Raw genomic sequence first — 111907 nt, 5'->3', positions numbered from 1 at the left:
TCCGGCGGTGCTCGACAGCTTGCGCCAACCGCTCGAAACCGGCGACGTGGTGATCGCTCGCGCCAACAATCGCGTCACCTACCCGGCCCGCTTCCAGCTGATCGCCGCCATGAACCCCTGCCGCTGCGGCCTTGCCGGGACACCGGGCCATACCTGTCGTCGTGGCCCGGCCTGCGCTGCTGAGTACCAGGAGCGCATCTCGGGTCCGCTGCTCGACCGCTTCGATCTTACGGTCGAGGTGCCGGCCGTGTCCGCCTCCGATCTGATCGGTGCGCGGCGGAGCGGTGAACCGTCTTCCACGGTTGCTGCCCGCGTCGCTGCGGCCCGTGTCATCCAGTCCGAGCGCTACGTTTCGCTTGGTCTCGATTCCTCGGTCACCAACGCCACGGCGCCGGCGGCCGTGATCGACGGCGTTGCCGAGCCCGACAGCACCGGGTTGGCATTGCTGAGACAGGCTGCCGAACGGCTGTCTCTCTCGGCGCGCGGTTATCATCGCGTGCTCAAGGTCGCCCGAACGCTTGCCGATCTCGACGGGGCGGATAGTGTTGGTCGCCTGCATGTCGGCGAGGCTCTCGCCTATCGGACCGGTCCCGACCGGCGGGTGATGGCGGCGTAATCGCCCCTGGACGATTTGAGCCGAAGCCTGGTTATGGTGCGGAGTTTGCGTCGAGGCGGGAGCTGGCTTCCCCGAGCATCAAGCATCGCGGGTGAGCGACGCCAAGTTCGGTTCGCTGTCAGGCACACCTCGGTCGAGTATGTCTCGAAACCGAGCCACATGCATTGTTAAACCAAATGGTTGACTATATCGGGTCGGTCAGATATAAAACCATATGGTTGAACGAAATCTCGATACGACATTTATGGCTCTCGCCGATCCGACGCGCCGGGCAATGCTCGTAGCGTTGTCGACGGGCGAGAAATCGATCGGGGAACTTGCAGCACCCCATGCCATGAGTTTTGCCGGAGCGTCCAAGCACGTCGGCGTTCTGGTTCGCGCCGGCCTCGTTCGTCGCCGCAAGATCGGACGTCAACAGGTCTGTACGTTGGAAGCCACTCCTCTTCGAGACGCGGAACAGTGGTTGCGTCGCTGGGAAGGTTTCTGGACGGATCGGCTGGATGCCCTGGAGGCGGCTTTGAAAGAGAAGCCGCAATAAAGGGTACTTTTCCTTGGCCACCCGCTACGAAAGGACAGGAACATGGCCGACCACATCTCGACCTCACAGCTTGTTCTGGAACGCCATCTCGATGCTCCCATCGAGCGGGTCTGGCAGTTCATCGTCGATCCCGACCTCAGAGCGCGCTGGTTCATGGCGGCGCCTGACGACCTGCGTCCAGAGGGCATCATCGGCTTCACCATGGATCACGATCGGCTGTCGGATCAGTCGGTTCCCACACCATTGCAGTATCGTGCCTTCGTCGGCCAAAGCTGGACCGAGCGCATCCTGGCTTTCGAGCCGCCGTGTCGCATTCTGTTGACCTGGGAAAACGGCGAGGCTGGCGAAGTTGAAATACGCCTCTTCGCCGACGACGAGGGCACGCGGCTCGTCCTGACCCACTCGCGGCTGCGCGGACGGGAGGACGTTCTCAACTTCGGCGGTGGCTGGCACTCGCACCTCGCCGCCCTCACGCTGCGGATTGCCGGTGAGAGCGTTCCGAACTTCTGGGCGCTGGTTTCGGATGGACAGCGTGCGATGACGAATGCGCTTGACAGCGGGCAGAAGGTGACCCCGGGAAGAAACATCGCGATCAAGGTGCCGTTGTATCGCTGGGACGAAACGGTCGCTTTCTACCGGGATCGCGTCGGGTTGGAGGTCGTGCGCGAACTCGAGGCGAGCATCGGCTTTCGCTTCGGCGACATGACGCTCTGGATCGATCGCGTTCCTCATCAGTCCCAGGTGGATATTTGGCTGGAGCTATTTTCAGACGACCCGGATGGCTCGATTGCCGCGTTGGCCAGTCCGCGACGCGACGAACTGGAACCACTGGATGATGTGACCGGTCACTGGACATCCGATCCGGCGGGAACAGTACTTCTCGTGAGGCGCCCGGCGGGCTGAGGGGGCCTCATCGCGGAGATCGTCGGGTCTTTGATCGCTCAACGTCCGGCGCAGTGGCCGGACCGATCCGCAAAGTCGCGCCATTCCGCCGAAATATCGAATTTCGCCGGGCCATCAACCGATTGGCAACCTTGCCAGCCTAGCCTTTGTGTGCCCTGTCGAGAGCGGCCGGGTGGACGCACTCCCTTGTCGGGAACGTCGCACGATCGCGCCGCACCTTCGGGACGGACATGACCGACCAACCGCACGCTTCGACCGAAGACTCCTCGTCGCCCCACCCGTCTGCCGGATGGTTGCACAGGTTGCATGCCCGCTGGCGCCGTGGCCTGTTCCTGACCGCGGCGGCGCTGGCCCTGACCACGGCCGCGGGTACCGTTCTGCTGTCGCTCGTCGACTCACCGTCACTGCTTGTGGCAGCCGCGGCCGTCGCTTGCGGAGGTGCATTGTTTGAAGCGGGTCGTCGCACCGCCCGGCGAGACATCGGCCGTCTCTATGATGCCGCCGTCGGCTCGGCCGAGGAGGGCGACGGATTTGGCGATCTGGTCATCCGTTGCGATACGTCCGGTCGGATTACCTCCACCAGCCCGGCGACCACCGCGCGTCTCGGTCAGCCACCCGGCGCCTTCGTCGGCCTCGACTACTCCACATTTGCAGCCGACCTCGCCGCCGGCGAGCTGTTCGAAGCCTCCGACGTCGTCTCGCATGATGCAAGGCAGCTGCGTGCCGACCCTTGGCAGCAATTGCGCCGCCGCCTCACAACCCTCGCGGCCCTATCGGGCCACGGCGTAGTTCGGCAAGGCCCAAATCGCCTCGCCGGCGATATCCGCATCGAGACGATCGACGGTCCCCGCTGGTTCTCGTTTTCCGAAGCCCCGATCATCGAGGACGGCAGGATCACCGGAACCCGCACGCTTGGCCGCGACATCACCGAACGCAAGGCAATCGAAGCAGCGCTTGAGAAGACGCGCGACGAGGCGGAGGCGGCCAGCGCCGCCAAAAGCCGTTTCCTCGCCATGGTCAGCCATGAGATCCGTACGCCGCTCAACGGCATCCTCGGCATGACGGCGCTGATGCAGAAAACGCCCCTGTCCGCCGAGCAACGAACCTACGCCCGCGCCGTCGAGACATCGGGCGAAGCCTTGCTCACGCTGATTGAGGACCTTCTGGATTTCTCGAAGATCGAGGCTGGCCGGTTGAGTCTGCAGCTTGAGCCGACCTCGCTCGTTGCCGTTGTCGAGGATCTCGTCGAGCTCATGGCGCCGCGCGCCGAAATGAAGGGGATCGAACTGGCGGCCTACATCGATCCGCGACTCGATCGTCTCGTCCAGGCCGACCCCACTCGCGTCCGACAGGTGCTCTTCAATCTCGCCGGCAATGGCATCAAGTTCACTGCCGAGGGCGGCGTCGCCATCGAACTGCAAATGGTCGAGGAGGCGGAGGGTACGGTTGGCGTGTCGTTCCTGGTGCGTGACACGGGCATCGGTATTGCCGAGGCCGACCAGCAGCGCATCTTCGGGGAGTTCGAACAGGCCGATCCCGGCCCGGCCCGCTCTCATGGCGGCACCGGGCTCGGCCTCGCTATCGCTCGCGAGTTGACGCGCCTAATGGGAGGCGACATTCGTCTGATATCGACGCCGGGCGAGGGGGCGAGTTTCAGCTTCATGCTCCGCTTCCCGTTGATCGAGGCGAGCATACCCGTAGGCTCGGTTGCTCCGGCTCAGCCCACCCCGGTCCAGGTGCTGGATGAGGCGGAAGCGCCCTCCTCCAGCGATGCTGTCGGCGCGCGCGCCGCCTTGGCCTTGCTCGCGGCCAGCTTCGCTACGAAGGATGACACATCGATCCCGGCGCCGGCCGCCCCCGCCCCGACAGATCGTCGGTTCGCAGGCCGTCGCATTTTGGTCGTGTCACATGCCCTCATCGAAGGTCCGTTCCTGATCCGTCGGCTTTTCGACGCCGGCGCCGACGTCACCCTTGCCACCCAGAAGGATATCGAGCAGGAAGTCGTGGGTTCCTGGCAGCCCGATGCCGTCCTTATCGACGCCGCCGCTGGCGATCCGCTGGCGGTCATCGAGCGGATTCGCGCTTTCTCGTCGACACCGGTCGGCATTCTGATCAGCGCGGCCGAACGACCGATGCTTCCGGAGCTGCAAGCTGCCGGCTACGGCGGTTATCTGGTCAAGCCGGTCAGGGCTCGGTCTCTTTCCGCCGTCATCGAGACCTTGCTCGGTCACGGTCAGTTCGCAGCGGCGGCCGAGCCGACCGCCACCGAGCCTCCTCCTCCTGCGCATCGTCTCTCGGTGCTGCTCTGCGACGACAACGAGATCAACCTTCTGCTTGGCAGGGCGCTGGTCGAGAAGGCCGGCCATGCCGTGACGCTGGGGGCGGACGGCCAGAAGGCGCTGACGGCCACCGCCGCCATGCTGTCGTCGGGCGGCAGTTTCGACGTGGTGCTGATGGACCTGCACATGCCCGAAATGGATGGTATCGAGGCGGCTCGTCGTATACGCGCGATGATCGCCGACCGTGACGGCCGGCAGCCGGTGATCGCCGCGCTGACAGCCGATGCGTTGCCCGAAACCAGGGCGCGTTGCGAAGATGGCCTGTTCGACGCTTGGCTGTCCAAGCCGTTGAGGCCCGCCGATCTCGAGACGCTGCTCGAGGCGAGCGCTAAAGGTGAGATCGCCCACGCGTCCTGATGCTGCGGCGAGATGAAAAGCAAAGGCGGCGGAACCCTGGGCTCCGCCGCCTTTGCTTTTGGTCGGTTGCTTCCTGCCTCTGACCTCAGCCGCGACGACGGCGCAACTGGTCGAAGTAGACGATCAGGATGATCAGCAAGCCGGTGATGATGCGCTGCCAGAACGAGTTGACGTTCAAGAGGTTGGCGCCGTTATTGATGGTTGCGAGGATGAAGGCCCCGATCAGCGGGCCGTGGACCGAGCCAACGGCGCCGAACAACGACGTGCCACCGATCACCGACGACGCGATGGCCTGGAGCTCCCAGCCGTCGGCCTGCATGGCGTTGCCGACGCCGATACGGGCGGCGAGCAGCAGTCCGACGAAGGCGGCGCAAGTCGAAGACAGTGTGTAGGCCAGGTAGACGGTCAGCTTGACGTTGACGCCGGAAAGGCGGGCAGCCTCCATGTTGGAGCCGACGGCGAAGATGTAACGGCCATAACGGCTATGGTGGAGGAAGATGTAGGCCGGCACTCCGACCAGAATCACCATCCAGAACAGGTTTGGTAGCCCCACGAAGTCGTTGCGCGAGAACTCGGTGAAAGTGTCGTTGACGATGTTGATCGTGGCGCCGTTCGTGACGAGGAGGCCGATGCCCCGCAGGGATGTCAGCGTTGCCAAGGTGATGATGAAAGGCGGCAATCCCATCTGCACGATGCCGAAGCCATGGAACATGCCGATCGCCACACCCACGCCCAAGGTGATGATCACCGTCGCGAAGATGGAGAAATCATGGGTCAGCAGCCACGCGGCGATGACGGTGCAGAAGCCGACCACCGCGCCGACGGACAGGTCGATGCCGGTGGTAATGATGACGAAGGTCTCGCCGACGGCCAGAATGGCGATCATCGACCCCTGGCGCATCAGGTTCATGATGTTGGCTTCGGTCATGAAGCTCTTGGTCGTCAGGCTCAGGACGATGCACATCGCGAGCAGAAGTCCCAGCAGCGTCAGGCCGAACAGCCAGTTGGCGCTGCTTTTGCGGACGACCGCCGCCGACTTGGTATCCGTGGACATGTATTTCTCCCCCGTGAACGCTCCCCGTTCACACACCGATCGCTTCGGACAGAATTTCCTCATGGCTCGCCGCGTGGTAGGCGTGCCGCGCGACGTCCTCGCCCCGCCGGAAAACGTGCAGCTCATCGGCGAGCTCGTAGACCTCGGGCAGGTAGGACGAGATCAGGATGATGCCGGCTCCCTCTGCGAGAAGACGCGCCAAAAGGCGATAGATCTCCGCCTTGGTGCCCACATCGACGCCGACGGTCGGCTCGTCGAAGATGAACAGCCGTGCTCCGTGGTTGAGCCACTTGCCGATGACGATCTTCTGCTGGTTGCCGCCTGACAGCGACGACACCAACGCTCCGCGCCCGGACGTCTTCACCTGAAGATCGCTGATCTGCCTTTCGGCCCGCTGCCGGTCGGCGGAAAACGGGACCAGACCGGCCATTGTGATATGCGGAAAGATCGGCAGGTTTAGGTTGAAGCCGACCGGCAGGTTGATGCAGAGGCCCTGATCGCGCCGGCTTTCCGGGGCGAGCGCGATGCCAAGGTCCATCGCCTGACGTTCGGAGCGTATGTCCACCTCCTTGCCTTGCCAGAAGATGCTACCCCCGGTCTTGCGGTGGCGTCCGAACAGCGACAGCACGAACTCCGAGCGACCGGCTCCGATCAGTCCGTAGAGACCAACGATCTGGCCCGCACGGACGCTCAGCGACACGTCGTGGAAACCGGGGCCGCTGAGATTTTTCGTCTCGAGCAGCAGGTCGCCTGCCGGGAAGAACTCCTTGTGGTAGATCTGTTCGAGCGAGCGGTTGATCATGAGCGAGATCAGCTCTGTCTCGTTGGTCTCGGCCGTGATGCGCGTGCCCACCAGCGTGCCGTCGCGAAGGATCGAAACGCGATCCGACAGCTCGAACACCTCCTCAAGGCGATGGCTGATGTAGACGATGGTGACGCCGCGCTCCTTGAGGCGACGTATCAGTGCGAAGAGCTGCGCTGCCTCGGTCCGGGTGAGGTAGGCGGTCGGCTCGTCGAAGATCAGGAAGCGGGTGCCGCGGATGGAGGCGCGGGCAGTTGCGATCAGCTGCTGCTGCCCGATGGTAAGGTCGCCCAGCAACACGTGCGCCGGCAGTTGAAAGCCGAGATCCTCAAGGATCGACTGCGCTTTTCGGGTCATCTCGCCCTTCCGCAGCAGCCCGAAGCCGACGTCTTCGTCGCCGAGGAACATGTTGGCGGCAACCGTCAGATGGCGGCAGAGTACCACCTCCTGGTGAACCGCGTTGATGCCGAACTCGATGGCCTCATGTGGCGTGGCCAATGCGACCGGCTGGCCCTCCCAGAGAACCTCTCCGGATGTGCGGGTGATGACGCCGGTCAGAAGCTTGATGAGCGTCGACTTGCCGGCACCATTCTCGCCGACAATCGCGTGAATTTCGCCTCGGGCGAAGGTGAGATCTGCGGGCTTGAGTGCGTGCGTGGCGCCATAGCGCTTCTCGAGGCCCCGTAGTTCGAGAATTGGCACGTTCGCGGCGGCGACGGCGGTTTCGGCCGCCTGCCCGTGGGGATTGGTTCCGACCATGATCGACCCGCGTCAGTTGGAAATGCTAGACATGCAGCCACCCCAGCCCCGGCCGCGTCCCGGCATCGATCGGGAAAGGCGGCGAACCACTGGTCGGTCGGCATGCAGGAGCGCCGAAAAGGTCCGGCGTAACGTCCTCGGCGTCCGGCTGGCCCGCTTGGAGCCAGTCGAACGCCGAAGCCGGGCTCACTTCACCTTCGGATACAGCAGTTCCTGGGCGCGCGGCTCGTTCATGTTGGCCGTGGTTACCAGGTTGGCGCCGGTGTCCACGAAGGCCTCGACCTTCTCACCCTTGACGGCGGAGAGCGCCGTCTTGATGCCGTCGTAGCCCATGCGGTAGGGGTCCTGAACCACGAGCGCGTCGATCACGCCATCTTTCAGGAAGCCGACCAGCTTGTCGTCATTGTCGAAGCCGATCAGTGCCACCTTGTCGCCCAGCTTGTTCTCCGCGATGGCCTGGCCGGCGCCCTGGGCAGCGATCAGGTTCGAGGCGAACACGCCCTTGAGGTCCGGATTGGCGGTGAGGAGGTCGGTCATGATATTGAGGGCGGTGGTCGCCTGACCGTCACCGACCTTGTCGGCTACCAGCTTGAGCCCGGGGTACTTGGCGGCCAACTGCTCCTTGAAGCCCTGGGCACGCTGCTCGAGCGAACCGGCGCCCGGCAGGTTGGTGATCAGAGCGACATCGCCTTCCACCTTGCCATCATTGGCGGCGCCGATGGCGGCAGCGAGACCGTCGGCGGCGATACGGCCGCCCTGGACGTTGTCGGTGGTCAGGAAGGACGTGAAGGCCTTCGAGTCGGCAGCCGAGTCGATGCCGATGATCGGTACCGATTTGGCGGCTTCGTCGATCGGCTTGCCAAGGGCCTTGAACTCGGTCGGCGCTATGACGAGAGCATTGGCGCCCGACGAAACGGCATTCTCAATGATCGAAATCTGACCATTGATGTCGGCTTCGGACTGGGCACCGAGCTCGGGCACGTTCACGCCAAGATCCGCGCCGGCCTTGCGAGCGCCGGCCAGAACGATCTGCCAGTAGAAGGAGGTGGTGTCCTTGACGATGATCGGAATCGTGTAGTCTTCCGCCTGAGCGGCGGCCGGGGCGACGGCCGACAGCGCGACGGCGCCCGCCAGCGCGACAAGCGTGCGACGTGTAATGCCAACAGCTTTCATGATGCGATCCTCCCGAGATCAGCGTCGCTCTCAATAAAGCGCGATCCAAGCTCCTCAGCCATCGGACTTTATCGATAAAAAACAGCGACAGATGACAACTAGCCGAAACTCCCCTGCGACGCAAGGCCCGCAAGCCCTTGGCGACCGACCCTTTGGTCGACACCGCCCGCATTCCCCAATGCCGCCGTCAAACGAAGTTGGACGACTGCTTCTTACCTCATTTCAGGCAAAAATGAAACGAACTTGTTTCGTAGTCCAGACCACCCTTCGTATTTTCTAATTGTCAGAACATTTCATATCGTTTCAATATCAACCAATGTCATATATTTCAATATGTTACTGTCTCATATCGACTTTTGGCCAATATGTAGTTCGGAATTTTTATTCTAACTATCCACTTTGTGGTCATTGTTATTCCGAACAGAAACTGTGTCTTGAAGTCGGGCCGCCGTAGAACCCCCTGTAGTTGCTGTCATGGTTTCTCCCCGTCCCAACGCACCTGCGCGGGTGTCCGAGCTTCAGCCGACGCCAGAGCGGCGTGTCCGGCGTTCCCCGACCTATCGCGAAAGACCAGTTTCGTTCTGTGTTCTTTGTCGATAATGTGCAGCCCGCAAGTTGCCCCGTTTGACGGAGAGGGTGTAGCGCCATCTGGCCCCAGGCTTCGGGCTTCGGACCATTTGCCCGGGTCGTCGTGAACCTCTCCCTGTCGGACAACGATTTGACAACAAACTCGGCCTATCGATTGGGACTCTGGGCGACGCCTTTCAACGAGGAGGCACGCCGGACACGAGGTTAACATGCCGAAGCAGAATACCGTGTTCAAGGATGCCTACAACAGGTGCCTGCGGCTGCTTGTCGTGGGCGAAAGCCTGCCCTCCGAACCGGAACTCTGCAGTCTGCTCGGCGTTTCCCGCACGACGGTGCGTTCCATACTCTCGCAGATGGTCGAAGCCGGCCTCATCGAGTGGAACAAGCGCTCGAAGTCTGTGCAGCGGTTGCCGGTCAAGACCGACTATTTTCCCGAACACGAGACCAGCTCGCTGTCGGACGTGATCGAACGCACGTTCATGAAGCGCATCCTGATGGGCGGCGCCGAGCCCGGCATGCAGATCAACGAGCTGGAACTTGCTCGGGAAATAGGCGTCGGTACCACGTCCGTGCGCGAGTTCCTGATCCGCTTCAGCCGCTTCGGGCTGATCGAGAAGCGGCCGAACAGTCACTGGGTGCTGAAAGGCTTCACGCGTCAGTTCGCCGAGGAACTGATCGACGTCCGTGAAATGTTCGAGCTGAAGTCGGCCGCTGCCTTTGCCGCCTTGCCGACGGACGACCCCGCCTGGGCAGAGCTGGAAGCCCTTCGTCGCGCCCATGTCGAAGTACTGGCCGATATCGACAGCCGCTATCTCGAGTTCTCCGAACTCGACGATCGCCTTCATCGCCTCATCCAGCAGGCTTCCGACAACCGCTTCATCATCGACTTCTATGACATCATCGCCATTGTCTTCCATTACCATTATCAATGGAACAAGGCGAACGCCCGCGAGCGTAACGGCAAGGCGATCTTGGAGCACCTAGACTATATCGAGGCCCTCAAGACGCGTCGGCCGGAAGCCGTCGAGGCCGCGTGCCGGCTGCACCTTTCGTCGGCGCGTCTGTCGTTGATGCAGTCGCTGGCGACGGCCGCGTAAGAGCCAGGCATGGCTCAATAGGTCGCCACCTTCTGGCGCTGCTCGCCCAGCCCCTCGACGGAAAGGCGCAGCACGTCGCCCGCCTTCAGGAACTCCGGCGGCTTCCTGCCCATGCCGACGCCCGGCGGCGTCCCGGTGGTGATGACATCGCCCGGCTCGAGCCTGACGAAGCGAGAGATGTAGGACACCAGCGTTCGGACGCCGAACACCATGGTTGCCGTATTGCCGCGCTGGCGCGGCGCACCGTTCAGGTCGAGTTCCATGGCGAGCGCCTGCACGTCGGCGATTTCGTCCGGCGTTACCAGCCACGGACCGAGCGGGCCGAATGTTGGAGCGCTCTTGCCCTTCAGCCACTGGCCGGTGCCTTCCATCTGGAACGCGCGCTCGGAGACGTCGTTGCAAAGCACGAAGCCGGCAATGTGATCGAAGGCATCGGCTTCCTCGACTTGCCAGGCGGTCTCGCCGATCACGATGGCGAGTTCGACCTCCCAGTCGAGCTTGGTGGCACCGGGAGGAATGAGGATGTCGTCATTCGGGCCGACGATGCAGTTGGGCGCCTTGCTGAACAGAAGAGGTTCAGGCGGCACGGTGCCGCCCGTCTCTGCGGCATGATCCGCATAGTTCATGCCTACGGCAATGAAGTTGCGCGTGCCGGCAACGGGCGCACCGAGGCGTGTGCCCGCCGGCAACAGTGGCAGGCTCTCGGGATCGACCGCGGCTAGCTCGGCCAAGGAAGCCTTCGACAATACGGCTCCGGATAGGTCGGCGATGTGGGAGGCGAGATCGCGGTAGCGGCCTGCCGCATCCACGAGGCCGGGCTTCTCGGCGCCGACTGCGCCATGACGAATGAGCTTCATGAAGATCTTTCCGGAGAATAAGCGGTCTTTGCTTCTACCGCAGGCGCCCGGTGACGGAAAGGCCGCAAACGGCACCCCTTGCAACCTTCGTCGGACTTCTGAGGCCGCTTTTTTCCTTTACTGTCGGGACAATGGCTGCCGTTTCTCACTTGCCCGAGGCTTTTTTCCATGAGCGTTCCGACGCGCCTGATCGACACGCATCTGCATCTCGTCTACCGGGACAGTATCACCTATCCCTGGCTTGGAAGCGAACCGGCTCTTGCCGCGCGCGATTGGACCTATGAGCTCTATGCCGCCGAGGCGCACCCGCATGGCGTCGCCGATTGCCTCCACATGGAAGTCGATGTCGTCGAAAAGGACATCGATCGGGAGACCGAGTTCGTTCGCAGCCTCGCCGGCGACCCCGCTCGGCGCATTCGGGCCGCCATCTCCAACGCGAGGCCCGAGAAATCCGGCTTCGCTGAACTGGTCGATCGTGCACGTGCCGATCCGTTCATTCGAGGCTTTCGCCGTATCCTGCATGTCGTGCCGGATGATCTCTCGCGAACGCATGTTTTCCGCGAGAATGTCGGTCGCCTCGCCGATACCGGGCTGACATTCGACATCTGCGTTCGCGCCGACCAGCTCGGTCTCGCGGCGGAGCTCGTCGATGCCTGCCCCGGCGTGTCCTTTGTGCTCGACCATTGTGGCGGTGGCTCGGCGTCACGGCCGGAGCTTTTTACGGCCTGGAAGTCCGGTCTGATCGAACTGGCGCGCCGCCCGGGCATTGTGGCGAAGGTGTCCGGCGTCATCGGCACGGTCGGCGAAAACTGGACGGTGGACGACCTGAGACCCGTGGTGGAAACCACGATCGAAGCTTTTGGTTGGGACCGGGTGGTCTGGGGAAGCGATTGGCCGTGGTCCGCGCAGCGGGCCTCTCTGACCGACTGGATCGAAGCCACACATAGGCTTGTCGAAGGCGCCAGCGAAACGGAGCGCGAGAAACTGTTTCACCGCAACGCCACCCGCATATACGGAATAGGCTGACGGAAACCGGCAAACTCCGCGGTTTGGCGGCAGAAGGGAGGTTCGCGATGGAAGACGACGCACTGTTCCTCGGCTTCGATCTCACTGCCGTCGAGCCGGACGACGGTGGTCCCGATCCCGACAGGATCATCAAGGGCAATCCGAGGAGCCGGACTTGGCTCGTCGAGGAGCGCGACGCCGAGAAACTCTATGCCGGCGTCTGGGAATCGACACCGGGCGCCTGGCGCGTCGTCTATGACGAGTGGGAATTCTGCACCATCCTTTCTGGAGTGTCCATCGTGCACGAGACCGGAAAGGAGACGCCGCGCGTCTTGAGGACCGGGGACAGCTTCATCCTGCGACCGGGATTCTCGGGCATATGGGAAGTGGTTGAAACCACGCGCAAACTGTTCGTCGTGCGCATGCCGTGAGCAGGCACAACCGAAAACGCCGACAGTGATGTTCTCGGCCTGAGCTGCGGCTACCTCAAGAGCCCGAACGACAAAAAACAACGGGCGACGACCAGTGCCGCCGCCCGTTATCTCTGATTGCGTCAGGATCAGTCGAGAAGGCTGATCTCGACCGCCTCGCGCCCCTTCGGGGTCTCGACGATCTTCATGGCGACGCGCTGACCATCGGTCAGCGGGCCCATGCCGGCCGACTGCAGGACGGAGATATGGACGAACACGTCCTTGCCACCATCCTCGCCGGCCACGAAGCCGAAGCCCTTCTCGGGGTTGAACCACTTGACGGTACCGTCGAGCGGGGTCGCCGAAGAGGTGTCAACCGACCGACGGGGCGGGCGCGGTGCGCCGAAACCACCACCGCCGAAGCCGCCACGATCGCCGCCGCCGAAACCACCCGGACGCGGACCGCGATCGCCGAAGCCACCCGGACGCGGACCACGCGGCGCCTGCGGCGTCGCGGTCGTTTCGTCGACCTCGAGCACCTTGACAACCTGCTTGCCCTTGGCGCCCTGGGCCACCTGGACCTTCAGCGTTGCGCCCGGCGGAACGCTGTCGCGCCCCATGGCCTGCAACTGGCCGATGTGCAGGAAGGCATCGCCCGAACCGTCGGTGAGTGCGGTAAAGCCGAAACCCTTCTCCGGGTTGAACCAGGATACCGTCGCCTCGACCACCGGGCCGGTCGGCGGGGCGCTGTCATACGGCGAAGGGCCGCCGAAACTGCGCGCCGGTCGCTCGGGACGAATGTCGAACGACGGCATCATGTCGTCATCAAATCCGCCACGCCGCCGCGGCGGGCGGAAATCCTTACCCTTACCCATTCTGTCTTCTCGTCTCCGCCAAAACATAGCTCCAGACCGATGCCCGCGGAGAGTTGCATCGAGCCAGTTCGTTTCAAGAGAGCTATTCCACCGCAGAATTCGTCTTTTTTACCCGGCACATCGCACCATCACCTAGGCAATGGCACACCAGACCGCCCGCACTTCAGAACCGCTCCACCCCTAGTCTTACCACAGATGTTAGCGTTTCTGCTGCTTGAAAATCGCGCCGAGGGTGGTCAGCAGGTCACTTTTTGCGTTTTTTACGTGCTTGACGCACCCTGTGCGCCGACCAAAGGCGAGGACCAAGACGAATCGCCAATACGGCGCGCTGCGGGCCGAAACGAGCACGGAACATCAACCCGGTACATGCCGCCGAATCGTTTTGAGCGCAGCCCTGCTCGCAGATGCAAGATCAGAATGGTTCCAAGCCCTGTTCCAAAAAAGTCCTCGCCCGCCCTTGAAGGTGGCTTTGACCGGGGCCACTTCGGTATCGTTGCTCGGAACACTCCGAAAGGGAAGAAAAATGAGAAGCTGCGTGATGAGACCCGGCTTTCATCCGCTATCCATCGCGGCGATGATCGTCGGTTTCGTGATCTTCTGGCCGATCGGCCTGGCAGTACTTGCCTATATACTTTGGGGGGATCGCATGCGCGCCCGCTGGAACGACCTTCGCCCGGACCTCGAACGCGCCGCTCGCCGCGCTGGCTTCGAGCGTGGTGGTTTTCAACACTACCGTGCCGGCTCGACCGGTAACACCGCCTTTGACGCCTACCGGGAAGCTGAGCTGAAGCGCCTCGAAGAGGAACGCGCAGCCCTCGACCGGATGCGGGACGAGTTCGACGAGTTCCTGGCCAACCTGCGCCGCGCCAAGGATCAGGAAGAGTTCGATCGCTTCAAGGCGAGCCGCAACCCCACCGCTTGACAGAGTCTCGTCCGGGCCCCTCCACGACCGGCAGGCTGACACAGGCCCCCGCGCCCATCGGCGTGGGGGCTTTGTCGTGACTGGCGCTGCTCCTACACTGTTGTCATGCCGATTCGTCTGCCCTTCCTGCAAACTCCCGAAAAGAAGCGCTCGCCGCCGACGAGCTTTCCCGTCCTTGCCGGTGATCGCGCGATCGAGGTGACGGTGCGGCGAAATGCCCGCGCCCGGCGTTATACGTTGCGTCTCGATCGGAAGAGCGATGGGGCCATCGTGACCATCCCGCGCCGCGGCTCGCTCGCCGAAGCCAAGGCGTTTGTCGCTCGCCATGCCGGATGGATCGCCGAACGGCTCGCTTCGCGCCCGGATGTCCCGGACGTGCCGGTGGCGGTTTCCGTCCGGGGCGTCGTTCATCGCGTCATTCCCACCGGATCGTCGCGTGGCGGCGTTCGCCTTGTCGCGAGCGACGACGGTCCCGCCATTGAGGTGTCCGGCGAGGCACCGCATGTTCGCCGACGTTTGATCGATTATCTCAAGAAGCAAGCGCGCGCCGACTTGACCGCCGCGGTGGCCGGCCACGCTGCCGCGCTCGGCGTGCGGCCCAGCGCCATCCGGCTCAAGGATACGAGCTCTCGCTGGGGATCATGCACGGCGCGAGGCGTGCTCGCCTTTTCCTGGCGGCTCGTCATGGCGCCGCCCTTCGTGCTCGATTACGTGGCAGCTCATGAAGTGGCCCATCTCAGGGAGATGAACCACTCCGACCGCTTTTGGGCGATCTGCGAGGGCCTTTGCCCGGCTGCCGATGCGGCCAAGGATTGGCTGAAGAAGAATGGCGCCGGCCTGCACCAACAGCCCTGAACTCCCGGCTCAGTTTCCGAACAATCGCTGCAAAAGCCCCTTTTCTTCCGGGCTCGCCGACGTCACAGGCACGTTGAGCGGCGGCGGCGCATTACCCGGCAGCTGGGGGCCTTGCATCGGCAGGCCGTCGGTCTCGGCAAAGCTGACGCCGACATTGGTCGGGGGCGGCACAAGCTCCACGCCCGGAAGCGGCCGGGCGGGCAACCCGCGAGTCGCCTCGGTCATGAAGCGATTCCAAAGCAGCGCGGTGAGCGCGCCGCCGGTGGCTTTCCTGGTCGGCGTGTTGTCGTCGTTACCGAGCCAGACGCCGGTCGTGAGGCCATTGGTGTAGCCGATAAACCAGGCGTCGCGGAAATCCTGGCTTGTGCCGGTCTTGCCGGCGACCGGCCGGTCCGGGAGCGCGGCCTTCTGACCGGTCCCGTTGGTGACGACCGTGGACAGCATGCGGTTCATGGTTCCGACCACGACGTCCGAGATCACCCGGCCGGTGCCGTCGCCCTGGCGATGGAACAGCACCTTGCCGTCCTTGGTCCTGATATCCTCGACGAGATAGGGAATGATGCCCCAGCCGCCGTTGGCGAAGGGCACGTAGGCGGCGGTGATCTCGAGCGGCGTCACCTCCCCCGTCCCCAGGGCGATCGACGGGTTGTCATGCAACTGGCTCACGATACCGACGCGTCGGGCCGTCTGGACCACGCTGTCCGGCCCGAGCGTTGCGGTGAGGCGCGCCGCCACGGTGTTCAGCGATCGTGCCAGCGCCGTGGTCAGCGTCACGGGACCAAGATACTCATTCTCGTAGTTCTTGGGAGTCCAACCATTGATGGAGACCGGTTCGTCGACGACGATGGAATCCGGCGTAAAGCCGTGCTCGACGGCAGTGAGATAGACGAAGGGCTTGAACGCCGAGCCCGGCTGGCGCCGCGCCTCGATGGCGCGGTCGAACTGGCTGGCCGCGTAATCCTTGCCGCCCACGAGCGCCTTGACGGCGCCGTCATTGTCGATGGCTACCAGGGCGCCCTGGCTCGCCTTGTACTTGACGCCCTCCTTGTCGAGCGTCGTGCGGATGGCATTCTCCGCCGCGGCCTGCATGCCAGCGTCGATGGTGGTGGTCACGACGAGGTCGGTATGATAGCGGGCGACATAGCCGGGCAGCAGATCCATCACCCAGTCGGCGACATAGTTGGCCGCCGACCCGTTTCTGCTGGGTTTTGACGGAGCGCCGACGGCTGAGGCCTGTGCTGCCTCGTCGCGACTGACATAGCCTTGCTCGGCCATGGCGCCGAGCACGACCTTGGCGCGCTCGGCGGCCAGCTTGGGCGAGTTGGTCGGAGCGTAGCGCGATGGCGCCTTCAGAAGACCGGCGATGGTGGCCGCTTCGGCCAGATTGACCTGGCGGGCCGATTTGCCGAAATAGCGCCGCGCCGCCGCGTCGACGCCATAGGCGCCAGCGCCGAGATAGACGCGGTTGAGATACATCTCCAGGATCTGGTCCTTGGAGAAGCGCCACTCCAGCCACAGCGCGAGCACCGCCTCCTGAAGCTTCCGCTCCAGCGTGCGGTCGGGTTGCAGGAACAGGTTCTTGGCAAGCTGCTGGGTCAGCGTCGAGCCGCCTTGCACCACCGAGCCGGCAAAGAGATTGGTGACCATCGCACGCGAGAGGCCGATCGGATCGACGCCGAAGTGGTGATAGAAGCGCCGGTCCTCGATGGCCACCACCGCTTCGGGCAGGAAGGGCGACATCTCCGACAGTGACACTTCCTCGCCGCCGGTATCGCCACGGTTGGCGATGATGGTACCGGATGCGTCCACGATTTCCACGTTGGGTGGCCGGGTCGGCACCTTCCAGTCGTCGATCTGCGGCATGGTGGCGACCGTGTAGCCGATGACGCCGGCGATGCCGATCAAACCCCAGATGCCGAGGACGATGCCCCAGTAGAAGAGACGGCCGATCAGACCCATGCCCGAGCGCCGACTCCGCTTCGCCTGTCGCTTGGAGGATTTGCGGCGGCGTGGCCGCCGTTCGGTCATTTCCAACTCCTCGGCGTCACGGTCGTCATCGAAGCTGGGCTCCATCCGTTCGGCTGGCGCCGTCTTTCCGCTGCGCGAGTTGGGCAGGCGACGGGGTGGCGTGAAACGGTCGCCGTCGCGGGCGGCAAGGTCGCCGTCCCGGGCAGGCGCCTCGAAGCTTGGCTCGGCTCGCTCGCGTCGAATGTCCCGTCTGTCGCCCCGCATCGTCCGCCGCCACTCCTTGGATCTCGGCCACTTCGGCCCATGGAGCATCCGATTCACCCTAAATGAGGCGGTTTAAGGGGTCGTAAAGGATAAGCGTTGCCATCGCTTGGTTGACTTTAGCTCGCAACAAGCCGCAAATGGCCCGGCGCGACGGTCCCTCCTCCCGGAGGAGGGCGAAAGAGGGAACGCGGAGTCGGGAGACCGAAAGCCGCGGCTGCCCCCGCAACTGTGAGCGGCGAGCCGGATGCTCAGCGTGCCACTGATCTCAAGATCGGGAAGGCCGCATCCGGCGACGAACCGCGAGCCAGGAGACCTGCCGCCGCGCGCGCATGTCAGGACCGCCGGTGGGGCGGGAAAGGACGAGAGATCATGACGCTTGCCCCGGCAGCTTCCCGCTGCCGCTTTTCGACGTTTCCGGAGTGCCGGCCATGACGGCGCATCCGGTCACGCTGCACGTTTGCCTTGCCTGCCGCGCGGCGGGCGACGACGACACCCTCCGGGCGGGAGCCCGTCTTCATGCCGCCCTTGCCGCCCGGCTCGATGGGCAAGGCGATGTCCGTCTTTCTGGCGTCGAATGCCTTTCTGTCTGCAAACGGCCGGTGACCGTCGCCTTCGCCGCCCCCAACAAGTGGACCTACATCGCCGCCGATGCCGTTGATCCCGATGAGGTGATCGACGCCGCCGAGCGCTACGCCGCGAGCGAAGATGGCCGCGTACCCTGGCGCGAGCGTCCGCCACTTCTGAAATCGGGCCTCGTTGCCCGCATCCCGCCTCAGCCGGAGACCCGCCGATGAATGCCCAGCCGAAAATCCCTGTCACCATCGTCACCGGTTTCCTCGGGTCCGGCAAGACGACCCTGATCCGCCATGTCATTGAGCGCGCCGGCGGCCGCCGCCTCGCGCTGATCGTCAACGAGTTCGGCGATGTCGGCGTCGATGGCGACATCCTGAAATCCTGCGGTGTGGCGGATTGTCCGGAGGACGCCATCGTCGAGCTCGCCAATGGCTGTCTCTGCTGCACGGTCGCCGACGATTTTCTGCCGGCCATCGAGGCGCTGACCAAGGGGGATCGCCGTCCGGACCACATCATCGTCGAAACGTCCGGCCTTGCGCTGCCCAAGCCGCTGATCAAGGCCTTCGACTGGCCCGACGTGCGCGCCCGCCTCACGGTGGATGGCGTCATCGCCGTGGTGGACGCTGCCGCCGTGGCCGCCGGCCGCTTCGCCGACGATCCCGAGGCCGTGCTCGCCCAGCGGCAGGACGATCCGTCGGTCGATCACGACAATCCGCTTGAAGAGGTCTACGAGGATCAGCTTCTCGCGGCCGATCTGGTCGTGCTCAACAAGGCCGATCTTCTCGCCGCCGACGAGCTGGCTCGCGTTTCCGGTGATATCGAGGCTTCATTGCCGAAGGCGGTCCGCATCGTGCCGACGTCGGAGGGCGAAATCGCCCCGGAGATCCTGCTCGGCATTGCCGCTGCCGCCGAGGACGACCTTTCCAGTCGCCCAAGCCACCACGATGGCCTCGGCGATCATGACCATGACGATTTCTCGACCTTCGTCGTCGAGATCGGCGCCGCCGCCGATCCGGACAGCCTGATCACCCGGCTGAAGGCGGTGGCCGAAGCGCACGACATCCTGCGCATCAAGGGCTTCGTGGAGATTGCCGGCAAGCCGATGCGCCTTCTGGTGCAGGGCGTTGGCGGTCGTTTCCGCCACGCGTTCGATCGACCGTGGCCCGCCGGTCCGCGCCGCAGCGCGCTGGTGGTGATCGGCGAAAAGGGCATCGACGAAGCGGCCATCCGCGCCGCTCTCGCCTGATCAGAGGAAGACGACCGTGCACATTCTGGCCGAACAGATCCGTTCGCTCGACGACAGCGTCGCCGCGGTCGATCTCGGCCAGACTCCGGCCGACATCGTGGTGCTGTCCTTTTCCGACAGCGATCTCGGCCTCGTCGCCGACGTGCATGGTCGGCTCGGTTCCGGGGCGCCGAGCCTCCGCCTCGCCTCGCTTGCCGCCTTGCGTCATCCCTACTCTGTCGATCTCTATCTTGAAAAAGTGGCCGCAAAGGCGCGCTTCGTGCTGGTGCGGCTTTTGGGCGGCGCCGACTACTGGCGCTATGGCGTCGACGAACTCGCCATGCTCGCGCGCTCCAAGGGCATTCACCTGGCAATGATTCCGGGCGATGATCGGCCCGATCCGCGGCTTGCCGAGGCGTCGACATTGCCGCCTGAAGACCTTGGTCTTCTCGAACGCTGGTTCGCCTTTGGCGGTCCCGACAATGTCGCCGCCGCACTCGCCTTCATCACGGCCCGCCTGGGATGCGACACGACTTGGGAGGAACCGGCACCGCAGCCCGCCTTTGGTGCCTTCCCGGACGCGGAAGGCAATGGTGACCGGCGGGTGCTCGTGGTGGGCTATCGCGCGCTCGTCAATGCAGGTGATGCCGCGCCGATCGCGGCGATGGCCAAGGCGCTGGCAGCGGCCGGCTTCGCCGTGTTGCCGGTCTGGGTCACGTCGCTGAAGGATCCTGAGGTTGCTAGCCCGCTCACCGATGCCATCGCCGCCTTCAAGCCCGACGCCATCGTCAATTGCACTGCCTTTTCCGCCCGCCGCGATGATGGCTCCACGATTCTCGACAATGCCGACGTGCCGGTGATCCAGGCGCCCCTTTCCACCCTGTCGCAGGAGGCCTGGGCGACATCGTCGCGCGGCCTGTCGGCCACCGATCTCGCTATGAGCGTGGTGCTGCCAGAGGTCGACGGTCGTCTCGACGGCCCGGTGATCAGCTTCAAGGCGCCAACCGATCGTGCAGAGGCCTTAGAGTACACACCGATCCGTCACCGGCCGGATGCAGGCGGTATCGCCCGCCTCGTGAGGCTCGTCGATGGCTGGACGCGGCTCAGGCGAACGCCGTGCGCCGATCGCCGCATCGGCTTGGTGCTGTCCAACTATTCCGGCAAGGGCGGCCGAACCGCCTACGCCGTCGGGCTCGACGGACCGGCATCGCTGATCGCCATTGCCGATGATCTCAGGGCCGCCGGCTATCGGATCGAGGCGCTCCCCGGCGAAAAGGTCCTGATCGTCGCGCTGGAGAGTGGAACGGCGACCGTCGACATTCCGCTGGCCGCCTATCGCGGCTGGTTTGCCAAGCTGCCACAGGGGTTGCGCGCCTCCATGACGGCGGCCTGGGGCGCGCCGGAAGCCGACCCGCTGGTCGACAACGGCGCTTTCCGTCTCTCTGCGATCGTCGCCGGCAATCTCGTCATTGCCGTGCAGCCCGATCGCGGCCGATCCGATAGCCGGGCCATCGATCATCATGATCCCAACCTTCCCCCGCGCCACGCCTATGCCGCCTTCTATCTCTGGCTCCGGCATGGTTTCGATGCCCATGCCATGGTCCATCTCGGCACCCATGGCACACTCGAATGGCTGCCGGGCAAGGCGGCCGGCCTTTCGGGCGATTGCGCGCCGGCGGCACTCACGGGTGGTCTGCCAGTCATTTATCCGTTCATCGTCAACAATCCCGGCGAGGCGGCCCAGGCCAAGCGCCGCATTGCAGCCGTCACCCTCGGGCACCTGACCCCGCCGCTCACCCGTGCCGGCGTCCATGGCGACATTGCCGACATCGAGATGCTGGTCGACGAGTTTGCCAATGCCCAAGCCTTGGATCCAAGGCGGGCCAAGCATCTTGCCGCCGTACTGACCGACAAGGCGGAAGCTGCGGGCATCGCCGAGGCGGCAGGCCTCTCGGCCGATCTCGATCCGGCCGACAAGCTGGCGCGCCTCGACGCCTGGATCTGCGACGTCAAGGACATGCGCATCGCCGACGGTCTGCATGTGTTCGGCCGCGCCCCGGACGAGGCTCGCGTTGCCGCTCATCTCGAGGCACTCGGTGGCGATCTCGCCGCTGCTGGCGCTTTCCTGGCTTCCGCCGATACCGAGCGCGAGGGACTGCTGGCCGCGCTGGACGGCCGGCGCATCGCACCGGGCCCTTCCGGCGCACCGGGGCCGAGGCGGCTCGACGTGTTGCCGACCGGGCGCAACCTTTACGCCATCGATCCGCGCGCCGTGCCGACGCGCACGGCCATGGAAATCGGGGCCCGCACGGCCGAAGAGGTCGTCGCGCGCTATGCCGAAGACCATGGCGACTGGCCGAAGTCCATCGTGCTCGACGTCTGGGCATCGGCGTCGATGCGCACCGGCGGCGACGACATTGCGCAGGCCCTGGCGCTTCTGGGCGTTCGGCCGGCCTGGGACGCCGCCTCCGGCCGCGTCTCCGGCTTCACCGTGCTGTCACCTGCCCGGCTCGGCCGGCCGCGCGTCGATGTGACGTTACGCGTTTCGGGCCTGTTCCGTGACGTCTTTCCCGGGCAAATCGCGCTGTTCGACCAGGCGGTGAAGGCGGTGGCGGCGCTCGATGAGGACGCGGAAACCAATCCGCTCGCCGCAAGGCGCGAGCTAGCGCCATCTCGCGTCTATGGCGCGGCGCCTGGCGCTTTCGGCAGCGGCCTCGGCGAAATGGCGCCAGACGATCTCTCTGCCGACCGGAGAGCGCTCGCCGACGCCTACCTCTCCGCCTCTGGTTATGCTTACGCAACCGACGGAGAGGCGGCCGACGCTGAGGGGTTTGCAGCGCGCGTGGCCGCCGCCGATGCCTTCGTGCATGTTCAGGATCTCGACGGTCAGGACCTTCTGTCCAACGACGCCTTCCCCGCCCATGAGGGCGGCTTTGCGGCTGCATCGCAAGCACTCGGCGGCCGGGCGGCGCTCTATCACGTCGACACCACCGGCGACGCGCCGAAAGCCCGCAGCCTCAGCGAGGAAATCGGCCGCGTCATCCACGGCCGCGCCGCCAATCCGCGCTGGATCGCCGGGCAGATGCGCCACGGTCATCGCGGCGCTGCCGAAATCTGCGAGGCGGTCGCCAATCTCTGCGCCTTTGCGGCGTTGTCGAACGCGGTCGACTTCCGGCATTTCGACCGGCTGTTCGATGCCACCTTCGGTGACGACCGAGTGCGCGACTTCCTGGTCGATGCCAACCCTGCCGCCGTTCGCGACGCGCTCCAACGCTTGAGGAAAGTAATCGATCGGGGCGCCTGGGTGCTTCGCCGCAACTCGGTGGCCGCCCGTCTCGCCGAAACGGAGGCCCGCCTCGGATGAACCAAGCCCTCATCCGTGGCTGGTGTCCCGGCGCGCGTCGCCCCATGCGGAGCGGCGACGGATTGATCCTGCGCCTTCGGATCAGCGGCGGGCGACTTGCGCCGGAGCCGGCGCGCGCCATTGCCGGCATCGCTCGCCACCACGGAAATGGCGAACTCGACCTCGGTCGGCGTGGCGGCTTGCAGCTTCGAGGCGTTCGCGAAGGCGACTTTTCGGCCGTCGAGGCTGAACTCGCAGCGCTCGGCCTTCTTGATGCGGACGAAGGCGCCGAGGCAGTGCGCAACGTGGTCGCCTCTCCGCTGTCCGATCTCGACGAGACGGCCCGGGGCGATGCCTTCGCGCTGGCGAAACAGATGGAAGCCGCACTGGTTGCCGACGAATCTCTCCGTCTGCTACCCGGCAAGTTTGGCTTCTCGATCGACGACGGCGGACGGTTCGGCCTCACTGGCGTGTCCGCCGATATACGCCTGCGGCTCATGCAGGACGGGGTCGCCGTTTCGCTCGGGGGCGATTCCCAAGGGATCCTAATTCGAACCGAAGATGCGGTGGCCGGCGCTCTCCGGCTCGCCCACGCCTTTCTCGACCTGGCATCACGCATCGATCCGCCACCGCGCCGCATGGCAGCGTTGGTCCGTCATGTCGGCGCCGAGGCCATTTTTGCCGCCGCCGGCCTCGGACGGGAAAGCGTTATGCTGGTCCCCCGTTCGGATGTTGCCCCGCTGATCGGTGCGTTCCCGACCCACGTCGGCGTCGGCCTGCCCTTCGGTCGGCTCTCGGCCGATCAGCTTCATCTTCTTGCCGACCTCTCCGCATCCAATCTGCGGCTGACGCCCTTCCGAGCCGTCCTGTTGCCCGGCGTTTCGGTCAGTGTCCTGCCGCGCCTCGCCAAAGCCGGCTTGATCACCCAACCCGACGATCCGCTCCTTGCCGTCGCCGCTTGCCCTGGTGCGCCCGCTTGCGGTTCGGCGATCACCGAGACGCGCGGCCTCGCTCGCCGTCTTGCAGCGCTGAAACCCGACGCCCATGGCACCTGGCTGCACGTTTCGGGCTGCGAAAAGGGCTGCGCCAGTTCCGCCGCCCACGCCGTCACCTTGGTCGGCCGTGACGGCGGCCTCGACCTCGTGCTAGACGGCAGGCCAACCGATCCACCTCGCCACGCGGGTCTTTCACCCGAGGCGGTCGAGGCGCTTTTCCGTTCCGGGACATTTGAAAAATGAGCCACGACTACATCCGCGACGGTGCGGAAATCTACCGCCGCTCCTTCGCCATCATCCGGGCAGAGGCGGATCTCGCGCGTTTCCCGCCGGAAGAGGAAAAGGTGGCCGTCCGTGTCATCCACGCCGCCGGCATGGTGGAGGTGGCTTCTGATCTCGCCTTCGGCCCCGGCGCCGTGGCCGCGGCGAAGGCAGCGCTGGAAGCCGGCGCACCGGTGATCTGCGATTCCCGCATGGTGGCCAACGGCATCACCCGCGCCCGCCTGCCGGCCAGCAATGAAGTGATCTGCACGCTCGACGACCCCTCCGTTCCGACGCTGGCGCTAACCATTGGCAACACCCGCACGGCGGCGGCCATGATGCTGTGGGGCGACCGCCTCAAGGGCGCTGTCGTCGCCATCGGCAACGCGCCCACCGCGCTTTTCCACCTGTTCGAGATGCTTGACGCCGGCGCTCCCAGGCCGGCGGTGGTGATCGGCATGCCGGTCGGCTTCGTCGGCGCCGCCGAATCCAAGGAAGCGCTGATATCGGATGGCCGGGTGCCCTATATTGTGGTGCGCGGGCGGAAAGGCGGTTCGGCCATGGCCGCCGCTGCCGTCAACGCGCTGGCGAGCGACCGCGAATGATCACCCCTGGAACGCTTCATGGTGTCGGTGTCGGTCCCGGTGATCCCGAACTGGTCACTGTCCGGGCGGCAAGACTGATCGGTTCGGCGCCCGTTCTTGCCTATTTCGCCAAGAAGGGCCGGCGCGGCCACGCTCGCACCATCGTCGACGCCTATGTGCGGCCGGGCACCGAGGAGTTGCCGCTCCACTACCCTCTCACCACCGAGATGAGCTTTGCCGATCCGCTCTATGTGCGGGAGGTCGGCGGTTTCTATGCCGAGGCGGCCGAGGCGCTGGCGGCGCATTTGGCGGCCGGGCGCGACGTGGTGCTGATCGCCGAGGGTGACCCGCTGTTCTACGGCTCCTTCATGCATCTCTACATACGCCTCAAGGACCGCTTCCCGGTCCGGATCACGCCGGGCGTCACCGGCTTCTCCGGTTGTGCGTCGGCGGCCGGCCTGCCGATGACCTGGGGCGACGACGTTCTGGCCGTGCTGCCCGGCACGCTCGCCGAAGACGATCTTGCTGCCCGCCTCCAGGGCGCAGACGCTGCGGTGATCATGAAGCTCGGCTCCAACTTCCCGAAGGTCAGGCGGGCGATCGACCGGGCTGGCCTCGCCCATCGCGCCATCTACATCGAGCGCGGCTCGATGGAAGGCGAGATCGTGCTGCCGCTTGCCGGAAAGACCGATGACGCCTCGCCTTACTTCTCGCTGATTCTGATCGGCGGCGAGGGGCGGCGGCCATGAACGGAACGGGCGAGATTCTGGTGGTCGGTCTCGGACCTGGCCCCGAGATGTGGCGAACCCCGGAGGTGAGCGCCGCGCTCGAACGGGCGACCGATCTCGTCGGCTACGAGCCCTATATCGCCCGCTGTCCGGAACGGCCCGGCCAGGCGCGACACGGCAGCGACAATCGTGTCGAGCTGGAACGGGCGCGCTTCGCCATCGATCTCGCCCGCGCCGGGCGCGTCGTCGCGGTGGTTTCGGGGGGGGACCCCGGCGTCTTCGCCATGGCGGCGGCCGTCGTCGAAGCGGTGGAGGCCGACGACACGGCCCGCGAACTGCCCATGACGGTGATGCCTGGCGTGTCCGCCATGCAGGCCGCCGCCGCTCGGCTCGGTGCGCCGCTCGGTCACGACTTCTGCGCCATCTCGCTGTCCGACAACCTTAAGCCCTGGGCGCTGGTCGAAAGGCGGCTTCGGGCGGCCGCTGAAGGCGACTTCGTCATCGCTCTCTATAATCCCGCCTCGAAGGCGCGACCGACCCGTATCTTCGACGCTTTCGAGCTTCTGCGTGGTCTGAAAGCCGGTGCGACGCCGGTTGCCTTCGCTCGGGCCGTCGGTCGACCGGACGAGCGGATCGTCGTGACGACGCTCGCCGAGGCCGACCCGTCCATCGTCGACATGGCGACGATGGTCATCATCGGCTCATCCGAAAGCCGGTTGATCGACCGGCCGGGCGGAACGCCCTGGATTCTCAGTCCGCGTCAGGCGAGGGGAGGGGCGACATGAGCAAGCCGCGCCATGATGTCCGCCATCACGGCGTCGAGCTCGTGGTAGGTGGTGACGGTCACCGGCTCGGGCGGCGCCACCATGATCACCGGCAGGCCCAGGCGGCGGGCGGCCGCGACCTTGCCGTAGGTGGCATCGCCGCCGGCATTCTTGGTGACCATGATCTCCACGCCTTCGGCCTGCATCAGCCGGGCCTGCGATTCCTCGTCGAACGGTCCGCGCTCAAGCAGCAGCCGGTAGTCCGGAAGGTTGAGTTCGTGCGGCGGGTCTATGGAGCGGACGACATAGTGATGCTGCGGCGCGGCCTCGAAGGCGGCAAGGCCGAGCCGGCCGACGGTGAGGAAGACGCACTTCGGCTCGGGACCAAGCGCCGCGCAGGCAGAATCAAGGTCGGGAACTTCCAGCCAGTTGTCGCCCGGCACCGGCCTCCACGGCTCGCGCGTATAGCGGATGAGCGGCACGCCGGTCATCACGCTGGCCGCCACGGCATTGGCGGAGATGCGGGCGGCGAAGGGATGGGTGGCGTCGATCAGAAGGTCGATCTGCTGGTCGCGAAGGAAAGCCGCGAGCCCGTCAATGCCGCCAAAGCCGCCAACGCGGGTGTTGAGGGCCTGCGCCGCCGGTTCATGGGTACGGCCGGCCAGCGACAGCAGCGCCCAGATATCCTGGCGCTTTTGCAGCCGCTCGGAGAGGCGCGAGGCCTCGGTGGTCCCACCCAGGACGAGAATGCGCATCGGTCTTGCGGAGTCCCCCATGGCTGAAACCTCCCTTTCACCCTGGCTGACGATCGTCGGCCTCGGAGAGGACGGTCTCGACGGTCTCTCTCCTGCGGCAGTTTCTGCCATCGCACAAGCGGGTTTCATCGTAGGTGGCCGTCGTCATCTCGATCTCATCAAGGCAGATCCGGCGATCTCCCTCGCTTGGCCGTCGCCGCTCAAGGACGCTTTTCCGGCCATCCTGGCCCGGCGCGGAAGTCCGGTGGCGGTGCTCGCGTCCGGTGACCCCTTCTTCTATGGCGTGGGTTCGCTTCTGGCCGAGACCGTCGACCCTCGCGAAATGATCGTCCTGCCGGCGCCCTCCGCCTTTGCCTTGGCCGCCGCCCGGCTCGGCTGGCCGGGGCAGGATGTCGTCCGCATCAGTCTGCACGGCAGGGCGCTCGAGCGTGTTTTGCCGCATGTCCAGCCCGGTGCGCGGCTCTTGGCGCTGTCCTGGGACGGTACGACGCCTGCAAAACTCGCCGCTCTGCTGGCGACGCGCGGCCTCGGCAAGAGTCGCCTCACCGTGCTCGAAGCGATGGGCGGTCTCAGGGAGCGCCGCCGTTCGGCCTTCGCCGATGCCTTTGACATCGATGATATCGATCCGCTCAACCTCGTTGCCGTCGAGGTCGAGGGCGGTCCGAACGCCCGCGTCATTCCCTTCACGCCAGGCTTGCCGGACGATTGGTTCGAACACGACGGCCAGATTTCCAAGCGAGAAATCAGGGCGTTGACCGTCGCCGCGCTGAGGCCGACGCGCGGAGAGACGCTGTGGGACATCGGTGCCGGCTCGGGCTCCGTCGCCATTGAGTGGATGCTCTCAGATCCGTCGCTCCGCGCCTTTGCCGTCGAGGAGAATGCAACGCGCGCCGCTCGCATCACGCGCAACGCCCTGAGCTTCGGTGTGCCGGATCTCAGGGTGATCGAGGCGAAAGCGCCTTCCGGCGTTGACGCGCTCCCCGATCCCGACGCGATCTTCATTGGCGGCGGCTCGGGCGATCCGGGCGTTGTCGACGCCTGTATCGATCGGCTGAAATCAGGCGGACGTCTGGTCATCAATGCCGTCACCGTGGAAACGACAGCCGACGTCTTTGCCCTGCAGGCGCGGCTCGGCGGCGAACTCACGCAGATTGCCATCTCTCGCCTCGACCGCATTGGCGGCTTCCATGCGCTACGGCCGGCCTTGCCTGTGGTCCAATGGGCCTGGGTAAAGCCGTGAGCGGCCGGATGGCCATTGGTGTCGGATGCCGCCAAGGCATTCCCGCTGAGCCGATCGTCCGGCTGATCGGGGCTGCGACAACCGGGTTGGCACCTGCCATTGGCCTTTTCACCATAGAGGACAAGCGCGGCGAAGCCGGACTGCGCGAGGCAGCCGAGAGCCTCGCGTTGCCGCTCGTTTTTCTGTCCCGCGAGGCGCTCGCCGCCATGGCCGACCGGATTGTCACGCCGTCATCCGCCGCGCTCGCCCGCTTCGGCGTCCCATCGGTGGCGGAAGCCGCCGCGCTCGCTGCCTTTGACGGCCGGGCCCGCCTGATCGTTCCGCGCCGCGCCGAAGAGGGCATCACCGTTGCGGTGGCCGAGGAGTTACTGGAATGACCGTGCATTTCATCGGCGCCGGCCCCGGCGCGCCCGACCTTCTGACGCTACGCGGCCGTGACCTGATCGCCGCCTCTCCCGTTTGCCTCTACGCCGGTTCGCTGATTCCGCCGGCCATCCTGGCCCATTGCCCAGAAGGCGCACGCATCGTCGACACGGCGCCGTTGTCGCTCGAAGAAATCGAGGCGGAATATCTCCGGGCGTATCGGAATGGCGAGGATGTGGCGCGGCTTCACTCCGGCGACCTCTCGGTATGGAGCGCCCTCGGCGAGCAGATCCGGCTTCTGGAAAGGCACGCCATTCCCTACACGGTAACGCCTGGCGTGCCGGCCTTTGCCGCAGCGGCGGCGGCGTTGGGGCGCGAACTGACATTGCCGGAAGTTGGCCAATCCCTGGTGCTGACGCGCACGTCCGGCCGCGCCTCCGCCATGCCGGAGAAGGAAAAGCTTTCAGCCTTTGCCGCCACCGGCGCGACGCTTGCCCTGCATCTCTCCATCCATGTTCTCGACCGTATCGTCGAGGAACTCGTTCCCCACTATGGCACCGATTGCCCTGTTGCCGTCGTCTATCGGGCGAGCTGGCCCGACGAGCGGATCGTCAAGGGAACGCTCGCCACCATTCTTGGCGAGTTGCAGACTGCGCCGATGGAGCGCACGGCGCTCATCCTGGTGGGCAAGGTGCTCGGCGCCAAGGAGTTCAGGGCGAGCGCTCTCTACTCGGCCGATTATCAGCGCCGTTTCCGGGGCCGAGACTCGCGGGCCGGGGAGGGTGAGGACTAGGCTTGTCTGAAACCGGTGCTGGCAAGTAGCCCGCCGTTTCGATCGAAGAGCACGACCTCCAGTTCCATGCCGCTGCCGGCGACCACTGTAGCGGCAGTCGCAAAGCCGCGCTCGGCCACCGCGTCGGCGATGGGAATGCCGGCGTCGCGGCAAAGCATCAGCGCCTCCAGGGCGGTGTTGGCGTCGCCAACGGCCCGAATGAGCTCGTCGCTGCCACCGAGGTCGGCGGCGATCGACGACAGCGCCGCAAGGTCGACCGACCCACGCTTGGAATGAAGGTCGAGAAGCCCCTGGCCGAGTTTGACGCACTTGGCGAAGCCGAGCGCCAGAGTCACCCGTGGCACCGGTGCTTTCCGGAGATACTTCAGCGTGCCGCCGACGAAGTCGCCCATGTCGATCAGCTGCACATCGTCAAGCCGGTGGAGCGCCTTCACGGCCTGTTCCGACGTGTTGCCGGTCGAGGCGGCGACATGGATGAAGCCCGAGGCGCGCGCCACGTCGATGCCGCGCTGGATGGAGGCGATCCAGGCGGCGCAGGAGAAGGGCACGACGATGCCGGTGGTGCCGAGGATGGAAAGGCCGCCGATAATGCCGAGCCGGCCGTTGAGCGTCCGCTCGGCCAGCTTTTCACCATTCTCGATCGAGATCTCCACCTCGACATCTTCGGGGCCGCCGATCGCGACGCGCGCCTCGTCGAGCGTTCGGGCGATCATGGCGCGTGGCACCGGATTGATCGCCGGCTCGCCGACGGCGAGCGGCAGACCAGGGCGGGTGACGGTGCCGACGCCGGGGCCTGCCCGGAACACCAGGCCCGCGCCTGCCGGAGCCGGCCGGACCGTTGCGAGAACAAGGGCGCCGTGGGTCACGTCGGGATCATCACCGGCGTCCTTGACCACGCCCGTCCGCGCCCAGCCTTCGCCGGAAGCGGTGGTTGCCAGCGCAAAAGCCGGCGTCTGCCCCCCCGGCAGAGTCACCGTCACGGGATCGGGGAAACGGCCGGCGACAAGGCCCTCGAAGGCAGCGCGCGTCGCAGCGGTGGCGCAGCTGCCGGTGGTCCAGCCGCGCCTCAGATGCGGCGTTCCGCCGTCCGCTTCCTTGTCCAGGTCCGCCATAGATCTGCCCGATCCTTTCGGGCGACAAGGTCGACGCTGTCTGCTATCGGGTCAAGGGGGAAAGGTGAGAGGCGATGAAAGGCTTTCTGATCGCATCGGTGCGCTCCGGCGCCGGCAAGACGACGGTGTCGCTGGGGCTGATGGCCGCCCTCGCCCGCCGCGGGTTGAAGGTCGCACCGGTCAAGTGTGGCCCCGACTACATCGACCCGGCCTTCCACGCTGCCGCCGCCGGCCGGCCCGGTGTCAACCTCGACAGCTGGGCGATGACGCCAGCGCAGGTGATGGGACTCGCCGCCCGGCAGGCCGAGGACGCCGACCTGCTGGTTGCCGAAGGGCTGATGGGTCTTTTCGACGGCGTCGGTCACGAGTCCGGCCGGACCGGATCGTCGGCCGACATTGCCGCCGCCCTCGGTCTGAAGGTGCTGCTGGTGCTCGACGTGACGGGCCAATCGACCTCCGCTGCCGCCGTCGCGCTGGGCGCCAAGCTTCTCGATCGTCGCCTGACCATCCTTGGCGTGGTGCTCAATCGCGTGGGCTCCGAGCGGCACCGCCGGCTCTGCGGCGAGGCGATCGAAGCGCTCGGTCTCCCCGTGTTGGGTGCATTGCCGCGCGACACGACGGTCGAGTTGCCGGAGCGGCACCTCGGTCTCATCCAGGCGGAGGAGACGGACGATCTCGCCCATCGGCTCGAAGCGCTTGGCGATTTCGTGGGCCGTCACGTCGACATCGACCGCCTGATCGACCTATGCGACGGCACGACACCGGCGGTGGCCGGCCCCGCGTCGCTCCTGCCGCCGCCCGGTCAGCGCATCGCGCTCGCTCGCGACGCCGCCTTCAGCTTCGTCTATCCGCACCATCTCGCGGCCTGGCGGGCGGCCGGAGCGGAAATCCTGCCCTTTTCGCCGCTTGCCAATGAGCCTCCCGACCCCACGGCCGACGTGTGCTGGCTGCCGGGAGGTTATCCTGAGCTTCACGCCGGCGCCCTCGCGGCTGCGGATGGCTTCCTTGACGGCCTCAGGGCCTTCGCCTCGGACAAGCAGGTGCATGGCGAATGCGGCGGCTACATGGTTCTCGGTGCCGGGCTCGTTGACGCCGACGGAACCCGCCATGCCATGGCCGGTCTGCTCGGCCTCGAAACGAGTTACGAAAAGCGACGCCTGCATCTCGGCTATCGGCGCGCAAGGTTGTTCTCAAACGGTCCGCTCGGGCCGGAGGGTGCCGTACTCAGCGGCCACGAGTTCCACTACGCCTCGATCTTGGCCACCGGCGGCGATGAGCCGCTCGCCGACGTTTCCGATGCTCATGGTGGCGCGTCTGCTCCGGACGGGTCGCGACGCGGCACCGTGAGCGGCAGCTTCTTTCATGCCATCTCGCGCATGGATTAGAGCATCATCCGACCGGAGTGAAACGAGGATCGACAAGATGATGCATTGCAAACAAGAGCTTAGGGCGCCTATCTGATTCAATCAGATCGATCAGCGCTCTAGGAATCAAGTGAAGCGCGCTGCCTCATCGATCAGGGCGGTGAAGACGCGTTCGAGCTGCGCGGCTGCCTTGTCATTGGCAAGGTTGCCTCGCTCGTCGAAGGCCTTTTCGGCATAGGGCACCGCCACCTGTTGCGTGAGGACTCGCGCACCGAGAGCATTTTCCAGGATCAGTCTCAGGTGCATCAGCGAGCGGATGCCTGCGAAATGACCGGGCGAAGCAGCGCCGATGGCGAAGACACGGTCTTTCCATAGGCCGCTATAGTGGTCGTCGCGGATGCGGCTCAGCCAGTCGATGGTGTTCTTGAGGAGCGGTGTGACCGATTGATTGTACTCCGGTGACGCGATGAACACGCCGTGCGACGCCATCATGAGATCCGCGAGCTTGAGGGTCGGCTCGGGGACTCCCCGTTCCGCCTCCAGATCGCCGTCATAAAGCGGCATCGGATAGTCGGCGAGCGATATGAGCCGCACCTCGGCATCGCGCAGTGCCAGCTCGCGCGCCATGAGCGCCGCGAGACGGCCGTTGTAGCTGCCGCCCCGCGTCGACCCGGATAACACGAGCAGGTCGGGCCGGCCCCTCAAGATGGTGCTCCGGCGCCGGGCATGGGACAGGCGACGCCCGTGCCGCCGAGACCGCAATAGCCGCTGGGGTTCTTGGCGAGATACTGCTGGTGGTAGTCCTCGGCAAAATAATAGGGTCCGGCCGGTTCGATCGTCGTGGTGATTTCTGCCGGCCGGCCGGCCTTGGCAAGCGCCTTGGCATAGGCGTCGCGTGCCGCCTCGGCCACGGCGCGCTGGGCTCCGTCATGCACGAAGATCGCCGAGCGATACTGGGTGCCGACATCATTGCCCTGGCGCATGCCCTGCGTCGGGTCGTGGCTCTCGAAGAACAGGCGCACCAGTTCGGCGTAGGAGACGGCATCCGGATCGAACACCACCTGCACCGCCTCGGCATGACCGGTACGGCCCGAGCAGACCTCTTCATAGGTGGGGTTTTCGGTGAAGCCGCCGCTGTAGCCGACCGAGGTCAGGTAGACGCCGGGCAGGCGCCAGAACAGCCGCTCGGCGCCCCAGAAGCAGCCGAGCGCGAAGGTGGCGACGGCATGCCCTTCCGGTATCGGCCCCTTCATCGGCCGTCCATTGACGAAATGGATTTCGGCGGTGGCAATCGGCTGCGTACGGCCAGGCAGCGCCGTTTCTGGCGTCGGAAGGGCCGCCGGCTTCCGGAACGTCTCGAAAAAGGCCATGGCTGTTCCTTGTCTCCTCCGTCCGGTCAACGAAGCGGTCCGCCCCCGGAACCGGCTTCCCAAGATGGGACTGTCGCTATTGCTTTGCAAGACAGGCTGGCTGGCGCTCGACGGCTGCTTTGCTATAACGGGCGGCAAGAGGAGTTGTTTATCCATGGCGTCCCGCAAGCTAGACCGATCGCTGATCCGTGGCTTCGACCTGTTTCGCGACATGACGGAAGAAAACCTCGACGCCGTGCTCGCCACCGTGCAGGTGCGCACCGTCGAGCCCGGCGAGCCTGTGTTTAGCCAGGGGGCGCCGGCCAACGAGTTTTACCTGCTTCTCCACGGCCACCTCAAGGTGATCCAGATCACGCCGTCCGGGGAACAGGTGGTGGTGCGCCACGTGCTGCCCGGCGAGGTGTTCGGCATTGCCAAGGCGATCCGTCGCACCGATTATCCGGCCACCGCCGAGGCCGTGACCGAGAGCATCGTTCTCGCCTGGATGTCCTCGCAGTGGCAGGATTTCGTCGCCCTCAATCCGGTTCTCGCCTTCAACGCTCTGGAGGCCGTCGGCGAACGTTTGCAGGAGGCTCACACCCGCATTCGGGAGCTGTCGACCGAGGAAGTGGAGCGCCGAGTCGCACATGCACTGCTGCGCCTCGTCCGGCGCGCCGGACGCAAGGAGCCCGACGGTAGCATCCTCATCGACTTCCCGCTGACCCGGCAGGATATCGCCGAGATGACCGGCACGACGTTGCACACGGTCAGCCGGTTGCTCAGCGCCTGGGAAGGACAGGGCGTCGTCAAGAGCGCCCGCCGCCGCATTGCGGTGACCGACGAGAATCGTCTCGCTGCGCTGGCCCGGGGTTGATGTTCTCAGAGCCAACCGAGGCTTGAGGCGGCGATCACCGCCAGCGACAGCGCGCCGACCCAGAGCGGCAGGACGACCGAGCGGCGCCGGCGCCGACTCTCGTCGGCCGCCTCTGTCCGGGCGGCGATCGTCTCGATGGAGTCGAAGAGGCGCGGCAGACGCGGGGCGAGGGCGAGAAGATCGCCGGCCGCCGACACCGCCGTTTCGATGCGGCCGATCGGGCCCAGGTTGCGAGCGATCCAGGTGCTGACCACCGGCTCGGATACCTTCCACATGTCGAGATCGGGGTCGAGGCTGCGCGCAACCCCCTCGACCACCACCATGGTCTTCTGCAGGAGAATGAGTTCCGGCCGCGTCTGCATGGCGAACAGCTCGGTGGTCTCGAACAGCTGATTGAGCAGCCGCGACATGGCGATTTCAGAGGCCGGAACGCCGTGCAGCGGTTCGCCCACCGCCCGAAGCGCCTGGGCAAAGGTCTCCAGCTCCTGTTCGGGCGGCACGTAACCGGCCTCGAAATGCACCTCGGCAACGCGCCGGTAGTTGCGGGTGATGAACCCGTGCAGGATCTCGGCGAGGAAGCGACGTTCGCGCGGGCCGAGGCGCCCGACGATGCCGAAGTCGACGGCGACGATCCGTCCGGCAGCATCGACGAACAGGTTGCCTTGGTGCATGTCGGCGTGGAAGAAGCCGTCACGCAGCGCATGCCTCAGGAAGGACTGCAGCAGCGTGGCGGCGAGCTTCGGCAGATCATGGCCGGCGGCCCGGATCGCAGTAACATCCGACAGCTTGATGCCGTCGATCCATTCCATGGTGAGTACCGAACGGCTGGTGCGCCTCCAGTCGACGGTCGGCACGCGAAAATCGTCGTCATCGGCCGTATTCTGCGCCATCTCCGACAGCGCCGCCGCTTCGAGGCGCAAATCCATTTCCAGCGTCAGCGAACGGGCAAGCGTGTCGACCACCGCGACCGGCCGGAGGCGACGGACCCTTGGCGCAAGCCGTTCGATCAATCGGGCGGCGAGATAGAAGCCGGCGAGGTCCGAAGCGATGCGTCGGCCGATGCCGGGGCGCAGCACTTTTACCGCCACGTCATGGCGGCCATCGCGGTCGGTCACCGCTGCCTTGTGTACCTGGGCGATCGATGCCGCCGCGATCGGTCCGCCGAGCTCCGGAAACAGTCGGGTCGCTTCCGGGCCGAAGCTGTCTCCAATGACCGCCCGGGCACCGGCAAGGCCGAAGTCCGGCATGGCATCCTGCAATTCGGCAAGATCGGTCGCGAGTGCGGCACCAACCACGTCGGGCCGGGTGGCGAGGAACTGGCCGAGCTTGACGTAGGAAGGACCAAGACGGGAAAAGGCGATGGACAGCCGTTCGGCGCGACTGGCGGCGCCGCGCCGACAGATTGCCCCGGCAAGAAGCAGCGCAGCGGATACGGCGAAGGGTCGCGGCTCAGGCAGCGGCAGTGCGTTGATCACCCCCTCGCGGGCGAGCACCCAGGAGGCGCGGACGAGGCGAGCGATATCGACGGGGAGCATACGGGCGGTTCCTTGAGGAGCGTCAGATCTTGACGCCGACGTGGAGCGCCACGACGCCGAGCGTCATGTTGGTATAGCCGACTCGGGAAAAGCCGGCCGTCTCGATCATCGCCTTGAAGCGTTCCTGGTCCGGGAAGCGGCGGATCGATTCGACGAGATAACGGTAGCTCTCCTCGTCCTTGGCGACGACGCGGCCGATCTTCGGCACCAGATGGAAGGAATAGAGGTCGTAGACCTTGTCGGCGAGCGGTGCGTCGACATGCGAGAATTCGAGGCAGAGGAAGCGGCCGCCCGGCTTCAGCACGCGAAAGGCTTCGGAGAGCGCCTTGTCGATCTTGGGTACGTTGCGGATGCCGAAGGCGATCGTATAGGCATCGAAGCTGGCGTCCGCCCAGGGCAGGTCCTCGGCATTGGCCTCGACGAACTCGATTCTGTCGAGCCCGCGCGCCCGCGCGCGATCGCGGCCGACCTCCAGCATCGAGGAGTTGATGTCGGCGACGGTGATGTCGGCGGTGCGGTTCGACCGCTCGGCGATGCGGAAGGCGATGTCTCCGGTGCCGCCGGCCATGTCGAGCACCTTGAACGGTCGCCGCCCTGAACGAGGCGGGGCGAGGCGGGACACCATGGCGTCCTTCCATAACCGATGCAGACCGCCCGACATCAGGTCGTTCATCAGGTCGTAGCGACCGGCCACCGAATGGAAGACGCTGTCGACGAGGCCCTGCTTTTCGCCTGGGTTGACCTCGCGAAAACCAAAGGAAGTGCTGTTGTCCGTCATCGTCCGTCCCGTCCTGCCATAAGTCTCGCGCCAGCGGCGCGCCCGCGACCATAGCCGAAGAGAACGGCGGGCGCTATGTTGGCGGCGCGGTGGGGCGATGCGTAAAGGAGAAGGTCTGGGAATGCCTGAACTGCCGGAAGTGGAGACGGTGCGGCGCGGCCTTCAGCCCGTGCTCGAAGGGGCGGTTGTCTTGGCAGTGACGTTGGCACGGCCGGCGCTCCGCTATCCCTTTCCGGAGCGATTTGTCGAACGGCTCGCCGGTCGGCGGATACTCGGCCTCGGTCGCCGCTCGAAATATCTTCTCTGGGAGATCGAGGGAGGCGAGACGCTGCTCGCCCATCTCGGCATGTCCGGCTCATTCAGGATAGAGGGTCTTGGTGCGCCGGGTTCGCAAACCTCGCCTGGCGCTTTCGCTCTTGCCAGATCGAGGGATGTGCGCCACGACCACGTTCGTTTCGAGCTGAAGGGCGGCGCGACGGTCGTCTACAACGATCCCCGGCGCTTCGGCTTCATGGATCTTCTGCCAACCACCGACCTGGAGCGGCATCCCCGTCTCGCGGGGCTGGGCATCGAGCCGACGTCCAATGCTTTCGCGGCCGCAACGCTGGCTGCCTTCGCCGACAGACGGACGCCCCTGAAGGCGGCCCTCCTGGATCAGGCCGTCGTTACCGGCCTCGGCAACATCTATGTCTGCGAGGCATTGTGGCGTGCCGGGCTTGATCCGCGCCGGCCAGCCTCGGTGCTTGCCGACCAGAACGAGGCGGAGAAACTGGCGTCCGCGATCCGCGCCGTCATCGCTGAGGCGATCGAAGCCGGTGGTTCGACCCTGCGCGATCACATGCGGACCGATGGTACTCTGGGCTATTTTCAGCACCGCTTCGCCGTCTACAATCGTGAGGGCGAGCCCTGCCAACGGCCGGGCTGCGATGGAACGGTCTTGCGGATTCGCCAGTCGGGGCGATCCACCTTCTTTTGTCCGTCCTGCCAGCGCTGACGGCGTTGACGCCGGGCGCTCCAACGTCTATAAGCCCGCCCCAAGGACGGTGGCCGGCGGTCGTCGGCCGCCTGATAGTTTTATGTCGTCCGTGTGGCCGGTCCCGGCAGCCGCGGCGGCTCAACAACAAGTCCCGGCGCGGCCGGGAGAGAGAAAGGCTTGAGAATGGCCAATACGTCGTCGGCCAAGAAGGCGACCCGCAAGATCGCGGCTCGTACCGAAGTCAACAAGGCCCGTCGCAGCCGCATGCGGTCCTTCGTTCGCAAGTTCGAGGAAGCCGTCGCTTCCGGAGACAAGGCCGCCGCCACCGAGGCCTTCAAGGCCGTCGAGCCGGAGATCATGAGGGCGGCCACCAAGGGCATCGTTCACAAGAACACCGCCTCGCGCAAGGTGTCGCGTCTCGCGGCCCGCCTGAAGTCGGTCGGCGCCTGATACAAGGCGTCTAACGGCATCTTTGCGACTCCTTTGTACCGAGTGACAAGCCTATTTGGGCCCGGCTCTGAGCTGGGCCCTTTTGCTTTTCCGGCTCGTACAGCCGGTGCGAGTGGCCTCTTCGCCCTGGGAGTCGGATGACAAATTTTTCTGTTTTAAAACAATCACTTAGAAATACGTCAGATTCACGCAAGGAAGAATCCGGGGCCACGGAAACGAAAACGCGGCTAATGAATGGCGAGGCAGCCGGCGTACGACCAAAGAGGGTTTGGCGGGAAGGGTGCCCGCAAATCTTTGAATCCCCTAGCGTTCGCCGTCGACTCTTTCGGGGCCATCCTCCCCGGTAAAAAGCGGGTTAACGACATAGGGAGATTCGGCTCTTGCTCCCCCCATGGGGCCTGTGTATGGTCAGCCCAGTTGAAGCGGGCGAGCCAATAACTCGCTTGTCAAAACAAACTAAAGCAGGGGGCTAGCCGTCGGTAATTCATAAAGTGCGATAACCGAGGCAAGTAGCCAGCCTAATCCAGGAAAGGTAATTCAAGATATATGCGCATTTTGCGCATGGATTTGTTTTGTCTTTTCTGTTTGATCATTTTGGGGTGGTGGGGCAATCTTGGGTGCGGGATCATTCAACGAAGATCCGGGCTATGCGGGGGACGTCGGCGCGCGCGAAACTTGGGAGGCGCTTGCCGCCGATCCCTCGGCGGTGCTGGTCGATGTTCGGACGGTGGCGGAATGGAACTTCGTCGGGCTTCCGAACCTTGAAGGCATCGGCAAGCGCGTGCTTCTCATCGAGTGGCAGCGCTTTCCGGATATGGCCGTCAACTCGGCCTTTGCCGACGAGCTGAGGGAGGCGCTCGCCGATCTCGGCGCTGGTGCCGACGCGCCGCTCTATTTCATTTGCCGGTCGGGAGCGCGCAGTCGATCTGCGGCAACCGCGGCAACGGCCGGCGGTTTCACGCGGGCCTTTAACGTGGCAGGTGGTTTCGAGGGCGCGCTCGGTCCGGATCGACACAGGGGCTGTGTCGATGGCTGGAAAGCGAGCGGTTTGCCCTGGATCCAGAGTTGAACCGATGCGCTGGACAGGGGTGGCCATACGGCCGGCGTGGTGCGCGCAGATCGGGAGAGCTGTCACACTGATCACATGCTGAATTCCGGAGCCTGAGGTTCCGGTGGATGGCGGGTTTCTGCCCGCCATGCGTGTTGCCGTCGGCTCTTGCGGCCGAAGAACGATGAAAGGGCGCCTTCTGAACAGGAGGCGCTCTCTCGCCCGCCGCTCATTCAGCGGCGGAAGCAAAAGGTCTTCCGGAGCTTTGTTCGGAAGACCGACGAAGAGCGTCCCTGGCGGAGGCGCCTTTCGAACGAAAGACTGGTATAGAGTTTAGGATGGAGGCCGAGAATGTTGGAAGCGGAAGCCTGCGGCGTCGCTGGAGCGGCAGTTGGTCATGCCGATGCGTGGGCGCGCGTACGTGGCCGCCTCAAGGCCGATCTCGGCGACGAGGTGTTTTCCTGCTGGTTTGCCGGCATGAATGTCGAGCAGATCGACGGTGGCACCGTCTGGCTTTCCGTGCCGAGCCGTTTCCTCAAGACCTGGATCTCCACTCATTATCGCGACAAGCTGGCCGCTCTCTGGCAGGCCGAAGGGCCGGCCTATCGGAAGGTCGAAGTGTCGGTGCGTTCCGCCATGCGGGCCAAGATCGAGACGCCGGCCCGCTTCTCGGCGCCTGAAGCGGCTCGTCCCACCGGAGCGCAGTCGCCGCGTGTTACCGCTCCAGTGCGACAAGCCGCCGATGCCGCCTCCAGTCGTCTGTTTGATGACATCTCCTCCCCGCTCGATCCGCGCTACACGTTCGAGAACTTTGTCGAAGGCGCCTCCAACCGACTGGCGCTGGCCGCCGCCCGCCAGGTTGCCGACGGTTCTGCCTCCAGCGTCAAGTTCAATCCGCTCTACATCCATTCCTCGGTCGGTCAGGGCAAGACGCACCTTCTTCAGGCGCTCACTCACCGCCTCAAGGCTGAGCACCCGGAAATGCGCGTGCTGTATCTCACGGCCGAGCATTTCATGTACCGCTTCGTGCAGTCGCTGCAGACCCAGTCGGCGCTCGCCTTCAAGGAGGCGCTCCGCACCATCGACCTGCTGGTCATCGACGACATGCAGTTCCTTCACGGCAAGCAGATCCAGCAGGAGTTCTGCCACACCGTGAACACGCTGATCGACGGCGCCCGGCAGGTGATCGTGGCCGCCGACCGGCCGCCGGTCGAGTTGGAGACCATGGATGAGCGCGTTCGCTCGCGTCTCTCCGGCGGTCTTCTGATCGAGATCGGTGCGCCAGACGCGGCGCTCCGCCGGTCCATCGTCGAGCGTCGCATCGCGCTCACCGCCCAGCATATGCCCGGTTTCTCAGTCCCCGACGACGTCATCGACTTCATCGTTCGCAACGTCACCACGTCGGGTCGCGACCTTGAGGGGGCGGTGACGCGCCTTGCCGGCCACAATCAGCTCACCGGGTTGACGCTGTCGCTTGCCATGGCCGAGACCACGCTGAAGGACCTCATTCGCGTGACCGATACCCGGCGCGTCAAGATCGAGGACATCCAGCGCGTCGTCTCCAAGCACTATAATGTGTCCAAGCAGGATCTCCTGTCGTCGCGTCGCACCCGCTCCATCGTCTGGCCGCGTCAGATCGCCATGTACCTGGCAAAATCGCTGACGCTGCGCTCGCTGCCTGAAATCGGTCGGCGCTTCGGTGGTCGCGATCACACCACCGTTCTGCATGCGGTGCGCAAGGTCGAGGAACTGCTCGGTTCCGACGAGGCGCTCACGCAGGAGATCGAGGTCCTCAAGCGCATGCTCGAGGCGTGACGCTCTGACGCCCAAAACGGCCGGGAGCGAAAAACGCCTGCGAAAACCCGCGCCGTTGACGGCATGCTGGCTTGCGGAAATCGGCAGTTGCCGTAATGTGCTCTTCCCCGCAGCCGCCCCGGCGGCGACGGGGAGAACGGCCACTAGCGTTCGCCGGCCTGACTGCAACAGCGGGCGGAGAGGCGGACGCTTCGGATTGCTTACGGGAGCAGCCGCATCTCGGGAAGGCAGGGTCTGCCTGATCGACGGGTGCTCATCGCCAGATTTTCCGGAGGCCGCGCCGGTCGTGCCCAGCGCGACCGACCTGTGCGCGGCAGCCACGACAAGACGGGTTTATCCATGCGCGTTACGCTGGAGCGGTCGCACCTCCTCGCTTCCCTTACCCACGTCCACCGTGTCGTCGAGCGTCGGAACACGATTCCGATTCTCTCGAACGTGTTGATCCGGACCGACGAAGGCCAGCTCAAGCTGAAGGCTACCGACCTCGACCTTGAGGCGCAGGAATCGGTGCCGGCTATCGTCGAGCGTCCGGGCGCCACCACGGTGCCGGCGCACATGTTCTACGACATCGTGCGCAAGCTGCCCGAAGGCTCGCAGGTTTCGCTGGAAGGGTCGGCCGATGGGGCCACGCTTTCCATCTCGTCCGGTCGCTCGCGCTTCTCGTTGCAGATGCTGCCGGAAAGCGACTTCCCCGACATTACCGTCGGCGAGCTCAGCCACGCCTTCACGCTCGAAGCCGGCGATCTCAAGCGACTGATCGATCGGACACAGTTCGCCATCTCCAACGAGGAAATCCGTTACTATCTGAACGGCATTTTCCTGCACACCGTCGATGGACCCGAGGGTCCGCTGTTCCGGGCCGTCGCCACCGACGGTCATCGCCTCGCCCGCGCCGACATCGCCGCGCCGAAGGGCGCCGAGGGCATGCCGGGGGTCATCGTGCCGCGCAAGACGGTGGGCGAGATTCAGCGTCTCATCGAAGATCCCAAGGCCGAACTCAAGGTCGAGCTGTCGGATGCCAAGATTCGCCTGACGGTCGGCAACGTGGTGCTGACCTCCAAGCTGATCGACGGCACCTTCCCCGACTATGGCCGGGTGATCCCCCAGGGGAACGACAAGGAGCTTCGCGTCGACAAGGCCGAGTTCGCCGAGGCCGTCGATCGCGTTTCCACCATCTCTTCCGAGCGCGGTCGCGCCGTGAAGCTGGCGCTTGCCGAAGGGCGTCTGGTCCTCACCGTCGTCAACCCGGACTCGGGCACCGCGACCGAAGAGGTGATGGTCGACTATGCCGACACGCCGCTCGAGATCGGCTTCAATGCCCGCTATCTCCTGGACATTGCCGGGCAGCTGACGTCGGAAACGGCCGTGTTCCACCTTGCCGACGCCGGCTCTCCGACGCTGATCCAGGATGCCGGGGACGGCGCCACGCTCTACGTGCTGATGCCGATGCGGGTGTAGCCGCCGCCGCTGGAACGCCATGACAGAACCCCGTCCGGAGGCGAAGGTGCGCGTGAGCCGCCTTCGCCTCAACGATTTCCGCAACCATGCCGACCTTTCGCTCGACTTCACGGGCCGGTCGGTGGTGCTCGTCGGCCAGAACGGTGTCGGCAAGACAAATGTCCTGGAAGCCCTTTCGCTGCTTTCCCCCGGTCGTGGCTTTCGGCGGGCGACGCTGGCCGAAATGGCGCGACTCGGCGGCTCCGGTGGCTTTTCCGTGCTGGCCGAGGTGGAGGGGGCTTACGGAGCGGTGCGGATTGGCACCGGTTCGGTTCCCGACGAAGCGGGGAGGCGGCTTCTTGTCGATGGCGAGCCGCAGAAGGGCAGCGAGCGGCTGTCCGATCATCTGCGCCTCATCTGGCTCATTCCGGCCATGGATGGGCTTTTTACCGGCCCGGCCGGTGATCGTCGTCGCTTTCTCGATCGTTTGGTGCTGGCGGTCGATCCGGCGCATGGTCGGCGCGTGTCAGCCTACGAGCAGGCAGTGGCCTCCCGCAATCGTCTGCTTGAGGCGCGCGACACGGATCCCGCCTGGCTCGACGCGGTTGAAACCGAGATCGCCGCGACCGGAGTTGCCGTTGCGGCGGCTCGCCGCGAAACGGTCCATTGCCTTGCGCGGCTCATCGCGACGCGTCCGGACGGCGACGATGCTTTCCCGCGTGCGGTTGTCCAGCTGACCGGCGACGTCGACACGGCGCTCGATGGCGCTGCCGCCGCCGATGTCGAGGACTGGCTGAGAGCCGACCTCCGGGCGGGGCGGTCCCGTGATCGCGCAGCGGGCCGGACATTGGTCGGCCCGCATCGCTCCGACCTTTCCGTTCGCCACGCCGAAAAGGACATGCCGGCCTCGGCTTCCTCCACGGGCGAACAGAAGGCGTTGCTCACCGGTCTCGTGCTGGCGCAGGCGGCGCTGGTCACCGAGCTAACCGGCAGCCCGCCGGTGTTGTTGCTCGATGAAGTGGCCGCCCATCTCGATGCCCGGCGGCGGCGGGCGCTGATCGATCTTGTGGCCGCGCTCGGCGTTCAGGCGTTCATGACGGGGACCGATTCCGCCCCGTTCGAGGTCTTTGCCGGCGAAACCGAAATCATAGCGATTCCAGACCCTGGCGAGCCGGAATTCCGGGAATTTTGAGCCTGATTCGCCGCATTTCCACCCGATTGGCGGACCATGGTGCGGCCGCTATCGCCCCTGTGGAAGACTTGCTCCGCGAGGTTGTTGAAAAATAAAGGGTTTCAGCCCTCCGCCGAGGGTGGTTGAAGCCGCTCCCGCCAGCCTTTAAGAGAACACTGGCGGGATGTTCCCGAGACGAGAAACGAAGGCCTCCATGACCGACACCACAGCCTACGACCCCGACGACTACGGCGCCGAATCCATCAAGGTGCTGAAGGGGCTCGACGCGGTGCGCAAGCGCCCCGGCATGTATATCGGCGACACCGACGATGGCTCCGGACTCCATCACATGGTCTACGAAGTGGTGGACAACGCCATCGACGAGGCGCTGGCCGGCCATGCCGACGTGGTGAAGGTCCGCCTCAATGCCGACGGGTCCTGCACGGTACGCGACAACGGTCGTGGCATTCCCACCGACATCCACAAGGAAGAGGGCGTGTCGGCGGCCGAGGTCATCATGACCCAGCTCCATGCCGGCGGTAAGTTCGACCAGAACTCCTACAAGGTGTCGGGTGGTCTGCACGGCGTCGGCGTTTCGGTGGTCAACGCGCTGTCGGTCTGGCTGAAGCTCAGGATCTGGCGGCATGACCAGGTTCATGAGATGAGCTTCTCCAATGGTGTGCCGGATGGCCCGCTCACCGTGACGGGGACCACCGTCGGCGAGAAGGGCACCGAAGTGACCTTCATGCCGAGCCACGAGACCTTCAAGGGCGTCACCGACTTCGATTTCGCAACGCTGGAGCGTCGCCTGCGCGAGCTGGCTTTCCTGAACTCCGGTGTGCGCATCGTCCTTGAGGATAATCGCGGCGTCGAGCCACGCACGGAGGAGCTGCACTACGAGGGCGGCCTTGAAGCCTTCGTGCGCTATCTCGACCGCTCGAAGAAGCCGGCGATCACCAAGCCGATCCTGGTCTCGACCGAGAAGGACGGGATCACCGTCGAGGTCGCCTTGTGGTGGAACGACAGCTACCACGAGAATGTTCTCTGCTTCACCAACAACATCCCCCAGCGCGACGGTGGCACCCATCTTGCCGGCTTCCGCGCCGCGCTGACTCGCCAGGTGACCAGCTACGCCGAGAGCGCCGGCATCTCCAAACGCGAGAAGGTGACGCTGACCGGCGATGATTGCCGCGAAGGTTTGACCTGCGTGTTGTCGGTGAAGGTGCCCGATCCGAAGTTCTCCAGCCAGACCAAGGACAAGCTGGTCTCGTCGGAAGTGCGCCCCGTTGTCGAGGGCGCGCTCAACGAAGCCTTCTCGACCTGGTTCGAGGAGCACCCGGCCGAGGCGCGCACCGTGGTCGGCAAGGTGGTCGAAGCCGCCGCTGCCCGCGAGGCGGCGCGCAAGGCGCGCGAGCTGACCCGGCGCAAGGGCGCCCTTGACATGGCGTCCCTCCCCGGCAAGCTCGCCGAATGCCAGGACCGCGACCCCGCCAATACCGAGCTTTTCCTCGTCGAGGGCGACTCGGCAGGTGGTTCGGCCAAGCAGGGCAGGAACAGAGAGTTCCAGGCGGTTCTGCCTCTCAGAGGCAAGATCCTCAACGTGGAGCGGGCGCGCTTTGACAAGATGCTGTCGTCGGCCGAGATCGGCACGCTGATCACGGCCCTCGGGACGTCGATCGGCACCGACGAGTTCGATCCGGACAAGCTCCGCTATCACAAGATCATCATCATGACCGACGCCGACGTCGACGGCGCCCACATTCGCACGTTGCTGCTCACCTTCTTCTTCCGGCAGATGCCGGCGCTGATCGAGCGCGGACACGTCTACATCGCCCAGCCGCCGCTCTATAAGGTGACACGCGGCAAGTCCGAGCAGTACCTGAAGGACGAGCGGGCGCTTGAAGACTTCCTCGTGACGCAGGGTCTCGACGAGGCGGTGCTGAAGCTGGCCGACGGCGAGGCCAGCGCTGGGCAGGACCTTCGCGCCATCGTCGATCGGGCGCGGGCGGTGCGCAGCCTGATCGAAGGGCTGCACCATCGCTACAGCCATGAGGTCGTCGAGCAGGCAGCGATCGCCGGCGCACTTGATGCCAGGCTCATCGACAATCATGCGGCGGCCCAGAATGCTGCCGACAGCGTTGCCGCCCGGCTCGACGTCATTGCCGACGAGTTCGAGAAGGGCTGGACGGGAGAGGCCATGCCCGATGGCAGCCTAGCCTTCCGCCGCGTCGTCCGTGGCGTCACCGAAACCAGCATCATCGACGCGGCCCTGCTGTCGTCGGCCGATGCTCGCAAGCTCACCGCTCATCACGAGCATCTTGCCGCCACCTATGGTTCGGCCGCCGTTCTCCGGCGCCGGGACAGCGAAATCACGGTGCGTGGTCCGCGTACGTTGCTGGATGCCGTCTACGCCGCCGGTCGCAAGGGTATTGCCATGCAGCGTTACAAGGGCCTCGGCGAAATGAACGCCGAACAGCTCTGGGAAACGACGCTCGACCCCAACGCCCGGTCGTTGTTGCGCGTGCATGTCAGCGAAGCGATCGAGGCTGACGACATCTTCGAGCGGTTGATGGGCGACGAGGTGGAGCCGCGCCGCGAGTTCATCCAGGCCAACGCACTGTCGGTCGCCAATCTCGACGTTTGACGTCGGTCCTGACCGGGTTCAGATATGGCGAAAATGGCGCCTTGGCTGGACGCGCCAAGGCGAGGCGCCCTGATGACACAATGCATGAGGCACCGCGGAGCTACCGCAGAAGCTCCGGGTCGTCCTGATCCATGGCAGTGAAGCGCGCCGGTACCGCCCACCTGTCAGGAAGGTTTCGCTCGCCCCAAGTGGCGAGCGACTTCAAGACGGGCAGCAGCTCCGCCCCGCTCCGGGTGAGGCGATAGGCCCCCCGCTTCGATCCCGAACCCTTCTCGACCAGTGCGATGATGCCGTTCTGCTCAAGGCGTCTCAGCCGTTCGGTGAGTATGTTCGTTGAGATGCCCTCGGGCATGGCGAGCAGGTCGGAAAAGCTTCGGGCGCCAATCATGATCGACCGTATGATGACCATGGACCAGCGGTCCCCGAGGATGTCCAGCGTCGATGCGATGGGGCAGCCCGACCGAAACTCCATCTCTGCCTCCGCGTTCGTGGTGCTTGCATAATGCAAGGACGATGGTATCGTGGCAATATTGTGTTTCGAGGAGGTGCGGCTATGCTGTTCGTATCAAGCATAACGGCAGCCATTGCGGCCATCTTGCTTGTCGCCCTGAGTCTTCCCATCAGTTTTCGGAGGATGGCTGTCGGCGTCGATATCGGCCCAGGGTCGGATGAAACCTTGCTTCGCCGGATCAGGGCTCAGGGGAATTTTATCGAGTATGTACCTATCAGTCTTTTATTGCTGGTTCTGAACGAGTTTCGCGGCGTTTCCTCGGTTTGGCTCTGGTGTCTGGCGGGGCTGCTGCTAGTGGGGCGGGTGTCCCATGCTGCGGGTATTCTGACGGCGATCGCACCTCTTCGCGCCGCCGGCATGCTTGGGACCTATGGATCGCTCCTGCTCGGGGCCGGCCTTCTCGTCATCGGATAGTCAGAGCGAGGAGCCTGGGAAAGCCCGCAAAACCGCTTCGGTCAGGCCGAAACCCGCCCGAGCTGGATGAGCCGAGGTCATGCGGAACGGGTGTCGGTTGCATCTGTTGCCGCGTGACGACGGCCATTCGGCACCCAGACCGCCGATGTCGCATCGCCATATGGTTGCGCCCGACCGTCGAGCACCATGGCGCCGGCAAATGCGGCGATCACGGCGTCAAGGCGATCCTCGAAAGCTTTGAGGCTGCGGCCGCGTGTCCCCACCGGCGGGAGCGAAAGCGCAGCGGCGCTACCGATCAGAACGCCGTCGAGAGCGGTGACGATCGTCTTCCAAACTTCGTAAAGGCGAACACGCCGCTCGGCGAGCGGCTGGTCCCGCCAGTACTTGCCGGTGTTGCCCGCCTTGTAGGGTAGGCGATAGGTGGCGCCGAGAAGCTCGATCAGCGCCGGGTGCGGATATATCTCGACGCGACAGGGCGGTCGGATGTCGAGAGTCGCAAGAGGGTAGCCGGCGGCGGAAAGCCCTGCTTCCAGCGCTCGTCCCACCGCGCCGGGACGATCCATGGTCGGTGAATGGGTACCGGCGCCTCGGCCCGCATAGGCCCGATTGACGGCGTTGTCGGCGGCCCGTCGTGCGCGGATCGGCGCATCCATCATCGGCATGTCCACGGCGACGAGATCTGGCGATTTTCCGGCAAGACGGCGAGCGGTAGCGATCAGCCCGGCCGGCCCGTTTCCCAAGCCCCCGTTTGCCAAACCATTGTCCGCCAGGCCGACGAACTCCTCGAGTGATGCCGCTGCGGCAATCAGGCGCCAGGCCGTACCGGTCGTGGCAGCAAGGGCAACGCCGCTCGGATTGGCCAAGGTCCAAGCCGCATCGATACCGAGCACGACCTTTTCAGATTGTGAAGCCGACATGGCTCTTCGTCGGGCGTGGCGAACGGCGGGCTCCGGCCAGCATCAGAAAGATGCCCGAGATGCCGGCAACGGCGAGAGTCGGCCAGGCGAGCACCACGGAGCCCCACTCGGTCCACGTCGCTTCGCCGACGAGGGGCTTCAGCACGGCCTCGATCTGCTCTACGAAATCCGGCGCAATGAGCGACAGGCTCTCGGACAGCGGCGTCATCACCACCGCGTCGGCTGCGATCGACGAAATGCCGTCTGAAATCAGCGCAACGACGCCGATGGCAAACAATGCAAGTCCGAACACGCGCGCAACAAATGACAACATACGACGTGATCCCCCCGAACACGAGGAGCATCTTGCGGCCTTCGCGTCTTTCGTGCAACGTCGACGATGAGTATTTATTTCTATTTTGAAGTTTCTTCAGCCTCCGGTTCCCCTCCGCGACGGGGGCGGCTATCATCTGCCACCATGATTGGAGAGAATCACGCCGGGAGCCACGGCGCCCTCTCTTCGTCCCTTGGGAGCCTCACCTGATGCGCATCACCGCCGCCGCCGCCGTCATTTCCGTCCTCGCACTTGCTGCCTGCGGCAGCTACGCACCGCCTCCGCCGCGCATCGCTCCGCTGGCACCGCAGCCCGTCAATCCCGTGGCGAGCCAGGCTCTGCCGGCACCGGTTGCTCCGGTCATGTCGCAGCCGACGACCGATGTCGCGATGGCCGCGCCGACAGTCGATCCGGCCGCCGCGACCGAAGTGCGCAAGGCCGATCTGATCGGTGGCTGGACGTTGGCCTCGGCCGGTGAAACCTGCCAGCTGTCCATGAATCTGACCACCTGGAGTGGCGGCTACCGCGCGTCGACTCGCGGGTGCGTGTCCGACGAGTTGAAGGCCATCGGCGCCTGGGACGTCGCCGGCAAGGAAATTCTGCTGAAGGATGCGTCCGGCGCCGTCGTCGCTCGTCTCTACACTGCAGCTCCCAATCGCTATTCCGGCCTGACCGACGTCAGCAAGCGCGGCGTACAGTTCTTCCGCGGCTGACCGCCGGAATGGTGGTGGGCGGCCCGGCCGGCCAAATCGTCCATTGGCTCGATGGCGAAGTGGCCGCCGGCCGGTTGATTGCCGACTCCGCGCAGCGGCAGGCTGCCTTGGCCTTCGATCGACTGCTTGGGAGGTTTGCCGTCCCGCGCCCGCGCCGTCGTCTCCTCGGTCTCATTCCGGTAGGGGCGGCGCCATCGGTGCGCGGTCTGTACGTCTGGGGCGGCGTCGGGCGCGGCAAGACGCTTCTGATGGACCGTTTCCACGAGGCGGCGCCGGTCGGCAGGAAGCGTCGGCAGCATTTTCACGCCTTCATGTCCGACATGCACGAAGCCATCGCCGCGGCGAGGCGGGCCATGGCGGCCGGCGACCAGCGCGATCCCGTCGAGATCGTGGCGCGGTCCCTCGCGAACGAGGTGGAGCTCCTCTGCTTTGACGAGTTCTCGGTGACGGACATTGCCGACGCCATGCTGCTCGGCCGTCTGTTCGGGCGCCTCTTCGACCTTGGCCTCACTCTGGTCGCGACCTCCAACGTCACCCCCGATCGTCTCTACTGGAACGGTCTCAACCGCCAGAGCTTCCTTCCCTTCATCGGCATCCTCAGGGAGCATTGCGAGGTCGTTCATCTTCGGGATGGCGTCGATCATCGGCTTGAGGGGCTCTCGGCGGCCGACGTTTATCTTTCTCCCCTCGGACCAGCCACGGATGTCGCTGCCGAGCGTCTCTGGCATGACTTGTCGTCCGGCGGCGAGGCCGAATGCGATCTGCGCGTCAAAGGACGGCTCATCCATGTAGGGCGCGCCGCCGACGGGCGTGCCCGCTTCACCTTTTCCGAGCTTTGTGACCGGCCGCTCGGCGCCGCCGACTATCGCGCGATCGCACGCCGTTTCGAACTTGTCATGGTGACCGATGTGCCGCGTATTGCGCCCGGCGAGCGCAACAGGGCAAAGCGCTTCATCACTCTGGTCGACGTGCTCTACGATGCCGGCTGCGCGCTCGTCCTGACGGCCGATGCCGAACCGACCGAGCTTTACATCGCAGCCGAGGGAAACGAGGCATTCGAGTTCGCCCGCACGGCGTCGCGACTCGTCGAGATGCGGACCGAGGTGTGGCTGCGCCGCGCGGCCAGTCGGGCTGCTGAGCAGTCAACCAGAGGGAGCATTACCCGAACGTCACCTACTCCATGAAGAACTGGGCCGACAAACCGGTATCGTCTTCGTGAAAAGTTGACTTTCCCCGATAGTCTCGCTTGCACGCGACTGTCGATCATTGTAATTCCATGCCGATCGATTTCGATCTAACTAACCTTTACGTAAAGGGAAAGGTAATAATCAATGGCGCGGAAAAAGATCGCTCTCGTTGGTGCTGGCCAGATCGGCGGCACGCTGGCCCTGCTGGCCGGCCAGAAGGAACTCGGCGATGTCGTTCTGTTCGACATCATGGACGGCGTGCCGCAGGGCAAGGCCCTGGATCTGGCGGAAACCGCCCCTGTCGAAGGCTTCAATGCCAAGCTCTCCGGCACCAACAGCTATGAGGCGCTCGAAGGCGCCGACGTGGTGATCGTCACCGCCGGCGTGCCGCGCAAGCCCGGCATGAGCCGCGACGATCTCCTCGGCATCAACCTCAAGGTCATGGAACAGGTTGGCGCCGGTATCGCCAAGTATGCTCCGAAGGCCTTCGTGATCTGCATCACCAACCCGCTCGACGCCATGGTCTGGGCGCTTCAGAAGTTCTCGGGTCTGCCGACCCACATGGTCGTCGGCATGGCTGGTGTGCTCGACTCGGCCCGCTTCCGCTATTTCCTGTCGGACGAGTTCGGCGTTTCGGTCGAGGACGTCCATGCCATGACCCTCGGCGGTCACGGCGACGACATGGTTCCGCTGATCCGCTACTCGACGGTCGGTGGCGTGCCGCTGCCGGAACTGGTGAAGATGGGCTGGACCACCCAGGAGAAGCTCGACGCCATCGTTGACCGCACCCGCAAGGGCGGTGGCGAGATCGTCGCCCTGCTCAAGACCGGTTCGGCCTTCTACGCCCCGGCCGCTTCGGCCATCGCCATGGCTGAGTCCTACCTCAAGGACAAGAAGCGCATCCTGCCGGTGGCTTCCTACCTCAAGGGCGAGTTCGGCGTCACCGACACCTACGTCGGCGTGCCGGCCCTGATCGGCGCCGGTGGCGTCGAGAAGATCGTCGATCTCGAGCTGTCGTCCGACGAAAAGGCCGGCTTCGAGAAGTCGGTCGCCTCGGTCAAGGGCCTCATCGAAGCCTGCAAGACCATCGCGCCTGCGCTGGCCTGATCTGCTGAAAGCATGGGCCGGGCCGCCAGACGGCGACCCGGCCTTTTCGTCTCTGGCGAATCCATCCGCATTTTCACTCAGTCAGCCTCTCCCACCTCAGCCAAGGACTTCCGGATGAACATCCACGAATACCAGGCCAAGGCCCTGCTCAAGGGGTTCGGCGCGCCTGTAGCCGCTGGCGTACCCGTCTTTTCCGCCGACGCGGCGGAGGCGGCCGCCCGGTCTCTCCCCGGTCCGCTCTGGGTCGTGAAAAGCCAGATCCATGCCGGCGGCCGTGGCAAGGGGCGGTTTAAGGAGGCTTCGGCCGGCGACAAGGGCGGTGTCCGCTTGGCGCGTTCGGTGGATGAGGTTGTGGGATTTGCGCGCGAGATGCTGGGCGCGACGCTGGTCACCAAACAGACCGGCCCGTCCGGCAAGCAGGTGAACCGGCTCTATATCGAGGATGGCGCCGACATCGCCCGCGAGCTCTACTGTTCGTTGCTGGTCGATCGTGCCGTCGGTCGCATCGCCTTCGTGGTTTCCACCGAGGGCGGCATGGACATCGAAACCGTCGCCCACGATACGCCCGAGAAGATCGTTACCGTCGCCATCGATCCGGAAGCCGGCGTTACTCCCGCCGACGTCGCAGCCATCGTGTCCGCGCTGCAGCTCGAAGGCGCGGCGACCAAGGATGCCGAGACCTTGTTTCCGCTGCTCTACCGGGCCTTCGTCGACAAGGACATGAGCCTTCTCGAGATCAATCCGCTGATCGTGCTGAAGGACGGACATCTGCGTCTGCTCGATGCCAAGGTGTCCTTCGACGGCAACGCGCTGTTCCGTCACCCCGACGTCGAGGCATTGCGCGACCTCACCGAGGAAGACGAGAAGGAGATCGAGGCCCACAAGCACGATCTCGCCTATGTGGCGCTCTCCGGCAACATCGGCTGCATGGTCAACGGCGCCGGTCTGGCCATGGCGACCATGGACATCATCAAGCTCTACGGCGCCGAGCCGGCCAACTTCCTCGATGTCGGCGGTGGCGCGTCCCGCGAGAAGGTGACGGCCGCCTTCAAGATCATCACCGCCGATCCGGCCGTGAAGGGCATCCTGATCAACATCTTTGGCGGCATCATGAAGTGCGACGTCATCGCCGAGGGCGTCATCGCCGCCGTGCGCGAGGTGGGGCTGAAAGTACCCCTGGTCGTTCGCCTCGAGGGTACGAACGTCGCCCTCGGCAAGAAGATCATCGCCGAAAGCGGCCTCGACGTCATCGCTGCCGACGATCTCGACGATGCCGCCCGCAAGATCGTCGCCGCCGTGAAGGGAGCCTGACGCGATGTCCATCCTCGTCAACAAGGACACCAAGGTTGTCGTCCAGGGCCTGACCGGCAAGACCGGCACGTTCCACACCGAGCAGGCCCTCGGTTACTGCGGCACCAAGATGGTGGCCGGGGTCACTCCTGGCAAAGGCGGTTCCACCTGGGAAGGCACGTTGCCCGACGGCAGCAAGGCGGTTCTTCCGGTGTTCGACACCGTGGCCGAAGCGCGAGAGAAGACCGGCGCCAACGCCTCCGTGGTCTATGTGCCGCCCAAGGCCGCCGGAGCATCGATCATCGAGGCGATCGACGCCGAAATGCCCCTGATCGTCACCATCACCGAAGGCATTCCGGTGCTGGACATGGTGAAGGTGAAGGCCCGGCTCGACCGCTCTGCATCGCGCCTGCTCGGCCCCAACTGCCCCGGCGTGCTGACGCCCGGCGAATGCAAGATCGGCATCATGCCCGGCTCCATCTTCCGCCGGGGTTCGGTCGGTATCGTGTCGCGCTCGGGAACCCTGACCTACGAAGCGGTGTTCCAGACTACGAACGAAGGCCTCGGCCAGACGACGGCCGTCGGCATTGGCGGCGACCCGGTCAAGGGCACGGAGTTCATCGACGTGCTGGAACTGTTCCTCGCCGATCCCGAGACGACGTCGATCGTCATGATCGGCGAAATCGGCGGCTCGGCCGAGGAGGCGGCGGCCGAGTTCCTGAAGGACGAAGCCAGGCGTGGCCGCATGAAGCCGACCGTCGGCTTCATCGCCGGCCGCACGGCGCCGCCGGGCCGCACCATGGGACACGCCGGCGCGGTGATCTCCGGCGGCAAGGGCGGAGCCGAAGACAAGATCGCCGCCATGGAGGCGGCCGGCATCGTCGTGTCGCCGTCACCGGCACAGCTCGGCCGTACGCTGGCTGAACGCCTGAAGGCTTGAGGCGTCACGCCTCACCATCCGAAAGGACCTCGCGGGGGCCGGTTGCCGTCGCCCGCGAGATCCCCTTCTACCCACGGCGAAGCGATCCTGCTGTCGCCGGAACGCGAGGACGGAGCGGACGGCTCCGAAACGCACATGGCACGGCAGAACGATAACGACGCTTTGGCCGGAACCTCGTTCCTCTATGGCGGAAACGCTGCCTATATAGAGGAACTAGAGGCTCGCTACCTCGCCGATCCCAACTCGGTCGATCCCGAATGGCGGGGGGTCTTCGACGCGCTGTCCGAGCCGGCGACGGCGCGCAGCGCACGGGGGGCCAGCTGGTCACGATCCGACTGGCCGCCGAAGGCCAATGGCGAACTTGTCTCCGCGCTCGACGGCAACTGGCCGGAAGCCAGCAAAATTCTCGAGAAGAAGATTGAGGCGAAGGCGCAGCCGGCCGGCATCACCGCAGACGAGTTGCGGCAGGCGACGCTCGATTCGGTACGCGCCATCATGATGATCCGCGCCTATCGCATGCGCGGCCATCTCCACGCCGATCTCGATCCGATCGGTGTCGCCAAGAAGCTCGATCACGAGGAGCTGCATCCGGCGAGCTACGGCTTCACCGAAGCCGACATGGACCGGCCGATCTTCATCGACCACGTGCTCGGCCTCGAGTACGCCACCGTGCGCCAGATGATCGAGATCCTGAAGCGCACATACTGCGGCACCATCGGCTACGAGTTCATGCACATCTCCTCTCCCGAGGAGAAGGCCTGGATCCAGGAGCGCATCGAAGGGCCGGACAAGCAGATCGAGTTCACCGAGAATGGCAAGAAGGCCATCCTCAACAAGCTGATCGAAGCGGAAGGCTTCGAAAAGTTCCTCGACGTCAAGTACACCGGCACCAAGCGCTTCGGCCTCGACGGCGGCGAAAGCCTGATCCCGGCGCTGGAGCAGATCATAAAGCGCGGCGGCAATCTCGGCGTGAAGGAGATCGTGCTGGGCATGCCGCATCGCGGCCGCCTCAACGTGCTGACCCAGGTGATGGCCAAGCCGCACCGGGCCCTGTTCCATGAGTTCAAGGGTGGTTCCTACGCTCCCGACGATGTCGAGGGCTCGGGTGACGTCAAGTACCACCTCGGCGCCTCCTCGGATCGCGAATTCGACGGCAACAAGGTGCACCTCAGCCTGACGCCCAACCCCTCGCACCTCGAGATCGTCAACCCGGTGGTGCTCGGCAAGGTCCGCGCCAAGCAGGACGTTTCCGCCACCGTCTGGGAAGGCGACATCATCCCGCTGCACGAACGGGTCAAGGTGCTGCCCCTGTTGCTGCACGGCGACGCCGCCTTCGCCGGCCAGGGGGTCGTCGCCGAGTGCTTCGGCCTCAGCCAACTGCGCGGCCACCGCGTCGGCGGCTCGATCCACTTCATCGTCAACAACCAGATCGGCTTCACCACCAACCCGCACTTCTCGCGGTCGTCGCCCTATCCGTCCGACGTGGCCAAGATGGTCGAGGCGCCGATCCTGCACGTCAACGGCGACGATCCCGAAGCGGTGGTCTATGCCGCCAAGGTCGCCATCGACTACCGGCAGAAGTTCCACAAGCCGGTGGTGGTCGACATGATCTGTTACCGCCGCTTCGGCCATAACGAAGGCGACGAGCCTGGCTTCACCCAGCCGATCATGTACTCCAAGATCCGCGGGCATGCGACGACGCTGCAGATCTACGCCAAGAAGCTGATCGACGAGGGTGTCGTCTCCCAGGACGAAGTGATCGGCATGCAGGCCGCCTTCCGCCAGAAGCTCGACCAGGAGTACGAGGCGGGACAAGCCTACAAGCCCAACAAGGCCGACTGGCTCGACGGCGCCTGGGCCGGCCTCAGGGTGGCCGACAGCTTCGACGAACAGCGGCGCGGCCAGTCCGGCGTCAACATCGATACGCTCAGGGAAATCGGCCTCAAGATCAATACGGTGCCGCCGACCTTCAGCGCCCACCGGACGATCCAGCGCTTCCTCGACGCCCGCAAGAAGGCGATCGAGACTGGCGAAGGCATCGACTGGGCGCTCGGCGAGGCGCTGGCTTTCGGGTCTCTGGCTCTCGGTGGTCACAAGATCCGACTGTCGGGCCAGGACTGCGAGCGCGGTACCTTCAGCCAGCGCCATGCCGTGCTCTACGATCAGGAGACGGAAGCGCGCTATATCCCGCTTGCCAATCTGTCTCCGGAGCAGGCGCCCTTCGAAGCCATCAATTCGATGTTGTCGGAAGAGGCGGTGCTCGGCTTCGAGTATGGCTACTCGCTGGCTCGTCCCAATGCGTTGACCCTCTGGGAAGCGCAGTTCGGCGACTTCGCCAACGGCGCACAGGTCGTCTTCGACCAGTTCATTTCGGGCGGTGAGCGCAAGTGGCTCAGGATGTCCGGTCTCGTCTGCCTCCTGCCGCATGGTTACGAAGGGCAGGGGCCGGAACACTCGTCGGCTCGCCTTGAGCGCTGGCTGCAGCTTTGCGCCGAGGACAACATGCAGGTCGCCAACTGCACGACGCCGGCCAACTACTTCCATATCCTCAGGCGTCAGCTGACGCGCGATTTCCGCAAGCCGCTGATCCTGATGACGCCCAAATCGCTCTTGCGCCACAAGCGGGCGGTGTCCAGGCTCGCCGACATGGGGGCGGAGACATCGTTCCACCGTCTGCTGTGGGACCACGCCGAGTCCGATCCCGGAACCGTGACCGTGCGCCTGAAGCCTGACGCCGAAATTCGCCGCGTGGTGATGTGCTCTGGCAAGGTTTATTACGATCTCCTCGAGGAGCGTGAGAAGCGGGGCGTCGACGACGTCTATCTCCTGCGCGTCGAGCAGCTCTATCCTTTCCCGGCAAAGGCGCTGGTCAACGAACTCGGCCGTTTCCCGAACGCCGAGCACGTCTGGTGTCAGGAAGAGCCCAAGAACATGGGGTCGTGGACCTTCATCGACCCTTATCTCGAATGGGTCCTGAAGCAGATTGGCGCCAAGAACCCGCGCGCCCGCTACGCGGGGCGTGCGCCGGCCGCAGCCACGGCCACCGGTCTGATGTCCAAGCACCTCGCCCAGCTCGCCGCCTTCCTCGACGAAGCGCTCGGCTGAACGGTCCTCGGGGGCGGCCATACGGCCGCCTCCACCCCTTTTCGCATCTGGAGAGAAGCTCAAATGAGCAACGAGATCCGCGTCCCGACGCTCGGCGAATCGGTTACTGAGGCCACCATCGGCCGCTGGTTCAAGAAAGTCGGCGAAGCCGTCAAGGCGGAAGAGCCTCTGGTCGAGCTCGAAACCGACAAGGTCACCATCGAGGTGCCGGCGCCGGCCAATGGCACGCTGTCCGAAATCCTTGTCGAGGCCGGTGAGACCGTCGGCGTCGGCGCCCTTCTGGGGTCGCTCGGCGCCGCCTCCGAGGCTGCTCCCGCGCCGAAGGCAGCCGAGCCGGCCAAGCCGGCGGAACCTGCCGCTGCCGCCAAACCGGCCGAGCCCGTCAAGGCCGCCGCGCCGGTGCCGCCGTCGCCGGCCGCAGCCCGTGTCATGGCCGAAACCGGCACCACTGTGGAGAGCGGTTCGGGCAAGCGCGGCCAGGTGCTGAAGGAAGACGTGCTCGCCGCGGTCGCCGCCGTTCAGAGTTCATCCTCACCTGCCGCCGCTCCGTCCGCGCCCCGCGCCCCGGTCGCGACCGACGACGCCGGCCGTGAAGAGCGGGTCCGGATGAGCAAGCTTCGCCAGACCATCGCCCGCCGCCTGAAGGAGGCGCAGAACACCGCCGCCATGCTCACCACGTTCAACGAGGTGGACATGACCGGCGTCATGGCGCTGAGGGCTTCCTACAAGGAGCTGTTCGAAAAGAAGCACGGCGTGAAGCTCGGCTTCATGGGCTTCTTCGTGAAGGCCGTGGTCCAGGCATTGAAGGAGATCCCGGCCGTCAACGCCGAGATCGATGGCGAAGACCTCATCTACAAGAACTACTACCACATCGGCGTTGCGGTCGGCACCGACAAGGGTCTGGTCGTACCGGTCGTCCGCGATGCGGATCAGCTTTCCATCGCCGGCATCGAGAAGAAGATCGGCGAGTACGGCAAGCGCGCCCGTGACGGTCTCCTCCGCATCGAGGAGATGCAGGGCGGTACCTTTACGATCTCCAACGGTGGCGTCTACGGCTCGCTGATGTCGACCCCGATCCTCAACGCGCCGCAGTCGGGCATCCTGGGCATGCACAAGATCCAGGAGCGGCCGATGGTGGTCGGTGGCAAGGTCGAGATCCGTCCGATGATGTATCTGGCGCTGTCCTACGATCACCGCGTCATCGACGGCAAGGAAGCTGTGACCTTCCTCGTCCGCGTCAAGGAGAACCTCGAGGAGCCGCAGCGGCTCGTCCTCGATCTCTAGCTCAAGCGGACGCCGCATGATCTCGGTCCTCCTCCCAAGCTGAGGGAGGAGGACCGCTGTTCTGGCCATTGTGCTCCGCCGACGAGCGGTCCGACAACCGAAAGGAAGCCGATGTCTCCCTATCTCGGTGAACTCGCCAGCGTGATGGCGGTCTTCTCTTTTGCCATCGTGGCGCCCGGCGCGGACACCGCCATGGTCATGCGGCAGAGCCTCGTTCACGGCAGGCGAGCCGGTATCCTCACGGCCTTTGGAGTCGGCACCTCGCTGCTGTTCCACCTCACCTACACCATCCTCGGTCTCGGGCTGATCGTCTCGCAGTCCTTGCTGCTGTTCTCGGTGATCAAGTGGGCCGGCGCAGCCTACCTGGCCTACATGGGCATCATGGCGTTGCGAGCGCCTGCGCCAACATTGCCCGAGCCCGGCGTCCGGCTTGAAACGCCCATGAGCAATCTCCGCGCCTTCGGTCTCGGTTTCCTCACCAACGCCCTCAATCCCAAGCCGATATTGTTCTTCCTGTCCCTGTTCTCCGCGCTGGTCAGCCACCAGACACCCGCGCTGGTGAAGGGTGTCTATGGCCTCGTCATGGCCGCCTGTCTCATCCTTTGGTTCTCGGCCGTATCCTGTTTTCTGACCATGCCGAAGGTGAGGAATGCCTTTTCGCGAGCCGGTCTCTGGATCAATCGCGTAACCGGCGCGGTCTTCATTGCCTTCAGCGTCCGTCTCGCTCTTTCGCGAGCCGAATGATTTTTGCGTTGCGCACCTGAACACAAGCCGCCGCAGCTTCAGAGGAGTGCCTTCATGTCCTTCGATCTCGTTGTCATCGGTACCGGTCCCGGCGGTTATGTGGCTGCCATCCGGGCCTCCCAGCTCGGCATGAACGTCGCAGTCGTCGAAAAGCGCGCGAGCCACGGCGGCACCTGCCTCAATATCGGCTGCATTCCGTCCAAGGCGCTGTTGCATGCGTCCGAGATGTTCCACGAGGCGGGGCACGTGTTCGCCAAGCTGGGCGTCAAGGTGGGGACGCCCGAGCTCGATCTCGCGGCCATGATGGGCCACAAGGACGCCACCGTCCGCAGCAACGTCCAAGGCATCGATTTCCTGTTCAAGAAGAACAAGATCACTGTCCATCGCGGCACCGGCCGCATCGTCGCCGCGGGCAAGGTGGAAGTGACCTCCGAAGGCGGCGACAAGACGGTTGTCGATGCGAAGAACATCCTGATCGCAACCGGCTCGGATGTGGCGGGCGTGCCGGGCATCACCGTCGACGAGAAGAGCGTGGTGTCCTCGACCGGTGCGCTGTCGCTGGAAGAAGTCCCCGAGCATCTGGTGGTGATCGGTGCCGGCGTCATCGGTCTCGAGCTTGGTTCGGTCTGGCAGCGCCTCGGCGCGCGCGTCACGGTGATCGAATATCTCGACCGCATCCTTCCTGGCCTCGACGGCGAGGTGGCGAAGACATTCCAGAAACTGCTGGAGCGCCAGGGATTCACCTTCAAGCTCGGGCGCAAGGTAACCGGCGTCGACGCCGGCAAGGTTCATTTCGAGCCGGCCGCCGGTGGGGAAGCGGAAACCCTCGATGCCGACGTCGTGCTTGTGGCGGTCGGCCGCAAGCCCTTTACCGAAGGGCTCGGCCTTGCCGAGGTCGGCGTCAAGCTCGACGGCAAGGGGCGTGTGGAGATCGATGGGCACTATGCGACGAACGTGCCGGGCATCTATGCCATCGGCGATGTCGTCGCCGGTCCCATGCTGGCCCACAAGGCCGAGGACGAAGGCATCGCCGTGGCGGAACTGATGGCCGGCAAGGCCGGGCACGTCAACTACGACGTCATCCCGGCCGTGGTTTACACCTCGCCCGAGGTCGCCGCCGTCGGCCGTACCGAGGAAGACCTCAAGGCCGCCGGCGTTCCCTACAAGTCCGGCAAGTTCAGCTACATCGCCAATGGCCGCGCCAAGTCGATCCTCAAGACTGACGGCTTCGTCAAGGTGCTGGCGCACGCCGAAACCGATCGCGTGCTCGGCGTTCACATCATCGGCCCTGGAGCCGGCGAGGCGATCGCCGAGGCAGCGGTCCTCATGGAGTTCTCAGGTTCCGCAGAGGATCTTGCCCGCACCTGTCATGCCCATCCGACGCTGTCGGAAGCCGTGAAGGAAGCGGCGCTCGCAGTCGACAAGCGAGCGATCCACGCCTGACCGCTCAACGGCGTCGATCGACAACGGTGAACAGACCGACGCCGCCCACCACCAGCGCCGTACCGAGAAGATCGACCGCGCGAAGCGGCTCGTCCAGGATCAGGACGGCGAGGAACAGCGTCACCACCGGCGACAGCGTGCCGATGGTGGAGTTGGCGGCGGCCGAAATGCGCGACAGAGCCGCGCTCATCAGGAAACTCGGCAGTATCGTGGCGCCGATGGCCAGTGCCACGGCGAGCGCAAAGGCTCTCTCGGACACGAGAAGTGCCGACAGCGGATGCGTGAGCAGGAACAGCACCAGGATCACCACTGCGGCGCCGGTCATGGCGACGGAGGTGAACAGTGGCGCGCCCATCACGGCGATGCTGCCACCTGCGAGCAACTGGTAGAGCGCGAAGGTGATGGCGGCGCCCAACACCCAAAGGGCACCGACGACAATGTCACCGCCGCCCGCCTCGAAATCGGCCAGGAACACCACGGCAAGGCCGAGATAGGCCAGGCCGAAGGCCGCGAGCGGTTTCCATCGCAAAGGCATGTGAAACAGGGCCGCGCCGATCAACAGCACGAAAAGCGGATAGGTGAACAGGATCAGACGCTCGAACTGTGGCGTCAGCGTCTCGAGACCCTTGAAGTCGGCGTAGGAGGAAAACCAGTAGCCGATGACGCCGATCAGCAGCGCCTTGGCATAGGCCGGCATCGGGACAACCCGCTGGCGCTCCCGAGCGTAGGCCAGGAAGCCGACGGTGACATACACTGGTACGGATAGGCCCATCCGCAGCGCAAGCAGCGTCAACGTGTCCACGCCCTCGGCGAAGGCGAGCTTGATGAGGATACCTTTGGAGGCGAACAGCACTGCTCCGAGGGCGGCAAAGCCGTACCCGAGCCAGGGTGTACCGGCGGAAGTGGCAGAAGAGGCGTTCAAGAAAGGTCGCGGCCCGGACGGGCCTCCCGGCAGTTGGGCTTAAGTAGCAATCCTTAAGCCATCGGGTTGGCTAAGGAAAGCCAGCCGGCGAGGGAAGCGTCGGCTTCACGCGCGCGGATGCGCGCCCTTCCAGGCGGCGACCAGCCGCTCGGCATCGACCGAGGTATAGACCTGCGTTGTCGAAAGGTTGGCGTGGCCGAGCAGTTCCTGGATGGTGCGAAGATCTCCCCCCGAACCGAGAAGATGCGTGGCGAAGGAATGTCGGAGGGCGTGTGGCGTCGCTGTCTCGGGAAGGCCCAGGGCCCCGCGCAGGCGTTGAATGGTGAGCTGGATGATGCGCGGCGACAGCGGCCCACCCTTTACGCCGCGGAACAGCGGTTCATGCGGGGCGAGGCGAAAGGGCACGAGGCGAACATAGGTGGCCACGGCCCGGCCGACGGCGGGCAACACCGGCACCAGACGTGTCTTGCCCCCCTTGCCGGTTATGCGCACCGCGCCCCCCGTTTCCGGTGGCGCTTCGGCGGCGGTCAGCGAAAGGGCTTCGGAAATGCGCAGGCCAGCCCCGTAGAGCAATGCCAACACGGCGGCGTCGCGCGCCGCGACCCATGGTTCTTCCGCCAGAGCGCCGGCATCGGACACCATCGTGAGCGCGTCGGCGACACCAAGCGGGCGTGGTAGCCGGCGGGGCGTTTTCGGCGCGGCGACGGCGCTCACGGCAGCGCTCGTCGCTTCTCCGCGCTTCTCGAGGAAACGAATCAGCGAGCGTATGCCGGAAAGCCCACGCGCAAGACTCGGCGCGGCAAGTCCATCGCGTCGACGGCGTGCCAGGAAGGCGCGATAATCTGCCGGCGACAGCCGGCCGAGGTCGGCAATGGCGGGAGGGGCGCCAAGGTGACCCGTCAGGAAGCGAACGAAGTCGTTCGCGTCGTGGCCATAGGCTTCCACGGTGCTTGGGCTGAGGCGACGCAGATCGGCCAGCCAGCGCTGCCAGTCCAGAACGGCGGCTGCGAGGTCGGGCGCCATGGTGATGAGGGGAGCGGGTTCGGTCATCGGCCTCAGCTTTCATGGTGAACTGTCGGCTGAAAAGCTGAATGGCCGATGAACGCGAGCCTCAGGGTTGGTTCAAGGGAAACGGTGTAGAAACACGTTCAAGATGACCCTCCGGCGGGAAACCGGAGGGTTCGCGCTCCAAGGAGGGCCGTCCATGTTTCACAGGCGTCTTCTCGCTACCCTTGTCGCCTCCCTCGCTGTGGCGTTGGTCGCCGCCGCGGCCCTTGCCGGAACTGCAACGACCGCCGCGGCTGACGGCGTCTATTTCGGCTTCGGCTACCACGATGGTCCGCGTGTGCCGCCTCCACCCCCGCGGTGGGGCTGGGGACCGCCTCCGGGGCCGGGCTGGGGCCGGCCGGGTTGGGGACCGCCGCGTCATAGCTGGGGCCCGCCGCCGACGTGCCGGCCTCGCTGGGTCAACCGACCGATCGTCGATCCCTGGGGTCGGATCGTCCGCTATCAGCGGGTGGAGATCATGGATTGCGGCCCGCGCCGTCATCGCTGGTAATCGGGCATTATGGGGTGACGACGTCTACCCCGCCGCTGGCGATAACGTCGATGACCTCCAGGCCACCACCTCGGTTGTAGGTATGCAGACCTGAAAGCGGCGGTGCCGGCCGCAACGCGACAAGGGCCGTCTCGGCGTAGCCGCCGGTATCGAGACGATCGATGCGGGCGAAGCCGAGACCGGCGCCGTAACCGCCGGCGCTATCCTGGAAGGGGCGGATGATGCCGCCGGCCGCCGAAAACATCCGGCCGGCCGGCCGAGCCGAGGCGACATCGACCTTGGCAGGGCCGGCGAACAATGGAATCCACGGCCCGGCAAGTTTCTCGGCGGTGAATATGGCAAGTCCGTCCCAGCTGGAGCCCCAGTGTGGACGTACCGAGCCGAACAGGTAGCGGCGGCCGCCTGCCTGAAGAAGGGTGGCATCGCCAAGATCGATGTCGTCGATCAGGACGGCTACCTGCTCCCAGCGATCGGGAAACTCGACTGCCCGCCAAAGCTGAACCTGGCGTTGGCCGGACGTTTCCGGAATCATGTAGAGCGTACCGTCTTCCTCGAAGGCGAAGGGATAGGACAGGTGGCATTCGGTCTCGATCACCGGCCGAGGCGTACCGATGGGGCCATCGGCGCCGACGTCCAGAGCGGATATGATGCCCTTTTGCGTGGCGAACGGAAACTCTTCCACCAGTAGGACGGTGCGGTCACCATGTCGTACCAGGAAGGGGTCGGCATAAAAGCGACCGCCGTCATCGGCGATTCGTCGCCAGGGACGGCCGGCAATGATCGGCAGCGCGCCCTCCCCGGTTTCATCGATCCGCCAGGCGACAGCCCAGTTGGGCGGGTTGCGCACGAGGCGCTCCAGGCGGTTGGCGAGGGAGCGTGCGAAGATTGCGGCGGCGAAGCGGCCGGGATTGCCGGTTCGGCGCGGTGGCGGGGCGGCCTCGACGCGCGGCAGCGTGAGATCATGAAGAGTGGCGCCGCCTGCCAATCGCCCGGCCGCCAAGCTTAGCATTTCGATCGCCCGGGCGGTGGTGATGGACATTCCGGATCCGAGCTGCCGCCGATCCTCAACGGCGATGTGCCAACGGCCAACAAGGCGTTGTGTATCGCCGATTATCGCAATGAGATCGAGAAACGGTTCTTCGCCGGCCATGATGGCATCGGCGGCGCCGGTGGCTACCCCGGCGCCACCCACCGTGATCAGCAGCCGGTCGCCGGAAATCTCGGTCGCCGCGGCAAGGTCGATGACGAGATCGGCATCCGGATCGCCAACGGGTAGATCGAGCGCCGACGGCGACAGTCGGCCGAGTGGTTCGCTGAGAGGCCGGCGAAAGGCGAGGGCCTCGAAGGCAAGACAGAAATCGAGCAGGCCGGCGGGTGGAGGCCCGGCTACCGCCGCAATGGCGCCGCTGCCTCCGGTGGCGGCCAGCACGCCGGCAATCGCCTCGGCCTGCCAGCGTCTGAGATCAGTGGAATCGATTAAGAACAAGACGCGCATGCGGCCCTCCCCCGCCGATGCTGCCGCGACGATAGCGTCTGCTACGCGCCGCCACCGAGCCGCTACCCTTTCGTGGCGTGCGTTCGCCGGGCGGCGGTCCGACGGTGGTCCCCGTGAGGAGTTCGGTGCCGAACTCCACCAGAATGCAGGAGCGGACCGGCTTGGGGACCATAAGCCGCGATTCCATGATCGCGAGAGCTGACATGGCGAGCTGCTCGTAGCCGACGCTGACCGTGACAAGGCCGGCCGGTCGGGCCTCCCGTATGCCGTCGCAGCCAATGACCGACACGTCGGCCGGCACATTGAGGCCGGCCGCCGAAAGGGCTCTCATGGCACCTTCGGCCAGCGGATCGGAGAGGCAGAAAATGGCGGTCACGCCGCCGAGGTCGCCGGTTTCGCCAAGCTGTGCCGCTATGGCGGCCTCGCCGGCCTCCGCGCTGTCCTTCTGGGCCACAATGGCGTCGTGCGAGCCAAGGCCCAGGGCTTCGATCGCTTCGATGAAGCCGCTACGTCGTGCCGCCAGATGGTCGCTACCCGTCGTGCCCAGCATCTGCACCTGGCTGTGTCCCGCATCGATCAGGTGCCGGACCGCGACCCTGGCGGCGAAGCGATTTGCCGGCACCACCGCGTCGGCGCGACGCAGCCGTTCCTCACCGTTCATCACCACCATCGACAGCCCCGTCTTGACGAGGTCGCTGAGATCGAGCTGGCCGCCACCGCTCATCAAGATGATGCCGCTGGCCTTCTCGGTGCGGGCGATCTCCTCCACCTTGCCCGCGTCGAAACCGGCGCCATCCGAAATGAAGGTCGTAATCTTGAGCGACCGGCGCTCGCATTCCCTCTTGAGCCCCAGATAAAGGGCCCGATTGCGGAAAGCGGCGTCACCCGAAGTTTCGAAACTCCGGTCGAAGGCGACGACCACGCGTTCCATGGTGGCGATCGTCGCCTTGGCGCGTCGCTGGTCGAGATAGCCGAGCTCGCGCGCCACGGCCAGAACGCGGTCGCGCACCTCGCGGCTTATCGAGGCGGTCCCATTGAGGACATGCGATACGGTGCTGACCGCAACGCCCGCCTCCCTGGCAATATCGCGAACCCCGACTTTCATCACATTCTTTCCGCGCCGCGCAGCTTGCGTCGGACGACCGAAGGCCCAAAGCAACGCCGGCAAAGGTCCGGAAAGACCTTTGCGTCCGGGTGTATGTAACTATCGTTTCTGACCGTTCATTCATCATCCGATTTGGTCGGCGGATGCAAGACCGGCAACGGAAGATGGAGGCAATTTCAGTGAACGACGGTTTTTGAGGTAAATGCCTTGAAGAAAACCGCTCCGAGGGCGCGCCATTACGACCGGTCAGTCTTCGTTCCGGTCAAGGCGATAGCGGAAATCGCAACGTCGGCCACCCGTCATGATGGTTTCGGTGCGCTCGAGGCGCATGGCTGGATTGTAGCCTTCACAAAAGGCGGCGTCGCGGTTGCACGAGAGCAGTGCGCCGATCTCGGCGAGCCCCATTTCCTTATAGGTCTCGGCGTACCGGCAGCGAGTGACGTCATAGGAAAGGACATCCGGCCCGACCTCTTTTACTTCGATCGTCAGGGCATCCTCGGCCGTCCAGGCTGGCAGGATGGCCTCGAAATCCTTGAAGTCCGGCATTCGACCGAGGTCGGCTCGGCAGTTTTCCCCATGAGCGATCGCCGCTTTGCGAATGGCCGCGTCGATGACGTCCCGTGCCGGTCCTTCGCCTATGCGCAGAACGAGTTCGCGATAAACATGGCCGACGATCTCCGCTTCGATCCGGCGGCGTTCGATGATGGGTAGCGGCATGGGGTTCTCCTGGAGCGATCCGAGGCTAACCCGGCCGGAGGCCGCTGAAAAGCGTCGTCTCGGTCGTGGGGGATCTGGCGGTTTTGCCCCGTGGCGAAACGGCTTTGGTCCCGGGGAAGGCTGTGCTATGAGAGCCTCGACGAAGGAACGGCGGCGCCCCGAGGCTGGCTGCGGCCGGTTCCGCGCCGGGAACGGCATGGCCGGCCGGCGTTCCGCGAGCAAAGGTCGAAACTCCCCGTGAACTGGATCAACAACGTCGTCCGCCCGAAAATCCGTTCCCTCTGGTCCGCCAAGCGCGACGTGCCGGAGAATCTCTGGGTGAAGTGCCCCGAGACGGGCGAGATGGTTTTCCACCGCGACCTCGAAGCCAACCAGTGGGTGATCCCCAACTCCGGCTATCACATGCGCATGCCTCCGAAGGAGCGCTTCGTGCAGCTGTTCGACGAGGGCGACTACGAGGCCCTGTCGACTCCGGCCGTGACGCAGGATCCGCTCAAGTTCCGCGACGAGAAGCGCTATGTCGATCGTCTGCGCGACTCACGCGCCAAGACCGGCAACGATGATGCCGTTCTGGTCGGCGCCGGTCGGGTCGAGGGCAACGCGGTGGTTGCCGCGGTGCAGGACTTCGACTTCATGGGCGGTTCGCTCGGCACCGCCGCCGGCGAGGCGATCATTCGCGGCATGGAAGAAGCCGTGGCCCGCTCGGCAGCCTTCGTCATGTTCACCGCTTCAGGTGGCGCCCGCATGCAGGAAGGCATTCTGTCGCTGATGCAGATGCCGCGCACCACTGTGGCCGTCGAGATGTTGCGCGAGGCGGGCCTGCCCTACATCGTCGTGCTGACCAACCCGACGCTCGGCGGCGTTACCGCCTCCTATGCCATGCTGGGCGACGTTCATCTCGCCGAACCGGGCGCGCTGATCGGCTTTGCCGGTCCTCGCGTCATCGAGCAGACCATTCGAGAGAAGTTGCCGGAAGGCTTCCAGCGCTCCGAGTATCTCCACGAGCACGGCATGGTCGACCTCGTGGTGCACCGGCACGAGTTGCGCGCCACCATCGGTCGCCTGGTTCGCCTGCTTACCCACGCCAAGGGCTCCGCGCTCGTCCCTGCCTGACGGGGTGCGGCCTCGTTTTTTCCAGTTCATCGCGCCGCCGTCAGGGCGGCGCGTGTCTTTCGGGCGACCCGCCCGCATCCGGACCGCTGCCATGGAAACGCCGCTCGACATCATCGACCGCCTCGGTGCCCGTTGGCCTAAAGGCTTCGACCTTTCGCTCGGCCGCATTCGCCGCCTGCTTGGCGCGCTCGGTAATCCGGAGCGTCGCCTGCCGCCGGTCTTTCACATCGCGGGCACCAACGGAAAGGGCTCGACAGTTGCGTTCCTTCGGGCGATTCTGGAGGCCGAGGGCCTCCGGGTCCATGCCGACACCTCGCCGCATCTTGTTCGCTACAATGAGCGTTTTCGTCTTGCCGACGGGCCGGGTAGGTCGAGCTTCGTTGAGGACGAACCCTTTGCCGATGCGCTGGCCCGTACCGAGAAGGCGAACGGCGACGAGGCGATCACGGTGTTCGAGCTTCTGACGGCAGCAGGTTTCCTGCTGTTTGCCGAGCGGCCGGCCGATGCGCTGCTGCTTGAGGTCGGCCTTGGCGGCCGTTTCGATTCCACCAACGTGATCGATCGCCCGGCGGTGTCCGTCATCACGTCGATCTCACTCGATCACCAGGCCTATCTCGGCAATACCGTCGAGAAGATCGCCTTTGAGAAGGCCGGCATCATCAAGGCCGGCGCACCGGTCGTGTTGTCACCGAACATCGATGGCGTCGTGGCCGTGGTCGAGCGCGTGGCGGCCGAAGTCGGCGCGGGAGCGTTGATGATTGGCGGCCAGGATTGGACGGCGTACGAGGAACATGGTCGCTTGGTGTTCCAGGATATCGATGGCCTATTGGATCTGCCGAGGCCCCGTCTTCCCGGCGGCCATCAGGTTGTCAATGCCGGCACGGCCATCGCCGCGGTGCGGGCCGCCGGCTTCCGTGCGGGACACGACGCCTTCGAACGAGGGATGGAGCGTGTCGAATGGCCGGCACGCCTTCAGCGCCTGACGGCAGGCGCCATTGTCGACGCCGCGCCGCAGGGAGCGGAGATCTGGCTCGATGGCGGCCACAATCCCGGCGCTGGCGAGGTGATCGCTTCGGCGATGGCCGATCTTGAGGAGCGTGTCGCGCGGCCACTGGTTCTCATCGCCGGCATGCTGGCCACCAAGGACCCGATCGGCTTCTTCGAGGCATTCGCCGGCCTCGCCCGACGCGTCTATACGGTGCCCATTCGTGGATCGGATGCGGCACGCGAACCGCAGGCACTCGCTGGTGAAGCGCGCGGCGCCGGTGTCACCGCCATGGCCACCACCGGGGTCGACGCCGCGCTGTCTCATCTTCGCGACACCTGGTCCGGCCCCGCGCCGCGCATCCTGATCTGTGGCTCGCTCTATCTCGCCGGCGAGGTGCTGGCCGACAACGGAACGCCGCCGGTTTGACCGGCCGTCAGGTCCGGTCTTGTCGCTCGGTGAGCTTCATCACGTGGACCATCAGCGCCGTCGCATAGAGCGGCGTCAGGATGTTGACGATGGGCACGGCAAGCACGGCGGCTATGGTCAGCCCGCCCAGCATGACCTTCCCGGAATGGGCGCTTCGGAGAGCCCGCGCCTCCGCCGGAGGACGAAACCGCATGGCTACCTGTTCGAAGTACTCCCGGCCCAGGAGATAGGCATTCACGACGAGGAAGATTGGCACGTTGATGCCGGGCAGGAACAGAAGCGGCAGCATGGCGACGTTGACCAGCAACACGAAGCCGGTAAAGCGCAACGCCGAAAGAAGCCCGGTCATCAACGGTTGGGATACGCCGGGCCGGTCGAAAGGATAGCGTGTCTGCTCCACGACCTCCGCGACTTCATCGGCATAAAGGCCGGCGAACAGTGCCGCCACCGGCGCCACCAGAAAGCCGAGGCCGACGAACAGGAGGAGACCGGCCAACCAGTCGGCCGCCGTATGCCATTCGGTCGGAAGCATGGCTATGAGGTAGTCCGCCGCGGCGAAGGTGCCGATCCAGACGACGGCGAGCAGGGCCAGTGTCAAGCCGATCGACTTCCACAATACCGACCGGAAGGGCGGTGTCGGGATGTCGCGAAGCGCTGTCAGCACGGCGTTCAACATTCTTGGAAATCTCCATTCGATGCCGTATTGGCGCGGCTTGCCGGTCACTTGGGAATGGTCTAGGCCAAATGGAAGAGCCGTCCGCGTCAATGCCGGACAAAGGAGACGTTTTTCCCATGAGCCTCGATTTCGATGTGCTGACCATCGGCAACGCCATCGTCGACATTCTCTCTCCCACCGAAGAGGATACATTGGTGAGGCTCGGCGTTACCAAGGGCATGATGCGATTGATCGATGCCGAGGAAGCCGGGCGCATCTACGACATGATGGGACCGGCCGTCGAGGCCTCGGGAGGCTCGGCAGCCAACACGGCCGCCGGTGTCGCCTCGTTCGGCGGCCGTGCCGCCTATATCGGCAAGGTGGCGACCGACGCATTCGGCGAGGTGTTCACGCACGACATCCGTTCCCAGGGCGTCCACTTCGAGACGCGACCGCTGTTCGACGGCGCTCCGACCGCGCGCTGCATGATCCTGATCACGCCGGACAGCGAGCGGACCATGAACACCTATCTCGGCGCCTGTCATCACCTGACGGTCGACGACATCGAAGAGAAGACGGTGGCTGCCGCTCGATACACCTATCTGGAAGGATTCCTTTGGGACCCGCCGGCAGCCAAGGAGGCTTTCCGCAAGGCGGCGGCCATCGCCCATGCGCACGGCCGCCTTGCCTCGATCACCCTTTCCGACAGCTTCTGCGTCGATCGCTTCCGTGCCGAGTTCCTGGACCTGATGCGCTCCGGCACCGTCGACCTCGTCTTCGCCAACAAGGAAGAGGCCAAGGCGCTTTACGAGACGCACGATCTCGACACCGCCGTCAGCTGTCTCCGGCGCGATTGCAAGGCGGCGGCGGTGACATTGGGCGGCGATGGCGCGCTTGCCTTCGAGGGTGACGAACTGGTCTCGGCGCCGGCTTCGGCGGTGGACGAGTTGGTCGACATGACCGGTGCGGGCGATCAGTTTGCCGCCGGCTTTCTCTACGCTCGCTCGCGCGGTCTTGCGCTCGCCGAGGCAACCCGTCTTGGTTGTCTCGCAGGCGGCGAGTGCGTCGGCCACATCGGCCCGCGCCCGGCGGTGAACCTCGCCCAGCTCGCCCGCGACAGCGGCCTGAAGCTGCCGGCCTGAGTCCAACCTGATCAAGCTGAAGCCGCATCAGCGGCTTCCGGCGCCGAGGGCGCCGCGCGAAGCGGCATCCGAGACACGAAGCGTCTCGAATGCGTCTAGCGGAGCGGAAGCCTAAGGGCCGGAGGCCCGCCGACGACTGAGGCCGGAATCAAAGCATGGCCGGCAGCACGCGGTCGGGCAGATGGTGCTCGTCCATGAAGGCGCGGATGTTGACGATCACCTTCTCGCCCATCTCGATGCGGCTCTCGATGGTGGCTGAACCCATGTGCGGCAACAGCAATGCGCGGCCACACTTGACGAGCTTCGGGTTGATCGACGGCTCCTGCTCGTAGACGTCCAGGCCCGCACCGGCGAGCTCGCCGGCGACCAGCATGCGCGTCAGCGCCGCCTCGTCGACGATTTCGCCTCGGGCGGTGTTGATGAGATAGGCCTCCGGGCGCATCAGCTTCAGCCGCCGCGCCGACAGGAGGTGGTAGGTCGCCGGCGTATGCGGGCAATGGACGGTGACGATGTCCATTCGGTTCAACATCTGATCGAGGCTCTCGCACCAGGTGGCGGCGAGCTTGTCCTCGGTCTCAGAGGCCAGGCGATGGCGGTTGTGGTAGAAGACCGAAAGGCCGAAGGCGCCGGCGCGGCGCGCGACGGCCTGACCGATGCGTCCCATGCCGACGATGCCGAGCTTCTTGCCGCGAAGGCGGCTGCCAAGCATGCCCGTTGGCGACCACCCCTGCCATTCTCCAGCCTGGAGCGCCCGCATGCCCTCGGCCATGTGACGCGGCACGGCGAGGATCAGAGCCATGGTCATGTCGGCCGTGTCCTCGGTGAGAACGCCGGGCGTGTTGGTGACGGCGATCCCGCGTTCGGTCGCCTTGATGACGTCGATGTTGTCGACGCCGTTGCCGAAGTTCGCAATCAGTTTCAGGCTTGGTCCGGCCTGGGCAATCACGCCGCTGTCGACACGATCGGTGACGGTCGGCACCAGAACGTCGGCCACGCGGCTGGCCTCGACGAGTTCGGCCTGCGTCATCGGCTGATCATTCGGGTTGAGGCGGACGTCGAACAACTCGCGCATCCGCGCCTCGACAACGTCGGGCAGTTTGCGCGTCACCACCACCACGGGCTTCTTGCCGGCCATAGCTTCGTTCCGTCCTTCCTTGGGGCCACCGGCAGGCGGCAGCCTGTCGCGGCGAGTGTCGGCCACCCTTTGCCGGGCGTCAATCCGGCGGAGGTCCGATCCGGATCATTCCATGCGACGGCGGCGTTGACGCGACGTTAACTTCGACCGGTAACCATTGAGAGGAGCGCCGTCGTTTTGAACGGCGGGTGTTCTGGCATGGAAGGTGGACGACGATGGGGGCGGCGAGGTCACGGGCAGCGGCGATTCTGGCCGCGGGACTGATGCTCGCGAGCCCCTCGTTGGCGCAAACCGTCGGCAGCTCCGGCCTGCCGGTGCCGCGCTTCGTCAGCCTCAAATCGGACTCGGTCAACGTTCGTCAGGGGCCATCGCGCGATCAGGCGGTGATCTGGCGCTACGTGCGAGCTGGCATGCCGGTGGAGATCACCCAGGAGTTCGAAAACTGGCGGCGCATCCGCGACTTCGAAGGCGGCGAGGGCTGGGTGTTTCATTCGCTGCTCTCCGGCACGCGAACGGCCATCGTCGCGCCCTGGGCCGCCGACAAGACGATGATCGATCTCCATTCCGACCCGGACGAGACGAGCCGTGTCACCGCGCGCGTCGAGCCGAAGGTTCAGGCGCCGGTCGAGAAATGCGATGGCACCTGGTGTCGGCTCGACGGTAAGGGCTTCTCCGGCTGGATCGCCCAAGCCTCACTCTGGGGCGTCTATCCCGACGAGAAGTTCTGATCTCTCGGGCTTAGAAATGTGACTCGATGGCGTCCCACACCAACGCCGCCACATCGGGACCGCCGAGGCGCCTGATGGCCCGGATGCCGGTCGGCGATGTCACGTTGATCTCGGTCAGCTTGTCGCCGATGACGTCGATGCCGACGAAGATCAGGCCGCGATCCCTGAGCTCCGGCCCGATCGCCTCGCAAATCTCTAGGTCGCGCTTGCTCACCTCGGTGCTGGCAGCCGCTCCGCCGCGCACCATGTTCGAGCGGAGATCGCCCTCCGCCGGCACGCGGTTGACGAGGCCGGCGAACTTGCCGTCGACGAGAATGATCCGCTTGTCTCCGGCCCGAATGGCGGGCAGATAGCGCTGGGCGATGAACGGATCGCGCGACTGCGTCAGGAACAGTTCGAGAAAAGCGCCGAAATTGTCGTCGTCAGGCTTCACATGGTAGACGCCCTGACCGCCGGCGCCGTAGAGAGGCTTCAGCACGATATCGCCGAACTCGGCCCGGAAGGCCCGAATCTCGTCCGGATCTCGTGTGATGATCGTCTCCGGCATCAGCTCGGGGTAGTTCATCACCAGGAGCTTCTCCGGTGCGTCGCGCACCTCGGCCGGATCGTTGACCACCAGCGTCCCCGGGTGAATGCGTTCGAGCATGTAGGTTGTGGAAAGGTAGGCCATGTCGAAGGGCGGATCCTGCCGAAGCAGCACCACGTCGAGCGTCGAAAGGTCGGTCTTCTCGGGCGAACCGAGCGTGAAGTGATTGCCTGGTTCGTCGCGCACCGCCACCGGCTCGATCGCGGCGGTGACGCGGCCCGATCGGAGAGTCAGCTTGTCCGGGGTGTAGTGGAAGAGGCTATGGCCTCGCTTCTGCGCCTCCAGCATCAGCGCGAAGGTGGAGTCGCCGGCGAGGCGGATCGAGGCGATGTGGTCCATCTGGACGGCGACGGAAAGGCTCATGGCGACAACTCGTCTTCGGAAACGGGATGCCGCCGTTTATGGGCGGCTTCCGATCGGCGTGCAACGGGAAAGCGCTTCACGAAAACGCGTTCTCGAGGTGGTGCGGCCAGCGGCGCGGACTGACCACCACGAGGTCGAAGCGCAGCGTGAAATCGACGAACTGCGGATGTCGGGACAGGTAGAGATCGGCGGCCGCCTCGATGCGGCGATAGCCTTCGGCGGCGATGGCTTCGAGACCGGCCTCGACGGTGGGTCGCGCCTTCACTTCCACGAAGGCCAACACCTTGCCGCGTCGGGCTACAATGTCGATCTCGCCGAGCGGCGTACGATAGCGGGTTGCCAGCACACGATAGCCTTTGAGGCGCAGCAGCCAAGCGGCGATGCCTTCGGCCACGAGGCCGCGTGCATGGCTGGCCCGGCGGTCGACGGGCATGCCTAGCCTCTTTCCAGCGCGAGGCGGGCGCCAAGGCCGATGAGCAGCGAGCCGCCCGCCCGCCTGAGCCATTTTCCCCACGACGGAGAGGATCGGAGGCTGGACAGGATGCCGCTGGCGCCGATGACCGCGACGAGGTCGGCGAGAGAGAACATGACGTTGGTGATCACGCCAAGGAAGAAAAACTGCAGCCACAGCGGCGCTACGGCTTGGGCGCTGACGAACTGCGGAAGAAAGGCGAGGAAGAAAACCGCCGTCTTCGGGTTGAGCAGCTCGACAAGAACGCTTTGGGCGAAGGCGCGTCTGGGTTCGCCTTGACCGGTACCATCCGTGGCGGCACCCCCGTGCCCGGCGGTGGCGAGACGCCATCCCATGACGATCAGATAGGCGGCGCCACCCAGCTTCACGATCGTGTAGGCGACGGGAACGGCGTGAAACAGCACTGACAGACCCATCGTCGCGGCAAGCACGTGGGCGTAACCGCCGACGTGCACGCCGAGAGCGGCCATCAGGCCGGCCCGTCTACCGCCGGCAAGCGTGCGGGCGGCAGCATAGAGCATCGCCGGGCCGGGGACGAATGCGAACAGCGCCGTCGACACAAGAAAGGCGATCAGAAGATCGATCGGCGGCATCTCGTTTCTCCTGCTGGTTCAGTTCCCGGTCGGCGGGGCGTCATCGTCACCACCACCGGCATCGATGATCGCCTTGAGCTTGAGGGCCAGGGCATAGAGTTCCTTGCGCGGCCGTCCGGTGGCCTTGGCCACCTCAGCCGCGGCCTGTCCGGCGCCCTGGGTTTCGAGAGCCGCGGTCAGCAGCGCCTCCAGGTCGGCTTCGCCGGCCTCGTCGCCGAGCGGCGCCCCGACCACCAGAACGATCTCGCCGCGCGGCGGACCGGCCTCGGCGCCTTTCGCCAGTTCGGACAGCGAACCGCGCCGAACTTCCTCGAAGCGCTTGGTCAGTTCGCGGCAGAGCGCCGCCGGCCGGTCTTGTCCCAATACTTCGGCCATGTCGGCGAGTGTTTCGGCCGCTCGGTGCGGCGACTCGTAGACCACCAGCGTCGCCGGAACCGCCCGGAACTCGCCCAGGCGATTGCGCCGGGCACCGGCCTTGTGCGGCAAGAAGCCGAGGAAAAGGAAGGTGTCGGTCGGCAGGCCGGCGGCCACTAGCGCCGACAGGATGGCCGAGGCGCCAGGGATGGGAGTGACGCGGATGCCTTCGGCGAGAGCTTCTTCCACCAGCTTGTAGCCGGGGTCGGAGATCAGTGGCGTGCCGGCGTCGGACACCAACGCCAGGCGCATGCCGCCTCGGAGCATGGCCAGAAGGCGCGGCCGTTCGCGAACGGCGTTGTGTTCGTGGTAGATGGCAAGCGGTTTCCTGATGCCGTAGCGGTCGAGGAGGACAGCGGTGACGCGGCTATCCTCGCAGACGATGAGGTCGGCGCCGGCTATTACGTCGAGCGCCCGGAGCGAAATGTCCGAGAGGTTGCCGATCGGCGTTGCCACCGGATAAAGGCCCGGCTCGACCGGCTTGCCGGCAAAAGCAGTGCCGTCGATGGCGTAACCCGTCGTGGTGGTCTTGCCGCCTGCCTCGCTCATGACGATTGCCGTTCCGTTCTGGCAACGACGTCGGCCGCCATCCTGAGTTCGCGAAGCGGCCGAACCGCGGCGATCGAAGCCTCGTAGCTCGGATGCGCCTTGAAGGCATCGAGGGCGGTAGCATCGGCAAACTCACCGTAGACCACGAAGTCGACTTCATTGCCAATGCTGTCAAGCTTCAGGTTCTCTTCCACCTCGAGAATGAGAGCGTGCGGATTGGCCTCAAGCAGACGAAGTCCCTCAAGGACACGCTGGCGATCGTCGGTGGAACGAACGGAGAAATAGACGATGTGCCTGATCATGAAATTCCCTTGGCCGGCGTCCAGGCGCCGTACTTTCTAGCTCCCAAAACCACACTTCGGCGGGAAAATCGAGCCGTCCGGGCCGATTCCTCGCCTCTCCACCGGTAAATGGCATGTAAGGAGTTGCATCTACGGTCATTTGTCATTGAAATGGCGCCGATGCTTTTGCGGCGGAAGGTAAGATGATGACCCGTGACGATGGCAGGGTTGCGAGCGGCGTGGCTGGCACGGCTGAGTCCCCGGAGATGAGCGACCAGCGTTTGGAGACAACCGGGCTGAACCGACGTCTCGTGCTTGTCCTGATGGGCGGCGCGGCGCTCGCTGCTTGTTCTCCGACGAGCCGGCCGAGCGGCGAAGGCTTCCTGCCGGCGCCGACCGGCCCGGCCATATCGGGCGAGGTGCTGGGCACCGGCACGGTGCGTGTTGCGCTCCTGCTGCCCAAGACGGCGCCGGGTAATGGCGCCGCACTGGCCGTGGCGATGCAGAATGCGGCGTCTCTCGGTCTCAACGACTTCTCGGGCAATGATCTCACCGTTCTGGTGAAGGACACGCGCGGCACCGCCGAAGGCGCGGCCGAAGCGGCGCGCCAAGCCATTTCCGAAGGTGCGGAGCTGATCATCGGACCGATCTTTGCCGCCGAGGTGGGTGGTGTCGGTCCGGTGGCGCGCGCGGCCTCCGTGCCGGTGATTGCCTTTTCCTCCGATCCTTCCGTGGCGGCCGCCGGCGTCTACATCCTTGGTTTCCTGGTCGACGGTCAGGTGCGCCGCGTCGTCGCGGAGGCAGCCAAATCGGGTCGCAAGTCGATCGCCGCCATCATGTCGCAGAGCGCTTTCGGTAACCTCGCCGAGGCGGCGCTGCGCCAGGAAGCGGGCCGCTACGGCATGCGTGTCGTGACCGTCGAGCGCTTCGCTGCCGGCGGGGAGGCGAAGGCGGTGGCTGCGGTCGCGGCCGTCGCCGCGCAGATCGATTGCCTCCTTGTGCCCGAGGGGGCAGGCGTGGCGCCGAACATTGCCCGTTCGCTGCGAAGCGCTGGCGTGGATCTTTCCCGGATCAAGTTGCTCGGCACCGGTGTCTGGAACGATCCGGCCGTCTACAACGATCCGGCGCTCACGGGCGGCTGGTTCCCGTCGCCGGAGATATCCGGCTTCTCGGCCTTCGCCAGTCGGTACCGGGCCACCTATGGTAGCGAGCCGCCGCTCACCGCTTCGCTCGCCTATGATGCGGTTGTATTGGCTGCCGGCCTGACGAAGACGGCCGGCGCCCAGCGCTTCCAGCTCTCGGTTATCACCAACCCCGAGGGGTTCCTGTCCTCGGTCAACGGCCTGTTCCGCTTCAATGCCTTCGGCACCAACGATCGCGGGCTCGCCGTCTACGAGGTGACGGGCTCGACCCCGTCGCTGGTCTCCGCCGCTCCACGCGCCTTTACCGGCGCCTGACGGGGGCGGCATTCTCTTCGAGCGGACTTGCGGCGGCCTCGGGTCGCCGCTGTCCTTCAGGCTGTGGTCCAGATGTCCCCGTTCCTCGTCAAGATCTGCGGTCTCTCCACGCCGGAAAGCCTGGAATGGGCGCTTTCCGCCGACGCCGATCTCGTGGGCTTCGTGCATTTCCCGAAAAGCCCGCGCCATGTCACCGCCGAGATCGCCGCGGCTCTCGCCCGTCAGGTAGGCGGGCGCGCCAAAACGGTCGTTCTGACCGTCGATGCCACCGACGATCTTCTCGACCATCTCGTTGCGACGATTGCCCCGGACGCCATCCAGCTGCACGGTCGCGAAACGCCGGAACGGACTGCCGATGTACGGCGACGCCTCGGATTGATGGTGATCAAGGCCCTTGGGATCGGCTCCGCCGAGGACGTGGCGGCGGCCCGTCCTTATGCCGGGACCGCTGATCTCTTGCTCTACGACGCCAAGCCGCCGAAGGACGCGACTCGTCCAGGCGGGTTGGGCGTCACGTTCGACTGGTCGCTGCTGGCGGGGGCGCCGACGCCCTTCTTGCTTTCCGGCGGCCTTGATCCTACCAACGTCGAAGATGCGGTGCGAAGGGTGCGCCCCTTCGGCGTTGACGTTTCGTCGGGCGTCGAGAGCGCGCCGGGCAAGAAGAACGAGACTCGCATCCGCGCCTTCGTGGCGGCGGCACGCGCAGCGAATGAAGAGGGGTGACGATGAAAGAGGCGACGACGCTGAACTCCTACCGGACCGGCCCGGACGAGCGCGGCCATTTCGGCATTTTCGGCGGTCGCTACGTCGCCGAGACGTTGATGCCGCTGATTCTCGAACTCGATCAGGCCTACGAGGCCGCCAAGGCCGATCCGGCCTTTCAGGGCGAGCTCAAGGCGCTGCACGCCACCTACACCGGTCGGCCAAGCCCGCTCTATTTCGCCGAGCGTCTCTCCGCCCACCTCGGCGGCGCCAAGATCTATCTGAAGCGCGAAGAGCTCAACCACACCGGCAGTCACAAGATCAACAACTGCCTTGGGCAGATCCTGCTCGCCCGCCGCATGGGCAAGACGCGCATCATCGCCGAAACCGGCGCCGGCCAGCATGGCGTTGCCTCGGCCACCGTCTGCGCCCGCTTCGGCTATCCATGCGAAGTCTACATGGGCGCCACCGACGTCGAGCGGCAGAAGCCCAACGTCTTCCGCATGGAGCTTCTGGGAGCGGAGGTCCATCCGGTCACCTCCGGCAATGGCACGCTGAAGGATGCCATGAACGAGGCGATGCGCGACTGGGTGACCAACGTCGAGACGACCTACTACATGATCGGTACCGCGGCTGGCCCTCATCCCTATCCGTCCATGGTGCGCGACTTCCAGTCGGTGATCGGCAACGAGACGCGCGAGCAGATCATGGCGGTCGAGGGGCGGCTGCCCGACATGATCATCGCCGCCGTTGGCGGCGGCTCCAACGCCATCGGCATCTTCCACCCCTTCCTCGACGATCCCGACGTTCGCATTGTTGGCGTCGAGGCGGGCGGTCACGGCATGCAGGTCTACAATGGCCATGCCGCGTCGTTGAACGGTGGCAAGCCGGGCGTGCTGCACGGCAACCGCACCTACCTGCTGCAGGATGATGATGGCCAGATTCTCGAGGGGCACTCGATTTCCGCCGGCCTCGACTATCCCGGCATCGGCCCCGAGCACTCCTGGCTGAGCGACACCGGCCGCGTCACCTACGTACCGGCTACCGACCAGGAGGCGCTCGACGCCTTCCAGACGCTGACCAAGGTCGAGGGCATCATCCCGGCGCTCGAAAGCGCCCATGCCGTGGCCGAAGCGATCAAGCGCGCGCCGCAGATGGCCAAGGATGAGATTATCGTCGTCAACCTGTCCGGTCGCGGCGACAAGGACGTCTTTACCGTCGGCAAGATCCTGGGAGTCGACCTGTGAGTTCCCTTCCCGTCACCCGTATCGACACCCGCCTTGCAAAGCTGAAAGCCGAGGGACGGGCGGCTCTGGTCACCTTCGTCACGGCCGGTGATCCGGATACTGAGACCTCGCTGTCCATCCTGAAGGCACTGCCGGGCGCCGGGGCCGACATCATCGAGTTCGGCATGCCCTTCTCCGATCCGATGGCGGAGGGGCCACCGATCCAGGCCGCCGATATCCGGGCGCTCGCCGCCGGTCAGACCATGGTGAAGACGCTGGAGCAGGTCCGCGCCTTCCGCGCCGGCGACAACGAGACGCCCATCGTGCTGATGGGATACTACAACCCCATCTACATCTATGGTGTCGAGCGCTTCGTTGCCGATGCCAAGGCGGCCGGCGTCGACGGCCTGATCGTCGTCGACCTGCCGCCGGAAGAGGACGAAGAGCTGTGCCTGCCGGCGATCCGGGCTGGCATCAGCTTCATTCGCTTGGCAACGCCGACGTCGGACGACAAGCGTCTGCCGGTGCTGCTCCGGAACTCCTCGGGCTTCGTCTATTATGTGTCGGTGCTCGGCGTCACCGGCGTCAAGTCGGCTGCGGCCGGTGACGTTGCCGCCGCGGTCGCCCGCATCAAGGCGCATACGCCGCTGCCGGTGATGGTCGGGTTCGGCGTCAAGACCGGCGAACAGGCGGCGGCCATCGCAGCCCATGCCGATGGGGTGGTGGTCGGTTCGGCTCTGGTAAACGCGGTGCGTGATTCGCTCGACGACGGCAAGGCAACCGCCGCCACCGTTCCGGCCGTCACGAGCCTTGTGGCCGATCTGGCCTCCGGCGTCAGGCGCGGCCGGGCCTGACTCGGGGTGGGCGGCCTTAGTCTCGCCTGGCTTTGGGGTGGTGAGAAAGGGTTTCCGGTGAACATGGATTCACCGGAAGCGCTTGATCTCATCGAACACACAGGGCGCGAGACCCCAACGATCTTCATGATGGAATGAGAGGTGGCGCCAGTCACAAAGGCCCGCCCTTTTGTCATGGAGGTGTGCTTCTCATGGGGCGTGTGGCGCTTATCATCGCCAGAAGCTGCCCATTCAGTTGGCGCCGTGCGAACGGCTCGCTCCGAGCCAGGGCGCCCTTAGATGTGCCGCTCAATCTCGGCCATTGCTTCCGCTACGCTTATGAGCGAGGGTGCTTCCCCTTTTGACCTGTCACCTCAGATTTTTGCGGCGAGAATTTTGGACGCTGGCGTAGCTGTGAAACGAACAGGACCCTACGGCCCTTCATTCGGCGGCAGCGAGGCCCGCGTTTGCCTTGACCCGAACAAAGACATGCACTCTTGGATGCCCGTGTTCACGATCTACGCGATCTATCGAACCTGTGACACGTTGCCCGCGCAGCCATTCTTGGAACGCGGCACACTGGAAGCGGTTGATGTAGCCAATCTTTTGGCCCCGCGCTGTCACCATAACGGCCTTTGAATCATGCGGATTGTTCGCCTCTGGTTCAAACCGGACTGGCTCTCCAAGTGCTCCTGTCAGATCGCAAGTAGCGGCGTAGTGACGATGCCCTACAGCTTCAACTACAAGCTCCCGGCGACTATTCGTGTCATCGAGCGGGTCGACAATCGCAAAGCCATCTGAAGGAAGCTTTGCTTCTGTTAATCCTAGAAGCGCAAAATCTGAAACTGACATGCCAGCGTCTAGGCGGAAATGCCGTGTGTAGTCGTCAAAATCCGCTCGCTTGCGCGGGGGCAGACGGCGCATAAACGCGTCAAGCACACCAACGTGGACGGCGCTTTTGGGACTAAAAGCTGGATATTGAGAAAAGCCCAGCTCGCGAACATAAGCTAATGGGTGACCGTTCAGGGCCTCAAACTCCTGCTCCGAGAAATACCGGAACAGAATTTCGCGGCTCTTTTCAATTTGGCCAACAGCGAACCGAGTTCGGGTCGCCTTCTCATCAGAAGACTGCCACGTCAGCAGGAGCCGGGTCGGCTCAACGATGTGCCTGATGATGTTATTCATTTTCCCCGCACAAGGCCGTTAAGAGTTCACGACGTCGAATCAGTAGCGAACGAAGGAATTCGGCACGCACCTGGGAGAACTCTATGCCGCAGTTGAAGTTCCGGCACCAACCCAGGACATCAGAGATCGCCTCGTCCGAGAATCGAATCACAAAATCATCTAGCATGCCAGCGGGTTTGAACGTCTCGATGTACAAACCGCACAATTCAATATGTGCGCTACCCTCCTGCTCGTTCCTCCACCAACAATGATGACGTCCTCTTTTAATATAGGAATCGAGATCACGTTCTATCTGGTGGAGCCGCTCATCGGGGTCGCCGTAGCTAAGGCTGGACCCATGATCAAAAAGGGGTGCCATCCTGTAGTCGGGTGATGGCATGGCTGACGGTAGCAGTAAGCCCCAGTTGTCTGGGTGCCGGTCAACATTTCCAATCAACGCGTCAAAAAGGAAGGTACGCCCCCACCACTCCTTATAAGCCGGGATGCCTAAGCTGCGAACGATCGTGAGGTTTGACCTCACGTCATGTGGGCGGCCTCGCTTTCGATCATAACTGCCGGACCGCCAAGCATGCATAAAGTCAGCGCCAGGAATAAAGCGAAGTGCTGGCTCCCCCTGATAGCCATAGAAGAACTCGACTAGCACTCCGGTTTGACCGGTGTTCCCATCGATAGCAAGAAAGCATGGCGGCACATCGAGGTCGGCACATCGCGAGAGTTCGTAGGCGATTAGTTCTGACCAGACCTGACGCTCCTGCCATCCCCGTGGGGTCTTAAAAAGATACCGGTGCCCAGGCAATAGGAACGGCGGTAATCCCTCTTCGGGAGAGACAAGAAGCTTCTTTGGCTGCTTGCCCTCTGGGTATGTCGGAAAGTCCGGGTCAACGTCCCAACTAGAAATATCAACGACCTGAGTTGAGGGCTGTCGAACACGATGCTTAGTGACCACGGTAGCGTAGCCCTTCTACTTCGGCTTCCTTTCCGCCAACTGAGCTGGACAGCCGGTATCCAAAGGCTTGGCCGTGCGACCTAAAGGTGTCAAGCATTGGCTGACGAGAAAGCAATACCCATTTTCCAGCGCTCTCGGAGGGCGGAGGAGAATTGGTCGGAATTGGTCGGAACTCTCCGCCAACGACCACGCTACAGTCTTGAAACTGCTAAGCTTTTGGGAGCGCTGAGAAAATTGGTGGAGCTAAGCGGGATCGAACCGCTGACCTCCTGCATGCCATGCAGGCGCTCTCCCAGCTGAGCTATAGCCCCATCAGGTGCCGTTTCCGACTTCGGAAGATGCCGTCCCGCTTTCGCTTCCTGGCACCGCCGGTGTGGGTTCCGGCTCGACGAGGCGGGATATACTCAGCATTCCCTCGCCGATCAAGAGGTTTTTCAACCTCGAGCGATTTTTCCGTCATCTTTTTGGAGAAAAGGCGGATTTCCAAGATTTTCTAATAGGTTGCTGCCGCGCGGGTCGTTCTTCGCCAAAAAGAAAGGCCGGCTGGGATCGCCAGCCGGCCTTTGCTTGGATCTGAAAAGGTGGAGAGCTCAGTGCTCTTCCTCGTCGCCGACATCGCCGATCAGGTCGGACATGTCGCCGCCGTCCTCATCCTCTTCCTCGAGGAAGACGTCGTCTTCCGGCGTCTCGTCCTCGATATCGGGATCCTCGATGTCGGGTACGTCGTCACCGTCGGCATCCTCGGCATCTTCAAGGCTGACGAACTCGGGGGTGAGCGCGCCGACCTCGGCGATCTCCTCCTCGTTGTCCTCTTCGTCGTCGATGGCTGTCGCCGGGCGCGCCCGCGCAGCCAGTCCGGCATCGAACTGGGTGCCGCATTTCGGGCAGAGAATGGGGGTCCGGTTGAGATCGTAATACTTCGCGCCACAGCTGGGGCAAAGACGCTTCAGCCCAAGTTCAGGTTTCGCCACGGTCGGCCTCGCGTTTGTCAGGTAAATCGGGCAGGCACATATAGGCAAACCGGGGGCTGTGTCAAAGGTGAATTGGTGGCGGCAGGCTCGCGATCCCGGCACTTTGCCCGCGACGTGAGCCCGAGGCTGGCGAGTGACGCAGCCGAACGGCCGTGCTAGAGCCGGCCCTGAGTAGGCGACAAGTCGCCGTGGCCGGAAGGCGTCGTGCCGGGAACCAGCGACAACGGCTCCTGACTTTTCGTTGCGGATCGCCCGAGCCTCAGGCATTGAGAGATCCGTCAGTCTCGATGCGCGAATGCATCCGCATCTCGCAAGTTGGTATCAGGTGTTCCGCTCCATGGCTTCTCACGCGACCGCTCGTCCGCTGATCGCTCGGAAATCCGACCCGCTCAAAGGTCGTGTCCGTGTTCCAGGCGACAAATCGATATCTCACCGCGCGCTGATGCTCGGCGCTCTCGCGGTTGGCGAGACGGTGATCACCGGTCTCCTTGAGGCCGAGGACGTCATGAACACCGCGGCGGCCATGCGCGCCTTCGGTGCCACGGTGATCCGTGGTGACGACGGCGTCTGGCGGGTGCGCGGTCTCGGCGTCGGTGGTCTGCTGGAGCCGTCGGGCATCGTCGATTTCGGCAATGCCGGTACCGGCGTTCGCCTCACCATGGGACTTGCCGCCGCCCAGCCGATCGCCGTTACCTTCACCGGCGACGCCTCCCTCATCAAGCGCCCGATGGGGCGGGTGCTGGAGCCTCTGTCCGAGATGGGCGTCGAGGTCATTGCCCGCTCCGGCGGACGCCTGCCGCTGACGATGCGTGGGCCTCGCCTGCCGCTGCCGATCACCTACCGGCTGCCGGTGCCCTCGGCGCAGGTGAAGTCGGCCGTGCTGCTGGCCGGTCTCGGCACGCCCGGTGTCACCACGGTCATCGAACCGGTGTTCACGCGAGACCATACCGAACGCATGCTGAAGGGATTTGGCGCCGACATCGAGATTGCCGACGAGCCTGATGGCGGCCGACGGATCGCCCTCGTGGGGAGGCCCGAGCTGAAGCCGCAGGCGATCGACGTGCCGTCCGATCCGTCTTCGGCCGCCTTCCCGATCGTGGCGGCCACTCTCGTGGAAGGCTCCGACGTCACCGTCGAAGGCGTCCTGATGAACCCGGCCCGTATCGGCCTCATCGATACGCTTCTCGAAATGGGCGCCGACATCGAGGTTGTGGGCGAGCGGACGACCGGCGGCGAGCGTCTCGCAGACCTCAGGGTTCGCCATGCCGAGCTTAAGGGCGTCACGGTGCCGGCCGAGCGGGCTCCTTCGATGATCGACGAGTATCCCATTCTGGCCGTGGCCGCGGCCCTGGCCAGTGGGGAGACGCGCATGCCCGGCATCGGCGAGATGCGGGTCAAGGAATCCGATCGCCTCGCCGCCGTTGCCGCCGGCCTCAGGGCCAATGGCGTCACCTGTTCGGAAGGCCCAGACTGGCTTTCGGTTCGCGGCGGCCGGGTTACCGGCGGCGGGCGGGTGGTCACCCATCTCGATCACCGGATCGCCATGAGTTTCCTGGTGCTGGGCATGGTGGCCGCAAACCCGGTGAGTGTCGACGACGCGTCGATGATCGCCACGTCCTTCCCGACATTCGAGGCTTTGATGACTGGTCTAGGTGCCTCCTTCGAGGACGCGGAGGTCGCCGATGCCTGAGGCGTCTTTGGAGCAGTCGCGGAAATTGCCGCTCATCGCCATCGACGGTCCGGCGGCGGCCGGCAAGGGGACGCTGGCGCAGAGTCTGGCGACCCGGCTTGACCTGCCCTATCTCGACACCGGTCTTCTCTACCGGGCCATCGGCAAGCTGATGCAGGACGCCGGCCAGGATCTCGACGATCCCGCGGCGGCGACGGCATTTGCCGAAAGGCTCGCGCCGGACGATCTGAGGCGGACCGATCTTCGGGGACGCGAGGCCGGCGAGCTGGCCTCGCGCGTTGCCATTCATCCCGGCGTCCGCGCCGCCCTCGTGGCGTTTCAGCGCGATTTCGCCCATGGTCCGCGCGGGGCCGTGCTCGACGGTCGCGACATCGGCACGGTTATCTGTCCCGACGCCGACGTGAAGCTCTACGTCACCGCCAGCCCCGAGGTGAGGGCGCGCCGCCGGACCGACGAACTGCTCGCCAAGGGCAGGGCTGTCGACTACGAGGCGATTCTGGCCGAAGTGAAAGCCCGCGACGACCGCGACAGCGGTCGTGCCGAGGCGCCTCTGCGCCCGGCCGACGACGCCATCATCATCGATACCTCTGCGCTCGGGCCGACCGAAGTGCTCGCGACCGCGCTGTCGATCGTCGAAAACTGGCGCGAGGGACGGCACGTGTCCGCCGTTGCCGGGAAAAGGCGCTAAATTCCGCCTTTTTATGCCTTGAAGCGGCCGGCATCCTCCGCTATAGAAGCCCGACTTTCGGGCGGAGCCTCTGGCCCCGCCCGTGAAGCCGTTTATCCTCGTCCATCCGGTCGAAGTCGCGTCGGCACCCTGCCTATGGCTGGGTCAGGTGTTTCACCGGATCGGAGGGACGGGGCAACTCTTACCTGCCGACGCCGCCGGGCGAGCCCGGCACCCCAGGAGTTTCAATGTCTCAACTCAATCCCACCCGCGAAGACTTCGCCGCACTGCTCGCCGAGAGCCTCACCGCTTCGGACGTGGCCGAGGGCACCGTCGTCAAGGGCACCATCGTCGCCATCGAGAAGGACCTTGCCGTCATCGACGTCGGTCTCAAGGTCGAAGGGCGCGTGCCGCTCAAGGAGTTCGGCGCCAAGGCTCGCGATGGCGAGATGAAGGTCGGCGACACGGTGGAAGTCTACCTAGAGCGCGTCGAGAACGCGCTCGGTGAAGCGGTTCTGTCGCGCGACAAGGCTCGCCGCGAAGAGAGCTGGGTCCGTCTCGAGGTTGCCTTCGAGAAGAACGAGAAGGTGGTCGGCCAGATCTCCAACCAGGTCAAGGGTGGCTTCACCGTCGACCTCGATGGCGCCATGGCCTTCCTGCCGCGTTCGCAGGTCGACATCCGTCCGGTGCGCGACGTCGCCCCGCTGATGCACACGCCGCAGCCCTTCCAGATCCTGAAAATGGACAAGCGTCGCGGCAACATCGTCGTGTCGCGTCGCGTCGTCCTCGAAGAGACCCGCGCCGAGCAGCGCTCCGAGCTGGTTTCGAGCCTCGAGGAAGGCCAGATCGTCGACGGCGTCGTCAAGAACATCACCGATTACGGTGCGTTCGTTGACCTCGGCGGCATCGACGGCCTGCTGCATGTCACCGATATCGCCTGGCGCCGCATCAACCACCCGTCCGAGGTGCTGTCGATCGGCCAGCAGGTCAAGGTGCAGATCGTTCGCGTCAATCAGGAGACGCATCGCATCAGCCTCGGCATGAAGCAGCTCGAGAACGACCCGTGGGATGCCATCGAGGCCAAGTACCCGGTCGGCGCCAAGTTCTCCGGTCGCGTCACCAACATCACCGACTACGGCGCCTTCGTGGAGCTGGAGCCGGGCATCGAAGGCCTGATCCACGTCTCGGAAATGAGCTGGACCAAGAAGAACGTCCATCCCGGCAAGATCGTTTCGACCAGCCAGGAAGTGGAGGTCATGGTTCTCGAGGTGGATTCGGTCAAGCGCCGCATCTCCCTCGGCCTCAAGCAGACCCTGCAGAACCCCTGGGAAGCCTTCCTCGAGAAGTATCCCGTCGGCGCGGTGGTCGAGGGCGAGGTCAAGAACAAGACCGAGTTCGGTCTGTTCATCGGTCTCGACGGCGATGTGGACGGCATGGTTCACCTCTCCGACCTCGACTGGAACCGTCCGGGCGAGCAGGTCATCGAGGAGTTCGGCAAGGGTGACGTCGTCAAGGCCGTCGTCCTCGACGTCGACGTCGAGAAGGAGCGCATCAGCCTCGGCATGAAGCAGCTCGGCGGCGACCCGATGGAATCGGCTGGCGAGATCCGCCGCAATTCCGTGGTCACCTGCGAGGTGGTCGAGGTCAAGGAAGCCGGGCTCGAAGTGCGGATCGTCGATACCGACATCACCGCCTTCATCCGTCGTGGCGACCTTGCGCGCGACCGCAACGATCAGCGCGCCGAGCGTTTCGCCGTCGGCGAGAAGTTCGATGCCCGCGTCACCCAGTTCGACAAGAAGACCCGCAAGGTCGGCCTGTCGATCAAGGCTCTGGAGATCGCCGAAGAGAAGGAAGCCGTCGCTCAGTTCGGATCTTCCGACTCGGGCGCGTCGCTCGGTGACATCCTTGGCGCCGCCCTCAAGGCCCGCCAGGAAGGCGAATAAGCCGGCTCAAGCCGTTGTTTTTCCGACATGAAGGAAGGCCCGCTCGCTGCGGGCCTTTTTTCTTGCTACGAATTATTACCATTGCTCCCAAGGTATCCTTGACGAATGCAAGCATCAGGGCAATATTAGTAACTGTCCACTCGATGAGAGTCCGGACGTCAAGACGGGCCTCAACCTTCGAGGCTTGCCGACCTCAAACGATGCTTGGCATCGCAAGGTCAGAAATGAGGGCGTCGCTGAACACGACGCCCTTTTTCTTTTTCGGATCGTCTTGATGCCTGGATAGACTTGACCTCCACTTCCGGCGGAATCATTTCGGATCGTGACGCCCCCCGTCGGTTTGCCTTGCCCGTTGATCGGTGGGCTGCTACCTCAGGGCAATCGGAACCGGCAAGCGGCGAGGTGCCTGATGACCCTTGATGCGGATGCGATCGTGGAGCGGCGACGGTTGCGGCGGCGCCTGTACGTTTGGCGTGGCATCACGCTTGTGCTTGCCTTGGGCCTCGCGGTGGCTCTGGGGCTTTTCGCGAGCGGCGGCATGTCCGACAGGGGCGGGCCTCACATTGCTCGCGTCACCGTTTCCGGCATGATCCTCGCCGATAACGCCCAGCGCAAGATGCTGAAGGACATCGCGTCCTCCGACGCCGTCAAGGCGGTGATCGTCGCCATCGACAGCCCCGGCGGTACCACCGTCGGCGGCGAGGAACTCTACGACGGCCTTCGCCGCATCGCCGAAAGGAAACCTGTGGTGGCCACCATGGGCACGCTCGCCACCTCGGCCGGCTACATGACCGCGATCGCTGCCGATCGCATCTTTGCCGAGCGCACATCCATCACCGGCTCCATCGGCGTGCTTTTCCAGTATGGCAATGTCGGCGCGTTGATGCAGAAGATCGGCGTCGACGTGAAGACGATCAAATCGGCGCCGCTCAAGGCCGAGCCGTCGCCGTTCACCTATCCGGAGCAGCCGGGCGCCGCCGAGATGATCCAGCGCCTTGTCGATGACACCTATGCCTGGTTCATCGATATCGTAGCCGAGCGGCGGGGACTTCCGAGACCCGACGTGCTCCGCGTTGCCGATGGATCGATCTATTCCGGCCGGCAGGCGCTAGACCTCAAGCTCGTCGACGAAATCGGCGGAGAGGATGCGGCCGTGGCCTGGCTGGAGGGTAGCAAGGGTATCGAGAAGGGCCTCAAGGTCGTCGACTGGTCGCCCGAGCGACCCTATGCTGGTCTGGGGCTTGCCGACCGCGCCATGGCGGCGGTAGGACGCATGATCGGCATCGATCTTTCGGCATGGAACAGCGAAGGTCGGCTTGACGGGCTCGTATCGGTTTGGCACCCTCAACGCTCGAACCTTCAATGATTTTTTCCATTCGCTCAGCCGGCAGGGAGCTTTAAGCCCATGATCAAGTCTGAACTGGTTGCGCGTATCGCGGCGCAGAACCCGCACCTTTACCAGCGCGACATCGAGAATATCGTCAACACCATTCTTGGCACCGTCGTCGACGCCATGAAAAGCGGCGACCGCGTCGAGCTCCGGGGTTTCGGCGCCTTCTCCGTGAAGAGCCGGCCGGCCCGCACGGGTCGCAATCCGCGCACCGGAGAGAAGGTGCCGGTGTCCGAGAAGTTCGTGCCCTTCTTCAAGACCGGCAAGGAAATGCGCGAGCGCCTCAACGACGGCAAGGTGAGCTGACCCTAGGGTCGGCGCAGGAGTGACGCCCCGTGAAAACCTTTCTCCGGATCGTCGTTCTCGGCCCACTGGCGATCGTGGTGGTGGCGCTGGCCGTCGTCAACAACCAACCGGTGACGCTGGTGCTCGACCCGTTCAACCCGTCGGCACCCTTCTTCTCGCTCACGGTGCCGCTCTACGCGGTGTTCTTCGCCGTGCTGGCGCTCGGCGTGCTGGTCGGTGGCGTCGGCTCTTGGTTCGGCCAGGGGCACGTTCGGCGTGCCGCTCGGCAGAGCCGCAGGGAAGCCGAACGCCTCAAGGCCGAGGTGGAGCGCCATCGCGCGGCCGATACCTCTGATACGCTGAGCATCGGCGGCCCCAAGGCTGCGTGAGCAAGCTAGCGGCTTCGGCTGAAGGGGGCGGCTGTCTCGTGATCACATGCAAGTTTGAGAGCGGCCATGAGGCGGCGCTGCGTCATGCGGTGACCGACAATATTGTCTTGCGCGGTGACGAGGTCTTGCTGGTCAAGCGTAGTCAGCGGCTGCTCGAAGGCGGCAAATGGGCCTTGGTCGGCGGTTTTGTCGAACGCGACGAGACGCTGCCGGAGGGCGCTATACGCGAGATTCTCGAAGAAACCGGCTATCGGGTCCGCGACCTGACACTGTTGCGGATCATCGATCGCCCGGACCGACCAGGCGAGGATCGCCAGAACATCAGCTTCGTGCATTTTTGCAATGCGGTGGAGAAGGTCGGGGCGGCCGACGACGAGAGCGATGAGCAGCGCTGGTTTTCGCTTGCCGCTCTACCCTCGGCGTCCGAGTTCGCCTTCGATCATTTCGAGAGCCTGGAGCTTTTCCGCGCCTATCGTCGCGAGCCTTTCGGCTTGCCGATCTATGGAAATCCGGCGCGCTGAAAGAAGGCGACAGCCTCAGGACCTCAGGCTTCTTTGCCCGTTTCGAACTCCTGCGGGTCGAACTCATAGTGTGTCGAGCAGAACTCGCAGGTCACGCCGATCCGACCGTTTTCCACCATGTCCACGCGCTCGGCTGGCGAGAACGAGGCGATCATCGACCTGACGCTGTCGCGTGAGCAGCGACAACGCTCGACGAGCGGCTGCGGCTCGAACACGCGGGCGCCACGCTCATGAAACAGTCGATAGAGCAGCGTCTCGGCGCTGACCGAGGGATCTGTCAGTTCGATATCTTCCACTGTGCCCGAAAGGCTCTGTGCCTCCACCCAGGCATCGTCCTCTTCGATGGCTGATAGAGCCCCCTCGGGGGCATCGCCGGGGTGCAGATCGCGATGTCCGGTGCGCTCGGATGACTCCGGAAGGAACTGCAGGAACAGTCCGCCCGCCCGCCAGGCACGACGCGGTTCGCGACCCGGATCGCGCGTCAGCACCTCGGCTACGGCCAGGCGGACACGGGTCGGGATCTGTTCGGACTGGAGGAAGTAGCCATGAGCCGCCTCTTCCAGTGACCGGCCGTCAAGTTCGACGATGCCCTGGTAGCGGCTCATGTGGGCGCCCTGGTCGACGGTCATTGCCAGGTGTCCGCGACCGAGCAGATCCTCCGGGCGATCGTGCCCGGCAGCCACGGCTGCCGCCACGGCGTTGGCATCGAAGCGGGCGCAGGCGCGCAGAGCGTCCGGGGCCTCGAAGTCGACGACCAGCATGCCGACCGGCCCGTCGGATTGCGTTTGCAGGATGAAGCGCCCCTGGAACTTCATCGACGTGCCGATCAGGGCAGTCAGGGCGACTGCTTCGGCGAGAAGGCGCGAGACGGCCGGCGGATAGTCATGACGGCCGAGCAGAGCGTCGATCGCCGGCCCGAGCCGCACGACGCGGCCTCGCACGTCGAGGGCATCGACAGCGAACGGCAACACGGCGTCATCGCCGTTGGCGGCCATGAGGGGGCGATCGACAGAGCTCATCAGTCCTCCATGGCTCCAAAGCACCAGGCGAGGATGCCCTTGTGGGCGTGCAGCCGGTTCTCGGCCTCGTCAAAGACGATCGACCGCGGCCCATCCATGATCGACGAGGTCACTTCGTCTCCGCGGTGGGCCGGCAGGCAGTGCATGAACACGGCGTCCTTGTCGGCAGCGGCCATCAGGCGGTCGTTCACCTGGTAGGGCGTGAGGAGGTTATGGCGGCGGCGTTCGCCTTCCTCGTCGCCCATCGATACCCAGGTGTCGGTGAAGATGGCATCGGCGCCGTCGACAGCCTCGAAGGGGTCGTTGGTTACTTCGATCCTGCCGCCGTTGGCGCGCGCCCAGTCGATCGGCGCCTGAGCCGGGGCGAGTTCCTTCGGGGTCGCGATGCGCATCGTGTAGCCGAAGCGGGCCGCCGCATGCACCAGCGAGTTCAGGACGTTGTTGCCGTCACCGGTCCAGGCGAAGGTCTTGCCCGCCACCGAGCCGCGATGCTCTTCGTACGTCATGATGTCAGCCATGACCTGCGTCGGATGGCTGACCTTGGTGAGACCGTTGATCACCGGCACGGTGGCATATTCGGCCAGCTCATGCAGGGCGTTGACGTCGAGAATACGGATCATCATGGCGTCGACATAGCGCGACATGACGCGGGCGGTGTCGGCGATGGTTTCGCCGCGGCCGATCTGCATCTCGGCGCCGGTCAGCATGACGGTCTCGCCGCCAAGCTGGCGCATGCCCACGTCGAACGAAACGCGGGTGCGCGTCGACGGACGCTCGAAAATCATCGCCAGCACCTTGCCGGCCAGCGGGCCTACGCCCGGGCGGCAGCCGTTTACCTTCGACTTGAGATCGCGGGCGCGGGCGAGGATGGAGCGAAGCTCGTCGCCGGAGAGGTCGGTGAGGTCAAGGAAATGCTTCGGAGTGTGGTCGGTCATGTCTGTTATCTCGCTCAGGCCGACTTGGCGGCGGCCACCCCATGGGCGGCGGAAGAAGCTGCGGTGAGGGCGGTCGCGGCGGCGTCGATGCGCTTCACCGCCTCCAGGATCTCCTCATCGCTGACGATCAGCGGCGGCAGCAGACGCACGACGCCGTCGCCGGCTGCGATGGTCAGCAGGTGCTGGTCGCGGAAGGCGGCGTTCATCTCGGCCACCGGTCGCTTGCACTTGAGGCCAAGGAGCAGGCCTTCGCCGCGCACGCCTTCAAAAAGGTCCGGATGACGATCGACGATGGCGGCCAGGGCTTGCTTGAAGCGGAGGCTGGCAGCGCGTACCCGCTCGAGGAAGCCGTCGGCCAGAACCACATCGAGAACGGCATTGCCGACAGCCATGGCCAGCGGGTTGCCGCCATAGGTGGTGCCGTGCACGCCGGCCTTCATGGCTGCCGCCGCCGCTTCGGTTGCCAGGCAGGCTCCGAGGGGGAACCCGCCGCCGATGCCTTTGGCTACCGCCATCACGTCGGGCGTGACGCCGGCCCACTCATGGGCAAAGAAGCGGCCCGTCCGCCCGTAACCGCACTGAACCTCGTCGAAGATCAGCAGAAGGCCGTTGTCGTCGCAGATCTGCCTGAGCGCCCGGAGGCTTTCGGACGGAATGACGCGCACGCCCCCCTCGCCCTGGATCGGTTCGACCAGGATGCCGGCGGTTTCCGCCGTCACCGCCGCCTTGACGGCCGCGATGTCGTTGAAGGGAACCTGATCGAAGCCGTCGACCTTCGGTCCGAAGCCTTCGAGATACTTTTCCTGACCACCGGCGGCGATGGTCGCCAGGGTACGACCATGGAAGGCGCCTTCCATGGTGATGAAGCGATAGCGCTCGGGATGACCGTTCGCCCAGTGAAAGCGGCGCACCGTCTTGAAGGCGCATTCGAGAGCCTCGGCGCCCGAGTTCGTGAAGAAGCAACGGTCGGCGAAGGTGTTGGCGACCAGCCGCTCGGCCAGCCGCTCCTGATCGGGAATCCGGAAGGCGTTGGAGACATGCCAGACCTTCTCGGCCTGCGCCTTCAGCGTCTCGACGAGATGCGGATGGGCGTGTCCAAGGGCGTTTACGGCGATGCCTGATCCGAAGTCGAGCCAGCGCTCTCCTCGGCTGTCGATGAGCCAGGCCCCCTCGCCTCGTTCGAAGGCCACGTCCGCGCGCGAGAATGTCGCATAGAGCGGAGAGGTGGAACCGGGGGCGGTCATGACAGTTTCCTTTTCAGTGATAGAGGTTTTCCTGCGGGCGCCGGTGCCGATACCGCGAGGCCGGCGAATGAAAAAAGCAGGCCGCGCCCCCGGCTTCTCGGCGGCGCGGCCTCTCGCAAGGCGGCTCTATACCACGGGAAACGCCGGATCTGTCAAGGTTTTTGAGCCTTGGCCGCCCGAAATTGAAGCAGCCCGACAAGCATTTCCGGCCCGAGCGAATCAGACGCGGGGAGATGGCGGTTGAACCGAAACGCCGGCGCCACGATATTTGTTGAAAAGTCGTAAAGCGCCGCGAGGCGTGACTCAGTGGTCATTGCGCCGAAGAGAACGCCCATTGTAGCGTAGATGTCGTCGCCACGAGATATCGTGGCGGGACGCTCCAGCGATACAATCGCATGTGTTTTGCGTTGCCGGACCTATTGGTGGACCGGGCGTATCCCCAGGGATTCCCCGGGTGATGCGGCGAAGAGAGGGTGAGAAGATGTCCTGGACCGACGAACGCGTCGAGCGCCTCAAGACGCTCTGGTCTGAAGGGTTGAGCGCCAGCCAGATCGCGGCTGAACTCGGCGCCGTGACACGAAACGCGGTGATCGGCAAAGTGCACCGGCTGGGATTGTCGGGTCGTTCGAAGCCGCAGGTACAGCCGGCGCGCCCGACCGTTGCCGCGCCGCCGCGCGTCAAGTCCGCTGCCAGCCGTCCGGTTGCCCAAGCCCAGCCGACGAGCCGGCCGACGGCGCCTGTTCGGCCGATCACGATTGGCGCTACGGCTCTCAAGGCGGATTCCCAGGCCGAGGAGGCGCTGGCAATGGCTCCGGTTGCCGAGATCGAGCCGCCCGTATTCGAAAAGGTCACCATCCTCTCCCTCACCGAAAGCACCTGCAAGTGGCCGGTGGGTGACCCCGGTAAGCCGGACTTCTTCTTCTGCGGCCGCAAGTCGGAGGTCGGTATTCCCTATTGCGCCTTCCATGCCCGGATCGCCTACCAGCCGTCGGCCGAGCGTCGCCGCGAGCGCGATCGCAAGGCCGCCGGCTGATCGCCGGTCGTGGTCGATGGGAACACGGTGAGGCTGAGGGGGCACCACCTCCTCTGCCTCCTGACCTACAAGGGGCTTGGCTATTCGCCGGAGTTCGTCGCCGGAATGACGGCGACCGCTGCCCGGCTTGTGGCGGGCGCGAGGGTCGAGATCGTCGAGGGGCCGGACGACATCTGCGAGCCTCTTTGCCGCTCCGACGAACACCCCCATTGCAATGAAGCAACGGTCCCCGAGCGTGACCGGCGCGCGCTTTCTCTCGTCTCCAGTCTTCTCGATAGGCCGTTCAACTTCGGCGATCGCCTCGCGTTCGATGAGGAACTTCGGGCGCGCCTGCGATCGGCCTATCGGGACGGCGCGTTTGAAGCTGCTTGCGCCCTCTGCGAATGGCAGCCGCTGTGCCGCGACATCGCCGCTGACGCCTACAGGGGCACGCTGTTCCGGTCGGCCCGCGATCCCATCTAGGTTTCCGCAGCGACGCTGCCCACTGCCTCCAAACGGAACGCCGCAGCCATCAGTGCTTGCGTGTAGGGCTCTTTCGGTGCGGCGAATACCTCGGTGGCCGGCCCCGCCTCCACCACCTTTCCCGCTTTCATGACAATGAGATCGTTGGCCAGCGCCCTCACGACCTTGAGGTCGTGAGAGATGAACATGTAGGCCAGGCCATGCCGCGCCTGAAGGTCGCGCAGAAGGTCGACCACCTGAGCCTGCACGCTCATGTCGAGGGCCGAGGTCGGCTCATCGAGCATGACGAACTTGGGTTTCAGCACCATGGCGCGGGCGATGGCGATGCGCTGTCGCTGACCGCCGGAGAACTCGTGCGGGTAACGGTGGCGCGTTTCGGGGTCGAGGCCGACCTCGACGAGCGCTTCGACGACGCGCGCGTCGCGGGCCTCGGCACTGAGTCTTGGCTCGTGTACCGCCAGCCCCTCGCCAACGATGTCGGCCACCGTCATGCGTGGAGACAGCGAGCCATAAGGGTCCTGGAATACGGCTTGCACGTCGCGTCGCAGCGGCCGCATGGCGCGAGAGTCCAGTCCGTCGATGCGGCGGCCGAGCACCGCAATCGGTCCTTCCGAGGAAATCAGGCGAAGAAGGGCAAGGCCCAGCGTCGTCTTGCCCGATCCGCTTTCGCCGACCACGCCCAACGTTTGACCGGCCCTGAGCTTGACGTCGACGCCGTCCACCGCCTTCACGTGGCCGACGGTCCGCCGAAGGAAGCCGGCCTTGATCGGAAACCAGACGCGCAACTGGTCAGCCTCGACGATGACCGGAGCCTCCATCGAGGCAGCCGGTGGCTCGCCCTTTGGCGCCGCCGCCATCAGGTGGCGGGTGTAGTCGTGCTTCGGAGCGGCAAACACTTCGGCCGTCGGGCCCGCCTCGACCACCTCGCCACCGGTCATCACCACCACGTCGTCGGCGAAGCGCTCTACGATGCCGAGGTCATGGGTGATGAACAGGATGGCCATGCCATGCCGCGCCTGCAGCGACTTCAACAGAGTCAGGATCTGCGCCTGCACGGTGACGTCGAGCGCGGTGGTCGGCTCGTCGGCGATCAGGAGGTCTGGCGCGTTGGCGAGCGCCATGGCGATCATCACGCGCTGGCGCTGGCCGCCGGAAAGCTGGTGCGGATAGGCAGAAAGCCGGGTCTCCGGATCGGGAATGCCGACTTCGTTCAAGAGTTCGATCACCCGACGGCGCACGTTGGCGTCGCCGCTGGCGCCATGCAGCTTCAGGATCTCGCCGATCTGCCGCTCGATCGAATGCAGCGGGTTGAGCGAGGTCATCGGCTCCTGGAATACCATGGTGATGTCGGCGCCACGGATCTTTCTGAGCTCGGCTTCCTCCGCCTTCAGGAGGTCATGCCCCTTGTAGAGGATCTCGCCGGACGGATGCCGGGCCGCCGGATAGGGCAGCAGGCGTACGATCGACAGGGCTGTCACCGATTTGCCCGAGCCGCTTTCTCCGACGACGGCCAGCGTCCGGCCCTTCTCCAGATCGAAGGAGACGCCGGAGGCGGCGAGCGTTTCGCCATGCTCGTGGCGGAAGGCGACGGAGAGATTGCGGACGGAGAGAAGGGCGCCGCCGGAGGTGTCAGTCATGGCGGGCCTCACTGGAACGTCTTGCGCGGGTCGAAGGCGTCGCGCACCGCCTCGCCGATGAAGATCAGCAAACTCAGCATGACGGCGACCACGCAGAAGCCGGTGATACCGAGCCAGGGCGCGAAGACGTTGGTCTTGCCCTGGCGGAGCAGTTCGCCAAGCGACGGGTAGCCCGCCGGCAGGCCGAAGCCGAGATAGTCGAGCGAGGTCAGCGTCGTGATCGATCCATTGAGGATGAAGGGCAGGAAGGTCAGCGTCGCCACCATGGCGTTGGGCAGAAGGTGCCGCCACATGATGGTGAGGTTGCCGACGCCGAGCGCCCTCGCCGCGCGCACGAATTCGAAATTGCGGGCTCTCAGGAACTCGGCGCGCACGACGCCGACGAGATGCGTCCATGAGAAGGCGAGCAGGATCAACAGCAGCACCAGGAAGGACGGCGCGATCACCGAGGAGACGATGATCAGGAGGTAGAGCGTCGGCACCGCGTTCCAGATTTCGATGAAGCGCTGCATCAGGAGATCGGTGAGGCCGCCGTAGTAGCCCTGCACGGCGCCGATGGCGATGCCGACGAGCGAGGAGATGACGGCAAGCGTCAGGCCGAACAGGACGGAGATGCGGAAGCCATAGAGGGCGCGAGCGACGACGTCGCGCCCCTGGTCGTCGGTTCCGAGCCAGTTCATGTTGCCAAACACGCACTCCCGGTCGTTCACGCCCTCGGCGTAGGCGGCGCAGCGCTCGGCGGGGGAGAGAAGGAAGGCGGGTGGCGAGGGCGCCGGCGTCGGCGCGTCGGTGTTGGGCGTGTCGAAGGAATAGCGGATCGGAGGCCAGATCATCCAGCCGTTGTTCTCGATCTCGTCGCGATTGTAGGGATCGCGATAATTGGTGATGGCGAGGAAGCCGCCGAATTTCTCCTCCGGGTAGTCGACCAGCACCGGGAACAGGATCTCGCCCTTGTAGGAGACGACGATAGGCCGGTCGTTGGCAATGACGTTGGACAGAAGCGTCGCCACGAACAGCACCAGGAAGATCCAGAACGACCACCAGCCCCGGCGGTTGGCCTTGAAATTCTGCCACCGGCGGCGGTTGACGGGCGAAAGCCAGGGGCGTTTTCCTGCGGGAAGGGCATTCATGGACGTCATACCTCCCGGCTTTCGAAATCGATGCGCGGATCGATCCACATGTAGGTGAGGTCGGAGAGGATGTTGATGACGAGGCCCATCAGCGAGAAGACATAAAGGGTCGCGAACACGACGGCATAGTCGCGATTGATCACCGATTCGAAGGACAGCAGTCCGAGACCGTCGAGGGAGAAGATCGTCTCGATCAACAGCGATCCGGCAAAGAAGGAGGCTATGAAAGCGCCAGGGAACCCGGCGATCACGATCAGCATGGCGTTGCGGAACACGTGCCCATAGAGCACCTTTCGTTCAGAAAGTCCCTTCATGCGCGCCGTTAGCACATACTGTTTGCGGATTTCGTCGAGGAACGAGTTCTTGACCAATAGCGTCGTGGTCGCAAAGGCATGGGTCGCCATGGCGAGGAGTGGCAGCGCCATGTGCCAGAAATAGTCCAGGATGCGCTCGGGCCAGCCCATGGCGCCCCAGCCCTCGGATGTCAGCCCGCGCAGCGGAAAGATCGACCAGAACGATCCGCCGGCAAACAGCACGATCAGCAGGATGCCGAACAGGAAGCTTGGAACGGCATATCCCACGGCGATGACGAAGGACGTCCAGACGTCGAAGCGCGAACCGTCGCGCACCGCCTTGGCAATGCCGAGCGGAATGGAGATGCCGTAGGACAGAAGCGTCATCCAGAGGCCGAGCGAGATCGAGACCGGCAGCTTTTCCTTGATGAGGTCGATCACCGAAATGGAGCGGAAATAGCTCTCGCCGAAGTCGAAGCGGGCGTAGTTCCACAGCATCAGCCCGAAGCGTTCGAGCGGCGGCTTGTCGAAGCCGAACTCCTTCTCGAGTTTCTTGATGAACTCGGGATCGAGCCCTTGTGCTCCGCGATACTTGGACGTGATCGCCTCGCCCGACATCTGGTCGGGCGACTGCCCCCCGAGATCTGCGCCGGCGCCCGTAAAGCGATCGGTGGCGCCGATGTCGGTGCCCTGAAGCTTGGCGATCACCTTCTCCACCGGCCCGCCGGGCGCAAACTGCACGACGGCGAAATTGATGGCCATGATGCCGATCAGTGTCGGAATCATCAGGAGAAGGCGTCTCAGAATATAGCCAGCCATGAAGCGGAAACCTCGTCTCGGCGTCGTCAGCGGGAAAGGCCGGCCGCCGAAGCCACGGCTGGGTCGTACCACCAGACATCGGGGAAGCCGACGGAATACTTCGGCAACGTCTCCGGATGGCCGAAGCGCTTCCAGTAGGCGTAGAAGCTGTTCTTCGAATAGAAGAGCGGGATGACGTAGTTGCCAGCAAGGAGCACCCTGTCGAGCGCGCGCGTCGCGGTGACGAGCGCTTCCCGGTTCTCGGCGTAGATCACCTTTTCGATCAGCGCGTCGACGGCAGCGTCCTTGATGCCGGCCGTATTGCGCGAACCGGGCAGGTCGGCCGCCTTCGATCCCCACATTTCGCGCTGCTCGTTCCCCGGCGACAGCGACTGGCCCCAGACATCGACCGTCATGTCGAAATCGAAGCTCCTGGTGCGGTTCAGATACTGGGCATCGTCGACAAGGCGATAGTCGAGATCGATGCCGATGCGGCCGAGTGACTTGGCGAAGGGAGCGACGTAGCGTTCGTCGAGCGAGCTGAAGGTGAGATACTCAATGCGGAAGGGTTCGCCCTTGGCATTGCGCATCTTGCCGTCCCGGATGGTCCAGCCGGCCTCGGCGAACAGCGCAACTGCTTGCCGTAGGTTCTCGCGCACCGCCTCGGGCGTACCCCCGACCGGGTTGGCGTATGGGGTGGTGAATACTGCGGGCGGCAACTTGTCGCGCAGGGGTTCCAGGAGCGCCAGCTCATCCGGGCTCGGCAGGTTCCTGGCGGCCAGTTCGGTGCCGAAATAGAAACTGTCGATGCGGTCGTAGAGATCGAAAAAAACCGTCCGCTTCAGCGTTTCGTAGTCGAAGGCGAGGTTCAGCGCCCGACGAACGCGCGCGTCCTGATACTTGGACAGCCGAAGGTTGGGAACTAGCGCCTGCATGACGCCCGAGGCGTTGCGCGGGAAGGTCATGGTCACGACCTTGCCTTCGTTCTTCGCCGGGAAGTCGTAGCCGGTCGCCCACATCTTGGCCGAGCGCTCGGACCGAAAATCGTACTTGTCGGCCTTGAAGGCCTCCATCAACACGGTGGGGTCGACGTAATAATCGTAGATGAGTCGGTCGAAGTTGTTGGTTCCAATGACGACCGGCAGCGTCGCACCCCAGTAGTCGGGATCGCGAACAAGCGTGACCCGCCGGCCGACATCGACGGCCGTCACCTTGTAAGGGCCCGATCCGAGCGGTGCTTCAAGCGTCGTTTCGCGGATATTTCGAGGCTTTCCGGACTCGTCCTTGCCTTGCCACCAGTGCTTGGGGAGAACATAGAGCTGTCCGAGAATGTGCGGTAGCTCGCGGTTGCCGGGCGCATCGAAAATGAAGCGAACGGTTCGTTCGCCGGCCGGCTCGGCCTTGACGACGTGGTTGTAGTAGTTGGTGAAAAGCGGGTAGATCTCCTTCAGCGTGTCGAAGGACCAGATGACGTCGTCCACCGTCACAGGCTCGCCGTCCTGCCAGCGCGCCCTCGGGTCGAGCCGATACTCCGCCCAGGCGAAATCGCTGGGGTAGCGCATGGCTTCGGCAAGAAGCGGGTAGGTGGCTGAAATGTCCACTTCGTCCAGCGACGACGTGAACAGCGATTCGTAGGCGGAGGCGACCGCCGCGGCCGGGGTTCCCTTGGTACCGAGAAACAGGTTGGTGCTGTCGAAGTTGCCCTCGACGCCGAACCGAGCCTCGCCGCCCTTGGGGGCGTCGGGATTGACGTAGTCGAAGTGGGCGAAGTCCGCGGCATAGCGCGGTTCGCCGCCCAGCGCGGTGGCCGTTCGCCACTCCGGCTCTTCGGCCCACGCCGTTGTGGCGGCCGAAAGCGACAGGAGAACGGAGAGGGCGGCAACGAGGCGCCGGCCAGGGAAGCTCAGGGCAAAGGGTCGAATCATTGGGCATCCCCGCGCGTTTGTGATCGTCCTGAAATTTTCATCATTGCGGCACGAAGGCAATGGTTTCGCGAGATCGCATCTTTTTCGAGGCCTCTTCGCCGAGCGGCGATCAGTGCGGGAATGGCGGTTGAACGAACGAAGGTCGGACCGTGACGGTGGGCTTCATTGAAACCGCCTCTTGCATTTTGCCGGCAACACCGCGATATGTGGCACGGGAGGTTGGCGGTGGACGAACCACTCGCCAACCGGGTCAGGTCCGGAAGGAAGCAGCCCCAACGAGCTTCGGCTCGGGTCACTCGTCGGCCTCCCACCCTCCATTTCCCAGGTTGCGAGCATGCCGGACACTCTGACGCCCGCCGATCAGACGGCCGCTTCGCCCTACAGGGTCCTTGCCCGCAAGTATCGTCCGCAGAGCTTTGCCGACCTGATCGGCCATGGCGCCATGGTGCGCACGCTCGAAAATGCCTTCGATACCGGCCGCATCGCACAGGGCTGGATGCTGACCGGCGTCCGTGGCGTCGGCAAGACGACCACCGCTCGCATCCTGGCCCGCGCTCTCAACTATGAAGTTCCCGGCGAGATCGACCGGCCGACCGTGCACATGGATCGCGAGGGCACCCATTGCCGCGCCATCATGGAAGGCCGGCACGTCGACGTCATCGAGATGGACGCCGCCTCGCACACTGGTGTCGACGACGTGCGCGACATCATCGAGGCGGCTCGCTACAAACCGGTGTCGGCCCGCTACAAGGTCTACATCATCGACGAAGTGCACATGCTGTCGACGCAGGCCTTCAACGCGCTCCTGAAGACGTTGGAAGAGCCGCCCGAGCACGTGAAGTTCGTCTTCGCCACCACCGAGATCCGCAAGGTGCCGATCACGGTGCTGTCGCGCTGCCAACGCTTTGACCTGCGTCGTGTGCCGACCGGCGAGCTCGCCGCTCATATCGAGCGCATCATCGCGTCCGAAAAGGTTACGGCCGATCCGGAGGCGGTGGCGCTAATGGCTCGCGCCGCCGAGGGTTCGGTGCGTGATAGTCTGACCATTCTCGACCAGGCGATCGCCCATGGCGGCGGCCATGTGTCGGCGGAAGCGGTGCGGAGCATGCTTGGTCTGGCCGACCGGGTGCGCGTGGTCGATCTCTTTGAGGCGGTCATGAAGGGCGACGTTGCCAACGCGCTCTCCATCCTTGCCGACCAATACGACACCGGTGCCGATCCGGTGGCCGTGTTGTCCGACCTTGCCGCCTTCGTGCATCTCGTAACGCGCCTCAAGCATTTGCCGGAAGGTGCCACCGACCTGTCGCTCACCGAAGCCGAGCGGACGCGTGGTCGCGATTTTGCCGAAAAGCTGTCGGTGCGCATCCTCTCGCGCGCCTGGCAGTTGCTGCTCAAGGGCATACAGGAGGTGCAGACGGCGCCGAGGCCGTTGCCGGCCGCCGAGATGGTGCTGGTTCGCCTCGCCTATGCCGCTGATCTGCCGACGCCCGACGAGGCGTTGAAGATGCTGCGGGATGGCAGTTTCCCGGGAATGAACCCGCCAGTCGGAGCGCCTCCGGGTGGTGGAGATGGCGCGCGCGCGCGCGCTGGGGGCGGTTTTGCCGGGACTGTTGCCCGCCGTGCCGAGCCAGAAATGGTCGCGGGGCCGCGTCTGGACAATTTCGAGGCCGTGGTCGCCCTGGCGGAAAGCAACCGTGACATCGGTCTCAAGTTCGCACTGGAACGGCACGTCCGGCTCGTTCGCTTCGAGGATGGACGCATCGAGTTCTCGCCCGTCGAGGGCGCTAACCCAGGTCTCGCCGGCGAGATTGGTCGCAAGCTGACCGGCTGGACCGGCCGCCGCTGGATCGTCGCCATCTCGCGTGAGGAGGGGCGTCCGACGCTGGCCGAGACGCGCGAGGTGCGCCGGCGCGAAGCCGTCGACGATGCCCTGGCCGATCCCGTGGTCGCAGCCATCTTCCGCTTGTTCCCCGGCGCCGAGATCGTCGACGTCAAGTTCGGCGAGGAGCCAGAGCCGTTGCCGGCGGGTCCTGCCGGCGGCGGCGCGACCTTCGAGGACACCGGCGACTGGACCGAAGGCTTCATCGACGAAATGCCCGATCCCGGCTTCGGCGACTTCGACGATTGATCCGGTGCCGTTGACAAGGGCGGCCGGAGCGGCCATCTGGCGACAAGACTGATCCACCGGGAGAAGAGACATGTTCGGCGACATCGGCAAGATGATGAAGGAAGCTCAGGCGCTTCAGGCCCGCATGGCCGAAGCGCAGGAGGAAATCGCCAGGACCGAGGCAACCGGCACCTCCGGCGGCGGTCTCGTTTCGGTCACCGTCACCGGCAAGGGCGAGATGAAGGGGCTTCGCATCGATCCCTCGCTGTTGAAGCCGGAGGAGGCCGAGATCGTCGAAGACCTGATCGTTGCCGCCTTCACCGATGCAAAGGCGCATGTCGACGCCCTTGTTGCCGAGCGCATGCAGGCGGTCACCGGCAAGCTGCCGCTGCCCCCGGGTTTCAAGCTGCCCTTCTGACAGGTTTTGCGACGCACGGGACTGTCCGGACGATCTTGCCGTTTGGGTGGCCGTGCTTGGAGCGGAGATCGCCTTGGTCCGACGCGTCACAGGTCCGGAAATCGAGCGGCTGATCCAGCTCCTTGCCCGTCTGCCCGGACTCGGGCCGCGTTCGGCCCGTCGCGCGGCGCTGCAGCTCGTCAAGAAGCGCGACCAACTCCTCGCGCCGCTCACCGATGCCATGCGGACCGTCCATGACCGCGTGCGCGTCTGTTCGGTTTGCGGCAACGTGGACACCGCCGATCCCTGCGCCGTCTGTACCGACCCGACGCGAGACGGCTCGGTGATCGTCGTGGTGGAGGACGTTGCCGACCTCTGGGCATTGGAACGGGCGGGCGCCGTCAATGCCCGCTATCACGTGCTCGGCGGTGTGTTGTCGCCGCTTTCCGGCATTGGCCCTGACGATCTCGACATCGCCGGTCTCGTCGAGCGGGCGTCCGATCCGGCGGTCAAAGAAATCATTCTCGCCGTCAACGCCACCGTCGACGGTCAGACGACCGCACACTACGTGACGGACCGCCTCGACGGCCTCGGCGTCAAGGTGACGCGCCTTGCCCACGGCGTGCCGGTCGGCGGAGAACTCGACTATCTCGACGAGGGCACGCTCACGGCGGCCATCCGCTCGCGGACGCCGTTCTGACCGGTTGACCGTTCCTCGGCTTGACTTTGGCCGTCCAAATGCCGATCTTTCCGGACATGGAACCGCGGACCGATCATCTTCGAGTGCTTTGCAGGATCTATCCCCTCGGGGGATACTGATCTCACGGTCCCGCATTGTCGCGCGCAGGCCGTGAGGCACTGACGCCGGTTTTTCGACAGCCAGCGTAGCGCGACACTCAGCCTAAATCTTTCTCAAATCAGATCCGCCTGAAGGCGGGACGTTATTCTTTGGAGGAACGAACATGACTACCGCCACACGCCGGCGGCGCCCGCCGGCCATCACGCTTGCCCGTTCGGATCACGAGCGTCTTGCAAATCTCGCCGACGCGCTTGCCGACCGTGATGCCGCCGCCGCCGACCAGTTGGCCGCGGAGCTTGATCGGGCGCGCGTCGTCGCAGACGATCGTCTGGCAGAAGGAACGGTGCGCATGGGCGCGGTCGTGCGCTTCAGCCTGGACGGAGCCGAGCCAAGGATCGTTCGTCTCGTCTATCCGGGCGACGCCGATATCGAACAGGGGCGCATTTCGGTGCTGACGCCGGTCGGCGCAGCCCTGATCGGCCTGACGGCCGGCCAGAGCATCGACTGGACGGGGCGGGACAATCGCTCCCACCATCTCCATGTTCTGGAGGTCACGGCCGAGACTTCCGTCGACGCCTGATGGCATTTCCGTCAGCTTCGGATCTTCCGGGAGGAGCCTGACGGAAACGCCCGCCCGGTAGGCCGAACCGCTTGAGCAGGATGCGCCCAGATCAAGCGGAACGGGGGCCAAGACCAGATTCAGCCGGAAGGGGAGGAAAGGCGAAGCGGCACTTCCAGGACGTGTCCGTTCCTGGCCGAGAAGGTCACCACGCCACCGCAAGCTCGTGCCAGCCCCTCAATCAGCAAACGCCGCTCGGCAGCCGCTGCCCGCGCTTCGGCGTCCGTCGCAATGGGCTCTCTGCCTGACCGGCGAACCGTGGCGATAAGTCTGCCGGCTGAAGCCCTGAGCGAAACCGTGGCCGCGCCTCCTGCCGCCGCCGCATCGCCCGCTTCCGCAAGAAAGCCTTCGACGAGATCGGCATAGAGCGTCGGACTGGTCTCGATCGGCAGCGGCAGCGAGGGAGCAAGGAAAGTGACGTTGCCCCCCGCCTCGGCCCTCAGATCTTGCTTCTTCACCGCATCGACGAAAAAGGGAATGGCGTCGAAGCGCTGAACGCCGGCGCCGAACCGGCTGGCGGCTTCAAGGTCGGCGATCGAACGGGCGAGGGCGGTTCGCCTGGCCTCCTGGTCCGCCGTCCGGTTGTTGCCTCGCTGCGGGCGAAGCGCAAGTCCGGCCGCATAGAGGTTGGACATCAGCGCCCTGAGCATCGCCGCCGCATCGCCGCGCGAGGCCTGGCGTCGGGGAAGCAAAGTCGAGAAAATCCTGTCGAGCGTTGCCACCGCGAGATCGCTCTTGGTCAACAGCCCGTCGGCACCGGCCCGGCGACCGATCAGTTCGATGTCGTCGTTGTCGAGCGCCGAGGTCAGGATCACCGGTACGTCGGAAACCCTCTTGATCTCGTCGATCAGCGCCATGGTGGTGCGACCGGCCATCCAGAACTCGCAGAGCACGACGTCGCAAGGCTGGCGCGACAGTGCCGAAAGCGCCGCCTCGCGTGTGCCGGCGGCAACGAAAGTGGCGGCGAAACTGGGCAGCGCACCGACGAGACGGCCGATCAGAAAGGTATCCTCCGGCGTGTCACCGATATGAAGAACGGTGATCGCCCGCCGTTCCACGCCGGTATCCGACGCGTCGACGAGACGGAGGCGCCGCATCGCCGCGTCTTCGATGGCTGGAATGAACGGCCCCGACAGTCGAGCCATGAACGATCCTCTTCCCTCTCCGGCCCCGGCTATCGAATCGCATCTTCACCGCGGACATTGAAAAATATGCAGGAAACTGCGAAAAAAGTAGTTAACGAGCCGTTAATTTCCCCTGCTGGCTGAAAATGTGCACATGAATTTCGATGGCCATGTCCTCGACGGACAAATGCGCCTCCTCGGTATCCCCCCACTGGAAAAGCAAAGCCAAACGGGCGATAGAGAAGTCTCGCTTCCGGTGCCCTCGAAAAGGCGCCGACAGGATCCGAGGAGTTCTCCATGTCCATTCTGGTGACCGGTGGCGCCGGCTATATTGGCAGCCACATGGTTCATGCCCTCGTCGACCGCGGCGAGAGCGTTGTCGTGCTCGACAACCTTTCGACCGGCTACGATGCCGTCATTCCCGGCGCGGCGACGCTGGTCGTCGGCGACATCGGCGACGGCGATCTGGTCGACAAGCTGATCGCCGATCACGGCATCACCGCCGTCGCCCATTTCGCCGGGTCGATCGTGGTTCCCGACTCGGTGACCGATCCGCTGTCCTATTACGAGAACAACACCGTGAAGTCGCGCTCGTTGATCGCGGCAGCCGTGCGCGGCAAGGTCAAGGCCTTCCTGTTCTCCTCGACGGCAGCCGTCTATGGCGAACCCGGCGTCGACTTGATCGACGAGAAGGTGCCGCTCGGACCGGTTTCGCCCTATGGCTCGTCCAAGTGGATGACCGAGATCATGCTGCGTGACAGCGCTGTCGCCTACGGCTTCCGCTACGCCGCGCTGCGCTATTTCAACGTCGCTGGCGCCGATCCGAAGGGCCGCACGGGCCAGTCGAGCAAGCGCGCCACCCACCTCATCAAGATCGCCGCCCAGGCCGCCCTCGGCCAGCGCGACGGCATGGACGTCTTCGGCACCGACTATCCCACGCCGGATGGCACCTGCCTCAGGGACTACATCCACGTGAGCGATCTGATCGAGGCGCACGTGTTGGCGCTCAAGCATCTGATGGACGGAGGCGACACGTTCGTTGCCAACGCCGGCTACGGCCATGGCTTCTCCGTGCTCGAGGTGATCGACGCCGTCAAGCGCGTCTCCGGTGTGAACTTCCCCGTTCGCATGGCGCCGCGTCGCGCCGGTGATCCGCCGTCATTGGTCGCCGACTCCAGCCGGTTGCGGTCCATCACCGGCTGGCAGCCCAAGCTCGACGATCTCGACACCATCGTCGGCCATGCGCTGGCCTGGGAAAAGTCGCTGGCTGGCCGCAACATCCAGCGCTGAGCAGAATGCGCCGCGCCCGGCCACTTCAAGGCCGGGCGTCACCCCTTCGGAAAGGTTCCCCGCCCATGGCCGTCGCCACGCCGCAAAAAGCCGTCACCGTCGGCTCCGTCACCTTCGACAACACCGCTCCCTTCGTGCTGATCGCCGGTCCATGCCAGATCGAGAGCCGCGAACACGCGATGAAGATTGCTGCCTTCCTGGCAGACACGGCCAAGGCGGCCGGCGTGCCTTTCGTGTTCAAGGCCTCCTATGACAAGGCCAACCGCACGTCGCTGAAGGGGACGCGTGGGGTTGGCATTGAGGCTGGCCTGTCCATCCTCGCCGAGATACGCGACCGCCTGGGGTGCCCTGTCCTCACCGACGTCCACGACATCGAGCAGACGCGCCGGGCGGGCGAAGTCGTCGACGTCTTGCAAATTCCGGCCTTTCTCTGCCGGCAGACCGATCTCCTGATCGCCGCTGGCGAGACCGGCAAGGCGGTCAACATCAAGAAGGGCCAGTTCCTGGCTCCGTGGGACATGCAGAACGTTGCCGACAAGGTGGCCTCGACCGGCAACGAACGCATTCTCCTCACCGATCGCGGCACATCCTTCGGCTACGGCGCCTTGGTCACCGATTTCCGCGGGCTGCCGACCATGGCCGAAACCGGCTATCCGGTGGTCTTCGATGCAACTCATTCGGTGCAGGAGCCCGGCGGCCGCGGTTCGTCATCGGGCGGAAAGCGGGTCTTTGCTCCGGCGCTAGCCAGGGCGGCGGTCGCGGTCGGATGCTCGGCCGTGTTCATCGAAGCGCACGACGACCCGGACCGGGCGCCGTCGGACGGACCCAACATGTTGCCGCTGCCGTGGATCGCGCCGCTTCTGACCGATCTCAAGGCGCTCGACGCCGTCGCCAAGCGGCGGGCACTCACCGAGGCCTACTGAACGGTCTCCACCTCATTGGCCTGGGGTGTCCTGGCGAACCCCGCCTTGAGACCGGCGACGACGCTGCCGGCTCCAGCGATGGTCATCATGAGCTTGCCAAGGGCGCCGACGTCCGGATCGGGCAGCTCGGCCATCAACGCGGCCGCCTGCCGCGACAGGTCGTCGAAGCCGACGTTGGCCGATGCGCCCTTCAGCGTATGCAGGCTGCGCTTGGCGAGTTCCGCGTCGCCGCGTTCAAGCGCCGCCGACAGGTCGGCGAGCAGGCTCGCGACGTCGGTGGCAAAGGAATCGAGCAGGAACGCCGTATCCTCCGGACCGAGCTCGCGCAGAAGGGCGTCGATCCGGCGACGATTGACCGCCTCCCCGCGCGCAGCCTCTCCAGAGGAAGTCGTCGGCCGCGTCACGGGCACCTTACCCTCGGGCAGGGCAGCGAGAACGGAAAGCAGATCGTCCCGTTCGACGGGCTTGGGCAGGAAGCCGGTCATGCCGGCCTTGCGGCATGCCTCGCGATCGGCGGCAAAGGCGTTGGCGGTCATGGCGACGATCGGCACGTTGCGGCCGCGCCCGCTCGATCGGCGGATGGCCCGCGTCGCCTCGAGCCCATCCATCACAGGCATCTGCATGTCCATGAACACGATGTCGAAATCGCGCGCATTGACCATGGCCAGCGCCTCGGCGCCATTCTCGGCCAGTGCGGCTTCGATGCCGAGGCGGGAGAGAAGGCGTAGCGCCACCTGTTGATTGATGCGGTTGTCCTCGACCACCAGCACCCTCAGTCCTTTCGGTACGGCGGCATCTTCGCCGGGGGCGCGACGCTTGTCTTCCGTCGTGAGGCTTCCGGCGATCGAAGCGGCGACAATGGCCGGCGTCAATGTGTTGGCAGGACGGCCCGGCTTGCCGGCGACACGGGGGGCCGTTTGCGAGAAGGCGATGTCGAGGCGGGCTCGCTGATGATCGGGGGGCAGCGGCGTGACGACGATCGCAATGTCGGCGCCGCTCTCGCTGTCCGTGGCAGCGGCCCCGAAATAGGCAAAGGTGGCGGCGATTGCAGCGGTTTCGGTGGGGGTTCGCCCTTTCACCCAAACACTGGCGCCGTGCAACGGAGCCGGATCGACATCGGCCGCTTCGGCCCGCTCAAGCGGTAGTTCGAAGAAGAAGGTGGACCCCCGCCCTTCGCGGCTCTTGACGCCGATGGTCCCACCCAGTCCCTCGACGATGCGCCGGCTGATGGCGAGCCCGAGGCCAGTCCCTCCGAAGCGACGGGTGATCGACGCATCGACCTGCGAGAACTCCTTGAACAGGCGCTTCTGCCCCTCTTCGGAAATGCCGGTTCCCGTATCTTCCACCTCGAAACGCAGGATCGGCCTCTCGCCGCCGCCCACTTCGCGGATTCGCACGGCAATCAGGCCGCTCTCGGTGAATTTGACGGCGTTGGAAAGGAAATTGATCAACACCTGGCGGACGCGCGTCGAGTCGCCTGAATAGCGGGCGCTCATGGCGATCTCGGGCGCCAGCACGGCGACGAGCCCCTTCTCGCGGACGGACGCCTCAACCATGGACATGGCCGCCTCTGCCGTGCCAACCGGGTCGAAAATGACCTTATCGACGTCGAAGGAACCGGCTTCCAGCTTGGAGAAATCGAGGATGTCGTTGACGAGGGCGATCAGGCTGCGTCCGCAGGTCTCGATGTTGGTGGCAAAACCGCGCTGCTCGGCATCGAGTCGCGTGTCCTTGAGCAGATGCGCCATGCCGAGGACACCGTTGATCGGCGTGCGGATCTCGTGACTCATGGTCGCGAGAAAGGCCGATTTCGCCTGATTTGCCGCTTCGGCGGCGGCGACGGCCTGCTTGAGTTCGGCAGCCATCGCTTCGAGGCGCAGCCGCGAACTCCAGATTTCGCGGATCTGCCGGATCAGGCTGAAGATGAAGATGCACATGGAAAGCGTCAGCGCGCCGACGAGGACGACAAGCACGCGGTAGAGCTTCTCGCGCAGCATCCGCTCCTCGCTGCGCGCCGCCGTCTCCGCCGCTTCTGCGAAGGCGGCCTGCCGCGACGTGATGGTGGGAAGATCGCTCAGGCGGGTGCCGAGGGCATCGAGGGCCTGAAGGTCCATCTTCCGTGCGCCGTCCAGACGATCGACGAATGTCCTGGCGTCAGTAACGATCTTCGTTACTGCGTCGATGCCGGTGCGATCGGGGGCGGTTGTCATGAAGTCGCGCGCCGTGGCGCCGAACAGCACAAAGCGCGCTATGACCGTCTGTGCATTGGCCTCCGAAGGCTCCCGTCGGGCCGTTTCCACCGAGCGCAGCAGTTTCTCGGCGGCCCTATCGAGCCGATAGGCAGCGGCAAGCGTGCGCGTCTCCTCGAGATTCGCCACGTCGGCTTGTTGGCGGATCAGGATGGTGAAGACGGCGACGGCGGAGACGAGGAAAAGGAAACCGACGACGACGTAGAGGAGCGCGCCCCTGAGCGGACGGTCTTGTACCGTGGACTTTCCGGCACGCATCCCGGCTCCAGGTCCGGATGAAAAAGGAGTGGTGGTCGTCACGATGGATCGTCCGGCAGGAAACGACGGTGAAGGTCAGGCGGCGAAGCCGAAGGGCGCTCCGCCTTGTTCCCGAATCTTCAGTATGCGGAAGTAGCGCAGCGAGAACGCCCTCGCGACCTCGGGATCGAACTGTTGGCCGGAGTTGTCGGCGATATACTTGGCAGCCTCTTCGGCCGTCCACGCGGCTTTGTAAGGCCGCTCGGAGGTCAGAGCATCGAACACGTCGGCAACGGCGACAATGCGCCCGGCGAGCGGGATCGCCGTCTCCTTGAGGCCGCGTGGATAACCTGAGCCGTTCCAGAATTCGTGGTGGGTCTCGGCGATCTCGGCAGCGAGGCGGATGACACGCGATTTCGAGCCTTCGAGGATTTCGCCGCCGATCAGCGTGTGTTCCTGCATTCGGCGCCGCTCCTCGGTCGTATAGGGGCCGGATTTGTAGAGGAGGTCGTCGGACAGGCCGAGCTTGCCGATGTCATGCATCAGCGAGGCGATGTAGAGATCCTGGCAATAGGGTTCGGCCTGACCGAGCTCCTCGGCTAGCTCGCGGGCCGTGCGGGCGACGCGTACAAGGTGACTGCCGATCGAGGGATCGCGGCGCTCGACGGCGCGAGCAAGGCGCAAGATGATCTCTTCTTCGAGGCCCGATCGGTCGTAGGTGGCCTTCTGTACCTCGGTTTGCAGCCAGTCGGCGCGATCGCGGAGCTTGTTCTGCATTTCTCGCAGCATGGCGAGATTGCGGAGCCGAGCCTTGGCCTCGGCCATGTCGACGGGCTTGGTCAGAAAGTCGGTGGCGCCGGCTTCGAGCGCGGCGTAGCAGATCTCCCGCTGGTCCACGGTGGTGACCATGACAATGGGCACATCGACATAGTCTGGAAGGCTGCGCACCTCGCGGATGAGCGTGAGCCCATCAATGCCCGGCATCATGTAGTCGACGATGATCAGGTCGAACTGGGTCCGCCGGGCCTCGTCGAGTGCCTGCAAGGGGTCGCGAAACGACTGCACGTCGGCAATGCCGGAGCTCTGCGCCAGTTTGCCGAGCATGAACAGATTACTTGGGTTGTCGTCGACCAGGAGGAGCTTCATGTCGGTTTCCATGCGGATTTTTCTGAGAGATAACGTATCCGGGAAACATGAAGCTTCAGAAAATGAGCATGAGAAACGGATGTGAACTTGGTTGTGTTCTATTCTATTGAAGGCATAAAGATAATATTCACCCTATTGCCTCCAGGAGGCCGAAATTTAGGCAAATTGGCCCAAGTAAGCTTGCCGCTTTCTAGCTGTCATCGTCAAAAATAACAGGGGTAGGCGGATCTCGTTCACGACTTGGCAAGACTTGGCTGCCGGGCGGCGATTGCCGCTGGCACGACTACGGAGACCGGGGCATAACGTCAACATCGAGCCGACGGAAACCCAGCTCACTTTCCGAAAGCACGCCTCTCGGTTACTGCAGCCGCAAGGTTGCAGACTTGCCAACCCGGACATGGCCAGGCCAAGTCCGGGTTTTTCTTTTCCCTCGATGGTCACCTCAGGGGTGGAAGCGAGCTTGCACCGCTTCGACGACTTCGTGCGTCAGTTCGATGTCAACGCTGCCGCGCGGCGCGGCCGAGGAAGAGGCGGCGATCAACCGGTAGCGCCCCTTGTCCGAGACGAAGGCGTTTCGCTCCGTATCGAAATACGAGAACGCGCGTGCCGAAAGCGCCATCACGGCGTCTGCCGTTTTGCCAGGTGCGATCTGAAGCTTGGCGAAGGCCCTCAGCTCCTTGACCGGCCGGTCGACGCGGTCGGCTAGCGGCGCCACATAGAGCTGTACCACCTCCGAGCCTGAACGTTCGCCGCAGTTGGTCACCCGGACGCGAACGGTGACGTTTCCCTCTCCATCGAATGACGGTCGGTCCACGGTCGGGGCCTCCCAGTCGAAGCGGGTGTAGCTGAGGCCGTGTCCGAACGGGAACAGCGGTTCGATGCCGGCTCTCTCATAATGTCGGTAGCCGACAAACACACCTTCTCGATAGACGACGTGACCGTCTTGCCCGGGGTAGGTCAGCGGATCGCCGGTTTCGACAGGTGTGTCCTTGATGTGCCGAGGAAATGTCTGGGCGAGTCGCCCGCCCGGCTCGGCGGCACCGGTCAGCACGTCGGCAATTGCGTTGCCGGCTTCCTGTCCCGGATACCAGGCCTCGATCACCGCCCGCACCTTGTCGAGCCAGGGCATGGCCACCGGTCCGCCGGTCTGCAGCACGACAACGGTGTTGGCATTGGCGGCAGCGACGGCGGCAATCAGTTCATCCTGTCGGCCCGGCAGTTCGATGCCGGGAAGGTCATTGCCTTCCGTGTCCCATTCGCCCGAGCGGCCGGCATAGACGATGGCGACATCGGAGACGCGGGCGAGTTCGACGGCATCCGCGAAAGCCTTGTCCCCCAGTGGCACGGCGACACCGACGCGAATGGCCTTGAGATTGAGAGCGATGGCCTGCACGAAGCGATATTCGACGACGACGTCGACCGCGCGCCCCGCTTCCAGCGCGATTGATCCGCGCGCTTCGCGATTTCCGCACTCGAAATAGTTGTCGCCCGGCGCCCAGTCGTCCCGCAGATCGACCACGGTCTTCCCGTCGACGATCAGCCGGCTTGGTCCGACGCTGACGAGGC

At 64.8% G+C, this 111907-nt stretch carries 104 protein-coding genes, 1 tRNA gene, 1 other RNA gene and 1 riboswitch (2 of these 107 only partly in view); of the genes, 63 read left to right on the top strand and 43 right to left on the bottom strand.

All coding sequences use genetic code 11. The annotated features are described in order from the left end of the window. From M4J39_RS16005 to M4J39_RS15990, 4 genes are all read left to right on the top strand, one after another. Positions 1-616, top strand: partial view of a YifB family Mg chelatase-like AAA ATPase gene (locus M4J39_RS16005; protein ID WP_251729408.1) — the final stretch only. 920 nt of this gene lie to the left of the window's left edge; the window shows 616 of its 1536 coding nt (coding positions 921-1536); the start codon falls outside the window, past its left edge; it ends in the stop codon at positions 614-616. Between the two features lie 214 nt (positions 617-830). Further along, entirely contained in the window at positions 831-1154 is a 324-nt protein-coding gene (locus M4J39_RS16000; protein WP_251729407.1) for a helix-turn-helix transcriptional regulator, read from the top strand. 42 nt (positions 1155-1196) lie between these two features. Further along, a complete protein-coding gene (locus M4J39_RS15995) occupies positions 1197-2057 on the top strand; it encodes an SRPBCC family protein (RefSeq protein WP_251729406.1) in 861 nt (286 codons plus the stop codon). Positions 2058-2287: 230 nt separating this feature from the next. Continuing rightward, on the top strand, positions 2288-4753 hold the full coding sequence (locus tag M4J39_RS15990; RefSeq protein WP_251729405.1) for an ATP-binding protein: 2466 nt from the start codon (positions 2288-2290) through the stop codon (positions 4751-4753). An 85-nt stretch (positions 4754-4838) separates the two neighbouring features. Here the strand turns inward: M4J39_RS15990 and M4J39_RS15985 are convergent, their stop codons facing one another. The 3 genes from M4J39_RS15985 to M4J39_RS15975 form a co-directional block, all read right to left on the bottom strand. Continuing rightward, positions 4839-5807: an ABC transporter permease gene (locus M4J39_RS15985; RefSeq protein ID WP_251729404.1), complete on the bottom strand. Its 969-nt coding sequence runs from the start codon at positions 5805-5807 to the stop codon at positions 4839-4841. A gap of 28 nt (positions 5808-5835) precedes the next feature. Continuing rightward, positions 5836-7368, bottom strand: coding sequence for a sugar ABC transporter ATP-binding protein (locus M4J39_RS15980; RefSeq protein ID WP_251729403.1), 1533 nt, complete (start codon positions 7366-7368; stop codon positions 5836-5838). Positions 7369-7554: 186 nt separating this feature from the next. Then, positions 7555-8541: an ABC transporter substrate-binding protein gene (locus tag M4J39_RS15975; protein WP_251729402.1), complete on the bottom strand. Its 987-nt coding sequence runs from the start codon at positions 8539-8541 to the stop codon at positions 7555-7557. A 797-nt stretch (positions 8542-9338) separates the two neighbouring features. On the opposite strand from M4J39_RS15975, the gene M4J39_RS15970 reads away from it, so the two are divergent. Further along, complete coding sequence (locus M4J39_RS15970) at positions 9339-10226, top strand: GntR family transcriptional regulator (RefSeq protein WP_251729401.1); 888 nt, start codon at positions 9339-9341, stop codon at positions 10224-10226. A gap of 14 nt (positions 10227-10240) precedes the next feature. On the opposite strand, the gene M4J39_RS15965 is transcribed toward M4J39_RS15970, so the two are convergent. Beyond that, positions 10241-11083 (bottom strand): fumarylacetoacetate hydrolase family protein, encoded by an 843-nt coding sequence (locus M4J39_RS15965; RefSeq protein ID WP_251729400.1) that lies wholly within the window; start codon positions 11081-11083, stop codon positions 10241-10243. A gap of 168 nt (positions 11084-11251) precedes the next feature. Between M4J39_RS15965 and M4J39_RS15960 the strand changes: the two genes are divergently transcribed. Further along, positions 11252-12109, top strand: a complete 858-nt coding sequence (locus M4J39_RS15960; protein WP_251729399.1) for an amidohydrolase — start codon at positions 11252-11254, stop codon at positions 12107-12109. Between the two features lie 47 nt (positions 12110-12156). Continuing rightward, positions 12157-12519 (top strand): cupin domain-containing protein, encoded by a 363-nt coding sequence (locus M4J39_RS15955; protein WP_251729398.1) that lies wholly within the window; start codon positions 12157-12159, stop codon positions 12517-12519. 128 nt (positions 12520-12647) lie between these two features. Here the strand turns inward: M4J39_RS15955 and M4J39_RS22865 are convergent, their stop codons facing one another. Next, positions 12648-13373, bottom strand: coding sequence for a cold-shock protein (locus M4J39_RS22865; RefSeq protein WP_254004946.1), 726 nt, complete (start codon positions 13371-13373; stop codon positions 12648-12650). A 538-nt stretch (positions 13374-13911) separates the two neighbouring features. On the opposite strand from M4J39_RS22865, the gene M4J39_RS15940 reads away from it, so the two are divergent. Together M4J39_RS15940 and M4J39_RS15935 are read left to right on the top strand one after the other, a co-directional pair. Further along, positions 13912-14295 carry a DUF2852 domain-containing protein gene (locus M4J39_RS15940; protein ID WP_251729557.1) on the top strand — a complete coding sequence of 128 codons (384 nt, stop codon included), beginning with the start codon at positions 13912-13914 and terminating at the stop codon, positions 14293-14295. A 105-nt stretch (positions 14296-14400) separates the two neighbouring features. Beyond that, a complete protein-coding gene (locus M4J39_RS15935) occupies positions 14401-15150 on the top strand; it encodes a M48 family metallopeptidase (protein ID WP_251729397.1) in 750 nt (249 codons plus the stop codon). A gap of 9 nt (positions 15151-15159) precedes the next feature. Here the strand turns inward: M4J39_RS15935 and M4J39_RS15930 are convergent, their stop codons facing one another. Next, complete coding sequence (locus tag M4J39_RS15930) at positions 15160-17382, bottom strand: transglycosylase domain-containing protein (protein ID WP_251729396.1); 2223 nt, start codon at positions 17380-17382, stop codon at positions 15160-15162. A gap of 134 nt (positions 17383-17516) precedes the next feature. After that, positions 17517-17718: riboswitch (cobalamin riboswitch) on the top strand. Between the two features lie 92 nt (positions 17719-17810). Between M4J39_RS15930 and M4J39_RS15925 the strand changes: the two genes are divergently transcribed. Genes M4J39_RS15925 through cobJ form a run of 7 tightly spaced genes read left to right on the top strand, consistent with a single transcriptional unit; the run spans position 17811 to position 25876 of the window. Next, positions 17811-18176 carry a DUF1636 domain-containing protein gene (locus tag M4J39_RS15925; protein WP_251729395.1) on the top strand — a complete coding sequence of 122 codons (366 nt, stop codon included), beginning with the start codon at positions 17811-17813 and terminating at the stop codon, positions 18174-18176. Then, positions 18173-19201, top strand: a complete 1029-nt coding sequence (cobW, locus tag M4J39_RS15920) for a cobalamin biosynthesis protein CobW (RefSeq protein WP_251729394.1) — start codon at positions 18173-18175, stop codon at positions 19199-19201. The genes M4J39_RS15925 and cobW overlap by 4 nt, the downstream gene beginning before the upstream one ends. A 16-nt stretch (positions 19202-19217) precedes the next feature. Then, positions 19218-22544 (top strand): cobaltochelatase subunit CobN, encoded by a 3327-nt coding sequence (cobN, locus tag M4J39_RS15915; RefSeq protein WP_251729393.1) that lies wholly within the window; start codon positions 19218-19220, stop codon positions 22542-22544. Next, entirely contained in the window at positions 22541-23761 is a 1221-nt protein-coding gene (gene cobG / locus M4J39_RS15910) for a precorrin-3B synthase (RefSeq protein ID WP_251729392.1), read from the top strand. Before cobN ends, cobG begins: the two co-directional genes overlap by 4 nt. Continuing rightward, a complete protein-coding gene (locus tag M4J39_RS15905) occupies positions 23758-24384 on the top strand; it encodes a precorrin-8X methylmutase (protein WP_251729391.1) in 627 nt (208 codons plus the stop codon). Before cobG ends, M4J39_RS15905 begins: the two co-directional genes overlap by 4 nt. Then, on the top strand, positions 24381-25112 hold the full coding sequence (locus tag M4J39_RS15900) for a precorrin-2 C(20)-methyltransferase (RefSeq protein WP_251729390.1): 732 nt from the start codon (positions 24381-24383) through the stop codon (positions 25110-25112). Before M4J39_RS15905 ends, M4J39_RS15900 begins: the two co-directional genes overlap by 4 nt. After that, on the top strand, positions 25109-25876 hold the full coding sequence (cobJ, locus tag M4J39_RS15895) for a precorrin-3B C(17)-methyltransferase (RefSeq protein ID WP_251729389.1): 768 nt from the start codon (positions 25109-25111) through the stop codon (positions 25874-25876). Before M4J39_RS15900 ends, cobJ begins: the two co-directional genes overlap by 4 nt. On the opposite strand, the gene M4J39_RS15890 is transcribed toward cobJ, so the two are convergent. Continuing rightward, entirely contained in the window at positions 25852-26631 is a 780-nt protein-coding gene (locus M4J39_RS15890) for a cobalt-precorrin-6A reductase (RefSeq protein ID WP_251729388.1), read from the bottom strand. The genes cobJ and M4J39_RS15890 overlap by 25 nt on opposite strands. Between M4J39_RS15890 and cbiE the strand changes: the two genes are divergently transcribed. From cbiE to cobM, 3 genes are read left to right on the top strand one after another with little or no spacing between them, the layout of a single operon-like run. Next, entirely contained in the window at positions 26630-27850 is a 1221-nt protein-coding gene (gene cbiE / locus M4J39_RS15885) for a precorrin-6y C5,15-methyltransferase (decarboxylating) subunit CbiE (protein WP_251729387.1), read from the top strand. The genes M4J39_RS15890 and cbiE overlap by 2 nt on opposite strands. An 8-nt stretch (positions 27851-27858) precedes the next feature. Beyond that, positions 27859-28227, top strand: coding sequence for a cobalamin biosynthesis protein (locus tag M4J39_RS15880; RefSeq protein ID WP_251729386.1), 369 nt, complete (start codon positions 27859-27861; stop codon positions 28225-28227). Beyond that, entirely contained in the window at positions 28224-29006 is a 783-nt protein-coding gene (gene cobM, locus M4J39_RS15875; RefSeq protein WP_251729385.1) for a precorrin-4 C(11)-methyltransferase, read from the top strand. The genes M4J39_RS15880 and cobM overlap by 4 nt, the downstream gene beginning before the upstream one ends. Here cobM and M4J39_RS15870 read toward each other — a convergent pair. Continuing rightward, positions 29003-30118, bottom strand: coding sequence for a cobalt-precorrin-5B (C(1))-methyltransferase (locus tag M4J39_RS15870; RefSeq protein WP_251729384.1), 1116 nt, complete (start codon positions 30116-30118; stop codon positions 29003-29005). The genes cobM and M4J39_RS15870 overlap by 4 nt on opposite strands. Positions 30119-30192: 74 nt before the next feature. On the opposite strand from M4J39_RS15870, the gene M4J39_RS15865 reads away from it, so the two are divergent. Next, entirely contained in the window at positions 30193-31503 is a 1311-nt protein-coding gene (locus M4J39_RS15865) for a cobyrinate a,c-diamide synthase (RefSeq protein ID WP_251729383.1), read from the top strand. A 105-nt stretch (positions 31504-31608) separates the two neighbouring features. Here M4J39_RS15865 and M4J39_RS15860 read toward each other — a convergent pair whose 3' ends face one another. Further along, the gene (locus M4J39_RS15860) at positions 31609-32187 is read right to left on the bottom strand and encodes an NADPH-dependent FMN reductase (RefSeq protein WP_251729382.1); all 579 of its coding nucleotides are present in this window, start codon (positions 32185-32187) and stop codon (positions 31609-31611) included. Next, a complete protein-coding gene (gene msrA / locus M4J39_RS15855; RefSeq protein ID WP_251729381.1) occupies positions 32184-32852 on the bottom strand; it encodes a peptide-methionine (S)-S-oxide reductase MsrA in 669 nt (222 codons plus the stop codon). The genes M4J39_RS15860 and msrA overlap by 4 nt, the downstream gene beginning before the upstream one ends. A 154-nt stretch (positions 32853-33006) precedes the next feature. On the opposite strand from msrA, the gene M4J39_RS15850 reads away from it, so the two are divergent. Further along, entirely contained in the window at positions 33007-33705 is a 699-nt protein-coding gene (locus tag M4J39_RS15850; RefSeq protein ID WP_251729380.1) for a Crp/Fnr family transcriptional regulator, read from the top strand. 5 nt (positions 33706-33710) lie between these two features. On the opposite strand, the gene ubiB is transcribed toward M4J39_RS15850, so the two are convergent. Together ubiB and ubiE are read right to left on the bottom strand one after the other, a co-directional pair. Further along, the gene (gene ubiB / locus M4J39_RS15845; protein WP_251729379.1) at positions 33711-35240 is read right to left on the bottom strand and encodes a 2-polyprenylphenol 6-hydroxylase; all 1530 of its coding nucleotides are present in this window, start codon (positions 35238-35240) and stop codon (positions 33711-33713) included. 22 nt (positions 35241-35262) lie between these two features. After that, positions 35263-36018 (bottom strand): bifunctional demethylmenaquinone methyltransferase/2-methoxy-6-polyprenyl-1,4-benzoquinol methylase UbiE, encoded by a 756-nt coding sequence (gene ubiE / locus M4J39_RS15840; RefSeq protein WP_251729378.1) that lies wholly within the window; start codon positions 36016-36018, stop codon positions 35263-35265. Positions 36019-36139: 121 nt separating this feature from the next. Here ubiE and mutM point away from each other — a divergent pair, with 121 nt between their 5' ends. From mutM to gyrB, 7 genes are all read left to right on the top strand, one after another. Further along, entirely contained in the window at positions 36140-37012 is an 873-nt protein-coding gene (gene mutM / locus M4J39_RS15835) for a bifunctional DNA-formamidopyrimidine glycosylase/DNA-(apurinic or apyrimidinic site) lyase (protein WP_251729377.1), read from the top strand. 165 nt (positions 37013-37177) lie between these two features. Further along, positions 37178-37444: a 30S ribosomal protein S20 gene (gene rpsT, locus M4J39_RS15830; protein WP_251729376.1), complete on the top strand. Its 267-nt coding sequence runs from the start codon at positions 37178-37180 to the stop codon at positions 37442-37444. Positions 37445-38057: 613 nt separating this feature from the next. Next, entirely contained in the window at positions 38058-38513 is a 456-nt protein-coding gene (locus tag M4J39_RS15825; protein ID WP_251729375.1) for a rhodanese-like domain-containing protein, read from the top strand. A gap of 330 nt (positions 38514-38843) precedes the next feature. Then, positions 38844-40307 (top strand): chromosomal replication initiator protein DnaA, encoded by a 1464-nt coding sequence (dnaA, locus tag M4J39_RS15820; RefSeq protein ID WP_251729374.1) that lies wholly within the window; start codon positions 38844-38846, stop codon positions 40305-40307. Positions 40308-40646: 339 nt separating this feature from the next. Beyond that, the gene (dnaN, locus tag M4J39_RS15815) at positions 40647-41765 is read left to right on the top strand and encodes a DNA polymerase III subunit beta (RefSeq protein ID WP_251729373.1); all 1119 of its coding nucleotides are present in this window, start codon (positions 40647-40649) and stop codon (positions 41763-41765) included. A gap of 19 nt (positions 41766-41784) precedes the next feature. Continuing rightward, on the top strand, positions 41785-42936 hold the full coding sequence (gene recF / locus M4J39_RS15810; protein ID WP_251729372.1) for a DNA replication/repair protein RecF: 1152 nt from the start codon (positions 41785-41787) through the stop codon (positions 42934-42936). Between the two features lie 193 nt (positions 42937-43129). Further along, the gene (gyrB, locus tag M4J39_RS15805; RefSeq protein ID WP_251729371.1) at positions 43130-45559 is read left to right on the top strand and encodes a DNA topoisomerase (ATP-hydrolyzing) subunit B; all 2430 of its coding nucleotides are present in this window, start codon (positions 43130-43132) and stop codon (positions 45557-45559) included. Between the two features lie 100 nt (positions 45560-45659). On the opposite strand, the gene M4J39_RS15800 is transcribed toward gyrB, so the two are convergent. Further along, entirely contained in the window at positions 45660-46031 is a 372-nt protein-coding gene (locus tag M4J39_RS15800; protein ID WP_251729370.1) for a helix-turn-helix domain-containing protein, read from the bottom strand. 81 nt (positions 46032-46112) lie between these two features. Between M4J39_RS15800 and M4J39_RS15795 the strand changes: the two genes are divergently transcribed. After that, entirely contained in the window at positions 46113-46484 is a 372-nt protein-coding gene (locus tag M4J39_RS15795; RefSeq protein ID WP_251729369.1) for an MAPEG family protein, read from the top strand. 77 nt (positions 46485-46561) lie between these two features. Here M4J39_RS15795 and M4J39_RS15790 read toward each other — a convergent pair whose 3' ends face one another. Together M4J39_RS15790 and M4J39_RS15785 are read right to left on the bottom strand one after the other, a co-directional pair. Beyond that, positions 46562-47401 carry a DUF429 domain-containing protein gene (locus tag M4J39_RS15790; protein ID WP_251729368.1) on the bottom strand — a complete coding sequence of 280 codons (840 nt, stop codon included), beginning with the start codon at positions 47399-47401 and terminating at the stop codon, positions 46562-46564. Continuing rightward, on the bottom strand, positions 47382-47714 hold the full coding sequence (locus tag M4J39_RS15785; RefSeq protein ID WP_251729367.1) for a hypothetical protein: 333 nt from the start codon (positions 47712-47714) through the stop codon (positions 47382-47384). Before M4J39_RS15785 ends, M4J39_RS15790 begins: the two co-directional genes overlap by 20 nt. A gap of 209 nt (positions 47715-47923) precedes the next feature. On the opposite strand from M4J39_RS15785, the gene M4J39_RS15780 reads away from it, so the two are divergent. The 9 genes from M4J39_RS15780 to lpdA all read left to right on the top strand — a co-directional run bounded on the left by M4J39_RS15780 (position 47924) and on the right by lpdA (position 59527). Next, complete coding sequence (locus M4J39_RS15780) at positions 47924-48427, top strand: protease inhibitor Inh/omp19 family protein (RefSeq protein WP_251729366.1); 504 nt, start codon at positions 47924-47926, stop codon at positions 48425-48427. Positions 48428-48441: 14 nt separating this feature from the next. Continuing rightward, positions 48442-49611: a cell division protein ZapE gene (gene zapE, locus M4J39_RS15775; RefSeq protein WP_251729365.1), complete on the top strand. Its 1170-nt coding sequence runs from the start codon at positions 48442-48444 to the stop codon at positions 49609-49611. A gap of 147 nt (positions 49612-49758) precedes the next feature. Next, on the top strand, positions 49759-50721 hold the full coding sequence (gene mdh, locus M4J39_RS15770) for a malate dehydrogenase (protein WP_251729364.1): 963 nt from the start codon (positions 49759-49761) through the stop codon (positions 50719-50721). Positions 50722-50835: 114 nt separating this feature from the next. Beyond that, positions 50836-52032 carry an ADP-forming succinate--CoA ligase subunit beta gene (gene sucC, locus M4J39_RS15765; RefSeq protein WP_251729363.1) on the top strand — a complete coding sequence of 399 codons (1197 nt, stop codon included), beginning with the start codon at positions 50836-50838 and terminating at the stop codon, positions 52030-52032. A 4-nt stretch (positions 52033-52036) separates the two neighbouring features. Next, the gene (gene sucD / locus M4J39_RS15760) at positions 52037-52951 is read left to right on the top strand and encodes a succinate--CoA ligase subunit alpha (protein WP_251729362.1); all 915 of its coding nucleotides are present in this window, start codon (positions 52037-52039) and stop codon (positions 52949-52951) included. A gap of 135 nt (positions 52952-53086) precedes the next feature. Then, positions 53087-56056 carry a 2-oxoglutarate dehydrogenase E1 component gene (locus M4J39_RS15755; RefSeq protein WP_251729361.1) on the top strand — a complete coding sequence of 990 codons (2970 nt, stop codon included), beginning with the start codon at positions 53087-53089 and terminating at the stop codon, positions 56054-56056. A gap of 63 nt (positions 56057-56119) precedes the next feature. Then, positions 56120-57340, top strand: coding sequence for a 2-oxoglutarate dehydrogenase complex dihydrolipoyllysine-residue succinyltransferase (gene odhB, locus M4J39_RS15750; protein ID WP_251729360.1), 1221 nt, complete (start codon positions 56120-56122; stop codon positions 57338-57340). Between the two features lie 111 nt (positions 57341-57451). Then, complete coding sequence (locus M4J39_RS15745; protein WP_251729359.1) at positions 57452-58084, top strand: LysE family transporter; 633 nt, start codon at positions 57452-57454, stop codon at positions 58082-58084. A 54-nt stretch (positions 58085-58138) separates the two neighbouring features. Further along, positions 58139-59527, top strand: a complete 1389-nt coding sequence (gene lpdA / locus M4J39_RS15740) for a dihydrolipoyl dehydrogenase (protein ID WP_251729358.1) — start codon at positions 58139-58141, stop codon at positions 59525-59527. A 4-nt stretch (positions 59528-59531) separates the two neighbouring features. On the opposite strand, the gene M4J39_RS15735 is transcribed toward lpdA, so the two are convergent. Further along, entirely contained in the window at positions 59532-60449 is a 918-nt protein-coding gene (locus tag M4J39_RS15735; protein ID WP_251729357.1) for a DMT family transporter, read from the bottom strand. Between the two features lie 105 nt (positions 60450-60554). Next, on the bottom strand, positions 60555-61499 hold the full coding sequence (locus tag M4J39_RS15730) for a tyrosine recombinase XerC (RefSeq protein ID WP_251729356.1): 945 nt from the start codon (positions 61497-61499) through the stop codon (positions 60555-60557). A gap of 154 nt (positions 61500-61653) precedes the next feature. Here M4J39_RS15730 and M4J39_RS15725 point away from each other — a divergent pair, with 154 nt between their 5' ends. Then, positions 61654-62007, top strand: a complete 354-nt coding sequence (locus M4J39_RS15725; protein ID WP_251729355.1) for a hypothetical protein — start codon at positions 61654-61656, stop codon at positions 62005-62007. Between the two features lie 7 nt (positions 62008-62014). On the opposite strand, the gene M4J39_RS15720 is transcribed toward M4J39_RS15725, so the two are convergent. The 3 genes from M4J39_RS15720 to M4J39_RS15710 all read right to left on the bottom strand — a co-directional run bounded on the left by M4J39_RS15720 (position 62015) and on the right by M4J39_RS15710 (position 65324). Continuing rightward, on the bottom strand, positions 62015-63502 hold the full coding sequence (locus tag M4J39_RS15720; RefSeq protein WP_251729354.1) for a hypothetical protein: 1488 nt from the start codon (positions 63500-63502) through the stop codon (positions 62015-62017). Next, complete coding sequence (locus tag M4J39_RS15715) at positions 63471-64607, bottom strand: LacI family DNA-binding transcriptional regulator (protein WP_251729353.1); 1137 nt, start codon at positions 64605-64607, stop codon at positions 63471-63473. Before M4J39_RS15715 ends, M4J39_RS15720 begins: the two co-directional genes overlap by 32 nt. Before the next feature lie 246 nt (positions 64608-64853). Continuing rightward, positions 64854-65324: an L-2-amino-thiazoline-4-carboxylic acid hydrolase gene (locus M4J39_RS15710; protein WP_251729352.1), complete on the bottom strand. Its 471-nt coding sequence runs from the start codon at positions 65322-65324 to the stop codon at positions 64854-64856. A 237-nt stretch (positions 65325-65561) separates the two neighbouring features. Between M4J39_RS15710 and accD the strand changes: the two genes are divergently transcribed. Together accD and M4J39_RS15700 are read left to right on the top strand one after the other, a co-directional pair. After that, positions 65562-66437: an acetyl-CoA carboxylase, carboxyltransferase subunit beta gene (gene accD / locus M4J39_RS15705; RefSeq protein WP_251729351.1), complete on the top strand. Its 876-nt coding sequence runs from the start codon at positions 65562-65564 to the stop codon at positions 66435-66437. A 91-nt stretch (positions 66438-66528) separates the two neighbouring features. After that, complete coding sequence (locus tag M4J39_RS15700) at positions 66529-67851, top strand: folylpolyglutamate synthase/dihydrofolate synthase family protein (RefSeq protein WP_251729350.1); 1323 nt, start codon at positions 66529-66531, stop codon at positions 67849-67851. Positions 67852-67858: 7 nt separating this feature from the next. On the opposite strand, the gene M4J39_RS15695 is transcribed toward M4J39_RS15700, so the two are convergent. After that, entirely contained in the window at positions 67859-68527 is a 669-nt protein-coding gene (locus M4J39_RS15695; RefSeq protein ID WP_251729349.1) for a sulfate transporter family protein, read from the bottom strand. A gap of 116 nt (positions 68528-68643) precedes the next feature. Here M4J39_RS15695 and M4J39_RS15690 point away from each other — a divergent pair, with 116 nt between their 5' ends. Continuing rightward, complete coding sequence (locus M4J39_RS15690; RefSeq protein ID WP_251729348.1) at positions 68644-69648, top strand: adenosine kinase; 1005 nt, start codon at positions 68644-68646, stop codon at positions 69646-69648. Between the two features lie 148 nt (positions 69649-69796). On the opposite strand, the gene M4J39_RS15685 is transcribed toward M4J39_RS15690, so the two are convergent. Beyond that, entirely contained in the window at positions 69797-70783 is a 987-nt protein-coding gene (locus M4J39_RS15685) for a D-glycerate dehydrogenase (RefSeq protein WP_251729347.1), read from the bottom strand. 263 nt (positions 70784-71046) lie between these two features. On the opposite strand from M4J39_RS15685, the gene M4J39_RS15680 reads away from it, so the two are divergent. Continuing rightward, a complete protein-coding gene (locus M4J39_RS15680) occupies positions 71047-71511 on the top strand; it encodes an SH3 domain-containing protein (RefSeq protein ID WP_251729346.1) in 465 nt (154 codons plus the stop codon). Between the two features lie 10 nt (positions 71512-71521). Here the strand turns inward: M4J39_RS15680 and gshB are convergent, their stop codons facing one another. From gshB to M4J39_RS15655, 5 genes are all read right to left on the bottom strand, one after another. Beyond that, on the bottom strand, positions 71522-72460 hold the full coding sequence (gene gshB / locus M4J39_RS15675; protein ID WP_251729345.1) for a glutathione synthase: 939 nt from the start codon (positions 72458-72460) through the stop codon (positions 71522-71524). A gap of 76 nt (positions 72461-72536) precedes the next feature. Next, positions 72537-72893, bottom strand: a complete 357-nt coding sequence (locus M4J39_RS15670; RefSeq protein WP_251729344.1) for a YraN family protein — start codon at positions 72891-72893, stop codon at positions 72537-72539. 2 nt (positions 72894-72895) lie between these two features. Further along, positions 72896-73525 carry a LysE family translocator gene (locus tag M4J39_RS15665; RefSeq protein ID WP_251729343.1) on the bottom strand — a complete coding sequence of 210 codons (630 nt, stop codon included), beginning with the start codon at positions 73523-73525 and terminating at the stop codon, positions 72896-72898. Positions 73526-73543: 18 nt separating this feature from the next. After that, entirely contained in the window at positions 73544-74488 is a 945-nt protein-coding gene (gene rsmI / locus M4J39_RS15660) for a 16S rRNA (cytidine(1402)-2'-O)-methyltransferase (protein ID WP_251729342.1), read from the bottom strand. Next, on the bottom strand, positions 74485-74790 hold the full coding sequence (locus M4J39_RS15655; RefSeq protein ID WP_251729341.1) for a Dabb family protein: 306 nt from the start codon (positions 74788-74790) through the stop codon (positions 74485-74487). Before M4J39_RS15655 ends, rsmI begins: the two co-directional genes overlap by 4 nt. 182 nt (positions 74791-74972) lie before the next feature. Between M4J39_RS15655 and M4J39_RS15650 the strand changes: the two genes are divergently transcribed. From M4J39_RS15650 to trpA, 4 genes are all read left to right on the top strand, one after another. Continuing rightward, entirely contained in the window at positions 74973-76226 is a 1254-nt protein-coding gene (locus tag M4J39_RS15650; RefSeq protein WP_251729340.1) for a penicillin-binding protein activator, read from the top strand. 72 nt (positions 76227-76298) lie between these two features. Beyond that, positions 76299-76949 carry a phosphoribosylanthranilate isomerase gene (locus M4J39_RS15645; RefSeq protein WP_251729339.1) on the top strand — a complete coding sequence of 217 codons (651 nt, stop codon included), beginning with the start codon at positions 76299-76301 and terminating at the stop codon, positions 76947-76949. Between the two features lie 2 nt (positions 76950-76951). Further along, positions 76952-78175: a tryptophan synthase subunit beta gene (gene trpB / locus M4J39_RS15640; protein WP_251729338.1), complete on the top strand. Its 1224-nt coding sequence runs from the start codon at positions 76952-76954 to the stop codon at positions 78173-78175. Then, positions 78172-79008, top strand: a complete 837-nt coding sequence (gene trpA, locus M4J39_RS15635; RefSeq protein WP_251729337.1) for a tryptophan synthase subunit alpha — start codon at positions 78172-78174, stop codon at positions 79006-79008. The genes trpB and trpA overlap by 4 nt, the downstream gene beginning before the upstream one ends. Positions 79009-79428: 420 nt before the next feature. Here trpA and M4J39_RS15630 read toward each other — a convergent pair whose 3' ends face one another. The 4 genes from M4J39_RS15630 to M4J39_RS15620 all read right to left on the bottom strand — a co-directional run bounded on the left by M4J39_RS15630 (position 79429) and on the right by M4J39_RS15620 (position 82089). Beyond that, complete coding sequence (locus M4J39_RS15630) at positions 79429-80172, bottom strand: HIRAN domain-containing protein (RefSeq protein WP_251729336.1); 744 nt, start codon at positions 80170-80172, stop codon at positions 79429-79431. Continuing rightward, on the bottom strand, positions 80165-81118 hold the full coding sequence (locus tag M4J39_RS23100; RefSeq protein ID WP_371875464.1) for a HipA domain-containing protein: 954 nt from the start codon (positions 81116-81118) through the stop codon (positions 80165-80167). The genes M4J39_RS15630 and M4J39_RS23100 overlap by 8 nt, the downstream gene beginning before the upstream one ends. A gap of 235 nt (positions 81119-81353) precedes the next feature. After that, positions 81354-81429: transfer RNA gene (locus tag M4J39_RS15625), tRNA-Ala, on the bottom strand. Positions 81430-81708: 279 nt separating this feature from the next. Further along, complete coding sequence (locus M4J39_RS15620; RefSeq protein ID WP_251729335.1) at positions 81709-82089, bottom strand: TIGR02300 family protein; 381 nt, start codon at positions 82087-82089, stop codon at positions 81709-81711. A gap of 337 nt (positions 82090-82426) precedes the next feature. On the opposite strand from M4J39_RS15620, the gene aroA reads away from it, so the two are divergent. From aroA to M4J39_RS15585, 7 genes are all read left to right on the top strand, one after another. Then, positions 82427-83779 carry a 3-phosphoshikimate 1-carboxyvinyltransferase gene (aroA, locus tag M4J39_RS15615; protein ID WP_251729556.1) on the top strand — a complete coding sequence of 451 codons (1353 nt, stop codon included), beginning with the start codon at positions 82427-82429 and terminating at the stop codon, positions 83777-83779. Continuing rightward, complete coding sequence (gene cmk, locus M4J39_RS15610) at positions 83772-84467, top strand: (d)CMP kinase (RefSeq protein WP_251729334.1); 696 nt, start codon at positions 83772-83774, stop codon at positions 84465-84467. Before aroA ends, cmk begins: the two co-directional genes overlap by 8 nt. Before the next feature lie 227 nt (positions 84468-84694). Then, positions 84695-86389, top strand: a complete 1695-nt coding sequence (rpsA, locus tag M4J39_RS15605; RefSeq protein ID WP_251729333.1) for a 30S ribosomal protein S1 — start codon at positions 84695-84697, stop codon at positions 86387-86389. A gap of 409 nt (positions 86390-86798) precedes the next feature. Then, a complete protein-coding gene (gene sppA / locus M4J39_RS15600; protein WP_251729332.1) occupies positions 86799-87755 on the top strand; it encodes a signal peptide peptidase SppA in 957 nt (318 codons plus the stop codon). Positions 87756-87794: 39 nt separating this feature from the next. Beyond that, a complete protein-coding gene (ihfB, locus tag M4J39_RS15595) occupies positions 87795-88085 on the top strand; it encodes an integration host factor subunit beta (RefSeq protein ID WP_100081969.1) in 291 nt (96 codons plus the stop codon). A 29-nt stretch (positions 88086-88114) separates the two neighbouring features. Further along, on the top strand, positions 88115-88453 hold the full coding sequence (locus M4J39_RS15590; RefSeq protein ID WP_251729331.1) for a lipopolysaccharide assembly protein LapA domain-containing protein: 339 nt from the start codon (positions 88115-88117) through the stop codon (positions 88451-88453). Between the two features lie 38 nt (positions 88454-88491). After that, positions 88492-88974 (top strand): NUDIX domain-containing protein, encoded by a 483-nt coding sequence (locus tag M4J39_RS15585; protein WP_251729330.1) that lies wholly within the window; start codon positions 88492-88494, stop codon positions 88972-88974. A gap of 23 nt (positions 88975-88997) precedes the next feature. Here the strand turns inward: M4J39_RS15585 and M4J39_RS15580 are convergent, their stop codons facing one another. The 4 genes from M4J39_RS15580 to M4J39_RS15565 form a co-directional block, all read right to left on the bottom strand. Beyond that, complete coding sequence (locus tag M4J39_RS15580) at positions 88998-89993, bottom strand: Hsp33 family molecular chaperone (protein ID WP_251729329.1); 996 nt, start codon at positions 89991-89993, stop codon at positions 88998-89000. After that, the gene (gene argF, locus M4J39_RS15575) at positions 89993-90928 is read right to left on the bottom strand and encodes an ornithine carbamoyltransferase (protein WP_251729328.1); all 936 of its coding nucleotides are present in this window, start codon (positions 90926-90928) and stop codon (positions 89993-89995) included. Before argF ends, M4J39_RS15580 begins: the two co-directional genes overlap by 1 nt. Before the next feature lie 14 nt (positions 90929-90942). Then, positions 90943-92172 (bottom strand): aspartate aminotransferase family protein, encoded by a 1230-nt coding sequence (locus tag M4J39_RS15570; RefSeq protein WP_251729327.1) that lies wholly within the window; start codon positions 92170-92172, stop codon positions 90943-90945. A 152-nt stretch (positions 92173-92324) separates the two neighbouring features. After that, the gene (locus M4J39_RS15565) at positions 92325-92507 is read right to left on the bottom strand and encodes a hypothetical protein (protein WP_251729326.1); all 183 of its coding nucleotides are present in this window, start codon (positions 92505-92507) and stop codon (positions 92325-92327) included. 146 nt (positions 92508-92653) lie between these two features. On the opposite strand from M4J39_RS15565, the gene M4J39_RS15560 reads away from it, so the two are divergent. Together M4J39_RS15560 and M4J39_RS15555 are read left to right on the top strand one after the other, a co-directional pair. Continuing rightward, positions 92654-93205 (top strand): GcrA family cell cycle regulator, encoded by a 552-nt coding sequence (locus tag M4J39_RS15560; RefSeq protein ID WP_251729325.1) that lies wholly within the window; start codon positions 92654-92656, stop codon positions 93203-93205. Between the two features lie 9 nt (positions 93206-93214). Next, positions 93215-93667: a DUF1284 domain-containing protein gene (locus M4J39_RS15555; RefSeq protein WP_251729324.1), complete on the top strand. Its 453-nt coding sequence runs from the start codon at positions 93215-93217 to the stop codon at positions 93665-93667. Here the strand turns inward: M4J39_RS15555 and M4J39_RS15550 are convergent. Genes M4J39_RS15550 through M4J39_RS15535 form a run of 4 tightly spaced genes read right to left on the bottom strand, consistent with a single transcriptional unit; the run spans position 93664 to position 99450 of the window. Continuing rightward, positions 93664-95304 carry an ABC transporter ATP-binding protein gene (locus M4J39_RS15550; RefSeq protein ID WP_251729323.1) on the bottom strand — a complete coding sequence of 547 codons (1641 nt, stop codon included), beginning with the start codon at positions 95302-95304 and terminating at the stop codon, positions 93664-93666. The genes M4J39_RS15555 and M4J39_RS15550 overlap by 4 nt on opposite strands. Positions 95305-95312: 8 nt before the next feature. Further along, entirely contained in the window at positions 95313-96443 is a 1131-nt protein-coding gene (locus M4J39_RS15545; RefSeq protein ID WP_251729322.1) for an ABC transporter permease, read from the bottom strand. Beyond that, on the bottom strand, positions 96440-97546 hold the full coding sequence (locus tag M4J39_RS15540; protein WP_251729321.1) for a microcin C ABC transporter permease YejB: 1107 nt from the start codon (positions 97544-97546) through the stop codon (positions 96440-96442). The genes M4J39_RS15545 and M4J39_RS15540 overlap by 4 nt, the downstream gene beginning before the upstream one ends. Before the next feature lie 26 nt (positions 97547-97572). Next, on the bottom strand, positions 97573-99450 hold the full coding sequence (locus tag M4J39_RS15535) for an extracellular solute-binding protein (protein WP_251729320.1): 1878 nt from the start codon (positions 99448-99450) through the stop codon (positions 97573-97575). Between the two features lie 214 nt (positions 99451-99664). Between M4J39_RS15535 and ffs the strand changes: the two genes are divergently transcribed. From ffs to rnk, 5 genes are all read left to right on the top strand, one after another. Beyond that, positions 99665-99761, top strand: an RNA gene (ffs, locus tag M4J39_RS15530) — signal recognition particle sRNA small type. Between the two features lie 23 nt (positions 99762-99784). Further along, positions 99785-101578: a DNA polymerase III subunit gamma/tau gene (locus tag M4J39_RS15525; protein WP_251729319.1), complete on the top strand. Its 1794-nt coding sequence runs from the start codon at positions 99785-99787 to the stop codon at positions 101576-101578. A 70-nt stretch (positions 101579-101648) separates the two neighbouring features. Next, positions 101649-101975: a YbaB/EbfC family nucleoid-associated protein gene (locus M4J39_RS15520; protein ID WP_251729318.1), complete on the top strand. Its 327-nt coding sequence runs from the start codon at positions 101649-101651 to the stop codon at positions 101973-101975. A 73-nt stretch (positions 101976-102048) separates the two neighbouring features. Continuing rightward, entirely contained in the window at positions 102049-102654 is a 606-nt protein-coding gene (gene recR / locus M4J39_RS15515; protein ID WP_251729317.1) for a recombination mediator RecR, read from the top strand. Positions 102655-102916: 262 nt separating this feature from the next. Next, positions 102917-103333 (top strand): nucleoside diphosphate kinase regulator, encoded by a 417-nt coding sequence (gene rnk, locus M4J39_RS15510; protein ID WP_251729316.1) that lies wholly within the window; start codon positions 102917-102919, stop codon positions 103331-103333. 119 nt (positions 103334-103452) lie between these two features. Here the strand turns inward: rnk and M4J39_RS15505 are convergent, their stop codons facing one another. Beyond that, a complete protein-coding gene (locus M4J39_RS15505) occupies positions 103453-104517 on the bottom strand; it encodes a two-component system response regulator (protein ID WP_251729315.1) in 1065 nt (354 codons plus the stop codon). A 276-nt stretch (positions 104518-104793) separates the two neighbouring features. Here M4J39_RS15505 and galE point away from each other — a divergent pair, with 276 nt between their 5' ends. Then, positions 104794-105786 carry a UDP-glucose 4-epimerase GalE gene (gene galE / locus M4J39_RS15500; protein WP_251729314.1) on the top strand — a complete coding sequence of 331 codons (993 nt, stop codon included), beginning with the start codon at positions 104794-104796 and terminating at the stop codon, positions 105784-105786. A 65-nt stretch (positions 105787-105851) separates the two neighbouring features. Continuing rightward, positions 105852-106709, top strand: coding sequence for a 3-deoxy-8-phosphooctulonate synthase (gene kdsA, locus M4J39_RS15495; RefSeq protein WP_251729313.1), 858 nt, complete (start codon positions 105852-105854; stop codon positions 106707-106709). On the opposite strand, the gene M4J39_RS15490 is transcribed toward kdsA, so the two are convergent. The 3 genes from M4J39_RS15490 to M4J39_RS15480 all read right to left on the bottom strand — a co-directional run. Continuing rightward, positions 106703-109216, bottom strand: coding sequence for an ATP-binding protein (locus M4J39_RS15490; RefSeq protein WP_251729312.1), 2514 nt, complete (start codon positions 109214-109216; stop codon positions 106703-106705). The two genes, kdsA and M4J39_RS15490, sit on opposite strands and share 7 nt — an antisense overlap. Positions 109217-109291: 75 nt before the next feature. Further along, complete coding sequence (locus M4J39_RS15485) at positions 109292-110341, bottom strand: HD domain-containing phosphohydrolase (protein ID WP_251729311.1); 1050 nt, start codon at positions 110339-110341, stop codon at positions 109292-109294. Between the two features lie 442 nt (positions 110342-110783). Further along, positions 110784-111907: the 3' end of a glycoside hydrolase family 3 protein gene (locus M4J39_RS15480; protein WP_251729555.1), read on the bottom strand. The gene runs 1318 nt beyond the window's last position; the window shows 1124 of its 2442 coding nt (coding positions 1319-2442); its start codon lies beyond the right edge, outside the window; its stop codon occupies positions 110784-110786.

The organism is Pleomorphomonas sp. NRK KF1, from assembly GCF_023721755.1.
Taxonomy (GTDB): domain Bacteria; phylum Pseudomonadota; class Alphaproteobacteria; order Rhizobiales; family Pleomorphomonadaceae; genus Pleomorphomonas.
The sequence above is the reverse complement of the archived record's forward strand: the minus strand, read 5'-3'. Positions and strand labels throughout refer to the sequence as shown.

Excerpts from the sequence above, each read along its gene's own strand:
- M4J39_RS16000 (WP_251729407.1), top strand. The coding sequence starts at position 831 with ATGGTTGAACGAAATCTCGATACGACATTTATGGCTCTCGCCGATCCG.
- M4J39_RS15995 (WP_251729406.1), top strand. The coding sequence starts at position 1,197 with ATGGCCGACCACATCTCGACCTCACAGCTTGTTCTGGAACGCCATCTC.
- M4J39_RS15990 (WP_251729405.1), top strand. The coding sequence starts at position 2,288 with ATGACCGACCAACCGCACGCTTCGACCGAAGACTCCTCGTCGCCCCAC.
- M4J39_RS15985 (WP_251729404.1), bottom strand. The coding sequence starts at position 5,807 with ATGTCCACGGATACCAAGTCGGCGGCGGTCGTCCGCAAAAGCAGCGCC.
- M4J39_RS15980 (WP_251729403.1), bottom strand. The coding sequence starts at position 7,368 with ATGGTCGGAACCAATCCCCACGGGCAGGCGGCCGAAACCGCCGTCGCC.
- M4J39_RS15975 (WP_251729402.1), bottom strand. The coding sequence starts at position 8,541 with ATGAAAGCTGTTGGCATTACACGTCGCACGCTTGTCGCGCTGGCGGGC.
- M4J39_RS15970 (WP_251729401.1), top strand. The coding sequence starts at position 9,339 with ATGCCGAAGCAGAATACCGTGTTCAAGGATGCCTACAACAGGTGCCTG.
- M4J39_RS15965 (WP_251729400.1), bottom strand. The coding sequence starts at position 11,083 with ATGAAGCTCATTCGTCATGGCGCAGTCGGCGCCGAGAAGCCCGGCCTC.
- M4J39_RS15960 (WP_251729399.1), top strand. The coding sequence starts at position 11,252 with ATGAGCGTTCCGACGCGCCTGATCGACACGCATCTGCATCTCGTCTAC.
- M4J39_RS15955 (WP_251729398.1), top strand. The coding sequence starts at position 12,157 with ATGGAAGACGACGCACTGTTCCTCGGCTTCGATCTCACTGCCGTCGAG.
- M4J39_RS22865 (WP_254004946.1), bottom strand. The coding sequence starts at position 13,373 with ATGGGTAAGGGTAAGGATTTCCGCCCGCCGCGGCGGCGTGGCGGATTT.
- M4J39_RS15940 (WP_251729557.1), top strand. The coding sequence starts at position 13,912 with ATGAGACCCGGCTTTCATCCGCTATCCATCGCGGCGATGATCGTCGGT.
- M4J39_RS15935 (WP_251729397.1), top strand. The coding sequence starts at position 14,401 with ATGCCGATTCGTCTGCCCTTCCTGCAAACTCCCGAAAAGAAGCGCTCG.
- M4J39_RS15930 (WP_251729396.1), bottom strand. The coding sequence starts at position 17,382 with ATGCGGGGCGACAGACGGGACATTCGACGCGAGCGAGCCGAGCCAAGC.
- M4J39_RS15925 (WP_251729395.1), top strand. The coding sequence starts at position 17,811 with ATGACGGCGCATCCGGTCACGCTGCACGTTTGCCTTGCCTGCCGCGCG.
- cobW (WP_251729394.1), top strand. The coding sequence starts at position 18,173 with ATGAATGCCCAGCCGAAAATCCCTGTCACCATCGTCACCGGTTTCCTC.
- cobG (WP_251729392.1), top strand. The coding sequence starts at position 22,541 with ATGAACCAAGCCCTCATCCGTGGCTGGTGTCCCGGCGCGCGTCGCCCC.
- M4J39_RS15905 (WP_251729391.1), top strand. The coding sequence starts at position 23,758 with ATGAGCCACGACTACATCCGCGACGGTGCGGAAATCTACCGCCGCTCC.
- M4J39_RS15900 (WP_251729390.1), top strand. The coding sequence starts at position 24,381 with ATGATCACCCCTGGAACGCTTCATGGTGTCGGTGTCGGTCCCGGTGAT.
- cobJ (WP_251729389.1), top strand. The coding sequence starts at position 25,109 with ATGAACGGAACGGGCGAGATTCTGGTGGTCGGTCTCGGACCTGGCCCC.
- cbiE (WP_251729387.1), top strand. The coding sequence starts at position 26,630 with ATGGCTGAAACCTCCCTTTCACCCTGGCTGACGATCGTCGGCCTCGGA.
- M4J39_RS15890 (WP_251729388.1), bottom strand. The coding sequence starts at position 26,631 with ATGGGGGACTCCGCAAGACCGATGCGCATTCTCGTCCTGGGTGGGACC.
- M4J39_RS15880 (WP_251729386.1), top strand. The coding sequence starts at position 27,859 with ATGGCCATTGGTGTCGGATGCCGCCAAGGCATTCCCGCTGAGCCGATC.
- cobM (WP_251729385.1), top strand. The coding sequence starts at position 28,224 with ATGACCGTGCATTTCATCGGCGCCGGCCCCGGCGCGCCCGACCTTCTG.
- M4J39_RS15870 (WP_251729384.1), bottom strand. The coding sequence starts at position 30,118 with ATGGCGGACCTGGACAAGGAAGCGGACGGCGGAACGCCGCATCTGAGG.
- M4J39_RS15865 (WP_251729383.1), top strand. The coding sequence starts at position 30,193 with ATGAAAGGCTTTCTGATCGCATCGGTGCGCTCCGGCGCCGGCAAGACG.
- msrA (WP_251729381.1), bottom strand. The coding sequence starts at position 32,852 with ATGGCCTTTTTCGAGACGTTCCGGAAGCCGGCGGCCCTTCCGACGCCA.
- M4J39_RS15850 (WP_251729380.1), top strand. The coding sequence starts at position 33,007 with ATGGCGTCCCGCAAGCTAGACCGATCGCTGATCCGTGGCTTCGACCTG.
- ubiB (WP_251729379.1), bottom strand. The coding sequence starts at position 35,240 with ATGCTCCCCGTCGATATCGCTCGCCTCGTCCGCGCCTCCTGGGTGCTC.
- ubiE (WP_251729378.1), bottom strand. The coding sequence starts at position 36,018 with ATGACGGACAACAGCACTTCCTTTGGTTTTCGCGAGGTCAACCCAGGC.
- mutM (WP_251729377.1), top strand. The coding sequence starts at position 36,140 with ATGCCTGAACTGCCGGAAGTGGAGACGGTGCGGCGCGGCCTTCAGCCC.
- rpsT (WP_251729376.1), top strand. The coding sequence starts at position 37,178 with ATGGCCAATACGTCGTCGGCCAAGAAGGCGACCCGCAAGATCGCGGCT.
- dnaA (WP_251729374.1), top strand. The coding sequence starts at position 38,844 with ATGTTGGAAGCGGAAGCCTGCGGCGTCGCTGGAGCGGCAGTTGGTCAT.
- dnaN (WP_251729373.1), top strand. The coding sequence starts at position 40,647 with ATGCGCGTTACGCTGGAGCGGTCGCACCTCCTCGCTTCCCTTACCCAC.
- recF (WP_251729372.1), top strand. The coding sequence starts at position 41,785 with ATGACAGAACCCCGTCCGGAGGCGAAGGTGCGCGTGAGCCGCCTTCGC.
- gyrB (WP_251729371.1), top strand. The coding sequence starts at position 43,130 with ATGACCGACACCACAGCCTACGACCCCGACGACTACGGCGCCGAATCC.
- M4J39_RS15800 (WP_251729370.1), bottom strand. The coding sequence starts at position 46,031 with ATGGAGTTTCGGTCGGGCTGCCCCATCGCATCGACGCTGGACATCCTC.
- M4J39_RS15795 (WP_251729369.1), top strand. The coding sequence starts at position 46,113 with ATGCTGTTCGTATCAAGCATAACGGCAGCCATTGCGGCCATCTTGCTT.
- M4J39_RS15790 (WP_251729368.1), bottom strand. The coding sequence starts at position 47,401 with ATGTCGGCTTCACAATCTGAAAAGGTCGTGCTCGGTATCGATGCGGCT.
- M4J39_RS15785 (WP_251729367.1), bottom strand. The coding sequence starts at position 47,714 with ATGTTGTCATTTGTTGCGCGCGTGTTCGGACTTGCATTGTTTGCCATC.
- M4J39_RS15780 (WP_251729366.1), top strand. The coding sequence starts at position 47,924 with ATGCGCATCACCGCCGCCGCCGCCGTCATTTCCGTCCTCGCACTTGCT.
- mdh (WP_251729364.1), top strand. The coding sequence starts at position 49,759 with ATGGCGCGGAAAAAGATCGCTCTCGTTGGTGCTGGCCAGATCGGCGGC.
- sucC (WP_251729363.1), top strand. The coding sequence starts at position 50,836 with ATGAACATCCACGAATACCAGGCCAAGGCCCTGCTCAAGGGGTTCGGC.
- sucD (WP_251729362.1), top strand. The coding sequence starts at position 52,037 with ATGTCCATCCTCGTCAACAAGGACACCAAGGTTGTCGTCCAGGGCCTG.
- M4J39_RS15755 (WP_251729361.1), top strand. The coding sequence starts at position 53,087 with ATGGCACGGCAGAACGATAACGACGCTTTGGCCGGAACCTCGTTCCTC.
- odhB (WP_251729360.1), top strand. The coding sequence starts at position 56,120 with ATGAGCAACGAGATCCGCGTCCCGACGCTCGGCGAATCGGTTACTGAG.
- M4J39_RS15745 (WP_251729359.1), top strand. The coding sequence starts at position 57,452 with ATGTCTCCCTATCTCGGTGAACTCGCCAGCGTGATGGCGGTCTTCTCT.
- lpdA (WP_251729358.1), top strand. The coding sequence starts at position 58,139 with ATGTCCTTCGATCTCGTTGTCATCGGTACCGGTCCCGGCGGTTATGTG.
- M4J39_RS15730 (WP_251729356.1), bottom strand. The coding sequence starts at position 61,499 with ATGACCGAACCCGCTCCCCTCATCACCATGGCGCCCGACCTCGCAGCC.
- M4J39_RS15725 (WP_251729355.1), top strand. The coding sequence starts at position 61,654 with ATGTTTCACAGGCGTCTTCTCGCTACCCTTGTCGCCTCCCTCGCTGTG.
- M4J39_RS15720 (WP_251729354.1), bottom strand. The coding sequence starts at position 63,502 with ATGCGCGTCTTGTTCTTAATCGATTCCACTGATCTCAGACGCTGGCAG.
- M4J39_RS15715 (WP_251729353.1), bottom strand. The coding sequence starts at position 64,607 with ATGAAAGTCGGGGTTCGCGATATTGCCAGGGAGGCGGGCGTTGCGGTC.
- M4J39_RS15710 (WP_251729352.1), bottom strand. The coding sequence starts at position 65,324 with ATGCCGCTACCCATCATCGAACGCCGCCGGATCGAAGCGGAGATCGTC.
- M4J39_RS15700 (WP_251729350.1), top strand. The coding sequence starts at position 66,529 with ATGGAAACGCCGCTCGACATCATCGACCGCCTCGGTGCCCGTTGGCCT.
- M4J39_RS15695 (WP_251729349.1), bottom strand. The coding sequence starts at position 68,527 with ATGTTGAACGCCGTGCTGACAGCGCTTCGCGACATCCCGACACCGCCC.
- M4J39_RS15690 (WP_251729348.1), top strand. The coding sequence starts at position 68,644 with ATGAGCCTCGATTTCGATGTGCTGACCATCGGCAACGCCATCGTCGAC.
- M4J39_RS15685 (WP_251729347.1), bottom strand. The coding sequence starts at position 70,783 with ATGGCCGGCAAGAAGCCCGTGGTGGTGGTGACGCGCAAACTGCCCGAC.
- M4J39_RS15680 (WP_251729346.1), top strand. The coding sequence starts at position 71,047 with ATGCTCGCGAGCCCCTCGTTGGCGCAAACCGTCGGCAGCTCCGGCCTG.
- gshB (WP_251729345.1), bottom strand. The coding sequence starts at position 72,460 with ATGAGCCTTTCCGTCGCCGTCCAGATGGACCACATCGCCTCGATCCGC.
- M4J39_RS15670 (WP_251729344.1), bottom strand. The coding sequence starts at position 72,893 with ATGCCCGTCGACCGCCGGGCCAGCCATGCACGCGGCCTCGTGGCCGAA.
- M4J39_RS15665 (WP_251729343.1), bottom strand. The coding sequence starts at position 73,525 with ATGCCGCCGATCGATCTTCTGATCGCCTTTCTTGTGTCGACGGCGCTG.
- rsmI (WP_251729342.1), bottom strand. The coding sequence starts at position 74,488 with ATGAGCGAGGCAGGCGGCAAGACCACCACGACGGGTTACGCCATCGAC.
- M4J39_RS15655 (WP_251729341.1), bottom strand. The coding sequence starts at position 74,790 with ATGATCAGGCACATCGTCTATTTCTCCGTTCGTTCCACCGACGATCGC.
- M4J39_RS15650 (WP_251729340.1), top strand. The coding sequence starts at position 74,973 with ATGATGACCCGTGACGATGGCAGGGTTGCGAGCGGCGTGGCTGGCACG.
- M4J39_RS15645 (WP_251729339.1), top strand. The coding sequence starts at position 76,299 with ATGTCCCCGTTCCTCGTCAAGATCTGCGGTCTCTCCACGCCGGAAAGC.
- trpB (WP_251729338.1), top strand. The coding sequence starts at position 76,952 with ATGAAAGAGGCGACGACGCTGAACTCCTACCGGACCGGCCCGGACGAG.
- M4J39_RS15630 (WP_251729336.1), bottom strand. The coding sequence starts at position 80,172 with ATGAATAACATCATCAGGCACATCGTTGAGCCGACCCGGCTCCTGCTG.
- aroA (WP_251729556.1), top strand. The coding sequence starts at position 82,427 with ATGGCTTCTCACGCGACCGCTCGTCCGCTGATCGCTCGGAAATCCGAC.
- cmk (WP_251729334.1), top strand. The coding sequence starts at position 83,772 with ATGCCTGAGGCGTCTTTGGAGCAGTCGCGGAAATTGCCGCTCATCGCC.
- rpsA (WP_251729333.1), top strand. The coding sequence starts at position 84,695 with ATGTCTCAACTCAATCCCACCCGCGAAGACTTCGCCGCACTGCTCGCC.
- sppA (WP_251729332.1), top strand. The coding sequence starts at position 86,799 with ATGACCCTTGATGCGGATGCGATCGTGGAGCGGCGACGGTTGCGGCGG.
- ihfB (WP_100081969.1), top strand. The coding sequence starts at position 87,795 with ATGATCAAGTCTGAACTGGTTGCGCGTATCGCGGCGCAGAACCCGCAC.
- M4J39_RS15580 (WP_251729329.1), bottom strand. The coding sequence starts at position 89,993 with ATGAGCTCTGTCGATCGCCCCCTCATGGCCGCCAACGGCGATGACGCC.
- argF (WP_251729328.1), bottom strand. The coding sequence starts at position 90,928 with ATGACCGACCACACTCCGAAGCATTTCCTTGACCTCACCGACCTCTCC.
- M4J39_RS15570 (WP_251729327.1), bottom strand. The coding sequence starts at position 92,172 with ATGACCGCCCCCGGTTCCACCTCTCCGCTCTATGCGACATTCTCGCGC.
- M4J39_RS15565 (WP_251729326.1), bottom strand. The coding sequence starts at position 92,507 with ATGGGCGTTCTCTTCGGCGCAATGACCACTGAGTCACGCCTCGCGGCG.
- M4J39_RS15560 (WP_251729325.1), top strand. The coding sequence starts at position 92,654 with ATGTCCTGGACCGACGAACGCGTCGAGCGCCTCAAGACGCTCTGGTCT.
- M4J39_RS15550 (WP_251729323.1), bottom strand. The coding sequence starts at position 95,304 with ATGACTGACACCTCCGGCGGCGCCCTTCTCTCCGTCCGCAATCTCTCC.
- M4J39_RS15545 (WP_251729322.1), bottom strand. The coding sequence starts at position 96,443 with ATGACGTCCATGAATGCCCTTCCCGCAGGAAAACGCCCCTGGCTTTCG.
- M4J39_RS15540 (WP_251729321.1), bottom strand. The coding sequence starts at position 97,546 with ATGGCTGGCTATATTCTGAGACGCCTTCTCCTGATGATTCCGACACTG.
- M4J39_RS15535 (WP_251729320.1), bottom strand. The coding sequence starts at position 99,450 with ATGATTCGACCCTTTGCCCTGAGCTTCCCTGGCCGGCGCCTCGTTGCC.
- M4J39_RS15525 (WP_251729319.1), top strand. The coding sequence starts at position 99,785 with ATGCCGGACACTCTGACGCCCGCCGATCAGACGGCCGCTTCGCCCTAC.
- M4J39_RS15520 (WP_251729318.1), top strand. The coding sequence starts at position 101,649 with ATGTTCGGCGACATCGGCAAGATGATGAAGGAAGCTCAGGCGCTTCAG.
- rnk (WP_251729316.1), top strand. The coding sequence starts at position 102,917 with ATGACTACCGCCACACGCCGGCGGCGCCCGCCGGCCATCACGCTTGCC.
- M4J39_RS15505 (WP_251729315.1), bottom strand. The coding sequence starts at position 104,517 with ATGGCTCGACTGTCGGGGCCGTTCATTCCAGCCATCGAAGACGCGGCG.
- galE (WP_251729314.1), top strand. The coding sequence starts at position 104,794 with ATGTCCATTCTGGTGACCGGTGGCGCCGGCTATATTGGCAGCCACATG.
- kdsA (WP_251729313.1), top strand. The coding sequence starts at position 105,852 with ATGGCCGTCGCCACGCCGCAAAAAGCCGTCACCGTCGGCTCCGTCACC.
- M4J39_RS15490 (WP_251729312.1), bottom strand. The coding sequence starts at position 109,216 with ATGCGTGCCGGAAAGTCCACGGTACAAGACCGTCCGCTCAGGGGCGCG.
- M4J39_RS15485 (WP_251729311.1), bottom strand. The coding sequence starts at position 110,341 with ATGAAGCTCCTCCTGGTCGACGACAACCCAAGTAATCTGTTCATGCTC.